This window comes from Streptomyces sp. RB17, from assembly GCF_009604455.1.
In the GTDB taxonomy this organism is placed as follows: domain Bacteria; phylum Actinomycetota; class Actinomycetes; order Streptomycetales; family Streptomycetaceae; genus Streptomyces.
The window spans coordinates 1188411-1302056 of sequence record NZ_WEGL01000001.1 but is presented as its reverse complement, the minus strand read 5'-3'; the positions used below and the strand labels follow the sequence as shown (position 1 = coordinate 1302056).

Below are 113646 nucleotides of genomic sequence, written 5' to 3'. Positions count from 1 at the left end.
CATCAACCTGATGATCGTGGTCTTCGGGGTGCCCGCGCTGCGCCTCCAGGGCGTGACCGTCGATCCCGTGCTGCTCGGGGGTACGGCGCTGACGCTGACCTACTCCGCCTACGTCGCCGAGGTGTTCCGCGCCGGCATCGAGTCCGTGCACCCCTCACAGCGCGCCGCGGCACGCTCGCTGGGCCTGACCAACCGTCAGGCGCTGCGCCACGTGGTGCTCCCCCAGGCCGTACGCCGTCAGGTTCCGCCCCTGCTGAACGACCTCGTGTCCCTCCAGAAGGACACCGGGCTCGTGTCGATCGGCGGCGCGGTCGACGCCGTACGGGCGGCCGACATCATCGCCCAGCGCAGCCTCAACTACACGCCGTACATCGTCGCGGGGCTGGTGTTCGTGGCGCTGACCATTCCGATGACCCGCTTCACGGACTGGGTGACGGCCCGGATGGACCGGCAGCGGGCCCAGGGAGGATCGCTATGAGCGACGCAGTCGCGCCCGTGCTGCGCATGGAGTCCGTCCGCAAGACCTTCGGCGGCTCCGTCGTGCTGCGGGACGTCGGTCTGGAGGTCTCCCCGCACACGGTGACCGCGCTGATCGGCGCCTCCGGTTCTGGCAAGTCCACGCTGCTGCGCTGCGCCAACCTCCTGGAGGAGATCGACGACGGCGCGATCTGGCTGGACGGCGAGGAGATCACCGATCCCCGCGTCGACCAGGACGCGGTGCGGCGCCGGATCGGCGTGGTCTTCCAGGCGTACAACCTGTTCCCGCACATGACCGTGCTGGACAACATCACGCTGGCGCCGCGCCGGGTGCACGGCGTCCCCCGCGACGAGGCCGAGGGACGGGCCAGGGGGCTGCTGGAGCGCCTGGGACTCGCCGCCAAGGCGGATGCCTACCCCGACCGGCTCAGCGGCGGTCAGCAGCAGCGTGTGGCGATCGTGCGGGCGCTCGCCGTACGGCCCCGGCTGTTGCTGCTGGACGAGATCACGGCGGCGCTCGATCCCGAACTCGTGGGTGAGGTGCTGGAGGTGGTCCGGGACCTGAAGGACGACGGCATGACCATGGTGCTGGCGACGCACGAGATGGGCTTTGCGCGGGACGTCGCCGACCAGGTTTGCTTTCTGGACGGTGGCGTCGTGCTGGAACGCGGCACCGCCGAGCAGGTCTTCGGCGATCCGCAGCAGGAGCGCACGCGGCGCTTCCTGCGGCGCATCGTGGAGGCGGGCCGTCTGTAGCTACGCGTCGGCCTGGGCCGCGCCCACAAGGGCGGCCACGCGCTCCACGCCGAACACGTAACCCTGCACTCCGCATCCGGCGATCACGCCGTCGGCGCGCAACGAGACGTACGAGTGGTGCCGGAACGATTCACGCTGGTGGATGTTGGAGATGTGCACCTCCAGCACGGGCATGCCGTCGCAGGTGTTGAGTGCGTCCAGAATCGCGACCGACGTGTGGGAGTAGGCGCCGGGGTTGATGACGATCCCGCAGTGGTTCAGGCGCGCCTCGTGGATCCAGTCGACCAACTGACCCTCATGGTTGGACTGCCGGAGGTCCACCGTGCCGCCGTGCACGGCCGCCGCCTTGGCGCACAGCGCCTCGATGTCGGCCAGGGTGTCCCTGCCGTAGATCTCGGGCTGGCGCTGGCCGAGCAGGTTCAGGTTGGGCCCGTTGAGGATCATGATCGGGGCGTTGGCCAGGGTGCGGGGCACGTTTCCTCCGGTCCGTTCGGGGCGGTACGTCGACGACCGCCGCTCGCACCTGGTCTATCACGGTGGCCCGAGCACAGGGCGGGCCACGTGCGCCGGGTGCCTCGGCGCACGCCATGGTCGCTCGATCGCCTCCGCGCGCCCCGTAACTGTCGATCACGGTGGGTGGTTGACGCGGCATGCAGCCTGTACGTGCCGTAAGTGCCCCTTCGATGCCGAGACTCGCCGCCGCGTCCCTGGCGGGGACCGCGATCGAGTTCTATGACTTCTTCGTCTACGGGACCGCGGCGGCCCTGGTCCTGGGTCCGCTGTTCTTCCCGACGTTCTCGCCGGTCGCGGGGACGCTGGCGGCGTTCGGGACCTTCGGGGTGGGGTTCGTGGCCCGGCCGCTGGGCTCGGTGGTGTTCGGGCATTTCGGCGACCGGCACGGACGGCGGCCCGTGCTGGTCGCCTCACTGCTGCTCACGGGCGCCTCGACCGTCGCGGTGGGCTGTGTGCCGTCGTACGGGACGATCGGCGTCGCCGCGCCCCTGTTGCTGCTCGTGCTGCGCTTCCTGCAGGGTCTGGGGCTCGGCGGGGAGTGGGGCGGAGCGGTGCTGCTGACCGCCGAGCACGCGCCGGCCGCGCGCCGCGCCCTGTGGTCGAGCTTCCCTCAAGTGGGGCCCGCGGTCGGCTTCGTGCTCGCGAACGGGGTGATGCTCGCACTGTCGGCGGCGCTGTCCGATGCGGAGTTCGCGCAATGGGGATGGCGCGTGCCGTTCTGGGTCGCCGGTGCGCCGGCGCTCGCCGGGCTGTGGCTGCGCTCGTCGCTCGCCGAGAGCCCCCGCTTCCTGGAAATCGACGACCACGCGCGCGTGCCGTTCGTCGAGGTCGTACGGCATCACGGGCGGCTGGTGCTGCTGACGGCCGGCGCGCTGGCCATCGGGTACGCGGTGTTCTACGCCGTGACGACCTGGTCGCTGGCGTATGCGACGGAGCGGCTCGGGGTGAGCCGGACGGTGATGCTGACCTGTGTCATGGCGGCGGTGGTCGTGAAAGGGGCCCTCACACCCTTGGTGGCGCTGCTCGGCGACCGCTATGGGCGGCGGCCGATGTGTCTGACGGGGTGCGCGGCCTGCGTCGTGTGGATGCTCCCGATGGTGGCTCTGCTGGCCACCGGCCAGCCGCTGTTGATGTTCCTGGGCATCCTGGGCGCGCTGATCGCCTTCGTCACCATGTTCGCGGTCATCGCCGCCTACCTGCCGGAACTGTACGAGGCGCGGGTCCGCTGCACGGGCGCGGCGGTGGGCTACAACCTCGGCGGGGTCCTCGGCGGCGCGCTCACCCCGCTCGTGGCCACGGCGCTCGCGGGACAGAGCGGCCGTGTGCCCTGGGCCGTGGGCGTGTATCTGACGGGCATCGGGCTGATCAGCCTGGTGTGCTTCGCTCTGCTTCCGGAGACGCGGCCGGTACCCGCGCCGGCGGTGGAGCCGGCGACGGGCTGACCGGCCGGGACCCGGGACGCCGGCGACGGGCTGCGGGCCTCCCGCACGGTGACGGGGCCGGGCGCGCTACGGGTTGATGGCCAACTCCAGGTAGGCCGCGAAGAGCACCAGGTGGACACCGCCCTGCAGCGGCGTGGCCCGTCCCGGCACCACGGTCAGGGAACTGACCACGATGGTCAGCGCGAGCAGCAGCATGTGTGTCGGGCCGAGGCCGAGGAGGAGCGGTCCGGACAGCCAGATGGAGGCGAGCGCGACGGCCGGGATGGTCAGGCCGATGCTGGCCATGGCCGAGCCGAGTGCGAGATTGAGGCTGGTCTGCACCCGGTCACGGCGCGCGGCGCGCAGCGCGGCGATCGTCTCCGGCAACAGCACGAGCAGAGCGATGATCACACCGACGACGGCGTGGTGCAGTCCGGCCGCCTCCACACCCGACTCGATGGTGGGCGACACGCCCTTGGCCAGGCCGACCACGCCGATCAGAGCCAGGCCGAGCAGGCTGAGGCTGAGCCAGGCGGTCCGCGCGGACGGGGGCTGGGCGTGGTCGCCGCCGGTGATGACCTCGCCCTGCCGGGTGATCGGCAGGAAGTAGTCGCGGTGGCGTACGGTCTGGGTGGCCACGAACAGTCCGTAAAGGATCAGCGAGGACAACGCGGCGAAGGTCAGCTGCACCGACGAGAACTCGGGTCCGGGCTTGCTGGTGGTGAAGGTCGGCAGCACCAGGCTGAGCGTGGCGAGTGTCGCGACGGTCGCCAGGGCGGCGCCGGTGCCCTCGGGGTTGAAGACGGCGGTGCCGTGCCGCAGCGAGGCGACGAGCAGACAGAGCCCGACGACGCCGTTACAGGTGATCATCACGGCGGCGAAGACGGTGTCCCTGGCCAGAGTGGAACTCTTGTCGCCGCCGTCCGCCATCAGGGTGACGATCAGGGCCACCTCGATGATCGTGACGGCGACGGCGAGCACCAGGGAGCCGAAGGGCTCGCCGACTCGGTGGGCGATGACCTCGGCGTGGTGGACGGCCGCCAGGACGGAGGCGGCGAGCACCAGGGTCACCAGGGCGACGACCGCGCCCGGCAGATTGCGGCCCCAGGTGAAGCCGAGGAGGACGACCGCGAAGACGGGCACGAGGATCGTCCATTGACGGGTGAGCGCCCGGAGCCGAGTGATCATGCGGCGATGGTCGCAGAGACGTACAGGGCTCACATTCCATTCTTTTCCGATACTTGTTGTCCTTCCGTTGTGGGGCCTCAGGCTTGGTCAGGCGTCGACGCTGTCCTTCGGGGCGGCCTCGCCACCGGTGTGCGCCGCCTCGACGGCGTCCTGCTTGCTGGTGGCCATCAGGCTGGTGACGGTGGTGACGACCAGGACCGCGCAGATCACGCCGAGCGAGACCGGGATGCTGATCTCGGGGACATGGACGCCGGACTCGTGCAGGGCGTGCAGCACCAGCTTGACGCCGATGAAGCCGAGGATGACGGACAGGCCGTACGAGAGGTGGACCAGCTTCTTCAGCAGGCCGCCGATGAGGAAGTACAGCTGTCGCAGACCCATGAGGGCGAAGGCGTTGGCGGTGAAGACGATGTACGGGTCCTGGGTCAGGCCGAAGATCGCGGGTATGGAGTCCAGGGCGAACAGGACGTCCGTGGTCCCGATGGCGAGCATCACGACCAGCATCGGGGTCATGACCCGCTTGCCGTTCTGCCGTATCCACAGCCTGGTGCCGTGGTACCGCTCGGCCACTCCGAACTTGCGCTCGGCGGCCTTCAGCAGTTTGTTCTCCTCGTACTCCTCTTCCTCTTGGTCCGCGCGGGCCTCCTGGACGAGCTTCCAGGCGGTCCAGATCAGGAAGGCACCGAAGAGGAAGAAGACCCAGGAGAAGCCGGCGATGATCACGGCTCCGGCGGCGATGAAGACGGCCCGCAGGACCAGCGCTATGAGCACGCCGACGAGCAGGACGCGCTGCTGGTACTGCGCGGGCACCGCGAACTTCGCCATGATCAGGACGAAGACGAAGAGGTTGTCGACGCTCAGGGACTTCTCGGTGATGAATCCCGCGAAGAACTCGCCGGCCGGCTGTCCACCACCGAAGACGAGGAGACCGAGGCCGAACAGCCCGGCCAGGGCGATCCAGACGACGGTCCAGATTCCGGCTTCCTTGATCGACACCTCATGGGGCCTGCGCCCGATGAAGAAATCGACCGCGATCAGGGCGGCCAGGCCCACGATGGTCAGGACCCACAGGGTCACGGAGACTTCCACTGCACCTCCGGCATTACGTAACGGCAAACACGTCAGCGTCGTCGCTGCCGGAGGTCTCTTCCACCCGCTTCGGGCCGACGCCCCGGGACCGGAACCGGTCCGTACTGACGGGTGCGCCGCAGTCAGGGAGTACTCCCCTCCGTACGAAAGACAGTACCCAATCACCAAGGAAAGGTAAAGCGAAAAGTAAAATAAAGACCGAAACTGCCGGTCAGCACCCCTTTACCTGGGCTTGGTCAAGTCCCTGGCCACCTCGGTGAGCACCCGGTGCACGATCTGGCTCCCGGGCGGCACCAGCGACGGTTCGTACGTCCAGGCGTGCCCCACCCAGGGATCGGCGAAGTGATCGTCGGGCACAGGCGTGAGTCGCATCAGCGAACGCCACAGCGGATCGAGCAGGGGGCCGTAGCCGGCGGCGTCCTCTCGGTCCGCCACCAGCAGGAGGTGGACACCGACGTCGGGCCCCTCGTCGGCGAGGTAGCGCAGCCGGGTCACGGCCCGGTCGTCGAAACCGTGCGGGAAGTCGTTGACGATCAGCAGCTGACGCGCGGTGTCGACATCGGCCGGCAGCGATTCGGGCGCGCCCCCGCGCACCGCCATCTGCACCAGGTCGACCCGCCGGGTGAGCCGCTCCAGCATCTCCGTCACCCCGGCCGCGCCGGTCGCGGGAGGCGCGGCGAGCACGCCGGTCCGGGTGAGCGGGGCGAACGCCGCGGACCCGGTGCCGGCCGGGTCGATGACCTGCACGGCGAAGTCCCCAGCCGGATGCACGGCGAGCAGCCGCGCCGTCAGCGCCACCGCCGCCTCCATGGCCAGGTGGCGCAGCTCGGCGGAGTCCGGGAGACCGCCGGATGCCGCCGCCGGGCCGCTGTCGAGCCACAGGCCGCGTTCCAGCGGCAGCCTGACCAGCAAAGGAATGCGCAGCGGCACACTCTCCGGCAGATGGAGGTCGCCGAGGCGCAGGGCCATCGGCGGCTCGGCGGGCACGCGGTATCCGTGCCAGACGGGGTTGTCCCAGCGGGCGTAGGCGGGCGGAAGCGCGGGCTCGACCACCTCGGACTCGGCGGTGAGCTGGGCGAGGTCACGGTCGAGGACCGCGCGCGCCTGGTCCACCAACTGCGTACGACGGGCCTGCGCCGCCTCGCGCGCGGCATCGCCCGCGGTGCCGAGCCTGCCGCGGGGGTCCGTGAGGGCCTGGTCGAGCTCCTTCTCCAGGCGGGAGTCGGCGAAATCGACGGCGCTGCGGTACGCGGCGGCCGTGCGGGCCAGGTCCTCGAACATGCCCCAGACCTGGTTGTACAGCCGCTCCTCCATCGACCAGCCCGCAGCGTCGCCCGCGACGGGCTGCGCGGGCCGGTCATCGACGGCCGGAGCCACCGGGGGCGGCGTGCCGTGCGGGCGACGCCCGGGGTGCGTGTAGTCGACTCGGGCGCCGGGGTCTCGCGGGGCGGTGCCGGAGGCCGGGGTGTCGTACGGGTTCCGCGCGTCGTACGGCGGTGCCGGCTCCGGCTGCTGCGGTGCGAGGGAGGGCGTGGGCCCGGGCGTCCCGGACGCGGTGGTGGTCCGGGGCTCCGGTGCGCCGGTGTCGTACGGCCCGAGTGCCGGCGTGACGCGCGCGGGGGAGGCGGACGCGTCGTGCGGCAGGGCCGTGGAGGCGTCCTGCGGCGCGGGAGCCGATGGCTCGTGCGCTGACGGTGCCGAGGTCGGTGCCGACAGCGTGCGGAACGGGCCGTGGGCGGCCGCCTGGCCGGGGACCGCCGCCGCATGGGCGGCGGCCGCGACGTCGGTGGCCTCGCGCAGGCCCTGGTCGGTGAGCAGCGCGGTGAGGCCGGCCGCGTAGCCCTGGCCCACCGCTCGCACTTTCCACGTGCCCTGTCTGCGGTACAGCTCCAGGGCGAGCACGGCCGTCTCGCCGTCCAGGCCGGTGAGGGTGTAGCAGGCGAGTTCGGTGCCGTCGGGGTCCTCGACCGTCGTGTGCGGGGCGGCGAGGGCACCGAACCGGAGCGGTGCCCCGGCGCCGTTGGGCAGGGCGAGGAACACGTCGACGCGGTGGACGGCCTCGGGCAGGGCGCCCAGATCGACGGCGAGCCGATGTCCGGTGGCGGCCTGCCGGGACACCTCGACACCGGGCAGGACGGGGACGCCGGGGTGGGCCACCCGCTGGGGGCCCTGGACCGTGCCGTTCTCGTCGCCCAGCGTGGCTCCTGCCAGGACCGGCACCCCGGCCGAGATCCGGATCACCAGCCGGACCTGAGACAGCGGGTGGTTCTGCCCCCGCACCAGCTCGGCCGTCATCGCCGTCGCCCCCTGTGTCGTTGTCGTTCTGTCGTGCGCCCCGCCGGTCGAGCGGGCCGTCCTACAGGTGCTGCTGGATCGCCGGCATCAGATCCTGGAACGTACGGCCGTAGGCCGGGGCGCCCAGGGCGGTCAACGTCCAGCCCGGGCCCGCGCGGTGCACCTTCGCCATGATCTGGGCGGTGTAGTCGCCGCCGCCGTCCAGCGTGTAGCGGGCAAGTTCCTGGCCGTTGGTCTCGTCCACGAGACGGCAGAACGCGTTCTGCACCTCCTGGAAGGTCTGGCCCGTGAAGGAGTTCACGGTGAAGACGATCTGGTCGATGTGGACCGGAACCCGCTGCAGGTCCACGAGGATCGCCTCGTCGTCACCGCCCTGTCCGACGCCGCCGACGAGGTTGTCACCGGTGTGGCGGACGGAACCGTCGTCGCTCACCAGGTGGCGGAAGAAGACGACATCGACCGGCTGGGACTCGGCGAAGAGGACGGCCGACGCGTCCAGGTCGATCTCGCGCGTGCGGGAGCCGAACAGACCCCGGCGCTTCGCCGCCTGCCAGCCGAGCCCCATGCGGACCGCGGTCAGGGTGCCCCCGTCCTTCTTCTCCAGGCTGATGGCCTGACCCTTGCTCAAGTTGACGGACACCGCTGAATCCCCTCTCGAAGGTCCCCTGTTGCCGCGCAGTGCGCGGTTGCCAAGAACCCTACGCAGGGGCACCGACAGCGCCGAACCCCGGCCCGCGCTTTGTGTCGGTGTTGCAACACTTGGCGCATCTGCCGAGGTCCGGCCGGGTGGCGCGGGGTCAGGCGAGGCCGGCCTCGCGCATCTGGCGCAGTTCCTTCTTCATCTCCGAGACCTCGTCACGCAGCCGGGCCGCGATCTCGAACTGCAGCTCCGCGGCGGCCGCACGCATCCGCTCGGTCATCTCCTCGATCTGCTCGGCGAGTTCGGCCGCCGGGCGGTCCGTGGGAACCGTGACCGCCGCCTTGCCCTTGGCGGCCTTGCCGGCCTTCGCGGCCTTGGCCGCCTTGTCGCCCAGCGCCGGGACGGGCGCCTTGGCGCCCTTGCCGTCCTTGGACTTGCGGTAGCCGGTGCCGAGCAGCTGCTCGGTGTCGACCTCCTCACGGGCGATCTGCGCGACGATGTCGTTGATCTTCTTGCGCAGCGGCTGCGGGTCGATGCCGTTGGCCTTGTTGTAGGCGACCTGCTTCTCCCGGCGGCGGTTGGTCTCCTCGATGGCCTTCTCCATCGCCGGGGTGATCTTGTCGGCGTACATGTGGACCTGACCGGAGACATTGCGCGCCGCGCGGCCGATGGTCTGGATCAGCGAGGTGCCCGAGCGCAGGAAGCCTTCCTTGTCGGCGTCGAGGATCGCTACCAGGGACACCTCGGGCAGGTCGAGACCTTCCCGCAGGAGGTTGATGCCGACCAGGACGTCGTACTCACCGGAGCGCAGTTCCCGCAGCAGCTCGACGCGGCGCAGGGTGTCGACGTCGCTGTGCAGATAGCGCACCTGAATGCCGAGCTCCAGGAAGTAGTCGGTGAGGTCCTCGGCCATCTTCTTGGTGAGCGTGGTGACGAGGACGCGCTCGTCCTTCTCGGTGCGCTTGCGGATCTCGTGCACCAGGTCGTCGATCTGGCCCTCGGTGGGCTTGACCACGACCTCCGGGTCGACCAGACCGGTCGGGCGAATGATCTGCTCGACGACGCCGTCGGAGCGCGACAGCTCGTAGGTGCCCGGGGTGGCCGACAGGTAGACGGTCTGGTCGATGCGCTCCTGGAACTCCTCCCACTTCAGGGGGCGGTTGTCCAGTGCGGAGGGCAGGCGGAAGCCGTGCTCCACGAGGGTGCGCTTGCGGGAGGCGTCGCCCTCGTACATCGCGCCGATCTGCGGGACGGTGACGTGCGACTCGTCGATGACGAGCAGGAAGTCGTCCGGGAAGTAGTCCAGCAGGGTGTTGGGCGGGGAGCCGGGCGAGCGGCCGTCGAAGTGCATCGAGTAGTTCTCCACGCCGGAGCAGGTGCCGATCTGGCGGAGCATCTCGAGGTCGTACGTGGTGCGCATCCGCAGCCGCTGGGCCTCCAGGAGCTTGCCCTGCTTCTCCAGCTCGGCCAGGCGCTCCCCCAGCTCCTTCTCGATGTCGTTGACAGCCCGCTCCATGCGCTCGGGGCCGGCGACGTAGTGGGAGGCCGGGAAGACGTACAGCTGCTGGTCGTCGCTGATGATCTCGCCGGTGAGCGGGTGCAGCGTGGACAACGCCTCGATCTCGTCGCCGAACATCTCGATGCGGACGGCCAGCTCCTCGTACACCGGGAAGATCTCGATGGTGTCGCCGCGGACGCGGAAGGTGCCGCGGCTGAAGGCCATGTCGTTGCGCGTGTACTGGATGTCGACGAAACGGCGCAGCAGCTCGTCCCGGTCGATCTCGTCGCCGACCCTGAGGGGCACCATCCGGTCCACGTACTCCTGCGGAGTACCGAGGCCGTAGATGCAGGACACCGAGGCGACCACGATGACGTCGCGGCGGGTGAGCAGCGAGTTCGTCGCCGAGTGGCGCAGCCGCTCGACCTCCTCGTTGATCGAGGAGTCCTTCTCGATGTAGGTGTCCGACTGGGGGACGTAGGCCTCGGGCTGGTAGTAGTCGTAGTACGAGACGAAGTACTCGACCGCGTTGTTCGGCAACAGCTCGCGGAACTCGTTGGCCAGCTGGGCGGCCAACGTCTTGTTCGGCGCCATCACGAGCGTGGGGCGCTGGAGCTTCTCGATCATCCACGCCGTGGTGGCGGACTTGCCGGTGCCGGTCGCGCCCAGCAGGACGACGTCCTTCTCGCCGGCCTCGATGCGCTTGGCGAGGTCGGCGATGGCCGTCGGCTGGTCGCCGCTGGGCTGGTAGGGGCTGACGACCTCGAAGGGCGCCACCGTGCGTTCGATCTGGGAAACGGGCCGCATGTCATCCACCGTACGACCCCGCACTGACAACGGGTCCGGATCAGCGGTTCTGCGGGGTCCGGGAGACGTGGTGCTCGGTCCGGTGCTCCTCGTGGAGGGCGGGACGCCGGTACTGGTGGGAGGGGACGGCGGAGGCCGGGACGCCCGGTTTGTGCTCGACGGGCCTGGGGACGGGCCGACCCGTGATCATCATCGGGTCGAAGACCACCACGACGCCCGCGAGGAGCAGGAAGGCGAGCGGGCCGATCAGCATCGGCGCGAGCACGGAGGGCTCCGGCGCGCCGCCGCCGGTGTGGGAGGCGCCGTCGAGGTGGACACCGAGGGCGGCCATGCCCGTGTAGTGCATGCCGCTGACCGCGAGCCCCATGACGAGGCTCGCACCCACGCTCCACGTGAAGCCCCGGACCTGTCCGGCGGCCCACAGCGCGGCGGTGGCGGCCACGACCGCTATGACGACGGAGGCGGCGACGGTGTAGGTGTTGTAGGTGAACCGCCCGTGGAAGTGCACGCCGGCCATGCCGAGGTAGTGCATCGAGGCGACGCCCAGACCGGTGATCGTGCCGCCGGTGAAGAGCGCGGTGCCGGTGGCGCCCCGGTAGCCGACGATGAAGATCCCGACACCGACCATGACGACGGCGAGGCCGAGGCTCGCGTAGGTGATCGGCGTGTCGTAGTGGATCGGCGTCTCCTCGATGGCGAAGCCCATCATGGCGACGAAGTGCATGGTCCAGATGCCGGAACCGATCGCGGCCGAGCCGAGGGCCAGCCAGGCGGGCCGCCGGGAGTGTGTGACCAGCAGGGACCTGGTGGTGCAGCGCAGGCCGAGGGCGCCGCCGAGGCAGGCCATCAGATAGGCCACCAACGGGGTGACGGCCCCGTAGCTGAATCCGTCGACCGTGCCTTGCATCCGCGGCTGCCCTTCCGCCCTCTTGCGTCCCGGAATCCTTGAAAATCCCCCGGCCCAGGACCGCCAGGGCGGTCAGGGTTGTCGCAGAGAGTATGACCCCCACCGGAATGGTCGAACGATTTTCCGGCAAAGAAACACGGCCTTGCCGCAGTTGTGCGGCACCGGTGAGCGGACTCGGCACATATCCATTCGGTCTGTGGCCGTCGTGCGCCGGGTGCCGTTGACTTTCTGCTGTCAGTCTTGTTGCTGTCCGTGTTCGATCGACGCGAGGAGTCTGCATGCACGCGCGCGTAGTCGCCGCCACGGTTGCCGCAATCCTGGGAACGGCGGCCCTGCTGAGCCCCGGCTCCGATGCCCGGGCCGGCGATGCCGGCGAGCCCACGGTGATCGCCCACCGTGGTGCCTCCGCCTACGCTCCCGAGAACACGCTGGCCTCGATCGACAAGGCGGCGCAGCTGGGCTTCTCCTGGATGGAGAACGACGTCCAGCGCACCAAGGACGGCGAGCTGGTCGTGATCCACGACGACAGCCTGCAGCGCACCACGAACGTCGAGAAGGTCTTCCCCGGCCGGGCTCCGTGGAAGGTCAAGGACTTCACCGCAGCCGAGATCGCCCGGCTGGACGCGGGAAGCTGGTACTCCCCCGCATACGCGGGCACGCGTGTGCCGACACTGAAGCAGTACATGCGCCGGATCGAGCACAACCACGAGAAGCTGCTCCTGGAGATCAAGAACCCCGAGCTGTATCCCGGCATCGAGCAGCAGACCCTGAAGCTCCTCGGGAACGAGGGCTGGCTGGACCACAAGCACCTGGACCGGCTGATCGTGCAGAGCTTCAGCGGCGACAGCATCCGGACCGTGCACGAGCTGAAGCCCGCGGTCACCACCGGCTATCTCGGCTCGCCCACCGTGGCACAGCTGCACGAGTACGCGCGTTTCACCGATCTCGTCAACCCCTCGTACGGCTCGCTCTCCAAGGGGTACGTCGCGACCGTGCACTCCTTCGACGGGCCGCACGGCAGGCCGCTCAGGGTGTTCGCCTGGACGGTGAACGACGCGGCCACCGCGTGCAAGGTCGCGGGCTACGACGTCGACGGGATCATCACCAACAAGCCCGACGTGGTACGGGCGGCGCTCGGCTCGGACTGAGCGCGCCGGGCATTGTCAGTGGCGGGCCGTACCGTGGGCGCATGGACAGCCATGGGCAGGATGAGCAGCGGGTCGAGTGGGCCGTGGTGGGCACGGACGTCGGACCGCTGATGCTGGCGGCCAGCCGTGACGGCCTGGTCAACGTCGTCTTCCACGCGACGGACACGGTGCGTGACCGCGCCCTGGAGCGGCTGGCGGCCCGGCTGGGCGCCGCTCCTGTGGAGGATCCCGGCTCGCCGCTGCTGACGGAGGCCATACGCCAGCTGAGGGCCTACTTCGCGGGCGAGCGGCACGACTTCGATCTGCCACTGGACTGGTCGTTGATCTCCGGCTTCAACCGGCAGGTGCTGCGCGAGCTGGCGACCGGTGTGCCGTACGGCACGGTGGTGGGGTACGGCGATCTCGCCGGGCGGGTCGGGCAGCCCGGCGGGGCGCAGGCGGTCGGCGCGGCGATGGGTGCCAATCCGCTGCCGGTGGTCGTTCCGTGCCACCGGGTGGTGGAGAGCGACGGCGGGATCGGCGGCTTCGGGGGCGGGCTGGAGACCAAGAGGAAACTGCTCGCCCTGGAGGGTGTGCTGCCCGAGCCGCTGTTCTGACCGGCCGGCTGCTCGTCCCTGCCCAGTCCCGGCTGCCCGTCTCTGCGCGGCCCCGGCTACTCGTCGTAGTGCCGGGCTTCGAAGACGTTGCCGTCGGGGTCGCGGAAGTAGAAGCTGCGCGTGGCGTTGCCGCGGGCGCCGGAGAGGTCGTGGTCGATGCCCGACATGGCGACACCGTGTTCCTGCAGGCGGGCGCGGAGGGCGTCGAAGGCGTCGGCGGGCAGGGACAGGCAGATGTGGTTGACGGGCTGGCCGGCGCTCTCGGCCGCGCCGGGCAGCATCTGCATGCGTGCCGCCATGGTGAGCGGGGCGAGGTCGAGGATGGTCTCCTCGTTGACGCGCACGGAGGGGAAAGCCACCTTTCCCTCGGTGAACTCGGCGACCCTGATCGGCTCCAGACCGACGGCCTTCTGATAGAAGCCGACCGCGGCCACGGGATCGGCCACCCACAGGACGACATGGTCGAGACGCGTGCTGTTCCTGGTCATGCGCCCCAGGCTGGTGGCGTCGCCGGCAGTCCGCAAGGGCAACAGGCCGTAAGCGTTTAACGGCGGTCGGTGCACGCCAGAGATGAGGAAAGGCCGACGGACAGGAGGCGTGCGCGTGGTGCTGATGGTGTCGGAAGAGGTCCGGGAAGCGATCGACGCACGACGGCCCGTGGTGGCCCTGGAGTCCACGATCATCGCGCACGGTCTGCCCCGCCCGCGCAACCTGCAGGTGGCGCTGGAGCTGGAGGACGCGGTGCGCCGGGAGGGCGCCGTACCGGCGACCGTCGCCGTGCTCGACGGTCGTCCCCGTGTCGGCCTGGACAAGGAGCAGCTGGAGCGGGTCGCCAACGAGGACGGCATCCGCAAGCTCGGCCACCGCGACCTGCCACTCGCGGTGGCGAGCGGTGCGAGCGGGGCGACCACGGTGTCGGCGACGGCGCAGCTGGCCGCGCTCGCGGGCCTGCGGGTGTTCGCCACCGGCGGGCTGGGCGGTGTGCACCGGGAGTGGGCGGTGACCCAGGACGAGTCGGCCGACCTGGGGCTGCTGGCCCGCACCCGGATCACGGTGGTCTGCGCCGGCGTGAAGTCGATCCTGGACGTGCCGGCGACCCTGCAGCGCCTGGAGACGCTGGGGGTGGCCGTCGCCGGGTACGGCACCGACCGGTTCCCCGGCTTCTATCTGTCCGACTCGGGGCATCCGGTCGACTGGAGACTGGACACCCCGGAACAGGTCGCGGACGTCATGCGGGCTCAGGACGCGCTCGACGCGCCGCCGTCGGCCCTGATCGTCGCCCAGCCCGTCCCCGAGGCGGAGCAGCTCGACCCCGAGCTCCACGCGCGCGTGCTGGCCGACGGCCTGCGCGCCTGCGCGGACCAGGGCATCTCCGGTCAGGCGGTGACCCCGTTCCTGCTGGACTACCTGGTCCGGCACACCGCCGGGGCCTCGCTGAGCGCCAATCTGGCGGCCGTGCGCGGCAACGTACGGCTGGCGGCCAGGATCGCCACGGCATGGTCCAGGAGGTGACCGCGGGCCGGGACGGGGCCCTGCTGGTCGTCGGTGACGTGGTCACGGATGTGGTCGCCCGGCACCGGAGGCCGCTCGCGGCCGGCACGGACACCGCCGCGGAGATCCGCACACTGCCGGGCGGCGCGGGCGCGAACGTGGCCTGCTGGGCCGCGCACACGGGCTGCGCGGACGTACGGCTGCTCGGGCGGGTGGGGGAGGACGCGGCCGCGTGGCACGAGCGTGAGCTGGTCGCGGCCGGAGTGCGGCCCCGGCTGGTGGTCGATCCGACGGCGGCGACCGGGACGGTGATCTGCCTCGTCGATGCGGGTGCGGCGGCGGAGCGTACGTTCCTCACGGACAGCGGGGCGTCTTTGCGGCTCGAACCCGCCGACTGGAGGGACGCCTTGCTCGACGGCGTCGGCCGACTGCACCTGTCGGGCTATCTGCTGTTCACGGAGCCGAGCCGGGAGCTCGCACGGACGGCGCTCGCGGCGGCACACACGCGTGGCGTGCCGGTCAGCCTCGATCCGGCGTCGGCCGGCTTCCTGGTACGGCTGGGGCTGGACCGTTTCCTGGCCTTCGCGGAGGAGCTGGACGTGCTGCTGCCCAGCCGGGACGAGGCATGTCTGCTGACGGGACTGCCGGATCCGGTGGACGCGGCGGCCAAGTTGAGCCGTCTCGTCCCGCTGGTGGTCGCCAAGGCGGGAGCGGACGGTGCGCTGGTGGCCCGTTCCGGCGGCGCACCGGCCAGGGTCCCGGCCGTGCCGGCGGTCCCCCGGGACACCACGGGCGCCGGTGACGCCTTCACCGGCGCGTTCCTCGCCGCCCTGCTCGCGGGCGCGGACGCGGAAGAGGCAGCGGCACGCGGCTGCCGGGCAGGTGCGGAGGCGGTCGAACGGGTGGGCGCCAGACCACCACGTCCCGAGCGCGACGGCTGACCGCCGGCCGGCACCACGTGGACAGCGGCGCAGAAGGCCCGGCCCGCACCGCGAACACCGTGGCGGGGCGCGGGGGTCCACGCCGAACAGAGGCGCGGGCTCCAGGCCTTCCTCGCCGCTAGTCCTTCCGCCCCCACGCCGAGATCATCGGCGCGGTGGCCAGGTCCATGCCGCCTGCCTCCACGTTGGCCAGGTGCTGGTCGATGTCCTCGTCGGTTGCGAGGCCCGCGCTGACCAGCCGGTCCCGGATCTGACGGACCGTCGCGGCCTCGAGAGCGGTGCAGGCAGGTGACGTCACCGGGAAGAACGCATCGGCCTCCACCCCGCTCAGTCCGGCCTCGCGGAGCAGACGCGGGAGCTTGCGGCCGTACGCCAGATCGGCGCCACGTTCGGCGAGCAGCTTGCGGAAGCCCTGGCGCAGGCGGTTGGCGAGCCGCTGCTCGGGGCCGTACTCGTCAGGGCAGGTCAGAGGCTGGAGAGCGGGGTCGGCGTCCTCGATCAGCAGCCACCCGCCGGGCCGCAGGGCCTGGATCATGGACCGCAACGCCCTTTCCCGGTCCGGGACATGGACAAGGACGAGCCGGGCGTGGACCAGGTCGAAGCCCTCACCCGGCGGTTCCTCGGCACCCACGTCGTGGACGCGGACCTCCACCGGCGGGCGGGCCGCGGCGGGAAGCCGCGTGGTGTCGATGTCGGTGGCGACGACCTGTCCGGTGGAGCCCACCTTCCCGGCGAGCCAGGACACCACGGAAGTGCCGCCGGCCCCGACTTCCCAGCAGCGCCGGCCGGGCCCGATGCCGACCGCCTCGATGTGCCGGAAGGTCGTGGGATCGAAGAGGGCCGTGAAGGCGTCGAAGCGCTCAGCGGCCTCGTTCTGCCGGTTGTCCAGGAGGTATCCATCGGATGAGGTCATGTCACGATCATCCCAGTCACCCGGCTCTGGCCGGTCTGCCGACGCTCCGGCCACGGGCGGCCCGGGCCGGGGCCGCCCCGGCATCCATCCTCCGTCCACAGCCGGGAACCAAGCGGAACATCGCATTCCCACAGGCTTACCCGCGTTTTGCTCTCGGCTGGCAGACTTGCCGGGCAAGGCGCGAAAGCGTTGCGTGAGGAGATCCAAGCGAGGAGATCCAGATGTCCATGGCGGGGAATCTGCGGAAGGTCACGGGGCTGGGCAGGGTCGGCGGCCTGCGCAAGGTGGCGCGGCTGGCCCGGCGGCGGCCGCGCGTGGACCTGAGTCATCCCGCCCGGTCACCGCTGGGCTCCTCGGTGGTCAACTGTGTGACATACCAGGACGGCGTGCGGGTGCCGCAGTGCACGGACCTGGTGGATGCCGTGCGGATGGTGCGCAAGACGGGCGAGGGGTTCGTCTGGCTCGGACTGCACGAGCCGACGGACCGTGAGTTCGCGGGCATCGCCGAACTCTTCGACCTGCACCCCCTGGCGGTGGAGGACGCGGTCGAGGCCCATCAGCGCCCGAAGCTGGAGCACTACGGCGACACGCTCTTCGCGGTGTTCAAGACGGTCTGCTACGTGGAGCACGAGCAACTGACGGCGACCAGCGAGGTGGTCAACACCGGCGAGATCATGGTGTTCGTCGGTGCGGACTTCGTCATCACGGTGCGACACGGCCGACACGGCTCGCTGGGCCCGCTGCGCGAGGAGTTGGAGGCGCATCCTTATCAGCTCGCCAAGGGGCCGGCGGCGGTGCTGCACGCGATCGCCGACCATGTCGTCGACGACTATCTGAACGTCACAGATGCGGTGCAGGCCGACATCGACCAGGTTGAGACGGCAGTGTTCTCGGAGAACGGCGCACGGCTCGACCCCGGCCGCATCTACCAGATGAAGCGTGAGCTGCTGGAGCTGAAGCGGGCGGTGATGCCGCTCGGCCGCCCGGTGGAGGACCTTGCCACCCGGCCCATAAAGGTCGTCGCCCCGGAGATACAGACCTACTTCCGGGACGTGCTCGACCACCTGATACGGGCCAAGGAACAGATCGCCGCCTTCGACGAACTGCTCAACTCGATTCTGCAGGCCCACCTCGCGCAGGTCACCGTCGCACAGAACGAGGACATGCGGAAGATCACGGCCTGGGCCGCGGTGATCGCCGTGCCGACGATGGTGTGCGGCGTGTACGGCATGAACTTCGACCACATGCCGGAGCTGCACTGGCGGTTCGGCTATCCGCTGGTCATGGCCGTGATGGCCGCGGCGTGTCTGGTGTTGTACCGGGGCTTCCGGCGCAACGGCTGGCTCTGAGCCGCGAGGGCGCGCTGCCGGGCCGCTCGGATCAGCCGCTCCAGGCGGGACGGCGCGGGTCGTCGGCGCGTACCAGCACGTCCGCCGTGCCGGCGGGGTCGGTCTCGGATTCGTAGCGCTCGAAGGCGGGGAGCGTCCAGTGCTCGGTCTCGGGGGTACGGCGGCGCAGGGCACCCGGAGTCAGGAGGAGGTGCACGGTCAGGTCGAAGGGGAACCAGTGGCGCAGCAGGAGGGGGCCGTGGAGCAACAGGACCCCGCCGGGCGGAAGATGGACATAGGGGCTGCGGGTGGCCCGGTCGGTGGCCGGATCCCACAGGTCGGGCAGGATACGCCCGCTGCCGCCCGGGTCGAGCGGGCCGAATACCTCGCGCCACAGGGCGCCGGTGTCGAACCAACCGCCGTAGTACGACTCCGCGTCGCGCCGCCCGTGTTCCAGGCGTAGCGAGGCGGGGCGTAGGAAACCCTCGGCACCGACCACCAGCGAAGGCCGGCCGCGCACCCGCAGCGCCTCCCCGACGCGTTCGGCGAGGTCGCCGGGCCGAGCGGCCGGGGCCCCGTCGAAACCGACACGCGGCCAGGCGCTTCCATCGGCCGGCTCCAGCCCGGCCAGCCGATCGGCGAGCAATTCGGCGAGCCGGTCCCAGGTGATCGCTTCGAGTCGCACACGGCCATGATGCCGGGTGGCGGAACGTGAGGTGACAGCGCGTGCTGGGCACGGGCCCCGCCGCAGGTGGGCGAGTGCTGGCATCTGCCGGCGGATGGACGGGGCGCTGCGGGACGGGCGCGATATTCGGGCCGGCGGAGAGTGAGGTGAAGGCAGCTGCCAGGTGTCGGGCGAGGGCCGACGCCGGGTGGGGGTTCCGGCCGGCGGAGAGCGAGGTGACAGCGCCTGCCAGGAGGTGGACGGGGCGCCGAAGCCGGGCACCGATCCTGGCCGACGAAGAGCGAGGTGATGGCAACCTGCCAGACGTGACGGCGACCGGCCAAGGGACAGGCGGCGCACGGAAGCCGATCACGATCCCGGCTGAGGGAGAGCGAGGTCACGGCGCCTGTCAGGGCCGGCTGCGCGCTGGGCCGGGAGGAGGACAGCCAGGAAGAGGCAAAGGAGAAGACGGAGTCGGCATGGCGTGGGAGGCGCGGGCGGTGGCGGGGAAAGTACCGCGTATGGCGCTTCCCTCAACTCCCCACTCCCCCGGTCGGCTTGTCGTCATCCAGGCGCAGAAGCCCAAGCGGTGCGCCAGGTGCCGGCGCGGGCCGCTGTCGCTGCTCGTGCTGGAGGACGGGGCACCGCGCTGCCTGGACTGCGCGGACCTCGGGCACCTGGTGTTCCTGCCGCGTGGGGACACCGCGCTGACCCGCAGGTCGAGGGAGGAGAGCGGGCTGTCGGTCGTCGTGGTGCGGTTCAACCGGCGCAAGAGCCGTTACGAGCGGCAGGGCGTGCTCGTGGAGGAGGCGGCGCTGGCCCGGGCGGAGGCCCGCTGCCTGGCGGACGCGGAGGCGCGGCGCAGGCGGCGGGCGCGGGACGCACGGCGCCGGGCGGCGGAGGACGAGCGGTTCGCGGCGGCGTTCGCGGCCGAGATCCTGCGGCTCTTTCCTGGCTGCCCTGCCGATCGCGCGCGGGCCATCGCAGCGCACGCGTCCGCGCGCGGCAGTGGGCGGGTCGGGCGCAGCGCGTCCGGGCGGGCGCTGTCGGAGGGAGCGGTGGCCTCGGCGGTCGTGGCGGCCGTACGGCATGTGGACACACCGTACGACCAGCTGCTGATGAGCGGGGTGTCGCGGTACGAGGCACGGCGCCGGATCGCCCCGGCCGTGGAGAGCGTGCTGCGAGCCTGGCAGGACGCGGAGGCGGAGGCAGGGTGAACCGGGAGAGGGGGAGGGGGAGGGAGGGAGAGAGGGGAGGTGAGAGGAGACGCTCGCGTATGTCGTAGCGGCGTTCGGCCATGGTCAGGGCCTGTTCCTGGGCATTCATCGGGGGGATGGTGGTGCCGGGCGCGTACCGGGTGGAACGAGACGAGATGGGGCGGGGAGATGATCGGTGGGCCGTTCTTCGTGCTGGTCGTGGTGGGCATTCTCGGCATCGGGCTGATGGCCGGGGTCTTCTGCGCGTTCTCGACCTTTGTGATGCGGGGGCTCGCCGCGCTGCCGTCGGCGCAGGGCGTCGCGGCGATGAACGCGATCAATGCCGCCGCGGTACGACCGGCCTTCATGACGGTGTTCGCCGGCTCGGCGGTGCTGAGCGCGATGATCGCGGTGGTGACGTTCGTGGTGTGGCCGGACGAGGGGAAGCTCGAACTGCTGCTGGGGAGCGCGCTGTACCTGTGCGGGTCGTTCGGCCTGACGGTCGTCGCCAATGTTCCGCGCAACGAGAGGCTGGCCGGGCTGGCCCCGGGGACCCCGGAGGCCGCCATGTACTGGCCGGCGTATGTGCGCGAGTGGACGTTCTGGAACCACATTCGCACCGCGGCCTCCGCGGCGGCCGCCCTGGTCTACGTACTGGCGCTCGCCTGATCCCGGTACAGGACATGGCCTGACCGGCTCCTGACAAGCGACGATCCCCCTGGCCTGGTCATGCCCGACCGTCCCCCGACCACCTGCGGCAGGCCCCTGACAGCTCCCTGACCGCTCCCTGATCAGTCCCTGACCGACAGCTTCATGATCTGTCCCTCCGCACCCCTTGATCACTCCCCGACCCGACAGCTCCATGATCCGCCCCTCAGCACTCCCCGATCACCCCTTGATCACCCACCGACCAGCCCCCCAGGCCCCCGTGGAACCCCATAGGCCCCCCGTGGAACCCCTCAGGCCCCGCTGGAAGGAGAGCCCCGACGCCCCTGATACCCAGCTGAGGAGCCCGGCGAGAAAGCGCTGTCCATCACTCTGCGCTGTGGTCGGCGCCGACGTATCGTGGCCGAAAGAGACCAAAAGGGCCGAAAGAGGCTGCAGGATGCCGCCCGATGGCGTACGGCCGTCGTATATCCGACACCCGCGCGGTATCCGTACGCGAGGAAGACGACCATGGCCGATCCCAAGGGGTTCATGACGACGCCGCGCCAGGAGTGGCCGCGGCGGCCCGTCGAGGAGCGGGTGCGGGACTGGGACGAGGTGTACGTCCCGGGTGCGCTGCTGCCCATCATCAGCAAGCAGGCCGACCGGTGCATGGACTGCGGCATCCCGTTCTGCCACGACGCCTGTCCGCTGGGCAATCTGATCCCGGAGTGGAACGACCTTGTCTCGCGGGAGGACTGGCGTGCGGCGAGCGACCGGCTGCACGCGACGAACAACTTCCCCGAGTTCACCGGAAGGTTGTGTCCGGCGCCCTGTGAGGCGGGATGTGTGCTCGCGATCAACCAGCCTGCCGTCACCATCAAGAACGTCGAGTGCGCGATCGCCGACCGAGCTTGGGAGGAAGGTTTCACCCAGGCGCGGCCGCCCGAGCGGCTGTCCGGGAATACCGTCGCCGTCATCGGCTCGGGGCCCACCGGGCTCGCCGCGGCTCAGCAGCTGACCCGAGCCGGGCACACGGTCGCCGTGTATGAGAAGGACGACCGGATCGGCGGGCTGATGCGGTACGGGATCCCCGAGTTCAAGATGGAGAAGCGGCATCTGGAACGGCGGATCGAGCAGATGCGGGCCGAGGGGACGAAGTTCCGTACGTCGACGGCCGTCGGGCGGGATGTCGGGGCGGCGGAACTGCGGGGACGGTACGACGCCGTCGTCATCGCCACGGGGGCCACGGCGTGGCGGGAACTTCCGGTGCCCGGCCGGGAGTTGAACGGGATACACCAGGCGATGGAGTATCTGCCGCTGTCGAACCGGGTGTGTGAGGGAGACCTGGGGGTTTCACCGCTGTCCGCGGCCGGCAGGCATGTGGTGATCGTCGGCGGCGGGGACACCGGGGCGGACTGTCTGGGGACCGCGGTGCGCGAGGGGGCCGCGTCCGTGACCCAGCTGGACATCTACGCGCAGCCGGGCGCCGAGCGTGACGAGTACGCCGAGCCGTGGCCGACGTACCCGAAGATCTACCGGCTGTCGGCCGCGCACGAGGAGGCCCGGGACCTGCGTACGGCACCGGCGGCGGACGCGGACGCACGGCTGTTCGCGGCGTCCACGCTCCGCTTCACCGGGGGCGACGACGGGCGGGTGCGGTCGCTGCACCTGGTGGAGGTCGACGAGATGCGCCGTCCGGTGCCGGGCACCGAGCGGACGATTCCCGCCGATCTCGTGCTGCTCGCCCTGGGGTTCTCCGGGCCGGACCAGGAGGACGGGCTGATCGGGCAATTGGGGCTGACGCTCGAACCGCGCGGCACGATCGCCCGGGACGACGGCTTCGCGACCAACGTCCCCGGGGTGTTCGCCGCCGGGGACGCGGCGCGCGGGCAGTCGCTCATCGTCTGGGCGATCGCGGAAGGGCGGGCGGTGGCGGCGGCCGTCGACCGTTACCTGACCGGGAGTTCACGGCTGCCGGCACCGGTCTCTCCGAGGGATCGGCCGATGAGGGTGTAGGGATGAGGGTGTAGGTGTGGCCGACGGTTTCTTGTGGCCGTTGGTCGTCCTGGCCGACGGGGTGGTGCTGCCGGTTCGGCGCCGCCCGCTCGCCCCCTCGTGGTTGATCACCTTGCGGCGGGACGACAGTTGCCGGCGGGATCAGGTGATCGGGGCCGCCGCCGGCCGTGCTCGGTTCAGCTCTTCCTCTCGTCCGTCCCCGCCACCTTGCCCGTCGACAGGGCCACCCGGTTCCACGTGTTGATCGCGCAGATCATGGCGATGACGTGGGCCAGTTCCTGCTCGTCGAAGTGGGCCGCGGCCTCGGCGTAGACGGTGTCGGGGACGCCGGCGTCGGCGACGAGGGTCAGGGCCTCGGTGAGCGCGAGGGCCGCCTGTTCCTTGGCGGTGAAGAAGTGCCGGGCCTCGCGCCAGACGGCGACCATGTGCAGCCGGTCCTCGCTCTCGCCGGCCTTGCGGGCGTCGTTGGTGTGCATGTGCAGGCAGTAGGCGCAGTGGTTGAGGAGGGAGGAGCGGATCTGGATCAGCTCCACCAGCGCCGGGTCCAGTCCGGCGCGGGCGGCGGCGTCGAAGCCGATGACGGCGCGGAAGACCTTCGGGGCGGACTTCGCGAAGTCCAGTCGGGTGCGGGCGGCCTCGGCCTCGGTGATCGCGGTGGTGATGTCGGTCGCGGTGGCTGTCGTGTACGTCGTCATGGCTTCAACCTATGAGCCCGATAGACCGTCGGTAGGGTGCATTTCCATGACGGAATCATGGGTCAATTCCGCGGAGCGGATCGGCGCCGATCTGCATCTGGAGCTGTCGGGTCCGGGCGGGCGGCGGGCGGCGCTGACCCGGGCGCTGCGGGAGGCCGTGCGCGGCGGGCGGCTGGCGCCGGGCACCCGGTTGCCGCCGTACCGGTCGCTGGCCGCCGATCTGGGCGTGGCCCGCAACACGGTGGCCGACGCCTATGCGGAGCTGGTCGCTGAGGGCTGGCTCACCGGGCTCGGGCACCCGGGTCGCCGACCGGGCGGAGCCACTGCGGCACGCCGTAAGGACGCCGGTGAAGACGCCTCCACGCGCGCGTGGCCCGCGGCACGATCTGCGGCAGGGCACGCCGGACGCGTCGGCGTTCCCGCGGGCGGCCTGGTCGGCCTGCTACCGGCGGGCGCTGCAGACGGCGCCGAACGAGGCGTTCGGGCCGGGGGATCCGGCAGGGCGCCGGGAGCTGCGGGAGGCGCTGACCGAATATCTGGCACGCGTGCGTGGCGTACGGACTGAGCCGGACCGGATCGTCATCTGCTCGGGCTTCGCGCACGCGCTGCGGCTGCTGTTCGGCCAGGGCGCGGGCGGGGTGCTGCGCGGTCCGCTGGGCGTGGAGGCGTACGGGCTGGGCTTCCACCGGGGACTGCTCACCACGGCCGGGGTGCGGACGGTGCCGTTGCCGCTGGACGAGCACGGCGCGCGCGTCGACGTACTCGGACGGGAGCGGGCCGTGCTGCTCACGCCGGCGCACCAGTTCCCGACCGGCGGGCCGCTGCACCCGGCGCGCAGGGCGGCCGTGATCGACTGGGCACGCGCGCGTGGAACGGTCGTACTGGAGGACGACTACGACGGCGAGTTCCGGTACGACCGCAAGCCGGTCGGCGCGCTCCAGGGCCTCGATCCGGAGCGGGTGATCCACCTCGGGTCGGTCAGCAAGAGCCTGTCGCCGGCGCTGCGGCTGGGCTGGATGGTGCTGCCGGAGCGGTATGTCGGGCCTGTACTCACGGCGAAGGGCGAGCGGGAGGGCTGGGCGAGCGTCCTGGACCAGCTGGCGTTGGCGGAGTTCATCGTCTCCGGGGCGTACGACCGTCATGTGCGGCGCATGCGGCAGCGTTACCGGCGTCGTCGTGACCGGCTCGTCGCCGCGCTCGCCACGCACGCGCCGCAGGTCCGGGTGACGGGCATCGCGGCCGGGCTGCACGCGGTGCTGCGGCTGCCGCCGGGCACCGAGCGGTCCACGGTGAAGGCCGCCGCGTGGCAGGGCGTGGCCCTGGACGGACTCGCCGCGTTCCGGCATCCGGAGGCGGCGGCGGAGGCGACCGTGGGTGACGGACTGGTCGTGGGCTACGCGTCCGCCGCGGAACACGCCTACGGCGCGGCGTTGGAGGCGCTGTGCGGGGTGCTGCCGCCCGAGGTTCCCGAGCCTGCCGAGGCCGTCCAGCAGCCCGCCGAGCCTGCCGAGTGAGGAGCGGTGGTTCAGAGATCGGGATCGGCGGCGGTGACGTGAACCTTCGCGTGCCGTTCGTCGGGCATCGAGGCTGCGGCGACCGGCATGACCGGCCGGCCGGAACAGCGGCCTGCAGGTACTCGCTCGCGCCCTCGGTGTGCTGCGCAGCAGGGCCGCGGCGTGGGCCGGCACGATCGGGTCGTTGTCACAGTGGACGACCCGTGCCTCGGGCGCGACCGGCTGGGCGATCTGGTGCAGGTTCGGCTCGGTGGGCCCGGGCCATCACCGGCACGCGGAGGGGCGAGGGCCAGCATCTGCCGGCCCGTCGCCAGTGCCATCAGCACCATCAGAGACACGCGCGTCCGGCACAGTGAATGATCAACGTCCGACACGGTGAGTAATCAAGTAGGCACCACGATAAAGAAGTTGAGCGATAACCAACACACGGGTCGAGGTCAGGACAGCAGGAAGTCGGCCTCCCCCGCCTTGGCGCCCTCGATGAACGCGGTCATCTCGGCCGTGGTGTAGATCAGCGCCGGCCCGTCCGGGTCGGTGGACTGGCGTACGGCGATCCGGCCGTCGGCCAGCTTCATCGCCTCCAGGCAGTTCCCGCCGTTGCCGCCGCTCCAGGGCTTGTGCCAGCCCTCGCTGCCCAACTCCCGTGCGGGCATGCCGTTGTAGACGCGTCCGCGCGGCATGATGCGGTCCATTCACAGCTCCTTGCGGAGATCCCGGAGGATCTCCTTCGTGCGTTGTGCCGTAGCGGCCTGCGCCGCCATGCGGTCCATGACCTCGAGGTGGGTCGCCACCTCCGTGCGCCCGTCCAGATAGACGGCGCCGGTCAGGTACTCGCTGTAGACCATGTCCGGCAGCTCCGGCATGGCGAATCGGAACAGCACGAAGGGCCCGTACGTCCCCGGGTGCGGCCCGCTCGCGAACGGGGCGACCTGGAGCGTCACATGGGGCAGCTTCGTGGCTTCGAGCAACTTGTCGATCTGCGCGCGCATCACCTCGGGAGGGCCGACCGGGCGGCGCAGGGCGGTCTCGTCCATCACCGCCCAGAAACGGGGGGCGTCGGGGCGGGTGAGCAGTTGCTGGCGTTGCATGCGCAGGGCGACGTGCCGCTCGATGTCGTCCGGGCTGGTCTGGCCGACGGCGCCGGACTTGAGCACACCGCGCGCGTAGTCCTCGGTCTGGAGCAGGCCGGGGACGAAGTGCGGCTCGTAGGAGCGGATGAGACCGGCCGCGCCCTCCAGGCTGACGTACATCGAGAACCAGCCGGGCAGGATGTCGTGGAAGCGCTGCCACCAGCCGGGCCTGTTGGCCTCCTCGGCCAGCTGGACGAAGAGTTCGGCCTCGTCGTCGGGTACGCCGTAGGCCTTCAGCAGCAGTTGCAGGTACGGGATCTTGAGGGCGACCTCGGCCATCTCCATGCGGCGGACGGTGGCGGGCGCGACGCGCAGGACGCGGGCGGCCTCCTCGCGCTTCAGTCCGGCGCGTTCCCGCAGGTCCAACAGGCGTCGGCCGAGGACCACCTGGCCCACCGTCGGCGCGGACCGCGGTTCGCTCACGTTCTCACCTCCACCGAAGACCTCACCTGCGGCTCCACCGAATGTTTCCTGACAGCCCTACGGCGCCATTCGAAGATGCATTCGAGGACCGGGATCCTCGATGCCCCCAATTGGCGCCGCTCGACGTGCTGTTGCGAGCAGTGTGCCACGGCCTCCGACCGCGTCACACAGCACTCTGCATTTTTCATAGTGATACTTGCCAAGTGTTCGCGGCAGGGAGATAGTGGCAAGCGTGATTCCGTCCGCGCCCTTAGGAACAGACACCGCCGCAGACCGTCCCGGTCTCGGTGCAGCCACGGGAGCAGCCCCTGATGGGGGCGCTGCCGGGCGCCGGTTCCGCTTCGAGCTGGCCGCACATCCGGGTTCCGTCGCCCAGGCGAGACGCCTCGCGCACGCCCGGCTGACCGGCTGGTCGGTGTGCACGGACACCTGCGACAGCGCGGTCCTGGTCATATCCGAGCTGGTCACGAACGCGATCGTGCACACCGCGAGCAGCAGCGTGGTGTGCGAACTGCACGACCACGACGACACCGTGCGCATAGCCGTACGTGACGAGGGCTGCGCCCCCGGCGAACCCCGTCCGTCCCCGCAGCGGCCCGATGAGGAGCACGGGAGGGGATTGCTCCTCGTCGACGCACTGTGCCGGGCCTGGGGCGCCCAGGAGCACGGGCCGGGTCTGCTGGTCTGGGCCGAACTGGCCCGACGGACCGGCGCCGACGACACCGCCGCGCCGCGCAACGACCTGGGCTGGGGCGCCCGCCCCAAGCCGGACCGCCCGGACGACTCCGGCGCCGACGAGACACCGGAGGGCCGGCAACGGACCGCCGGGCGCCCCCGCCCTCTCGCATCCGAGCCCGAACACGCGCACCCTCTGGCACCCGAGCCTGAGCACGCACACCCCCTCGCACCCGAGCCCGAGCACCGCCACGGCGCATCGGCCCCCTTCCGGCACCGCCCGCTGGACCGGTTCCCGCACCAGTCTCCGCACCGGGCGCCCGAGCAGCACCGAACCGGGGAGCGACCGTGACCGCACGGTACGGCTCCGGCGACCACGGCCCCGGCGGGTACGACTCCGACGAGTACGGCTCGCACCGGCAGGGTGTCACCAGCAACCCGCTCGGCGGCGACAGGGACAACGGCGCGAACCCCTTCCCGTCCAGCGCCGCCCGTGCCGCAGGCCAGGGCCTTGAGGGGTCCCTCGGTCTGGACACCCTGGTGCGGCTGCAGCGGCGCAGGCCCGTCCCGGACGCGCCCCGTCGGCTCGCGGTGCCGGACGGCATGACGGCACCGCTCGGCTGCGACGCCGTGGCCGTGCCCGATCGCCTCGGCCCGCTCGTCGTACCCCGGCTGCCGCGGCTGGGCTGTGTGTACACCGACGGCGCCCACTGGTGGTGGATCGTTCCGTCGGACTCCGACTACGCCCTCCCCTGGCCGTCCCCGGCCCACTACGTCCCCGGTGCCCTGGTCACCGGCACCGCCCGGCTCATCCACCGCCCGGAGGGCACGGTTCCGTACACCCCGCCGATCCCTCTGTACCTGGCTCTGTGCCGGGTGACGGGGACGACTCCGGACTGGTCCCGGGCGGCGTAGCGCGGCGCGCTTCTCGGCCGTGAGGCCCATGCCCACCGGCCTGCCGTGTTCTGCTTCGTAGGCGGCTGCGGCTTTTCCGTGGCTGATCGCGCAGCTCCCCGCGCCCCTGGATCGGCTGCCCCGCCGCTCGGCTGACGGCCCGGCCTCGCGGAACTAGTCGGTCACTCGGCCGCCTCGGCCCCCCGCACGATCACCAGGAAGGTGTCCGTCGCGAGGTCCATGACCACTTCGGCGGGCAGGCCTTCCAGACGCCGCGCGTGCGCGAACTCCTCCGCGGGCCAGGATCCCCGCGGGCCACCGGCGGGAAAGCGCTCGAGCACCGTTCGCCCGTTCACCATCTCGCACACCTCCAGGAAGCGTCGTACTTGTAGGAGTTAACGCCCTGGAGAAGGGAAACGGCTCGCTCGGTGACGGGACTGAGACATTACCTACACTCGTTCGGCGCGGAGAGTGAGGAATCGTTCACTTTGTGACATGAACCGCACCGTCCGCGTCAGTAGTCGTACTCGTCGTGAAGGCGCAGCCGGTCACTGCCCGCCGGGCTGCGGCCGAGGAGCGTGAGGTCGAGCAGGCCGGCGAGGGTGCCGAGTCCGTCCAGCCCGTCGTCGTACGCCGAGTAGGTGTGGAAGACCCGGTCCCGGTCGCGCAGGAAGCAGCTGACGCCCGGCCGCTCGACGAGGCCCCCGTCCGACTCCACCGTGGCCCCGAAGTCGAGGTTGAAGTCGCCGTGGGACGAGGAGCACGACGCGGAGTACCAGGGCACCACCCAGCCCATCCGCGCCTTGAACGGCAGGATCCGGGTGAACGGGGCCCGGGAGACGGCCGCGAAGGAGGTGTTCCGGGCCCGCAGATGGGCGAGGTGGCCGACCTGGTCCAGGAAGGCCGAGCAGCACGGGCAGCCGGTCTCCCACTCCGGGGCGAACATGAAGTGGTGGACGACGAGCTGGGAGCGACCCTCGAAGAGGTCCAGCAGGGTGGCCTTGCCGTCGCCGCCCTCGAAGACGTACTCCGCGTCGACCTCGACCATGGGCAGCCGCCGCCGCGCCTCCCCGAGCACCTCACGGGCCCGCCTGACCGCCTCCTCCTTGCGCAGCAATTCCTCGCGCGCCGCACGCCACTGCTCGCGCGAGACGATCTCCGGATGCGACATGGGCCCTCCTGTCCGCCGGTCGGTACGGGGTGGTGACCGCCGCCGGGAGCGGAACTCATCGCTGTGCGCGGAGATTTTGGCGGAGATTTCCGCGGAGAGTCCGCGTGGAGTTCCGCAAAGACTTTCGCTGAGACCTTTGGGCGCCACCTCACGCATGCGCGGTACCGGCCGGCTCAGGTGTCGTACTCCTGGATGCGCCGCCCATGACTGCGGTCGGTCAGCGCGGGCAGCCGACGGCCCAACTCCTGTACGACCGCGGGCAGGTCGAGGGTGAGGAGCTGCCGGTCGCGCATCAGGACCCGGCCGTCGACGACGGTCGTGCGGACGTCCGAGGAGCGCGCGCTGTGCACGAGGGTGGCGGCGAGGTCGTGGACGGGCTGGGTGTGCGGGCCGGTCAGGTCGACCAGGACGATGTCGGCGCGGCGGCCGGGCGCGAGGGTGCCCACGCGGTCGCCGAGCCGGACGGCTCGGGCGCTCTGCAGCGTGGCGTGGTGCAGGGCCTGGCGGGACGTCAGCCAGCGTGGATCGCCTTCGGTGGACTTCTGGATCAGGGAGGTCAGCGCCATCGACTCCCAGACGTCGAGGGAGTTGTTGGAGGCGGCGCCGTCCGTGGCGAGCCCGACGGGGACGCCGGCCGCGCGCAGGGCCCGTACCGGAGTGGTGGTGGGCCAGGCGAACTTGAGGTAGCCGCGGGGTGCGGTCGCCACGGCCGTACGGCCGCCCGTGCCGGCGAGCAGCGGAAGGTCGCGCGCCACGATGCCGGTGCCGTGCGCGATGAGCAGGTCGGTCTCGAGGAGCCCGGCGCGGTCGAGGACCTCGATGGGGGTGAGACCGTGCCGGGCGAGGCTGGTGTCGGTCTGGTCGCGGTTCTCGGCGGCGTGGATGTGGACGGGGAGGTGGTGGGCGCGGGCCAGTTCGGCGGTCGCGGTGAGGTCGGTGCCGGTGACGGTGTAGGGGGCGTGCGGGGCGAGGGCGGTGGTGATGCGGCCGTCGGCGGTGGCGCGGTGGCGGAGGGCGAATTCGGCCGAGCGCTCCCGCCCTTCGGGGCCCTGGCTGGAGAAGTAGGCCTCGCCGAGGTGGGCGCGCAAGCCGCACTCGGCGACGACGGCGGCGACGGCGTCCATGTGGAAGTAGTGGTCGGCGAAGCAGGTCACCCCGCCCCGGATCATCTCGGCGCAGGCGAGCCGGGCACCCAGCTCCACGTCGTCGGCGGTGAGGTTGGACTCGACGGGCCAGACGACGTCGTTGAACCACTCCTCGGTCGGCAGGTCCTCGGCGAGTCCGCGCAGGGCCACCATCGGGGCGTGCGTATGGCAGTTGATCAGCCCCGGCATGGCGACCTGCCCGTACGCCTCGATCCGCTGCAGGGCGGGCAGGTCGCGCACGGCCGCGGCGGAGGTGACCGACTCGATGACCCGGTCACGTACGACGATCGCCGCGTCCTGGCGGAAACCGACCTGTTCCTCCTCGTCATGGACGAGCGCGGTGCAGCCGGTGATGACGAGGTCGGCGGGAGTGGCACGCATGGGCCCACCGTACGGCTACAGGACGGCGGCGTACGGGGCTGCACGGCGGCGGGGGCTACGCGGCGGGGCGGGCTACCGGGCTACCCCGGCCTCAGGCGTGCGACTACGCGGCGACGGGCAGCGGCACCTCGACCCCCTGGTGCCTCAACTCGTGCAGGGCATCCTGCAGTTGCCCGACATGCCGCGGCGTGAGCCGGCCGGTTTCGTCGAGGTGTACGGCACAGGCCGTGGTCGTGTCGACAAGTCGCTCCAGGACGTCCGCGACGGCGTCCGTGCCCGCGGTGTGGCGGGCGAGGGCGGGCAGTTCGGCGGCAGCGAGCGCGATGGCGCTACGGGCCTCGGCGAGGGTGCGGTAGGCCTCCCGGCGCAGTACCCACCGCTCGGCGCGGTCGTCGGACTCGCCGAGGACGTGCACGAGATAGGCGTGCGCGGCACTTCCGGCCGTGGCGAGCCGCGCCCGTACCCCGCCGCCGCGCTCCCCCGGCATCGGCAGATGCCCGACCACCAGCACGAGCGCGCAGGCCAGCAGGGTCTCGCCGATCCGGCTGACGGAGGCCTGCGGCTCGCCACCGGCCATCACCAGGGCGAGGACGAGGACGGTGACGACGGCGGTCAGCGCGGCGAAGTGCCGGGTGGCGACCGGCACCAGCGCCCCGCAGACCGCGACCAGCGCGATCAGCCCGGCGGGCCGGGGCAGCAGCGCGGCGAGCCCGGCGAACACCAGGGCGCCCAGCACGGTTCCGGCGGCCCGGCACAGCACCCGTGAGGCGAGCGGCCCGAGGTCGGGCTTGACGAGGAAGACGGCGGTGGCGGGCAGCCAGTACCAGTGCTGGTGCTGGCCGTACCAACGGGTGTGGTGCAGCGCCTGGGCGATGGCGGCGCTGGCCCCGAAGCAGACGGCGACCCGCAGTCCGTACTCGCGTCCGCCGGTGCCGAACGCGGCGCGCAGGGCGCCGCGGAGGCCCATGCGTCGGGTGAGCAGCCGGTGCTGGGCGCCCTGGCCCTGGTCGAAGGTCTCGGCCGCGCGCAGCAGCGCGTCGTCGAGGGCGCGCAGGGCGGGGGCCGACCGGTGCGGGGCGGGCAGCGGGCCGGTGCCGGTGTTGCCGCGGACGGCGGCGGCGAGCCGCCGGGGCCCTTCCGCCGCCCGCGCGGAGACCGGCTCGCCCGCCCAGAACAGCGCGGTGGCGGCCTCTGCGAGCGGGAGGGCGGCCACGTACTGCGCGTGCAGCCGGCGCTCGGCGGCGGAACTGGCGCAACGGCGCAGCCGGGGCCCGGCGAGGGCGTCCTGGGCCTGGTCGAGCGCGGCGGTGAGCGCGGCCCGCCGGGCGGTGGCCCGGTCCCCGCCCACGGCGTCGAGGAGGGCGGCGACGGCGTCGTACACCTCGGCGACCGCCGCCCGCTCACCATCGAACCGGAAGTCCCCGGTGAGCGAACCGGGCGTGGGCAGGGCGAGCCGCAGCAGAAGCAGCCAGCCGGCCCCGGCGAGAAAGGCGAGGGCCCGCTGCCAGCCGCTGTCGGCCGCCGGCATCCCGGCGCCGATCGCGGCGCCGACGAGCAGTTGCGTTCCAGCGGCGGAGGCGACGGGCCCGACCGCGCTGACGCCACCGGCGACCAGCCCCAGCAGGGTGAGCGCCAGGGTCAGCGGTACGGCGGCCGGCCCCTGCCCCGCGTACGTCCCCGCGAGCAGCCCGAGCGCCCCGGCCAGCGCGGGCACGCCGAGCCGCCTGACGGAGGCGCGCCGGCTGCCGGGCCGGTCGTTGATGCCGGCGAGCATCGCGGCGATGGCGGCGAGGACGCCGGGGGCGGTGTGTTCCGTGCCGACGCCGGCGAGCAGCAGCGGCCCGGCGGCGAGCGCACCCCGGGTCACCGCACTCCAGGGAACGGGACCGCGCTGGGCGCGCAGGGCGTGGGCGAGCCAGAGGGGTGCGGCGGGCCGGGACACGGGGCTCCTGTCGTAGGCGGGCGGGAGGTGCCTTGCCTTCGGACGACGGTGGCCGGGTGGGCTGTGCTCCCACGGTAGGGGGCGTTCCCGGGGCGAACCCGGTGATCGGGTTTCGGGCATGTGAAAGGTGCCCGTGTGGCCGGTTTCTTTATGAACGCAATGCCCCTGTGAACGTGATGCGCCGGTCCCCTACGACCGCAATGCGCCGCCGACGATCTCCTCGGCCTCGGTCACGGCGGCGACGAGGGCCTCGGGTTCGGCCCGCAGCGCACCCACCACCGCGTCGATCTCTCGCAGCCCCGCCCGCTCCAGCAGCCGCTTCTCGTTCGTCACCCACTCGCCGCGTGCCGCGAGCACCCCGTGCGCGGCCTGGGCGGCGGCCGTCGCGAGGCAGCCGGCGGTCTCCGTGAGGCGGCCGTGCGGGGCGTGGTTGGCCTTCGCGTAGGCGAGGGTGGCGCGGGCGGTTCCGTGCCAGCGCTCGGCGGCGGTGACGCGCAGCCTGACCGGGTAGCCCGCCGGGCGGGGCAGGGTGCCGCGAAGCACCTGGTTGACGGCCAGTTCGGCGACGATCAGATAGGTGGGGACACCCGCCAGATGGAAGAGCAGCGGCTCCACCCGGAACCGTCCGGCCTCGGCCTCCGCCAGCTCGTGCTCGACCACGTCCAGGTCCCGGTAATGCACGTCGACCCGGCGTCCGTCGATCGTCAGCCAGGCCCCGCCGTTGAAGACCCCGCCGCCCCATCCGCCGACCTCGGACACCTCGCCCTCCCAGCCGACGGCCCGCAGGTCGTCGGGGTCGAAGGGGCCGCGGTAGTAGATCGCCAGGTCCCAGTCGCTGTCGTCCCGGTGGGTTCCCTGGGCCCGGGAGCCGCCGAGGGCGACCGCCCGGACGGTGGGGAGGGCGGCGAGGCGGTCGGCGGTACGGGCGAGGAAGACGGAATCGGGATTCCGGTGCGCGGGCAAGGGCATGGGCGTGGGAGTGGGCGGGGGCATGGCCTCAGCCTGCCGCAGCGTCCCGGAGTCCGCTTCCGAAATTCCCGCGAGACCCTCCGCGACAACCCCGTGACAACCCCGCGAGTCCCTCCGCGATCCGCTGTCCCGCTGTCCCGCTCCGCGCCTGGTCACGACCCGTTGTCAGTGGCACGCGTTATCAAGGGATCGTAACGCAGTGTGACGACGGGAGGCGGTCATGACGATCCAGGACGGCAGGGAGCGGGACGCGAGCGGGCACGAGCGGGAGGGGGAAGCCCCGGAGCCGCAGGAGGACTGGCAGAAGGGCCGGGCTGACGCGGCGGATACGCGCACGCATGTGTCGATGGCGGGGCTGCGCGCCCGGGGATGGACACCGGGTATGGTCCGCCGGGGCGCACGAACGTCCGGCGGACTCCCCGCTGAACACGGTGTACGAAGCCTGCCGCGCCGCAGGGCTGCACGGATTCCGTCTGGACGCCTACTGGACCTGGCAGGAGGCCGTCCGCTACTACCTCGACCGCGGACTGTGGGTGACCTCGTGGAACCACGCCCTCGGGTTCGCCCGGCTCTCGTCCCTGCCCGCGTACGAAGTCCGGGCGCGCAGCGGCGAGTTGACCCTGTTCGTCGAGGGCGAGCCGCTGCTCGTGGCCGGCGACGACGGGCGACGGCTGCTGCTCCGGGAGACCGCCGGCTACCGGCGCATCGCCGGCGGACGTGAGGTGATGGGTGTGTACGCACGCTCCACGCTCGCTCCGCATCTCGCCGTCCACGGGCGTCCGTTGGTGCGCGGGGAGGAGGAGTGGGCCAGGGCCGGCTGGTGGTGCGACATCGGGGAGCCGGAGGGGCCGGCCTACAAGATCGGGGTGTTCGAACGCGTGGCACGGGAGGACGGTTGGCGGGTGGAGAGTCCGTACGCCGACGCCTGCGCCGTCGGTGTCCCGCCGCCGCAGGCACCCCGGTAATTCGGGTGCGGGCAGGGGCCGAGGGGGCCCATCATCGGGAACGTCGCGAAGTCGTCCACAGCCGTACCCAGGGGAGCAGCCCTCGTGATCCAGCGCGTCACCGTCCCGGTCCTCTTCCCGCCGCCCCGCTATTCCCACGCCTCCGTCGTCGAGGCCGGGACGAAGCTCGCCTTCCTCGCCGGGTCCGTGCCTCTCGACGCCGAGGGGGAGCTCGTCGGCCCGGGTGATCCGGTGCGGCAGGCCGAGCAGGTGATCGCCAATCTCCGGGAGCAACTGGTCGCCGTGGGGAGCGACTTGGCGCATGTGGTCGCGACGGACGTGTACGTGGTGAGCAGCGAGCCCTCGGTGCTGTCGGCGGTGTGGGAGGTGGTGGAGGCCTCCGGGCTGAGCGCGGGTCCGCACTCGTCCACGCTGCTCGGGGTCGCCTGCCTCGGCTACACCGGGCAGCTGGTGGAGATCACGGCCACGGCCGTGGTGCCGGAGGAGCCGGGCACGGCCGTGGTGCCGGGCCGGGCGGAGAACCGGTGACGGGCGAACCGGTGACGGGCGGGGTAGTGCTGCGCAGGGCCGTGACGGCGGACGCCCGGGCCGCCGCGGATGTGTATCTGCGGTCCTTCGACGCCGCGCTGCCCACCGTCGTCCGGCCGCGCGCCGACGACGAGGTGCGGGAGTACATCCGGGATGTCGTGGTGCCGTTGCGGGAGACCTGGGTGGCGGAGGACGACGGTGGCGGGATCGTCGGACTGATGGTGCTGAACGGGGAGTTGCTGTCGCAGCTGTATCTCGACCCGGAGTGGCGGGGGCGCGGTATCGGCGACCGGTTCGTCGCACTGGCCAAGGAGCGCAGCCCGGGCGGGCTGACCCTGTGGACCTTCCAGGTCAACAAGCCGGCCCACCGCTTCTACGAACGCCACGGTTTCGCCGCGGTCGAGTTCACGGACGGCAGCGGGAACGAGGAGCGGGAGCCGGACGTACGGTACGTCTGGCGGCCGTGAGCCCGACGTTCCGGGCCGCCGCAGCGAACGAGGGCCGGCGGCTTCGGGGGGTGGTGGGCCGCCGGACGCCTTGTGGCTCAGCGTGCCGGGCGTCCCCACCTCCTCTCCTTGGGCAGCGGCCGCGCGTAGCTGCCCGCTCGGCTGGTGGTGAGGCCCAGGGCGACCAGGGACTCGGCGAGCTTGACCGCCGCCGCCACGCCGTCGACCACGGGCACCCCGAGCTTCTCCCCCACCGCCCGCTGCAGTCCCGTCATCCCGGCGCAGCCCAGGACCAGGACCTCGGCGCCCGCGTCCCGGGCCCGCTCGGCCGCCGTCAGGAACGCGGCCTCGGTACGGCCCGGATCGTCGGCGAGGTCGAGGACGCCGAGGCCGGTGCCGACGACGGCGGCGCAGTTCCGGGCCACCCCGGCGGTCTCCAGGCTGTCCTCGATCTGGCCGCAGGAGCGGTCGAGGGTGGTGACGACGCCGTAGCGGCGGCCGAGAAGGCAGGCGAGGTGCGCGGCGGCCTCGGTGATGTCCACGACCGGGACGTCCACCAACTCCCGTACGCCTTCCCGGCCGTGCTCACCGAATCCGGCCAGGACGACGGCGTCGTACGCGGGTCCGTCGTACGTCCGCAGGGTGTCGAGGACGGCCGCGGCGGAGAGATGGCTGTCCAGCCAGCCCTCGGCGGACGCCGGGCCCCAGGCGGGGGTCAGGCCGGTCACCGTGGTGGCCGGGCCCGCGGCGGCCAGGGCGCCGCGGACGATCTCCTCGGTCATCTCCCGCGTGGTGTTGCAGTTGGTGACGACGATCCGCACGCCGGTCAGGCCTCCTTCGCCGTCGTCGCGCGCTCCCGGCGGGTCAGCAGCGTGTACAGGGCGGCGGCGAGCCCGGTGCCGATGAACCAGGAGTACGGCGCCACCTCGCTGAAGCTCTTGACCAGCGCCACCACGGCGGCCACCGCGGCGGAGGGCAGGAACGCCCACAATGCCGTCGGGTTGACGCCCTTGCGGTAGTGGTACGGCGTGCCCGGCCGGGCGTCGAACAGCGCGTCGACGTCGATCTTGCCGCGCTTGACCCGGTAGTAGTCGACCATGATCACGCCGAACAGGGGGCCCAGGAAGGCGCCGAGGCCGCCGAGGAAGTAGTTGACGACGGTCGGGTTGGAGAAGAGGTTCCAGGGGGTGACGACCAGCGCGGCCACCGTGCTGATCATGCCGCCGACCTTGAAGGTGATCTTCTGCGGCCAGACGTTGGCGAGGTCGTACGCCGGTGAGACGAAGTTGGCGACGATGTTGACGCCCATGGTGGCGACGGCGAACGTGAACGCGGCGATCACGAGCACCCAGGTGTTGCCGACCTTGGCGACCAGTTCCGCCGGGTCGGTGATGGCCTGTCCGAACGCCTTCAGCGAGCCTGCCGTGACGATCACGGAGACGACCACGAACGCGGTGGAGTTGATGGGCAGGCCCCAGAAGTTGCCACGCCGGACGGTCCTGTAGTCCGGCGCGAAGCGGGAGAAGTCACAGAAGTTGAGCATCAGCGTGCCGTAGGTGGCGAGGATCAGGCCGATCGCGCCGAACCACTGCCGCCACTGCTCGCCGGTGGACACCGGGTGCGGGGTGGAGGTGAGCGAGATGCTCCAGTGGGCCTTGGCCAGGACCCAGAGCGCCAGCGCGATCATCACCAGCCAGATGGCCGGACCGCAGAAGTCCTGGAACTTCCGCACGGCCTCCATGCCCTGGCTGATGATCAGCGCCTGGATCACCCAGAGCGAGACGAAGGAGATCCAGCCGAGCGCGTCCAGGCCGAGGAAGGAGTGGTGGGTGAGGGAGTCGAGGCCCGGCCAGGCCGCCAGCAGCATCACGTTGACGGCGACGGAGGCCAGATAGGTCTGGATTCCGTACCACATGATGGCGATCACGGCCCTGATCAGCGCGGGGATGTTGGCGCCCCAGACGCCGAAGCTGATCCGGCTGACCACCGGGAAGGGCACGCCGTGGCGCTGGCCGATCCTGCCCATCCAGTTCATGCCGGCGTAGATGAGCACGAAGCCGGCGAGCAGGGAGGTGAAGACCTGCCAGACGTTCATGCCGAGGACGAGCAGGCCGGCGGCGAAGGTGTAGTTGCCGAGGTTGTGGACGTCGGACATCCACATGGCGAAGAGGTCGAAGACCTTCCAGTTCCGCCGCTGGGCGGGGGCGAGGTCCTCGTTGACGAGACGGGGGTCGGGGACGAACGCGGGGGCGCCGGTGGCTTCGGCGCGGTCGGCGAGGGACACGGGGCCTCCTGGACAGGGGACGAAGGGGCCGTACCGCAGGAACTCGGACGGACTGCAGGCCGGGAGCCCACAGCGAGCCGCGTTTGGTATACCAAACAGCCGACATGGTGCCGTCGTCAAGCGTTCGGAGCGATGTCCGTGCCGTTACGGCCCCGTAAAAGTCGCCTCGCGTCGGCGAAGATGGGCCCATGACGAAGATCGAACCCCTGGGCGCGGTGCGCGAGCGCGTCCTGGCGAGCCTGCGGGAGGACATCATCGCGGGGCGCCTCGGACCCGGTGACCGACTCGTCGAACGGGAGCTCGCCGAGCGGTTCGGCGTCTCCCGGGTACCGGTGCGGGAGGCGATCCGTGCGCTGGTCGCCGAGGGCTTCGTCCTCTTCGAGTCCGCCCGCCGCACGGTGGTGCGCCGGCTGGATCCGACCGACGTCAGGGAACTCTTCGAACTGCGTGAGGCGTTGGAGGTGTACGCGGCGGGGCTGGCGGCGTCCCGGGTGACCCCCGAGGCCCTGGCGGAGCTGCGGGACCTGCTCGACCAGGCGGCGTGGGCGACGAAGGAGGGCGACGCCGAGGCGATCACGGACATCAACACCCGCTTCCACGACCGCATCCGCGCCCTGGCCGGCAACAGCCTGCTGATCTCGGTCATGGAGCCGGTCGACGGCCGCCTGCGCTGGCTCACCCGACGCAACGAGGAATGGCCCCAACTCCTCACCGAACACCGCGAGTTGTACGAGTCGATCGCCTCCGGCGACCCCGACCGCGCCCGCGCCCACGCACTCGCCCACGTCCGCGCCAACTACCGCTCGACGGTACGGCACCTGTTCGGAACCGACCCCGCCGACGCCGGCTGAAGGGCCGCTGCGAGTTGCCGAACGGCGGCCGTCGGCCGAGGTCGGCCGATGACGGCCGGTCAACGCAGTCCGGCCGCCTCCGCCGCCGTGCGCAGTACCTCGCGGAGCATCTCGGCGGTGAGCCGGCCGGTGAAGGTGTTGCGCTGGCTGACGTGGAAGCAGCCGAAGAGGTCCAGGTCGTCGAGCGCGACACGGGTGCCGTGGGCGAAGGCCGGGCGGGGCCGGGGCACGGTCCAGCCCGCCTCGCTGAACGCGGGCAGCGCGGCCTGCCAGCCGAAGGCACCGAGCACGACCGCGGCCCTCAGCGTCGGCCGCAGCAGCCTCAGCTCCTGGACCAGCCAGGGACGGCAGGTGTCCCGCTCGCCGGGGGTCGGCTTGTTGGCGGGCGGGGCGCAGCGCACGGGCGCGGTGACACGGACGCCGTACAGCTCCAGCCCGTCGTCGGCGCTGACGGACGTCGGCTGGGAGGCGAGCCCCTCGTCGTACAGCGCCTGGTAGAGCACGTCTCCGGAGCGGTCGCCGGTGAACATCCGGCCGGTGCGGTTGCCGCCGTGCGCGGCGGGGGCCAGCCCGATGATCACCAGCCGTGCGTCGGCGGGGCCGAAGCCGGGCACCGGCCGCCCCCAGTACGTCCAGTCGGCGAACGCGGCCCGTTTCGTGCGGGCCACCTCCTCGCGCCATGCGACCAGCCGAGGACAGGCCCGGCAGTCCGCGACCCGCCGGTCGAGCCGGGCGAGGGCGCTGCTGTCGTCCATAGGGCCACCGTATGCCCCACGGGCCTCCGTAACACGCCGCGCCCAGGACCACTCACCCGCGGATCAGCACGGACAGGATCGCCGGCCGCGGCCACAGAAGCCCAGGATGTCCACCGTCGCCGACCTCGGCCGACGCGACCAGCACGGCCGTGACAGAACGTGACAGGAGCAGTGGAATCAGCTCGGCCGGCTGCGGGAGGGGAAAGTCGAGCTCGAAGCCGCACGAGGTGGCGCATCCTCTCGCCGGTGAGCGCACGGGACCAGGGCACCCCCGGAAAATCGCCCCCGGCTCACCCGGCCCGGCGAGTTAAGGTCGGGGGCATGGCTTCCGAGGATGCGGGCGAGAACGTGAACCGTGAGACCGGCGGACCGGACGCGCCCGGCACCGCCCAGGACGCCCAAGGCACCCAAGGCACCCACGGATCCGGTGCCGCCGCCGAGCAGCCCGTCGACCCGAAGATCGCCGCCGCGGTGGCCGCCGCCGAGGCCGCGGGACCGGCCAAGGGCGAGACGGTCCGGATCGACAGCTGGATCTGGGCCGTGCGTCTGATCAAGACGCGTTCCCTGGGCGCCACCGCCTGCCGGGGCGGCCACGTCCATGTGAACGGCGAGCGGGTGAAGCCCGCCTATTCCGTACGCGTCGGTGACGAGGTGCGCCTGCGGCACGAGGGCCGGGAACGGATCGTGATCGTCAAGCGCCTGATCCGCAAGCGGGTCGGCGCCCCCGTGGCCGCCCAGTGCTACATCGACAACTCCCCGCCGCCTCCGCCCCGCGAGGCCGTCGCCCCCGCCGGCCTTCGCGACCGAGGCACCGGCCGCCCCACCAAGCGCGACCGCCGCGACATGGAACGCCTCCGCGGCCTCGCGGGCCCAGGTCTTCCCGGCGGCTCCGGAGGCTTCGCCGGCCCCGGCGGGCCTACTGAACTCGGCCAGTCCGGTGGATCCGGGGGCCGGGGCGGATCCGGCGGCCCGGACGGGTTCGGGTCGGGACGCCGGACCGAGACCGGTGGACGCGGTCGATCCAGCGGGTCCGGTGGGTCCGGCAGGCGTGGTGGATCCGGGTCCGGCGGGAGCGGTGGGCGTCCCCGGGGACGGTGATCCGACGGCGCTGCCACCTCGTATGCACACGCCGGTGCCGTCCGCCGGGCGCGGGGGCCCGGCCGGCGGCACCGGCGCCGCCCACCCGGGTCACTGACGCCGCACCAACCGCAGCAGCTCCGCATTGTGCTCGCGCCGGGCCCAGGCGATCAGGGCAAGCGGCACCATCAGAATCAGCGGGGTCACCGCGTTCTGGCCGTGGAAAACCGTGAGCTGGACGATGAACGCGCCCACCATCAGCGTGCTGAGCGCGATCGCCGCCACGGACTGCAGCGCGGGGATCAACAACGCGACGGCTCCTGCGAGTTCGAGCGCTCCGATGGTGTACATGGCCCCGCTGCCCCAGCCGATCTTGTCGAAGGACTCGACAGCCGAGGGGTGCGCGATGAGCTTGGGCAGCGCGCTCGCGATGCCGTAGAACAGCGCGAGCAGCACCTGCACGGTCCGCAACGCGACCCGGGCCGCGCGCCTCCGGCCGCTGAGGGAGCCGGCGGAGGTCACGGATGCGGTGTGGCCGGCGGGAGCGGTGGTCTCGGACATGAGGGTCTCCTGGGGAAGCGGTGCCGATTGCTTTCACCGAGGTAGACCCAGCGCGGTCCGGGAACTCATCGCTCTCCGGCGGCCCGGTGCGACCGAGTGCCCGCTACGCCTTCGCTGTCGCCCGCACCCATATGCGGTCCGGTGTCAGATACGCGTCCACCTCCAGCCCCGCTTCCTCCAGTGCCGATTCGAACTGCTCCTTGGTCAGCGGCCGGGCCAGGAAGGTGTGGGTCCACCGGGCGTCCGGGAAGTCGTACTCGACGTGGACCGAGTTCGCTCCGTTCCCGGCCGGCTGCGACGAGACGATCCGTATGGTGAAGCCGCTCGGGTCGACCCGCTCCCTGGGCACGTTCGTGTGGTAGTCCTCTCCCTCCCGCTGGATGAGCACGCAGCCGTCCTTCGCCACATGCCGGGCGCAGGTGCGCAGCAGGCCCCTGCGCAACTCCTCGTCACCGGCGTGCACGAGGAACGACGCGAGCAGCACCGCGTCGAACTTCTCTCCGCCGAGGTCCAGTTGCTCGATGGGGCTGCATATCGTGCGCGCCCCGCGGACCCGGCCGAGCATGTCGGCGGACTCGTCCACCACCGTGACCGTGAAACCGCGCTCGAGCAGGGGGTGGGTCATCCGGCCCACTCCGCTGCCCAGCTCCAGGATGTGCGCCCCGGCCGGTACCGCCGCGGCGACGACGTCCGGCTCGTCGCCCACCGGCAGCCGCTCGTACAGCTCGACCGGGCAGCCGTCCGGGGTGATCGCACCGGGTCCCGTGCCCTCGTATCCCTCACGCATTTCGACCGTCATGCCCGAACAACGGCCTGTCGCCGCAGGGCCGTTCCCGTTCGACCGTGGTTCACCCGTTCGAGTTAGTCCGCGCGGTCCGGTCAGTCCTTGCTGTCCGACCGGAACGGGAACCAGCCGTGCCCGATGTACCAGTGGCCGCCCGCCCGCAAGTGGTCCCCCACGGCCCGCTCCACGGACGTGCGGCGCGGCAGGTCCGCGATCGGCAGGTCGGGGTCGCCGAAGACGAACTGGACGGGTTCGCTGTCGGACGGCTCGGCGTCCTCGCGGGCGGTGCGGAACCGGTCCTGGAAGCGAATGATGTTGGAGTCGGCCGGCAGGTACCGCTTCAACTGCGCATCGAGCAGCCAGGAGTGGCACAGGGCGGCCACCGGCCGCTCCTCCGGGAAGTGCCGGGGGAAGAACTCGCGGGCCCAGGCCAGGGAGCGGTCGCAGGCGGACGGGGTCAGCGGGCCGAGGAAGTCGGGGATGTGCAGGTTCAGGCAGGGGGTGCCGGGCGCCACGTCCAGTCCGGCCGCCGCGATCGCCGCTGACGTGCGCTGTCCGTGCTGCGCCCGCTCGAACTGCAGCCGCCCCAGCTGGTACAGCTCACCACGGAAGTGCCGGACGAGCCAGCGCCGGGCGTTCACTCCGGTCGTCCCGTGCCGTCGGCGGTGCACAGCCATCTGACGTCCCAGGTCGGCGAGGGTGCGCCGGGAGACCTCGGGCGGTATGCCGCGTTCCCGGTGCCGGGCGAGGGTGTGTGGGAGCGCGGCGACGAAGACGTACGCGGCGAAGGTGCCGGCCAGCTCGGGCGGCGCCGCGTCCAGGAGTTCGGTGAGCTCGGGTGTGCGGCCGGTCTCCTCCGGATCGCGGAACAGTTCCTCGACGCACTCCCCCAGGAGTCTCAGCACTCCCGGGTCACCGGTCACCCGGCGCCGCGCGGCCACCAGATCGTTGATGTCCTCGTGCGGCACGGCCAGGTCGAGGAGCAGTTCGGGCAGGTCGTCGGCGTCCGGCAGCACGTGATCCCCCTTCGACGAGCGACGGTCGAGCGCCGTTGGTGTGCGTCGTCACCGAAGAGTACGTTGCAATGAGGAGTGGTGGTCCGATGCGTACGGGCAGTGAACCGGCGACCGCGCGCAGTGCTCTGCGGGCGCGGTTCTGGCTGTCCGTGTGGGGAATGGTCTGGGCGGTCTTCGGCACGGTGGCGTTCGTGCTCGTCGGGCGCCCCGGCTGGGCGGCGGCCTGCGGGGCGCTGTGGCTGGTGGTCAGCGTCGACATGGCCGTGATCGTCAGACACATCCGGCAGGGCCCGCACTATCAGCCGGGCCGTGACGTGCCGCCGTACTCGCCGCCGGAGGACGGACCGCCGTTCCCGGGTCCGCCGAGGCACCGGCATCCCTGACCGGCCCCGCGCACGGCACGGTCGGCTCGGTCGCCGACGGGTCAGTCGTCGAAGCGTGCCGCTCTCACGTATTCCGGGTTCGGGTCCAGGGCGGCCGCGAGGCGGAAGTGGCGTTTGGCCTGGTCTGGGCGGCCCTGGCGTTCGTAGGTGCGGGCCAGCGCGAAGTGCGCGAACGCGTTGTCCGGCTCGCGCTCCAGCACGATCGTGAACTCCAGCTCGGCGGGCCGCAGTTGCGCCGCGGCGAAGAAGGCACGCGCGCGGAGCAGCCGAGCCGCGGTGTTCTCCGGGTGGGCGGCGATGACTGGGTCGAGCAGCTTCACCGCACCCCGCGGGTCCCGTGAATTGAGCAGATGCTCGGCTGCACGGAAGTCGATGACATGCGTCTCCGGAGTACGTCCGGTGGAACCGCTGATCTCGGGCACGGCTGAAGTCCTTCCCTCACTGCACCGTTTCAACGCCCCCGGAAGGGGCCGCTATTCCGGCGCTACTGCGCGGTGCGCTCGCGCGCACGCCGTACGAGGTCCTCCCACACCTCGGCGACACGCTTGTGCAGCGCGTCCAGCGGCACGTCGTTGTCGATCACGATGTCCGCGATCTGTCTGCGCTGCTCGCGGGTCGCCTGCGCAGCCATACGCGCGCGTGCGTCCTCCTCGGTCATCCCGCGCAGCCGGACCAGCCGGTCGAGCTGGGTCTCGGGGCTCGCGTCCACGACGACCACGAGGTCGTAGAGCGGCGCCAGGGCGTTCTCGGTGAGGAGGGGCACGTCGTGGATCACCACGGCGTCGGCGGTCGCGGCCTCTTCCAGCTCGCGGGAGCGGGCGCCCACCAGGGGGTGCACGATCGAGTTGAGGACGGCGAGCTTCTCGGGGTCGGCGAAGACGATCGAGCCCAGTGCGGGCCGGTCCAGGCTGCCGTCCGCGGTGAGGATCTCCGCGCCGAAGGCATCGACCACGGCGGCGAGGCCGGGGGTGCCCGGCGCCACGACCTCGCGCGCGATGCGGTCCGCGTCGATCAGCACGGCCCCGTGCTCCACCAGCAGCCGTGACACCTCGCTCTTGCCGGCGCCGATCCCACCGGTCAGGCCCACTTTCAGCATGAGCGCCAGCTTAGGCTCTGCAACTGACAACGGGACCGGCGGAGGTCAACCGTCGCCCTCGCGCTCCGCCAGGAACCGCTCGAACTCGAGCCCGATCTCGTCGGCCGACGGGATGTCCACCGGTTCGGCGAGCATGTTGCCCCGGGTCTCGGCGCCCGCGGCGGCGTCGAACTGGTGCTCCAGGCCCTGGACGAGCGCGGTCAGCTCCTCGTCGCCCTCCTGGATCTGGCGGTCGATCTCCGTCTGGGTGCGGTACGCGTCCGTGCGCAGCGAGTGCGCGATGCCCGGGAGGACCAGTCCGGTGGCGGCCGTGATGGCCTCCAGGACGGTCAGGGCGGCGTCCGGGTAGGCCGAACGGGCGATGTAGTGCGGAACGTGCGCGGCGACGCCCAGGACGTCGTGCCCGGCCTCCATCAGGCGGTACTCCACCAGCGACTCGGCGCTGCCGGGTACCTGGGCCTCCTCGAAGGGGCTGCGGTGGCCCGGGACGAGGTCGGTGCGGTTGCCGTGCGGGGTGAGACCCACCGGGCGGGTGTGCGGGACGCCCATGGGGATGCCGTGGAAGTTCACGGAGAGGCGGACGCCGAGCCGCTCCACGATCTGCCGTACGGCCGCCGCGAACCGCTCCCACTCCACGTCCGGCTCGGGCCCGGACAGCAGCAGGAAGGGGGCGCCCGTGGTGTCCTGGACGAGGCGGACCTCGATGGCCGGGACCTCGTAGTCCGTCCAGCGGTCCCGCTTGAAGGTCAGCAGGGGCCGGCGGGCCCGGTAGTCCACGAGCCGGTCGTGGTCGAACCGGGCGACGAGCTGGTGGGGCAGTGAGTCGAGCAGCCGTTCGACGATCTGGTCCCCGGTCTCACCCGCGTCGATGTATCCGTCGAAGTGGTAGAGCATGACAAGTCCGGCCGACTCCTGGGCCAGCGCCATGTCGACAACGGCGAGGCCCTTCGGCTCCCATGCGTACAAACCCTGCGGATCAAGCACTGTGACCGCTCCTCCTCGTGTTCGTTCATCGACAACGCGTCGTGGAGCGGGGGCATTCCCGCGAGAGTCCACTGACCAATGATCTTGGGGAGACCGTACGAAGAAGGCGCGGGCAACTCCGATCCTCCAGGGGCGCGGGGCTGTATCAATATGCGGCTCCGCCGCGTGGCGCGCCAAAGCCACGGACGGCCCGCACCCGAAGAACGACCTGCAGCCCCCGGACATGCCGAGGGGCCGCACCTCGAAAGGTACGGCCCCTCAGAACCAGCTATCGGCTAAGCCTCAGCGGCAGCGCTCAGCTCTGGCCGCCGGCCAGCTTCTCGCGCAGCGCGGCCAGCGCCTCGTCCGAGGCCAGCGCACCGGAGGTGTCCGCGCCCTCAGAGGAGTACGAACCGCCGGTCGCGGCCGGAGCCGCAGCCTCGCCACCCTCGGCCGCGGCAGCGGCGTCGGCCTCGCGGGACTTGATGACCTGCTGCTGGTGCTGCTCGAAGCGGGCCTGCGCCTCGGCGTACTGGCGCTCCCACTCCTCGCGCTGCTTCTCGTAGCCCGGCAGCCAGTCGTTGGTCTCCGGGTCGAAGCCCTCGGGGTAGATGTAGTTGCCCTGGTCGTCGTAGGACGCGGCCATGCCGTACAGGGTCGGGTCGAACTCGACCGAGGCCGGGTCGGCACCGAAGGACTCGTTGGCCTGCTTCAGCGAGAGGCTGATGCGACGACGCTCGAGGTCGATGTCGATGACCTTGACGAAGATCTCGTCGTTGACCTGCACGACCTGCTCCGGGATCTCCACGTGGCGCTCGGCCAGCTCGGAGATGTGGACCAGACCCTCGATGCCCTCGTCCACACGGACGAACGCACCGAACGGCACCAGCTTCGTGACCTTGCCGGGCACGACCTGGCCGATCTGGTGGGTGCGGGCGAACTGCTGCCACGGGTCTTCCTGGGTCGCCTTCAGCGACAGGGAGACGCGCTCGCGGTCCATGTCGACGTCGAGGACCTCGACGGTGACCTCCTGGCCGACCTCGACGACCTCGGACGGGTGGTCGATGTGCTTCCAGGACAGCTCGGAGACGTGGACCAGACCGTCGACGCCACCCAGGTCCACGAAGGCACCGAAGTTGACGATCGAGGAGACGACGCCGGAGCGGACCTGACCCTTCTGGAGGGTCGTGAGGAACGTCTGGCGGACCTCGGACTGGGTCTGCTCGAGCCAGGCGCGGCGGGACAGGACCACGTTGTTGCGGTTCTTGTCCAGCTCGATGATCTTGGCCTCGAGCTCCTTGCCGACGTACGGCTGAAGGTCGCGGACGCGGCGCATCTCGACCAGGGAGGCCGGGAGGAAGCCACGGAGGCCGATGTCGAGGATGAGACCACCCTTGACGACCTCGATGACGGTACCGGTGACGATGCCGTCCTCTTCCTTGATCTTCTCGATGGTGCCCCAGGCACGCTCGTACTGGGCGCGCTTCTTCGAGAGGATCAGGCGGCCTTCCTTGTCCTCCTTCTGGAGGACCAGGGCCTCGATCTCGTCGCCGACGGCCACGACCTCGTTCGGGTCGACGTCGTGCTTGATCGAGAGCTCGCGGCTCGGGATGACACCTTCGGTCTTGTAACCGATGTCGAGCAGGACCTCGTCCCGGTCGACCTTCACGATGACGCCGTCGACGATGTCGCCGTCGTTGAAGTACTTGATCGTCTCGTCGATCGCTGCGAGGAAAGCTTCCTCGTTACCGATGTCGTTGACCGCTACCTGCGGGGTGGTGGCGGTGGTCTCGGTGCTGCTCGTCATGTGGGAAAGGGCTCCGGTACGGACATTGAAGTCGTAGGTACTGCTTACGCCGGGAGCCCGTTTCGCTCTGCAGAAGCCGGACAGCCAAGGAAGCGCCACCTTGTGGGCACGAATGCCCGATGGCGCCTCGAGAACCGAGGGGACATACAACAGATGCGAGCGCAGCCTGCTACGTCTGAGGTGCGCAGGCCCGCAGCGCAACTTGTAGCATACGGGGGCAGCCGGACATGGTCAATGCGCGAAGGCGCACACCCGGGGCGGATCACCGCATAACCGGCAGAAGAAACGTCCCTTGAGGCCAGACAGGCCTGTGGGGCCGCCTCCGTGTCGGACCCTGGCGGGTTGGACGGAAGAGTACGACGAGGGAGCCGATCATCCAAGAGCCGGAAGCGTACGAACGCGAGGGATCCGAGGCGTTCGAGCCGGAGGCGACACGCCGTGACGCCGGTGTCGCGGAGAGCGCACGGGCGAACCGGGGCTGGTGGGACCGCAACGCGGACGAGTACCAGGTCGAGCACGGCACGTTCCTCGGCGACGACCGCTTCGTGTGGGGTCCGGAGGGCCTGGACGAGGTGGAGGCCGAGCTGCTCGGCCCGCCGGAGGAGCTGAAGGGCAAGGAGGTCCTGGAGATCGGCGCGGGCGCGGCGCAGTGCGCGCGCTGGCTGGCCGCCCAGGGGGCCCGCCCGGTGGCCCTGGACCTCTCGCACCGCCAGCTGCAGCACGCGCTGCGGATCGGCGGATCGTTTCCGCTGGTGTGCGCGGACGCCGGAGCGCTGCCCTTCGCGGACGGCTCCTTCCACCTGGTCTGCTCGGCGTACGGGGCGCTGCCCTTCGTCGCCGACCCGCGGCTGGTGCTGCGCGAGGTGCGCCGGGTGCTGCGTCCGGGTGGCCGGTTCGTCTTCTCGGTGACGCATCCGATCCGCTGGGCGTTCCCGGACGAGCCGGGCCCCGAGGGCCTGTCGGTGTCGTCCTCCTACTTCGACCGCACGCCCTACGTGGAGCAGGACGAGGAGGGCCGCGCGGTCTACGTCGAGCACCACCGGACGCTCGGCGACCGGGTCCGGGACATCGTGGCGTCCGGTTTCCGCCTGGTGGACCTGGTGGAGCCGGAGTGGCCGGCCTGGAACACCGCGGAGTGGGGCGGCTGGTCCCCGCTGCGCGGCCATCTGATCCCGGGGACGGCGATCTTCGTGTGCGAGCGGGACTGACCTCGGCCGATCGTCGGGGGCACGCGCGTGAGGGCGCTTACCCATACCTACGCGCACGCGCGCGTGAAGGCCGGTTTCGCCGTCGTACGACACTAGGGGCGTGATCCGTTACGACGCCCTGGACGCGCTGCCCGTGCGCTCGGCCCTGCCGGCCCTGACCGACGCCCTGGAGGACGGCGGCACCGCCGTGCTCGTGGCGCCGCCCGGCACCGGCAAGACGACGCTGGTGCCGCTGGTGCTGGCGGGGCTGGTCGGGGACGGGCCCGCACGGCGTGTCGTGGTGGCCGAGCCGCGCCGGATCGCGGTGCGGGCGGCGGCCCGGCGGATGGCGTGGCTGCTGGGCGAGAAGCCCGGCGAGAGCGTGGGCTTCACGGTGCGCGGTGAACGGGCCGTGGGGCGGCACACGCGCGTGGAGGTCGTCACGACCGGTGTGCTGCTGCAGCGGCTGCAACGGGACCAGGAGCTGCCGGGCGTCGACGTCGTGGTCCTCGACGAGTGCCACGAGCGGCATCTGGACGCCGACACGGTGGCCGCGTTCCTGTGGGACGTACGGCAGGCGCTGCGGCCGGAGCTGCGGCTGGTGGCCGCGTCGGCGACGACGGACGCGGAGGGGTGGGCGCGGCTGCTGGGCGGGGCGCCCGTGGTCGAGGCGGAGGGCGTCACGCATCCGGTGGAGGTGGTGTGGGCGCCTCCGGTGCGTCCGGTACGGCCGCCGCACGGGATGCGGGTCGATCCGGCACTGCTCGCGCATGTGGCCTCGGTGGTGCGGCGGGCGCTGGCCGAGCGGGACGGGGACGTGCTGTGCTTCCTGCCGGGTGTGGGCGAGATCGCGCGCGTGGCGGGGCAGCTCGGGGATCTCGGGGCGGTGGACGCGCTCCAGATGCACGGGCGGGCGCCGGCCGCGGTGCAGGACGCGGTGCTCTCTCCGGCAGGGCGGCGGCGGGTGGTGCTGGCGACCTCGGTGGCGGAGTCCTCGCTGACGGTGCCCGGGGTGCGCGTGGTGGTGGACTCGGGGCTCGCGCGCGAGCCGCGGGTGGACCACGCGCGCGGGCTGAGCGGGCTGACGACGGTACGGGCGTCGCGGGCGGCCGGGCGGCAGCGGGCGGGGCGGGCCGGTCGGGAGGCGCCGGGGGCGGTGTACCGGTGCTGGGCCGAGGCTGAGGACGGGCGGCTGCCGGCGTTTCCGGCGCCGGAGATCAAGGTGGCCGACCTGACCGCGTTCGCCCTGCAGGCCGCTTGCTGGGGCGATCCGGACGCCTCCGGGCTGGCGTTGCTCGATCCTCCGCCGGGTGGAGCCATGGCGGCGGCGCGGGAGGTTCTGTCGGCCGTGGGCGCGGTGGACTCCGTCGGTCGGGCCACGTCGGTCGGTGTGCGGCTGGCTCGGCTGGGGGTGCATCCCCGGCTGGGGCGCGCGTTGTTGGATACGGCCGGTGAGGGTGCGGAGGTTGTCGCTCTGCTCTCCGAAGAGGTGCCGCGGGATTACGGGGATGATCTCGCCGGTGCGCTGCGGCGGGCTCGGCGTGGGGGTGACGCCTACGCTGCGCGGTGGGCTGCGGAGGTGCGGCGGCTGCGGGCCGTCTCGGGGGAGTTCTCCCACCCACCCGCCCGTGACCGTCGGCCAGAAGGCCCCGAACAGACCGGACCGGGCGCCCCCGCCGGAGCACGCAGCCATAAGACGGAAGGCCCCGGCCAGGCCGGACCGAGCGACCCCACCGGAGTACGCGGCCGCAAGCCGGAAGGCCCCGAACAGACCGGACCGGGCGCCCCCGCCGGAGCAGGCAGCCATAAGACGGAAGGCCCCGGCCAGGCCGGACCGAGCGCTCCCACCGAAACACGCAGCCACAAGCCAGAAGGCCCCGAACAGACCGGACCAGACGCCCCCACCGAAACACGCAGCCGCAGGACGGAAGGCGACCCCACCGGAGTACGCGGCCGCCAGGCGGAAGGCTCCGGCGGGACCGGACCAGGCGGCCCCGCCGGAGCGCGCGGCCGTGCGGCGGAAGGCTTCGGGCAGGTCGGAGCAGGCGGCGATGGGGACCAGCTCGCCGGGGTCGTTGCTGCGCTGGCCTTTCCTGAGCGGGTCGGCAAGTCCGACGGTGGGTCGTATCTGATGGCTTCGGGGACTCGTGCCGAGTTGGTGGAGGGGTCCGGGCTGCGGAGTGCGCCGTGGATCGTCGTGGCCGTTGCCGATCGGCCCGCCGGGAAGGGGCACGCGCGTGTGCGGCTCGGAGCGGCCGTGAGCGAGGACGTGGCGCGGGCCGCCGCCGGGAGTCTGCTCGGCGAGCGGGACGAGGTCCACTGGGCCGGCGGGGATGTCGTGGCCCGGCATGTCGAGCGGCTCGGCGCCATCGAGCTGGCCGTACGGCCGCTGAGGGACGCCGACCCGGCGCTCGTACGCGACGCCCTGCTCGACGGCCTGCGGCAGGAAGGGCTCGGGCTGCTGCGCTGGTCGCCGGAGGCGGAGGTGCTGCGGCAGCGGCTCGCGTTCCTGCACGCCCGCCTTGGCGAGCCGTGGCCGGACGTGTCCGACGACGCGCTGCACGCGCGCGTGGACGAATGGCTGGAACCGGAGCTGAGCAGGGCGCGGCTGCGGGCCGATCTCGGCCGGATCGACGCCGGGCAGGCCCTCGCGCGGCTGCTGCCGTGGGCGAGCGGGGAGGCCGCGCGGCTGGACGAGCTGGCGCCCGAGCGGATCACGGTACCGAGTGGGTCCAGAATTCGGATCGACTATCGGGATCCGGAGCGGCCCGTGCTCGCGGTGAAGCTGCAGGAGATGTTCGGGCTGCGCGAGACGCCGGCCGTCGCCGGGGTGCCGCTGCTCGTGCATCTGCTCTCGCCCGCCGGGCGGCCCGCCGCCGTCACGGCCGATCTCGCCTCCTTCTGGAAGGGCGGCTACCGGGGCGTACGGGCCGAGTTGCGCGGGCGGTACCCGAAGCATCCGTGGCCCGAGGACCCGGCGACCGCCGAGCCCACCCGGCACACCAACGCGCGGCTCAGGAGCTGACCGGTTCGGGTTCGGCCGGTTCCGTGGATGCCGGGTCCCGGGGGCGGCGGGCGCGGGCCTCCAGGTAGAGGGAGAGGGCGAGGAGCAGCACGCCCGCGGTCAGGGAGCCCCAGGGGACGTACGAGGTGAGCGTCAGCACCAGGGTGCGGTTGTGCTCGACCAGGGCGACCGTGTGCTCGATGTAGTCCTCGCGCATCTTCACGTCCCCGGCGAACGCGGTGACCCTGTCCCGGCCGCCGAGCAGGGTGCCGCCGCGCAGTTCCTCCTTGTGCAGCTCCTCGCCGTAGACGGGCGCGCCGGTGACGGGTTCGACCCAGAACCTGCGGACTGTGCTGTACCAGCGGGTGGTGCCCGTCCTGGCGACCGATTCCGGTGTGATCCCCTGCACGGGCATGGTCTTGGGCATCGGGACCTTGGTCCAGGGGATGGTCTGCTCGAAGTAGTAGACCTGCAGGCCCCGGAAGGTCCGGGTGCCCTTGTAGTGGATGGGGCTGGTGGTGCGGGTCTGCGCGTCGAAGTACTCGTAGTCGCGCTTCTCGGTCAGGAAGGGCCACTTGAACTCGATGCCCTGGCGGGTGACCGGGTCGCCGTCGACCATCTCGCCGGTGGCGTGCACGGGGTCCTGGCTGTGGGCGTCGAAGATGTAGCGCTCGGGGACCTTGGAGACCATCTTGCCGTCGGGGCCCTGGACGTAGGAGAGGCTGTCCCAGACCACGACCGGCCGGCCCGCCGTCTTCTCGATCCTCTGCGCGGCCGCCACGTCGCCCTTGAGGGTCTGCACGATGGTGACCTCGGAGACCTTCCTCGCGCGCATGGTGCCGTAGTCGAGGAGGGTGGCGCCCTTGGCCTCAAGGACCATGTCCTGGTACTGGTTCGCCGGGATCCTGGCCAGGCGCGGGAAGGCGTACCAGCGCATGAGCGGGGCGAGCGCCGCGCAGAAGACGGCGCAGGCGAGCAGGACCAGGCTTGCCTTGCGGCGCATGGAAGGCCTCCCTCCCGGACGGGCGCGGCTACGGGTGCGAGGGCACCGTCGTCAGCAGCGGCTTGGGCGATGTCCGGCCCGTCGGCGTACCCATGGCGGTCATCGCCAGGACCAGGGCGAGCGCGAGGGCGAGACCGGTCGCGGCGGCGATCAGGGCGCGCATACGGGCCTCCCTGGGGGCGGTCGTGTCGTCATGGGTTCCTGATGGGTCGTCAGGTTCGGCACCGTAGCAACGGGCGGGTGAGATGAGAACAGCGGTGCACGTACGAACGGGGGCGCCCTCCCCGCCGGTGCGGGGAGGGCGCCCTGCCGGTTCGGTTGGCGTCAGGAGGCGGACGGGCTCGGGGACGGGGAGGGGCTCGCCGAGGAGTCGGCGGCGGCGACCTTCAGTTCGACGGTGAGCGTCGCCCCGCCGGCGGTGGTGATGCGGAGCAGGAAGGTGCCGCTGGTGTCGTCCGCGTACAGCTTCGGCAGGGTCAGCAGGCCCTTGGCGTCCGTCTGGAGGCCGGTGAGGGTGCGTACGGGCTTGCCGTCGGCGTCCTTGAAGTACGGGCCCTTGTCGTTCTCGGTGGCGTCGGTGTCGGACTTGACGAGGGTGGCGGTGGCCGCGACCTTGTCCGCGGCGGCGCCCTTGTACGTCGCCTTCACCTGGACCTGGTCGGCGAACTCGCCGCCCGGGGTGCAGGTCAGCGGGGTGTCACTGGTGCGCGCCAGCGCGTCGGCGGCGCGCTCGGTGACGGTGGCCGGGTAGGCGACGCCCCCGGCCGTGCGGCCCACGACGGTGGCCATGACCTTGAAGTCGCCGGTCTTCTCGCCGGCCTGGAGGGCCGGTGCGAGGGCGACGCCCTTGGTGTCGGTGGCGACCGTGGCCACGGTCTCGCCGCCGGCGAAGGTGGCGTCGGTGTCCCCGGTGATGGTGAACCGGATCCTGACCTTGGCGACGGCCTTGCCGGCCTTGGTCTCGGCGCGGGTGCCGATCTGTTCGGTGAAGGCGTGGCCGGCCATCGCGGTGAGCTCGGCGGTGCCCGCGTCCTGCAGGTGGTCCACGGTGTCGGTGTTGGTCGGCGGGGTCGTCGGCGGGACGGGCGGCTTCGGCGGGTTCGGACTGGGGCTGCCACTCCCGCCGCCGGGCGTGCTGGGCTTGGGGTCCGGCTTGTGGCCGGGCTTGGTCTTCGGCGCCTTCGGGTGCTTCGGGGAGTTGGCTCCCGGGGTGCCGTCGTCGCTGCGGTGGGTGGGCACCCTGCCGGTGCCGTCGGGCACGGAGTGGGTGCCCTTGCGGTAGTACTCCAGCCACGACAGGACGGTGTTCAGGTAGTCCTGCGAGTTGTTGTAGCTGAGGATCGCGCTGTGCAGGTCGGCGTCGCGCGAGAGGTCCCAGCCGTTGCGGCACAGGTAGTGGCCCGCGGCGAGGGCGGCGTCGTAGACGTTGTTGGGGTCCTTCTTGCCGTCGCCGTTGCCGTCGCGGCCGGCCCAGGCCCAGGTCGACGGGATGAACTGCATGGGGCCGACGGCCTGGTCGTACGCGGTGTTGCCGTCGTAGACGCCGTGGTCGGTGTCCTTGATGAGCGCGAAGCCGTTGCCGTCGAGCGCCGGGCCCAGGATCCGGCCGATCGTGGTGCCGTCGGCGTCGACCCGGCCGCCGCGGGCCTGACCCGACTCGACCTTGCCGATCGCGGCGAGCAACTGCCAGGGCAGATTGCAGCCGGGTTTGGCGGAACGCAGTTCGGCCTCGGCCTTCTTGTAGGCGTCGAGGACCGTCGCCGGGATGCCGGCCTCGGCGTCGCCCTGGGCGACGGGGGTGCCGGTGGCGGTCGGCGAGGGGCTGGGGTCGGGGCTGTTGAGCGGCGGCAGGTCCGTGTAGTACGGCGAGTTGCCGGTGGCGTTGCCGCCGGAGGACGGGTCGGGTACGGGGGCGGAGGCACCGGCCGTCGCCTGTCTGCCGTGGTCCTCCCCGGGCACTCCCGGAGCCTGGGACGCCGACAGAGCCGCGACCGCCGCCGCGGCCACGGCGGTGGTCGCCGCGCCCTTGCGCAGCCGCCTTCCGAAATGCGCCGCCATCGAGTGAACCCCTCCTGTGGACTGTGTGCGTCCGTCTCCGTCTGTCTGCCTCGCCCTGGTGTGACGGTTGACCCGGTGTTTCGGTTGCCCCTGTGGCGTCCTTCCATCTGCGCGACGTGTGTGTGACCGTGCGCCCGGCAGGGCGCGCCGCACGTGACCCTACGGCAACTTGCCTTGAGCCGGGACCCGTTCACGCCCGCTTTTCACCCGTCGGCCAACTGCCGTTGTCCCGCAGGACCTCGGAAGGTGGTGGTCCCGCATACCGGACGGTCCCGGTCAGCCGGACTCCGGACGACCTGATCGGCGCATCCCCGGACGGACGCGATCAACGGTCGGCGCCACGGCCGACGAGCGCTCCTGGGGGCGCTGTTGCCGCTCACGCTCAGCCATGCGGCGACCGTGCTGCCCGCGGTCCGCCGGGACGGAACCGGCCGCGGCCCGCTGATGCCGGCGGTGCTCCTCGCGGTTCCTTCACGCCCGGCATGCCCCTCTATGCGGCGAGTGTCCTGCCGAAAGGCATGGAATTCGGCGCGGTCACACACGCGTTCGCCGGGGTCCTCACGGGCCGGCGTGCTCATCTCCTGGGCACGGGTGGGGCTGTGGCTGCTCGTCCGCGCGCCGATGCTCGCGTTGCTGCCCCGGGACCGGCAGGGGCGGCCGGTCGTGCTGCTGCGTTGTGGTGTGCCACGCGCGCGTGGCACGCGGCGTCACGGTGGTGCGGTGGTACGTCTCCGCGGTGCTGGGCGCGCTGACCCATGTGGCGCGGGACGCGTTCTCGCATCGAGGGCGGCGGGGGACACGGCTGGTTCCGGCCCTCGGGCGGGGCCGGCTGGCGGGCATGCCGCCGTCCTCGTGGCTGTGGTACGGCTCGTCCGTGGTGGGCGCGGTCGTGATCGCGGTGTCCGCCGTGCGTGCGCTGCGGCGGGCGCCGGGCGGGGAGCCGGTGGGAGGGGCGGCGGGGGCGCCGTGCTGTCCGCGCGGGACCGATGGCGGGCCGGCGCGGTGATCGGCGGCTGTGCGGTGGCCGGGGCGGTGCGGCGGGCCGCGCGCCGGGGGCGCTCACGGAGGCGCCGGAGCGGCCGTGGGAACTGGTGCCCACCCAGTGCTTCGGGGTGGGCGCCGGACTGGTCCTGGGTCCTGGGGACGGTGCTGTACGCCGTCGGGTCAGGGCGCGGCGTCGGGGCCCGGTTCCGGACGGTTCTGGGGGTCTCGGTGATCGTGGTGATCCCGGTGATCCAGTTGATCCCGGTGGGATGGTCGGTGCGGGCCGGGGGCGGCCGGTCGATCGGTGAGGGACGCGACGAAGACCGTGAGGGTGCACCGGGGGCGCCGTCTCGGGATCGCGGTGAGCGCGAGGGCGAGGTAGCCGCGGGCGAGGTCGGCCCACTGGCGCCAGTCGGGGGCGCGGTCCACAGGGGCGGTCAGGCCGGCGAGTCTGTGCCGGAGGTTCGTGGCGGCCCTGCGGACGGTCGCGGTCAGGTCGGCGGGGATGCGGGCGGTGCTTGCGTCGGCCGCGAGGGCCGGGACCGGCGAGGCGGGCATGGCCTGCGCCGAGGCGGCGTCCGCCCAGGCCCGGGTGTCTGCCTCGGGCGTCCGGCGGTGAAGCATGCGTATACCCATGCCCGCAGTTTTGCGGCTGTGGGGGGTGGGGGGCGTTTTGGCGGGGGCCACGTGAGTGACGGGTCCCTCCGGGGGCTCGGCCGAATTGCTGGTGTGGGCGCCGGGTTCTTGTGCCGGTGGGCGGGGGTGGGGCCTGGGCAGGATGGGGCCTGGGCAGGATGGGGCTGGGGCAGGGTGAGGTTGCGGTGGGTTCGGCACCGCCGGGTCGGGGCGTAGGGGCTGAGCGGCGTTCCGGCGGGATATGGGGGCCGGGGCATTCGGGGTGCGGGATGGACCCGGACACGGTGCCGCAGCAGCTCGGCACCGCCGGATCAGGCCGCGAGGGCCGAGCACCGTTGCCCGCGAGATGTGGCAGGCCGGGGCGGGATGCGGAGGGGGCACCGGTGGAGAAGTGGGGCCGGTGTCGGTGGTTGGGGGCCGGGGCGGTGTGGCGGAGGGGGCATTGCAGCCGAGGCCGGTTGCCATGCCCGCTCCGCCCGGGCGACGCAGGCTAGTGCGCTGCCGACTCCCAGTCCGGGCCGACGCCGACCGAGACGTCCAGGGGGGCTCGGAGGTGGACGGCGTCGGACATCTCGTGGCGGACGATCTGCTCGGCGGCCGACCGCTCGCCGGGGGCGATCTCCAGGACGATTTCGTCGTGGACCTGCAGCAGCATGCGGGACTTCAGGTCCGCTGCCCGCAGGGCGCTGTCCACCTTGAGCATGGCGATCTTGACGATGTCGGCGGCCGTGCCCTGGATGGGCGCGTTGAGGGCCATGCGCTCGGCGGCCTCGCGGCGCTGGCGGTTGTCGCTGTTGAGGTCCGGCAGGTAGCGGCGGCGGCCGAAGAGGGTCGCCGTGTAGCCCGTCGCCCGCGCCTCGTCGACCGCCCGGCGCAGGTAGTCCCGGACGCCGCCGAAACGCTCGAAGTAGGCGTCCATCAGGCCACGCGCCTCCGCGGCCTCGATGTTCAGCTGCTGGGACAGGCCGAAGGCGGACAGGCCGTAGGCCAGGCCGTACGACATCGCCTTGATCTTGCGGCGCATCTCCGCGTCCACCGCGGTGGGCTCGACACCGAACACCTGGGAGGCGGCCGTGGTGTGCAGGTCCTCGCCGGAGGTGAACGCCCGGATCAGGCCTTCGTCCTCGGACAGGTGGGCCATCACGCGCAGCTCGATCTGGCTGTAGTCGGCGGTCATCAGGGACTCGAAGCCCTCGCCGACCACGAAGCCGCGGCGGATCGCGCGGCCCTCGTCCGTGCGGACCGGGATGTTCTGCAGATTCGGGTCCGTGGAGGACAGGCGACCGGTCGCGGCCACCGTCTGGTTGAAGGTGGTGTGGATACGGCCGTCGCCCGCGATGGTCTTGATCAGTCCCTCGACCGTGACCCGCAGCTTCGCCTGCTCGCGGTGGCGGAGCATGATCACCGGCAGTTCGTTGTCGGTCTGGGTGGCGAGCCAGGCCAGGGCGTCGGCGTCGGTGGTGTAGCCGGTCTTGGTCTTCTTGGTCTTCGGCAGGGCCAGCTCACCGAAGAGGACTTCCTGCAGCTGCTTGGGCGAGCCCAGGTTGAACTCGTGCCCGGCGGCCGCGTGGGCCTCCTTCACGGCCTGCTGCACCGCACCCGCGAACATCTGCTCCATCGCTTCGAGGTGCGCGCGGTCGGCCGCGATGCCGTGGCGCTCCATGCGGGCGAGCAGGGCGGAGGTGGGCAGCTCCATGTCGCGCAGGAGGTCGGCCGCGCCGACCTCCTCGAGGCGGGTCCCGAAGGCCTCGCCGAGGTCGAGGACCGCGCGGGCCTGGATCATCAGCGCCTCGGCCTCCGCGCCGTCGTCGGCACCGAAGGCCAGCTGGCCGTCGGCCGCGGCGGCGGGCGCCAGCTCGCGGTGCAGGTACTCCAGGGACAGCGCGTCCAGGTCGAAGGAGCGGCGGCCCGGCTTGACCAGGTAGGCGGCGAGCGCGGTGTCCATGGTCACGCCCTCGACGGACCAGCCGTGCTCGGCGAAGACGCGCATGGCGCCCTTGGCGTTGTGGAACACCTTGGGGCGGCCGGTGTCGGCCAGCCAGGCCGCGAACGCGTTCTCGTCGGCCTCGTCCATCTCGGCCGGGTCGAACCAGGCGGCCGCTCCCCCGGCCGCGGCAAGGGCGACCTCGGCGACCGAGCCGGCGCCCAGCGCCCAGGTGTCGACGGTGGCCACGCCCAGGGTCTCGGCGCCGTGCTCGGCGAGCCAGGGGGCCAGCTCGCCGGTGCGCAGGATCTTGCCGTCGATTTCCACGCCGTCGGTGGTGATCGGGGTGACCTCGGCCTCCTCGGCGCCGGGGTCGACGGCGAAGAGACGCTCGCGCAGGGACGGGTTGCGGATCTCCAGGGTGTCCAGGACCATCGTGACGCCCTTGCGGTCGTACGCGGCCCGCTCCAGGTCGGCGACCGCCTTGGGCAGCTCGACCTGGCGCTCCAGCTCGGTGAGGACGCGGTTGAGCTTGACCGACTCCAGGTGGTCGCGGAGGTTCTGCCCGGCCTTGCCCTTGACCTCGTCGACGCGCTCGACCAGCTCGGCGAAGGAGCCGAACTGGTTGATCCACTTCGCCGCTGTCTTCTCGCCGACGCCGGGGATGCCGGGGAGGTTGTCGGACGGGTCGCCGCGCAGGGCCGCGAAGTCCGGGTACTGGGCGGGCGTCAATCCGTACTTCTCGAAGACCTTCTCCGGGGTGAACCGTGTCAGCTCCGAGACGCCCTTCGTCGGGTAGAGCACGGTGATGTTGTCGGTGACCAGCTGGAAGGAGTCGCGGTCGCCGGTGACGATCAGCACCTCGAAGCCCTCGGCCTCGGCCCTGGTGGCGAGGGTGGCGATGACGTCGTCCGCCTCGAACCCCTCCACGGCGAAACGCGGGGCGTGCATCGCGTCGAGGAGCTCGCCGATCAGCTCCACCTGGCCCTTGAACTCGTCCGGCGTCTTGGAACGGTTCGCCTTGTACTCGGTGAACCGCTCCGAGCGCCAGGTCTTGCGCGAGACGTCGAAGGCCACCGCGAAGTGCGTCGGCGCCTCGTCACGCAGGGTGTTGGCCAGCATCGACGCGAAGCCGTAGATCGCGTTCGTCGGCTGGCCGGTCGCGGTCGTGAAGTTCTCCGCGGGCAGCGCGAAGAACGCGCGGTAGGCCAGCGAGTGCCCGTCCATGAGCATCAGCCGGGGACGGGTGCCGCCGGGGTTCTTGTCGGTCTGCTTCGATGCTGTCTCTGCCACGCCCTCGATCCTGCCACGCCGCACTGACACTCCGGTCCGAGACCGAGTGGAGGGCTGCGCAGGGTTGCCCCCGGTCACCGAGAGTGCCGGTGTTCTTGTATGCCCTCCGGCACGGTTGTCGGTGCCCCGTGGGAGGATCGGCAGCGTACTTCTCACACGCAGTCGAAGGGGAGCGTGCGATGGCGACGAAGCCGCCCAAGGGTGATCCGGTTCAGGACGCGCCGCAGGTCGCGGAGCCGAAGCACGCAGCGGCGGGGCTGCCCGCGATCGGGCACACGCTGCGCATCGCCCAGCAGCAGATGGGCGTGCGGCGCACGGCGCTGACGCTGCTGCGGGTGAACCAGAAGGACGGGTTCGACTGCCCGGGCTGCGCCTGGCCGGAGCCGGAGCACCGGCACAAGGCGGAGTTCTGCGAGAACGGCGCGAAGGCGGTCGCCGAGGAGGCCACCCTGCGCCGGGTCACCCCGGAGTTCTTCGCCGCGCACCCCGTCGCCGACCTGGCGACCAGGAGCGGGTACTGGCTTGGGCAGCAGGGGCGGCTCACCCACCCCATGTATCTGCCCGAGGGCGGCTCGCACTACGAGCCGGTCGGCTGGGACCGCGCCTTCGACATCGTCGCCGAGGAGATCTCCCACCTCTCCTCCCCCGACGAGGCCGTCTTCTACACCTCGGGCCGTACCAGCAACGAGGCCGCGTTCCTGTACCAGCTGTTCGCGCGCGAGCTGGGCACGAACAACCTGCCGGACTGCTCGAACATGTGCCACGAGTCGTCCGGGTCGGCGCTCGGCGAGACCATCGGCGTCGGCAAGGGCAGCGTCCTGCTGGAGGACCTCCACAAGGCCGACCTGATCATCGTCGCGGGGCAGAACCCGGGGACGAACCATCCGCGCATGCTCTCCGCGCTGGAGAAGGCCAAGGCGAACGGCGCGCGGATCATCAGCGTCAATCCGCTGCCCGAGGCCGGCCTGGAGCGGTTCAAGAACCCGCAGACCCCGCAGGGCCTGCTGAAGGGCGCCGCCCTCACCGATCTGTTCCTGCAGATCCGCATCGGCGGCGACCAGGCCCTCTTCCGGCTCCTCAACAAGCTGATCCTTGAGACGGACGGCGCGGTCGACGAGGAGTTCGTCCGCGAACACACCCATGGCTTCGAGGAGTTCGCCGCGGCCGCCCGTGCCGCCGACTGGGACGAGACCCTGAAGGCGACGGGCCTCACGCGCGCGGAGATCGAGCAGGCCCTCGGCATGGCGCTCGCCTCGAAGCGGACGATCGTCTGCTGGGCCATGGGCCTCACCCAGCACAAGCACGCCGTACCGACCATCCGCGAGGTGGTCAACTTCCTGCTGCTGCGCGGCAACATCGGCCGGCCGGGCGCCGGTGTGTGCCCGGTGCGCGGGCACAGCAACGTCCAGGGCGACCGCACCATGGGAATCTTCGAGCGCCCGGCGCCGGCCTTCCTGGACGCGCTGGAGAAGGAGTTCGGGTTCGCGCCGCCGCGGGAGCACGGCTTCGACGTCGTACGGGCCATCCGCGCGCTGCGCGACGGCGAGGCGAAGGTGTTCTTCGCCATGGGCGGCAACTTCGTCTCCGCCTCCCCCGACACGGAGGTCACCGAGGCCGCGATGCGGCGCGCGCGGCTGACGGTGCACGTGTCGACCAAGCTCAACCGCTCGCACGTGGTCACCGGCGCGCGGGCGCTGATCCTGCCCACGCTGGGCCGCACCGAGCGGGACCTGCAGGCGAGCGGCGAGCAGTTCGTGACCGTCGAGGACTCGATGGGCATGGTGCACGCCTCGCGCGGCCGGCTCGCGCCCGCGGGCGCGCACCTGCGGTCGGAGCCGGCCATCATCTGCGCTCTCGCGCGCCGTGTCCTCGGCGCGGACAGCGTCGTGCCGTGGGAGGAGTTCGAGAAGGACTACGCGACGATCCGTGACCGCATCGCGCGCGTGGTCCCCGGTTTCCAGGACTTCAACGCGCGCGTGGCCCGGCCGGGCGGCTTCGCCCTGCCGCACGCCCCGCGCGACGAGCGCCGCTTCCCGACCGCCACGGGCAAGGCGAACTTCACGGCGGCGCCGGTGGAGTACCCCGAACTGCCCGAGGGCCGGCTGCTGTTGCAGACCCTGCGCTCGCACGACCAGTACAACACCACGATCTACGGCCTGGACGACCGCTACCGGGGCATCACCGGCGGCCGACGGGTGGTTCTCGTGCATCCCGAGGACGCGCGGGCGCTCGGGTTCACCGAGGGGTCGTACGTCGATCTGGTGAGCGAGTGGAAGGACGGCGTGGAGCGGCGGGCGCCCGGTTTCCGGGTCGTGCACTACCCGACACCCCGGGGCTGCGCGGCGGCGTACTACCCGGAGACGAACGTCCTGGTCCCGCTCGACGCCACGGCCGACACCAGCAACACGCCGGCCAGCAAGTCCGTGGTCGTACGTCTCGAAGGTCACACCGCGGCCCCGGAGGGCCGTCTGGAACAATCGGTGACCGACTGAGCGTTTGCTCAGCGAGCAGACAGCGATCCGAGGACGGAGCCGGGCCCATGGGCGAGCAGCAGCGAGTGAAGTTCCCGCAGGAGGTCATCGACGAGTACGCCGCGCTCGGTGTCGACCTGCCCGCCCTGTTCTCGGCCGGGCATCTCGGCACGCGTATGGGTGTGCAGATCCTGGAGGCCTCGGCGGAGAAGGTCGTCGGGACCATGCCGGTGGAGGGCAACACCCAGCCGTACGGCCTGCTGCACGGCGGCGCGTCCGCGGTACTGGCGGAGACGCTCGGCTCGGTCGGCTCCATGCTGCACGGCGGCAGCTCGAAGATCGCCGTGGGCGTGGACCTGAACTGCACGCACCACCGCGGGGTCCGCTCGGGCCTGGTGACCGGTGTGGCCACGCCGGTGCACCGGGGCCGTTCGACGGCGACGTACGAGATCGTGATCAGCGACGAGCAGGGCCGCCGGGTGTGCAGCGCCCGGCTGACCTGCCTGCTGCGGGACGTGAACCAGGACGACGCCGCACGCGTCCAGGGCACCCGCGCCTGACCGTGACCGGCGGGGTCGGCCGACCCCGCCGAGCCGTCGCGCCCGGCGAAACGGCTGCTCCCCGCAGCGGCCCGCCGCCGGGCACGGACCTCGCATACGAAAACTCAACGGGCGGATCCCACCGCCGAATTGGCGGGCCGACAGAATCGACGGAGCCCAGCCGGCGGCACGGGGGTACGGCCGCCCCAGCCCACGTGCACGCACCGCCCGCTGCACACCCCCGCGACCCACCACCCGTCGCCCACGGCCCGCGGCCCGCCCAGCCGGCCGCCCGTCGCGCGTCTCCGCCCCGCGGCGCGGAAACGCGAAGAAGTTCCGAAGCCCCGCATCCAGTCGCGCCTTCCGTCCGCGCCTTCCGTCCGCCTTCCAGCGGCGACTTCTTTTTCCTGCATGTAACGCTGGGTAATATGCGTGCAATACGCATTCATACTTTCACTTCTGCACCCATTGCCGCACAACACCACCCGGGCCCACGGAAGTCACCCGGAGCAACGGTGTCGTGTAATCACCAAAACCACCGAGACGCCTGAACCGATTGCGGCAAGGCCTGCAGTTTCTCAGAATGCGGACGGGGTGAATCGGGCCGAATTCCTGCTTTTCCCCCACGCTGTACCGCTCTGCATTACCTCGTGTCATAACAAGAGCGTCACAGCCTTGGTCAAGCACTCCTCCACGTTCCTCACACCCGCTTAGAGTCACGGCCAGTCACCGCTCCATAGGGAGTTCGGTACCGGCGCGGCAGCTCCGCCCCTCGAGGGGCGGAACGTGCCTGCGGAAAGGATCGATAGTGCGACAGCGTTCTCTGGTGATTCTTACCTCCGTGCTGACCACCGGAGCTCTGACTCTCACCGCTTGCGGCTCCCGCAACAACGACAGCAAGGGCGGCGACAGTGGCAACGTGACCGTCACGATCGGCGTCGACGCTCCGCTGACCGGCCAGAACTCCGCGACGGGCCTGGGCATTCAGTACGGCGCCCAGATCGCCGTCGACGATGCCAACAAGAACAAGACGGTCCCGGGCGTCACCTTCAAGATCAAGGCGCTGGACGACAAGGCGATCCCCGCCACCGGCCAGCAGAACGCCACCCAGCTCGTCTCCGACAAGAGCGTGCTCGGCGTCGTCGGCCCGCTCAACTCCGGTGTGGCCACGCAGATGCAGCAGGTCTTCGCCACCGCCAACCTGGTGGAGATCTCCCCGTCCAACACCAACCCCGAGCTCACCCAGGGCAAGAACTGGCAGACCAGCAAGTCCCGCCCGTTCAAGACCTACTTCCGCACCGCCACCACCGACGCCCTGCAGGGCGCCTACGCGGCGGACTACGCCTACAACGGCGTCCACGCGAAGAAGGCGTTCGTCGTCGACGACAAGCAGACCTACGGCGCGGGCCTCTCCAAGATCTTCACGGAGCAGTTCACCAAGCAGGGCGGCAAGGTCATCGGCACCGACCACGTCAACACCGGTGACCGTGACTTCTCCACCCTGGTCACCAAGATCAAGAACTCGGGTGCCGACCTGCTCTACTACGGCGGCCAGTACGACGAGTCCGAGGTGCTGACCAAGCAGCTCAAGGAAGCCGGCGCCAAGATCCCGCTGTTCGGCGGTGACGGAATGTTCACCCCGACCTACATCAAGACCGCCGGCAAGGCCGCCGAGGGCGACCTCGTCACCTCCATCGGCGTCCCCGTCGACACCCTGCCCGCCGCCAAGGACTTCGTAGCCACCTACAAGGCCAAGAAGTACCCCGGCGACTACGGCACTTACGGCTCCTACGCCTACGACGCCGCCACCGCCATCATCAAGGCCGTCGGCCAGGTCGTGAAGGACGGCAAGATTCCGTCCGACGCCCGCAGCCAGATCGTCGACGGCGTCCAGAAGACCTCCTTCGACGGCATCTCCGGCAACATCTCGTTCGACGAGTACGGCGACACCACGAACAAGCAGCTGACCGTCTACCAGGTCAAGAACGGTGAGTGGAAGTCCGTCAAGAGCGGAACGGCCAGCCCGAAGTAAGCCACCGAAACACATCGCCTCACCAGGGCCGCGCGGCGCAGACCACCGTCACCGCGCGGCCCGCCTTCTACCGCCCCCTTGACTCTCCCCACCACATGGAGGCCATGCGGTGAACACCCTGCCGCAGCAGCTGGCCAACGGGCTGTTCCTCGGCTCGATGTACGGGCTGATCGCCATCGGCTACACGATGGTGTACGGCATCGTCCAGCTCATCAACTTCGCCCACGGCGAGATCTTCATGACCGGAGGCTTCGGCGCCCTCACGGTCTACCTCGTCCTGCCGGACGGCATATCCATGTGGATAGCCCTGCCGGTGATGCTGATCGGCGGTGCACTGGTCGCCGTGCTCATCGCCGTCGGCGCCGAGCGTTTCGCCTACCGCCCCCTGCGCGGCGCACCACGCCTCGCCCCACTGATCACCGCGATCGGCCTGTCGCTCGCCCTGCAGCAGGCGGTCTTCAACTGGTACCACGTCGACGGCGACGCCAAGTCCGCCCGCGTCTTCCCGCAGTTGCCCTTCGGCCCCCTGCACATCGGCTCCGTGACCGTGCAGAGCGGTGACGTCTTCCTGATCATCGCCGCCCCGGTGTGCATGGCGGTCCTCGCCTTCTTCGTCCGGCTCTCCCGCACCGGCCGCGCCATGCAGGCCACCGCCCAGGACCCCGACACCGCCCAGCTGATGGGCATCGACACCAACCGCATCATCGTCATCGCCTTCGCCATCGGCGGCTTCTTCGCAGCCGTCGCCGGCGTCTCCTACGGCCTCAAGTACGGCTCGGTCTCCTACGACATGGGCTTCCTCGCCGGCCTCAAGGCGTTCACCGCGGCCGTCCTCGGCGGCATCGGCAACATCTACGGCGCCATGCTCGGCGGCCTCGTCCTCGGCCTCGCCGAAGCCATGGCCACCGCCTACATCGCCGACATCCCCGGCATGCACCAGCTCGGCGGCGGCAGCTGGGCTCCCGTGTGGGCCTTCGTCCTCCTCATCCTCGTACTCCTCTTCAGGCCACAGGGCCTGCTCGGCGAACGCGTCGCGGACAGGGCGTGAGCAGCATGACCGACACCGAGAAGACCCCCGTCATCCCGCTGCCCCCGGCCCTCGCACGACCGCTGGCCGCGGCAGGCGCCGTCCTCACCATCGCCTCCACGTTCCTCTCCTGGACCTGGACCGCCACCTTCCCCGGCGACCTGACCGTCTACGGCTATCCGGCCGGCCTCCAGGTGATCACCCTGGTCAGCGCCGCGATCGCCCTCGTGTACGCCCTCTCCGGCTACGGCATCCCCGGCCTCGCCCGCATCAACCCCAGCGGCAGCAACAACACCCTGGCACTGTTCGGGATCGGCACCTTCGCCGTCGTCTGGTTCACCGTCATCGCCATCACCGTCGACCTCGGCGGCCTCGTCAACGTCGACCCCGGCGGGTTCGTCGCGGCAGCCGCCGCACTCCTGCTCGCCATCGGCACGCTCGGCCTCCCGCTGAACCGGCGCACCGCCGCATCCCTCCAGCCCCCCAGCTGGGCCGCGCGTCGCGCGCTCGGCGTGTTCTACCGCGCGCTGCGCCATCTGCGGCTCACCAAGCCGGCGATCCCACGGGCGGCCACCACCACCGCTCTGGCGGAACGCCTCGCCATCACCGTCGGCACCGCCCTCGCCCTGATCATCTTCACCTACGGCATCGGCATCAACGACGACGACAGCGAGACCTTCATCGGCTTCCTGCTCGCCCTCGCCTTCGGCGCCTGGGGCTTCGTCCACGCCGGCCTCCTCGACCGGTACGCGACCATGTCCGCCCGCCACAAGGGCTTCGCCACCACCCTGGCCTTCGTCGCCGCCGTGATCTTCCCCTTCACCCAGAGCGACGACCACAACGCCAACATCGGCGTCAACATCCTCATCTTCGCCACCGTCGCCCTCGGCCTGAACATCGTCGTCGGCCTCACCGGCCTGCTCGACCTCGGTTACGTCGCCTTCCTCGGCGTCGGCGCCTACGCCGCCGCCCTGGTCTCCGGCTCCGAATACTCCCCCTACAACGTCCACTTCCCCTTCTGGGCCGCCGCCCTCACCGGCATGGCCGCCTCGCTGGTCTTCGGTGTCCTGATCGGCGGCCCCACACTGCGGCTGCGCGGCGACTACCTGGCCATCGTCACCCTCGGCTTCGGAGAGATCTTCCGCATCACCGTCAACAGCCTGGACGGCGACTCCGGACCCAACGTCACCCGCGGCCCCAACGGCATCACCCAGATCCCCGACATCAAGATCTTCGGGTTCAACCTCGGTGACGCCCACGACGTCGCCGGCTTCACCCTCGGCCGCTTCGCCAACTACCTCTTCCTGATGCTCCTCATCACGGCCATCGTCGTCCTCGTCTTCACCCGCGCCGCCGACTCCCGCATCGGCCGCTCGTGGATCGCCATCCGCGAGGACGAGACCGCCGCCACCGCCATGGGCATCAACGGCTTCCGGGTCAAGCTCATCGCCTTCGCACTCGGCGCCTCCCTCGCCGGCCTCGCCGGCACCGTGATGGCGCACGTCAACTACAGCGTCAACCCGCAGCCGTACCAGTTCGCCGGCGCCGCCCCGCCCAACTCGGCCTTCCTCCTGGCCGCCGTCGTCCTCGGCGGCATGGGCACCGTCAGCGGCCCGCTGCTCGGCGCGAGCGTGCTCTACCTGGTCCCGGAAAAGCTCCAGTTCCTGCAGAACTACGAGCTGTTGGCCTTCGGCATCGCGCTGGTCCTGCTCATGCGCTTCCGCCCGGAGGGCATCATCGCCAACCGCCGCCGCCAGCTGGAGTTCCACGAGACCGGCCAGCTCGACATACCGGAACAGCAGACGCTGACCGACGAGGCGGCCGTCAGCAAGGCAGGGGCGTAAGGAACCATGACGACACCTGTACTCGAAGCCCGCGACGTCACGATGCGCTTCGGCGGCCTCACCGCCGTCCGATCCGTCGACTTCACCGTCAACAGCGGCGAGATCGTCGGCCTCATCGGCCCGAACGGCGCCGGCAAGACCACCTTCTTCAACTGCCTCACCGGCCTGTACATCCCCACCGAGGGAACGGTCGCCTACCAGGGCAAGGTGCTGCCGCCCAAGCCGCACCTGGTGACGCAGGCGGGCATCGCCCGCACCTTCCAGAACATCCGGCTCTTCGCCAACATGACCGTCCTGGAGAACGTCCTCGTGGGCCGCCACACGCGGACCAAAGAGGGCCTGTGGTCCGCACTGCTGCGCGGCCCCGGCTTCCGCAAGGCCGAGAAGGAGTCCGAGGCGAAGGCCATGGAACTCCTCGAGTTCGTCGGCCTCGCCGCCAAGCGCGACCACCTCGCACGCAACCTGCCCTACGGCGAGCAGCGCAAGCTGGAGATCGCCCGGGCACTCGCGAGCGAACCGGGCCTGCTCCTGCTCGACGAACCGACGGCCGGCATGAACCCGCAGGAGACCCGCTCCACCGAGGAACTGGTCTTCGCCATCCGCGACAAGGGCATCGCCGTCCTCGTCATCGAGCACGACATGCGGTTCATCTTCAACCTGTGCGACCGGGTCGCCGTGCTCGTCCAGGGCGAGAAGCTCATCGAGGGCACCTCCGACGTCGTACAGGCCGACGAACGCGTCGTCGCCGCCTACCTGGGCGAGCCCTTCGAGGGCGACCCGGGCGCGGCGGAAGTCGCGGAGGTCGAGGCCGCGGAGACCGAGGCCGCCGAAGCCACGGCCGACCCCGCAACCGAACCCGCCGACGCGGAGAGCAACAGCACCACCGAGGGAGAGGCCCAGTGACCGCACTGCTGGAGGTCGAGGACCTCAGGGTCGCCTACGGCAAGATCGAGGCCGTCAAGGGCATTTCGTTCAGCGTCGAAGCCGGCCAGGTCGTCACCCTCATCGGCACCAACGGCGCCGGCAAGACGACCACCCTGCGCACCCTGTCGGGCCTGCTCAAGCCCACATCCGGAAAGATCGTCTTCGACGGCAAGCCACTCGCCGCCGTACCCGCGCACAAGATCGTCGCACTCGGACTCGCCCACTCCCCCGAGGGCCGGCACATCTTCCCGCGCCTCAGCATCACCGAGAACCTCCAACTCGGCGCCTTCCTCCGCAAGGACAAGGAGGCCATCGAGAAGGACATCCAACGCGCCTACGACCTCTTCCCCATCCTCGGCGAACGCCGCAAGCAGGCCGCAGGCACCCTCTCCGGCGGCGAACAACAGATGCTGGCAATGGGCAGGGCGCTGATGTCCCAGCCGAAACTGCTGATGCTGGACGAGCCGTCCATGGGCCTGTCGCCGATCATGATGCAGAAGATCATGTCCACGATCGCCGAACTGAAGTCCCAGGGCACGACCATCCTCCTGGTCGAACAGAACGCCCAAGCGGCGCTCTCACTCGCCGACCAGGGACACGTCATGGAAGTCGGCAACATCGTCCTGTCCGGCACCGGCCAGGACCTGCTGCACGACGAGTCGGTCCGCAAGGCCTACCTCGGCGAGGACTGACCCGCACAACGGCAGAGGCCCGCGCCCCCTTCTCCGGGGCGCGGGCCTCTGTCGTACGGATCAGCCCTTCTTGGCCGACTTCTTCTCCTCGTTGTCCGCGATCACAGCCTCCGCAACCTGCTGCATCGACATCCGCCGGTCCATCGAGGTCTTCTGGATCCACCGGAACGCGGCCGGCTCGGTCAGCCCGTACTCCGTCTGCAGGATCGACTTCGCACGGTCGACCAGCTTGCGGGTCTCCAGGCGCTGGGTGAGGTCGGCGACCTCCTGCTCCAGCTGCTTCAACTCGGTGAAACGCGAGACGGCCATCTCGATGGCCGGGACGACATCGCTCTTGCTGAACGGCTTCACCAGGTACGCCATCGCACCGGCGTCCCGGGCACGCTCGACGAGGTCGCGCTGCGAGAAGGCGGTCAGCATCAGCACCGGCGCGATGGACTCCTCGGCGATCTTCTCGGCCGCCGAGATCCCATCGAGCTTGGGCATCTTCACGTCCAGGATGACCAGGTCCGGCCGGTGCTCGCGGGCCAGCTCGACGGCCTGCTCACCGTCCCCGGCCTCACCGACGACGGTGTACCCCTCCTCCTCCAGCATCTCTTTCAGATCGAGCCGGATCAGCGCCTCGTCCTCGGCGATGACGACACGGGTCGTCAGCGGAGGCACGTGCGACTTGTCGTCGTCGGGCACGTCTACGGGCTGGGGCGACTCGGGGGTCACGGGGGCTCCTCGTTCCAGGCAGGGGTACTGCTGACAAGAGCCTACCTAGCTACGGTATGGTGGACGCGCGGAGGGTCAGGGGAAACCTTGGATTCTGCGAGCCCCGGTAGCCCAATTGGCAGCAGGCAACGGATTCAAAACCCGTACAGTGTCGGTTCGAGTCCGACCCGGGGCACTTTTCCTTGGATTCCAAGGTCGGGATTGCAAGCGGAGGGTCACGTTCTCGTGATTCTCCGCTTTTTGCTGCATCCAACACTGAACAGTGACTCAGAGTAGTCATATGTACGACGTCAGCACACGCAAGCGAGCTCTCGCACTGGTGGCTCAGGGCCGCAGCCTCAACTCCGTCAGCAAGGAGACAGGCATATCCCGGGCCGCGATCCGCTCCTGGCAGCACCGCTTGGAGCCCCTGCCGGGCATGGCAACCCCAGACCCCGGTCCCCCGCTGACGACCGCGCCGGCGCGTGGCCCGGCCTGATGCAGCAATGCCGCGAGGCCATCACGAGGGTGCGCCCCGGCATCGGCGTCTACGCCCTTCAGAAGCAGGTCTACTCGATGGTGACCAGCTATTCCCGACACTGGCCACAGCTCTTCCCCCAACACGGCCCGGGCAAAAAACACAACCAACTGGACTATCCGCATGGTCGCCGGTGAGCGCAAGCGGTACGAATACCCGCGCTACTACTTCACCAACAAGTCGGACGACATCCGGAAGCTCTTCACCGATGCCCTCGACCTGGTCGGCGTCGAGTGGACCACCTTGGCCCGCGGCAGCGACCCGTTCAGCATCTCCATCGCCCGCAAAGCCTCCGTAACCCTCATGGACACCCACGTCGGCCCCAAGCGCTGAAGAGGGCCCCACGACAGGGGCCCCGGGGTGTCACTTCGGGCTGTCGTCCTCGCCGATGTGGTGGACGCGGACCATGTTGGTCGAGCCGGAGACGCCGGGCGGGGAGCCGGCGGTGATGACCACGACGTCGCCCTTCTCGCAGCGGCCGTACTTCAGGAGCAGCTCGTCCACCTGGTCGACCATGGCGTCGGTGGAGTCGACGTGCGGGCCGAGGAAGGTCTCGGCGCCCCAGGTGAGGCTGAGCTGGGAGCGGGTGGCCGGTTCGGGGGTGAAGGCCAGGAGGGGGATCGGGGAGCGGTAGCGGGAGAGGCGGCGGGCGGTGTCTCCGGACTGGGTGAAGGCCACCAGGAACTTGGCGCCCAGGAAGTCGCCCATCTCGGCGGCCGCGCGGGCGACGGCGCCGCCCTGGGTGCGGGGTTTGTTGCGTTCGGTCAGCGGGGGCAGGCCCTTGGCGAGCATGTCTTCCTCGGCCGCTGCGACGATCTTCGCCATGGTGCGTACGGTCTCGACCGGGTACTTTCCGACGCTGGTCTCGCCGGAGAGCATCACCGCGTCGGTGCCGTCGAGGACGGCGTTGGCGACGTCGGAGGCTTCGGCGCGGGTCGGCCGGGCGTTGTCGACCATGGAGTCGAGCATCTGGGTGGCGACGATGACCGGTTTGGCGTTGCGTTTGGCGAGCTTGATCGCGCGTTTCTGCACGATCGGTACCTGTTCCAGGGGCATCTCCACGCCGAGGTCGCCGCGGGCGATCATGAGTCCGTCGAAGGCGGCCACGATGTCGTCGAGGTTGGCCACGGCCTGCGGTTTCTCGACTTTGGCGATGATCGGGAGGCGGCGGCCTTCTTCGGTCATGATGCGGCGTACGCCGTTGGCGTCGTCGCCGCTGCGGACGAAGGAGAGTGCGATGACGTCGAAGCCGGTGCGCAGCGCCCAGCGCAGGTCTTCCTCGTCCTTCTGGGAGAGGGCGGGGACGGAGACGGAGACGCCGGGGAGGTTGAGGCCTTTGTGGTCGGAGATCATGCCGCCTTCGACGACGCTGGTGTGGACGCGTGGGCCGTCGACGGTGGTGACCTCGAGGCAGACCTTGCCGTCGTCGACGAGGATGCGTTCGCCGGGGGTGACGTCGGCGGCGAGGCCGGCGTAGGTGGTGCCGCATTGGTGGCGGTCGCCTTCGATGCCGTCTTCGACGGTGATGGTGAAGGTGTCGCCGCGTTCAAGGAGTACCGGTCCTTCTTCGAATCGGCCGAGGCGGATCTTCGGGCCTTGAAGGTCGGCGAGAATTCCGACGCTGCGGCCGGTTTCGTCGGCGGCCTTGCGCACTCGTCGGTAGCGCTCCTCGTGTTCGGCGTGGGTGCCGTGGCTGAGATTGAACCGGGCGACGTCCATTCCGGCGTCGACCAGTGCCTTGATCTGGTCGTACGTGTCGGTGGCGGGCCCCAGAGTACAGACGATCTTTGCTCGGCGCATATGTCGAGCCTAGGCCTTACCCGTGGGTAGAGAATCGGCCTCACATGACCACTCAACAACCTTTGAGTAAAGGGTCATTGACAAGTGTTGAATTGTGCGACCGCTCGCTCCGATGAGCGATTTCCATCCGTGTGAGGCCTGGGCGGATCCGGCCGTCAAAAGTCCCGGCCGGCGAGGTGACGATCCGGGACCTGTCGAGCCGGTGCCTGTCATCTTCCCTCGACGAGGGGCGTGAGATGTTGCGCCTGGCGGGTCTGTGGCATGCGGGGTCGGGGTGTTTCGAGGCCGAATGAGGTGAAGGCGGTTCGCGAGGGCTGCGGGTACGTCTCCTTGCCGGTGAGGGAGTTGAGGATGGTGGCGCTGCGCCAGGCGGCGAGGCCGAGGTCGGGGGCGCCGACGCCGTGGGTGTGCAGTTCGGCGTTCTGGACGTACACCGAGCCGGTCACGGACGGGTCGAGGACGAGCCGGAAATCCTCGTCGATGCGTGGGCGTTCGCCGCTGTCGCGCCGGATGTAGGGGTCGAGCCCGGCGAGGATGCGGCCGAGTGGGCGTTCGCGGTAGCCGGTGGCGAGGACCACGGCGTCGGTGGTGAGCCGGGAGCGGCTGTCCTGCTGGAGGTGTTCCAGGTGCAGCTCGATCTTGGTGGTGGCGATCCGGCCCGCCGTGCGGACGCGGACGCCGGGGGTGAGGACGGCGTCGGGCCAGCCGCCGTGCAGGGTGCGCCGGTACAGCTCGTCGTGGATGGCGGCGAGGGTGCCGGCGTCGATGCCCTTGTGGAGCTGCCACTGGGCGGCGATCAGCCGGTCCCGGACGGGTTCGGCGAGGGCGTGGAAGTAGCGGGTGTAGTCGGGGGTGAAGTGCTCCAGGCCGAGTTTGGAGTACTCCATCGGGGCAAAGGCCTCGCTGCGGCCGACCCAGTGCAGTTTCTCGCTCCCGGTGGGGCGGTGCCGGAGCAGGTCGAGGAAGACCTCGGCGCCGGACTGTCCGGAGCCGACGACGGTGACGTGTCCGGCGGAGAGGATGTCGGAGCGGTGTTCCAGGTAGTCGGCGGCGTGGATGACCGGCACGCCGGGGGCGTCGACGAGGGGCTGGAGCGGATCGGGTACGTAGGGTTCGGTGCCGACGCCCAGGACGACGTTGCGCGTGTAGGTTCGGCCCAGGGCCTCGGCTTCACCGTCGGTGTCGAGTTGGGTGAAGTCGACCTCGAAGACGTCTCGTTCGGGGTTCCAGCGGACCGCGTCGACCTGGTGGCGGAAGTGCAGTCCGGGCAGGCTCTGGGCGACCCAGCGGCAGTAGGCGTCGTACTCGGCGCGCTGGATGTGGAAGCGCTCGGCGAAGTAGAAGGGGAAGAGCCGTTCGCGGTTCCTGAGGTAGTTGAGGAAGCTCCAGGGGCTGGTCGGGTCGGCGAGGGTCACCAGGTCGGCCAGGTAGGGCACTTGGATGGTGGCGCCGTCGATGAGCAGGCCGGGGTGCCAGTCGAAGCCGGGGTGCTGTTCGTAGAAGACGGCGTCGAGTTCGGCGAGTGGGTGGGCGAGGGCGGCCAGGGAGAGGTTGCAGGGGCCGATGCCGATGCCGACGAGGTCGCGGGGGGAGGTGGGCTCGTGGCGTGGGGGGTTGGTCATGCGAGGGTGCCTTCTTCGACGAGTTTCAGGAGCTGGGCCAGGTCGTCCGGCCGGGTGTGGGGGTTGAGGAGGGTGGCCTTGAGCCAGAGGTGGCCGTCGAGCCGGGCGCGCCCGAGGACGGCTCGCCCGTCGTGCAGCAGTCTGCGGCGTACGGCGGCCACGGCGGTGTCGGTGGCGCCTGTGGGGCGGAACAGGACGGTGCTGATCATGGGCCGGTCGTACAGCTCGAAGCCGGGGTGTTCCTCGACGAGTGCGGCGAATGCGCGGGCGTGGTCGCAGACGTGGTCGATCAGGGTGCCGAGTCCGGTGCGGCCGAGGGTCTTCAGGGTGACGGCGATCTTGAGGACGTCGGGGCGGCGGGTGGTGCGCAGGGAGCGGTCGAGGAGGTCGGGGAGGCCGGCTTCGGTGTCGTCGTCGGCGTTCAGATAGTCGGCGTGCTGGTGGAGTACGGCGAGTTCGGCGGGGTGGGCGACGGCGAGGAGGCCGGCGGCGACCGGCTGCCAGCCGAGTTTGTGCAGGTCGAGGGTGACGGTGTGGGCGGCTTCCAGTCCGGTGAGTTTCTGCCGGTGCCGGTCGCTGAGGAGCAGTCCTCCGCCGTAGGCGGCGTCGATGTGCAGGCGGGCGCGGTGCGTGGCGCACAGGGCGGCGATCTCGGGCAGCGGGTCGATGAGGCCGGCGTCGGTGGTGCCGGCGGTGGCGGCGACCAGGAGCGGGCCGGAGAGCGTGGTGAGGGCTTCGTCGAGGGCGGCGAGGTCGAGGGTGCCGCCTGCTGCCGGGACGATGACGGGGTCGGGCAGGCCGAGCAGCCAGGCGGCGCGCGGCAGCGAGTGGTGGGCGTTGGCCCCGCAGATGAGCCGGACGCTGCCGCCGTGTGTCTCGCGGGCGAGCAGCAGGGCGAGTTGGTTGGACTCGGTGCCGCCGGTGGTGACGAGGGCGTCGGCGAGGCCGGCGGTGTGGGCGAGGGCGCGGGTGACGGCGGTTTCCAGGGCGGAGGCGGCGGGGGCCTGGTCCCAGGAGTCCAGGGAGGGGTTGAGGGCGCTGACGGCGAGGTCGGCGGCGGTGGCCACGGCGAGCGGTGGGCAGTGCAGATGGGCGGCGCACAGGGGGTCGGCGGGGTCGGCGGCGCCCTCCGCGAGGGCGTGTACGAGGGTGTGCAGGGCGTCGGGGTCGCCGTGGTCCGGGAGCACGTCGCCGAGCACGTCGGTGATCCGCGCGGCGACGGCCTGCGGTCCTCCGCCGGGCAGCGGGCCGCCGCGCGCCCGGGTCCCGGCCGCGAGCGCGTCGAGGACGGTGTCGAGCAGGGGGCGCAGGGCGGCGGGGCCGTGGGGGCCCGAGGCGAGGGGCGCGGTGCGCAGAGGCTGTTCACCGTTCATCGGCTGTCCCTCCGCTCATGGATCCGCCCAGTGCTTCCGGCGTGTACGGGTCCTTGGGCTTCCAGCTTGTACGGGTGGAGCCCCGTGTGTCCTGGAAGCCCAACGATCGAAACCCGAAAGGGGGTACGGTGGCGGCGGGGTGCTCAGGCCTTTCCGGTGAAGTCCTCCGTGTGATCCCGCGCCCATTGGGTGAAGGTCCGCGCGGGGGTGCCGGTGAGCTTGTGCACGGTGTCGGTGATCTCCGGTGGTACGCCGACCGTCTCCTCGAAGGTCTGCAGCAGCCGTTGCAGCATGTGCGGTGGGACGTGCGGGAACAGCTCCGGGCCCGCTTCGCGTGGGTCGGTCTCCAGGAACGTCAGTTCCCTGCCGAGGGCCGTACCGATCGCCGCGACCTGCCCGGCGTTGGTGATCGCTTCGGGGCCGGTCAGCCGGTGTGTGGCGCCCTCGTGTCCGCCGTCGAGCAGGGCTCGTTCGGCGACGGCCGCGATGTCGTCCTCGTGGATCGGTGCGGAGAGCCCGTTCGCGAAGACGCCGCGGACGGTGTCGCCGGCGCGGATCTGCGGCGCCCACTGCAGGGCGTTGGTGGCGAAGGCGTTGGGGCGGAGGAAGGTCCACTGGAGCCCGCTGTCCCGGATCTGCTGTTCCGCGGTGGCGTGCATGATGTGGATGGGGTGGGTCTCGTCGGCGCCTTCCTGGATGATGCCGCTGGAGAGCAGGACGACGTGCCGCACTCCGTGGGCGCGGGCGGCCGCCAGGAGGTCGGCCGTGCCGGCCTGTGCGTACAGGAAGAGGGCCGTCGCCCCGCCGAACAGTGCGGCGGGGTCGTCCGGCCGGAAGCGGACGACTTCGGCGCCGGCGGGCAGGGTGGCCCGCTGCGGGTCGCGGGTGAGCGCGCGCACGGGCCGGCCTGCGGCGAGGAGACGGTCGACGAGGGCACGGCCGACGTTGCCGGTCGCGCCGGTCACGACGATCACGGAAGGTGCCTCCCAGGGCTCGGCTGATCGTTTCTGACAGCTCGATCCTAGGAAGGCGGTCCGGGCCGGCGCATCGTCCGCAGGGACCAGCCGCGACCCGGGCGGGCGGACCTACTCCGCATCCGCCCCCTGTTCCACCGGCGCCTCGTGCTCACCGCGCGCCCGCAGGGCGCGGGCCAGGTCGTCGAGGCGGTCGGCGAGGGTGCGGCGCAGGGCCGGGGTGGGGTCGGCGCCCTGCAGACAGGCCTCGCCGAGGCGCAGGTTCTCGGTGTCGACGGCATGGGCCGGGAAGGCCCAGCGGGCGGCGGCGGCGGCTATGGCGGGCCCGCGCCGGGCGGCGACGGCGACGGCGTCCGGGTAGAAGCGGGGCACGTACTGCCGTACGAGATCGGCCTGTTCGGGCTGCCAGAAGCCCTGGGCGGTGGCGGTGAAGAGGTAGTTGGACAGGTCGTCGCCGGCGAACATGGCCTCCCAGGCCGCCTGCTTGGCCTGCGGGTCGGGCAGGGCGGCACGGCAGCGGGCGGCGCCCTCCTGGCCGGTGGCGCTCGGGTCGCGTTCCAGCTCGGCGGCGATGGCGGTCTCGTCGGTGGCGCCGAGCACGGCGAGCCGGCCGAGGATGCGCCAGCGCAGTTCGGGGTCGAGTTCCGGGCCGCCGGGCACGATGCCGTCGGCGAGCCAGGCGGCGATGGTGTCGGGGTGGGCGGCCACGGAGATCAGGTGCCGTACGGCGATCAGCCGGAGGCCGGGGTGGTCGCCGTCCTCGGTGCGGCGCAGCAGGTCGCGGCAGAGGGTGGTGAGGGTCGCGAGGGCGGCCGGGCGGTCCTCGGGCTTCAGGTACTGGTCGGCGATCTGGCCGGAGGCGAAGGCGAGGACGCCCTGGACGAGGGCGAGGTCGGTCTCGCGCGGGAGGTGGGCGCGGGCGGTCTCCAGGTAGGCGGCGGGCGCCAGTTCGCCGTCGCGTACGGCGTCCCTGAGGGCGTTCCAGACGACGGCGCGGGTGACTGGGTCGGGCAGGCCGGACAGGCCGGCGCGGATCGTCTCGAAGGACTCGGGGTCGAAGCGGACCTTGGCGTAGGTGAGGTCGCCGTCGTTGGGTACGAGCAGCGCGGGGCGTTTGCCGATGGGCTGCGGGGCGCTGTGCGGGATGTCGAGGTCGAGGCGCTCGCGCAGTACGAGCCGGCCCTGGTCGGCGACGTCGTGGTCGTACAGGCCGGCGGTGAGGCGGTGCGGGCGGCTGCCCGCGCGGTCGACGGTCAGCGTGCAGGTGCCGTCGGCGGTGGAGACGAGGGGGGTGAGTTTGTCCACTCCGGTGGTGCGCAGCCAGCTGTCGGCCCAGGCGTGCACGTCGCGTTCGGTGGCCGAGGCGAGGGAGTCGATGAAGTCGGCGAGGGTGGCGTTGCCGAACTTGTGCCGGTTGAAGTGGGTGTTGATGCCGGCGAGGAAGTCCTTCTCGCCGAGCCAGGCGGCCAGTTGGCGCAGTGCGGAGGCGCCCTTGGCGTAGGAGATGCCGTCGAAGTTGAGCAGGGCGGAGGCGGTGTCGTCGACCTTCTCGGGGGCGACGGGGTGGGTGGTGGGGCGCTGGTCGGCGTCGTAGCCCCAGGCCTTGCGGGTGACGCCGAACTCGGTCCACGGGTCGGTGAAGCGGGTGGCCTCGGCGGTGGTCTGGTAGCCCATGTACTCGGCGAAGGACTCGTTCAGCCAGATGTCGTCCCACCACTTGAGGGTGACGAGGTCGCCGAACCACATGTGGGCCATCTCGTGCGCGATGACCATGGCGCGGGTCTGCCGCTCGGTGTCGGTGACGGCGGAGCGGTAGACGAAGTCGTCGCGGAAGGTGACCAGGCCGGGGTTCTCCATGGCGCCGGCGTTGAACTCGGGGACGAACGCCTGGTCGTAGGAGTCGAAGGGGTAGGGCTCCTCGAACTTCTCGTGGTAGCGGTCGAAGCACGCGCGTGTGACGTCGAGGATCTCGTCGGCGTCGGCTTCCAGGTGGGGGGCGAGGGAGCGGCGGCAGTGGATGCCGAAGGGCAGTCCGCGGTGCTCGGTGCGCACCGAGTGCCAGGGGCCGGCGGCGACGGCGACGAGGTAGGTGGAGATCAGCGGGGTGGGCGCGGCCTGCCAGACGCCGTCGCCGCGGCGCTCGGTGATGCCGTTGGCGAGCACGGTCCAGCCCTCGGGTGCCGTGACGGAGACCTCGAAGACGGCCTTCAGGTCGGGCTGGTCGAAGGCGGCGAAGACGCGCTGGACGTCGTCCATGAACATCTGCGTGTAGATGTACGTCTCGCCGTCGCTCGGGTCGGTGAAGCGGTGCATGCCCTCGCCGGTGCGGGAGTAGCGCATGGCGGCGTCGACGCGCAGCTCGTGCTCCCCGGCGGAGAGGTTCTTCAGCGGCAGCCTGCCGTCGTCGAGGGACTCGGGGTCGAGGGGTTCCCCGTCGAGCGTGACGGCGCGCAACTCCGCGGGCTTCAGCTCCACGAACGTGTCCCCGGCGGTCCGCGCGGTGAACCGGATCACGGTGCGGGAGTCGAAGGTCTCGTCCCCGGTCGTGAGGTCCAGTTCGAGCGTGTAGCGGTGGACGTCGAGGAGCTGTGCTCGGAGCTGCGCTTCATCGCGCGTGAGTGCGGACATGCAGGCCATGCTGCCTGATCGCACTGACAGCGCACAGAGGGTGGCCTGCTTCACGGCTTATGTCCGGCTCGCCGCGCCGCTCCCGGGCCGGCTCCCCGGACCGTTTCCGTACGCTCCCTCGCCACCTCTTGCACGCCACCGACCGACCCCGGACGGTTCCCGACCGCTCCGGACCCTTCCCGCCCGCTCCTTGATCACATGGCCCGCATCCGACCGTTCGCGCCCGAGCCTGAAGGGTTCTCGCTCGCTCTCGACCGCTCCAGTCCGGTCCGGCCTGGCCCCGCCCACGCCGCTGCCGCCCGCGTCCCGGTCGCCGTCCGGCGCCGGTGCGGCGGGGATGCGGCGGGGGTGCGACCGGCCGGGGCCGGTTCCCGAGCGCCCCGCCGGACTCCGGCCCTCTCGGCGGCCGCGGCCGGGATCAGACGTCCGCCTGCTGTCCGTTCGCGGTGTCCTCGGCGATGCGCTCGTGGTGCCGGATCACCTCCGCGATGATGAAGTTCAGGAACTTCTCGGCGAAGCCCGGGTCGAGCTTGGCGTTCTCGGCGAGGCGGCGCAGCCGGGCGATCTGGCGGGCCTCGCGGGCCGGGTCGGCGGGCGGCAGCTGGTGCACCGCCTTGAGCCGGCCGACCTGCTGGGTGGCCTTGAACCGCTCGGCGAGCAGGTGGACGACGGCCGCGTCGATGTTGTCGATGCTGTCGCGCAGCCGCTCCAGTTCCTGGCGGACCTCGGGGTCCACGTCACCGGTTCCGATGTCGCTGGTGGTCATGCACGTCAGCCTATGGGTTCTCCGGGCCGGGCCTCGGGGCTGTCCGGAGAGTGGATCATCGGTGGATCGTCCGGGTCCGGGACCCGGTCGCTCCAGCCGCCGGGCACGCTGCGGCCCTGCTGGGCGCGGAAGCGGACCGGGGCGAGGCCGACGCGGCGGGTGAACAGCCGGGAGAAGTACGCGGGGTCGTCGTAGCCGACGCGGCGGGCGACGGCGGCGACCGGCAGCTCGGTGGCGGCGAGGAGTTCCTTGGCGCGGCCGAGCCGGATCCCGAGCAGGTAGTCCTTGGGGCTGCACCCGGCAGCCCGGCGGACGGCGCTGCGCAGCTCGGCGGGGGTCATGCCGTGCACGCGCGCGTGGTCGGCGACGCTCATCGGCGTACAGGCGTCCCGCGCGAGCGCCTGGAGCACCTGGTCGCCGTCCGGGGCGAGGTCGGCGCGGGCCCTGCGCAGGGCGACGAGGAGCTCGTGCACGGCGGCGCCGGTCTCCACCTCCAGCAGCGGGTTGCCGCGGCGGGCGGCGCGGGCGATGCGGGCGATGACCGCGCGCGGCCCGGAGGCGTCGGAGAGCGGGACGACGGGCCGGTCCGGCTCGACGTAGCCGAGCTCGGTGTACGTCGTCGTCGCGGGCCCTGCGAAGTCGACGAAGCCCTCGTCCCAGCCGGTGTCCGGATCGGGCGCGTAGTGGTGGGGCACGCCGGGGGTGAGCCAGAGCAGCGCGGGCGCGGTGACGGTCGTACGGCGGCCGTCGGCGCCCCGGTACCAGCCGCGGCCCGCGCTGATCACGACGGCGACGTGGTGGTCGAGGGTGCGCGGGCCGACGGTGGGCAGCGCGCCGTGCTGGAGGCCGACGCCGAGGCAGACCAGGCCGAGGCGGTGGTGGGCGGGGGCGGGGCTGAAGAACCGCATCCAGGTCTGGTACATCGGTGCTCCTCCCCGCGTCGGCGACCGCGGTCGTCCGTCCAGGCGTCGCGCGGCGTTTTGTCCAAGCAGTGCCGATCTTCGTCCATGGCGCCGGCCGCCGGAAGGGGTGAGGGTGGGGCGCATGAGCGAGTTCACGGTGGGGGAATCCGACTTCCTGCTGGACGGGCGGCCGGTACGGCTGATGTCCGGGGCGCTGCACTACTTCCGGGTGCACGAGGGGCACTGGCGGCACCGGCTGGGCATGCTGCGGGCGATGGGCCTGAACTGTGTGGAGACGTACGTCCCGTGGAACCTGCACGAGCCGGTGCCGGGCGGCTACCGGGACGTGCAGGCGCTCGGCCGGTTCCTGGACGCGGTGCGGGAGGCCGGCCTGTGGGCGATCGTCCGGCCTGGCCCCTACATCTGCGCCGAGTGGGAGAACGGCGGGCTGCCGTCCTGGGTGACGGGTGAGCCGGGCACGCGCGTGCGCACGCGTGACGAGCGGTATCTGTCCCGTGTGGAGCACTGGTTCCACCAACTGATGCACGAGGTCGTGCCCCGGCAGATCGACCGCGGCGGCCCGGTGGTCCTGGTGCAGGTGGAGAACGAGTACGGCAGCTACGGCAGTGACACCGGCTATCTGGAGGCGCTGGCCGGTCTGCTGCGCGCCGAGGGGGTCACGGTCCCGCTGTTCACCTCGGACGGCCCCGAGGACCACATGCTGACCGGCGGTTCGCTGTCCGGGGTGCTCGCCACGGTGAATTTCGGCTCCCACGCGCGCGTGGCCTTCGAGACGCTGCGCCGCCACCGCCCCGAGGGACCGTTGATGTGCATGGAGTTCTGGTGCGGCTGGTTCGACCACTGGGCCGGCGAGCATGTCGTACGGGATCCGGAGGAGGCCGCGGGCGCGCTGCGGGAGATCCTGGAGTGCGGGGCGTCGGTGAACCTCTACATGGCGCACGGCGGCACGAGTTTCGGCGGCTGGGCGGGCGCGAACCGGGGCGGCGGGGAGCTGCACGAGGGCCCGCTGGAGCCAGACGTGACCTCCTACGACTACGACGCCCCCGTGGACGAGTACGGGCGCCCGACGGAGAAGTTCTGGCGCTTCCGCGAGGTGCTGGCCGAGTACCACTGCGGGCCGCTGCCCGAACCGCCGCCGACGCCGACGCCGTTGGCCCGCCCGGCGGAGGTGAAGCTCGCCGGCTGGGCGCCCCTGGCCGAGGTCCTGGCGGCTCTGGGCGCCGAGGAGAGAGTCGCCCCCCTGCCGCCCACCTTCGAGGAACTGCACGTCACCCGGGGCCTGGTGCGCTATCAGGTGGACGTGCCCGGCCCCCGGCAGCCGTACCCGCTGACCCTGCGCGGACTGCGGGACCTCGCGGTGGTGTACGTCGACGGCGAGCGGGCCGGGGTGCTCACCGAGGAGGAGCCGCAGCTGAAGGAGCCCGTCGCGGGGCCCGCGCGCGTGGAGCTGTGGGTAGAGTCCCTCGGGCGGGTGAACTACGGGCCGCGCTTCGGGGAGGCGAAGGGGATCACGGGCGGCATCCTGCACGAGCGGCAGTTTCTGCACGGGGTACGCGCGCGTGGACTGGATCTGCGCGCGTTCGACGACGGCGTGGACGCGGTGCGGTTCGGCACGCTGCCGCCGGAGGGCGCACCGGGGCTGTACCGGGGCACGGTCGTCGTCCGCGGGGCCGGGGACGCCCGGCTGGAGCTGCCCGGCCGGACGCGCGGGTTCGTCTGGATCAACGGCTTCAACCTGGGCCGCTACTGGTCGGTGGGCCCGCAGCGGTCGCTGTACGTCCCCGGACCGGTGCTGCGGGAGGGCGAGAACGAGGTGTGGGTGCTGGAGCTGCAGGAGACCGGCCCGGACTGCCCGGCGCCTCGCCTCCTGCCGGTGTGACCGGCCGCGCGCCCCGCCTACAGTGGAGAGGGGTTCCGGCGTCTTTGGGGGTGCGGACGTGGCGAACGGCGGACCGGTCCAGCACGGCTGTCCGCACCTGGAGACGGTGCGGGCCGCCATCACCGCGCTGTACAAGCGCCTGTCCTACGACACCGTCCAGACCTTCTCCACCAGCGTGGCCCCGGCCGACGTGGCCTTCTGCGACACCGACGACCTGCATCTGGGCGCGCAGCGGGTGGCCCGCGAGATCGTGCGGCACTTCAGGCTGCCGGACGCGCGGCTGATCGTCGGCTTCCGGGAGATGACCCATGCGGCGAACGTCGAACTGGCGGCGGGTCCCGAGTACTTCGTGGAGCTGAACGACCGTTTCCGCACGCATCGCCGGGACATCGGTGCGGCGCTCGCGCACGAGGTGGCGCACGTGTATCTGCACCGCCTGGACCTCACCTTCCCCACGACGGCGGAGAACGAGATCCTGACGGACACGGTGACGACGTATCTGGGCGCGGGCTGGCTGCTGCTGGACGCCTTCCGGGAGGACGCGGTGTCCTCGCAGAAGCTCGGGTACCTCACCCCGGAGGAGTTCGGTTACGTCCTGGCCAAGCGGGCGCTGCTGTTCCACGAGGACCCCTCGGTGTGGTTCACCAGCCCGCAGGCCTACGACGCGTACGTCAAGGGGATGGCCCTGGCCCGGCGGGACGAACAGCAGCCGCCGCTGACGGGGGCCGGCTGGGCGGGGCGGCGCCGGTACGCCCACGACCGCCGGCACGTCGCCGGCGTCCAGCCGACGGCCCCCTACGCGTTCTCCCCCGACACCGCCGGCCAGCTCCGCGTCTCCTTCTCCTGCCCCACCTGTCATCAGCGGATCAGGGTGCCGGTGAAGGGGCGGGTACGGGCGCGGTGCGGGTTGTGCCGGACGGTCCTGGAGTGCGACACGTAGGGCCACACACCGCCCCTGGGGGCGGACCCCCAGGGGCGGTGTGTCAGCCGAGGTGTTCGGAGGCCGCCCGCCGGGGAAGCGCCGCACACAACCCCCCGCACACAACGAACGCCCCCACCACCCACGGCATCGCATCGCCCAACGCCCCGGTCATCCCCGTGGACACCCGCCCGAAGAACACCGTGCCGACCACGGCGGCACCCACCGCTCCCCCGAACTGCTGGGCCGTGGAGAAGATCCCGGACGCCCCGCCGGCCAACTCCCCCGGCACCGCCGACAACACGACGTTCACCAGCGGCACCACCAGGAACCCGAGCCCGGCACCCGCGACGACCAGCCCCGGCACCAGCGGCCACGCCCCCGTGCGTACGGCCGGCGCGCCGTCGATCACGGACCACACCCAGCCGAAGCCGCCCGCCATCAGCAGCGCCCCGGCACCGAGCACCAGCCGTCCGTACCGTACGGCGAGCCCGTCCGCGGCGGGCGCGGTGAGGAAACCGCCGGCCGAGAAGGCGACCGTCACCAGCCCGGCCTGCATCGGCGTGTACCGCTCGCCGGCCTGCAGCCAGACCGCGAAGACCAGGAAGAAGCCCTGCATGCCGACGGAGAACAGCAGTTGGACGAGCACGCCCACGGAGAACGCGGGCAGCCGGAAGGCGCGGGCCGGCAGCAGCGGCACCGTTCCGGGCCGGTGGCGTCGCGCCTCGTACACGCCGAGTCCCACCACCGCCACCAGCCCCGCGCCGAGGCAGATCCAGCCCCACAGCGGCCAGCCGTTGTCCCGGCCCTGCACCAGCGGCAGCACGATCGCGACCAGGCCGGCGGCCAGCAGCAGGCTGCCCAGGACGTCCGGCCGGCCCGCCGACCGCTCACGCGTGACCGGGACCAGCAGCAGTCCGCCGACGAAGGTCGCCACGGCCACCGGCACGTTCACCAGGAACACCGAACGCCAGCCCCAGCCGAACAGATCGGCGTCCGTGAGCACCCCGCCGAGCAGCAGCCCGACGGCGGAGGCGAAGCCGGCGACGGCGCCGTACATCCCAAAGGCGGCCCCGCGTTCCTTGCCCTGGAAGAGGGTCCGGAACGAGCCGATCACCTGCGGCACCAGCACGGCGGCGAGGACACCCTGGACCGCGCGTGCGGCGATCAGCTGTCCCGGCGACTGGGCGATCCCGCAGGCGAGGCTCGCCAGTCCGAAGCCGGCCGTCCCGGCGAGGAAGAGCGGGCGGCGGCCGATGCGGTCGCCGAGGTGGCCGGAGACGATCAGGGCGGCGGCGAAGCCCAGCAGATAGGCGGAGACGACCCACTGCAGGTCGCTCGCCGAGGCGTGCAGATCCCGGCTGACCGAGGGCACGGCCACGTTCACGATCGTGCCGTCCAGCAGGTCCATCAGCGCCGCGATCATCATCACGACGGCCGCGGCCCAGCGACGCGGATGGGGTTCCGCCGTGGTCGCGGCGGGTTCGGTGAGCGTGGTCATGGAGGTCTCCTCGTCGGCTCCGTTTATTTCGTTCGGACTAACGAAAGAGTCGCATCGGCACGAGACCCGGCGCAAGTAGTTAGTTCGACCGAACGAAATTTTTGCTAACCTGGGAACATGGCCAAGGCAGACGAGAAGCGTGACGAGGCGGCGCGGTCCGAGACGCTGCAGCAGCTGATGGAGGTGGGCCGGGTCCACAGCGGGGTCACGGTGATGTTCCACTCGGCCGTCGCCGCCGAGCAGGGGCTGAACGCGACGGAGGAGAAGACCCTGGACCTCCTCCAGCGGCACGGCGCGCTCACCGCGAAGGACCTCGCCGAGTTGACCGGACTCGCCCCCGCCTCCGTCACCGGACTGATCGACCGGCTGGAGACCAAGGGCTTCGCCCACAGGGTCAAGCACCCGACGGACAAGCGCCGGGTGCTGGTCGAGCTGAACCAGCAGAAGATCGCCGAACTCGCGGTGTTCTTCGAGGACTGGGCGCGGGACATCGTCGAGGCCTGCGAGGAGTTCAGCACGGACGAACTGCGGACCGTCATCCGCTTCCTGTCCGTCATGAGCGAGCGCCAGCGCGCCGCAGCGGCCCGCCTGACCGGCTGAACCTGCGGCGCGCTAGGCCCTGTCGTCAAACTCCAGCCGTCCGCCCGAAGGGCGGGCCCTGCGACGTCAGTGCGCGCATGGCGTCGCGGGGCAGGAGGGAGTTTGACGACAGGGCCTAGGCGCGTACGGCGATCCCGTCCAGCACCATCGACAGATACTGGCGGGCGATCTCCTCGGGGCTGTGCCCGCCGCCGGGCCGGTACCAGGAGGCGGCGACCCACACGGTGTCACGCACGAACCGGTAGGTGAGACGGATGTCGAGGTCGGCGCGGAAGACGTGCTCGGCGACCCCGCGTTCCAGCGTGCCGAGCCATGCCTTCTCGAACCGCGCCTGCGACTCGGCGAGGAACGCGAACCGCTCCTGGGCGACGAGTTGCCTGCTCTCCTTCTGGTAGATCGCGACGGCGGCGCGGTGCCGGTCGATCTCCCGGAAGGACTCGGTGACGAGCGCCTCCAGCGTCTCGCGCGGCCCGAGTCCGGAGCCGAGGACGGTGTCGTAGCCGTCCCACAGCTCGTCGAGGAAGGTCCGCAGGATCTCCTCGAGCATCGACTCCTTGGAGTCGAAGTGGTAGTACAGGCTGCCCGCGAGCATCCCGGCGTGGTCGGCGATCCTGCGGACGGTGGTGGCGTCGTAGCCGTGCTCGGCGAACACCTCGGCGGCGATACCGAGGAGTTCACCGCGCCGGGCCACCGCCGCGGTCACCTGGGGCTTCTTCTTGGTCGGCACGCACCCATTGTTTCAAACACCTGTTAGGGAGTCCGTACGACGCCCGCGGCGCGTGCGGACGTCAGCCACTGCGGGCACTCGCCGACGAGCCGGTCGTACAGTTCGGCGTCGGACAGGTGCCGCGGGTCCTGGCCGGCGTGGAAGAAGCCGGCGTTGTCCACGATCCGCTTGTCCGGTACGGCCAGTTCGTCCAGCTTCCGCAGGAAGTCGAACTGCCGGCTGCCCGGGTCACCGAAGCCGACGAACTGCCAGAACAGCGGCAGCTTGGCCGCCTTGCACAGATGGCGTTCGGCGGCGAGCTTGTTGATCGGGCCGCCGTCGGTCTGGAAGACGACCAGGGCGGGGTCGGTGGCGCCGCTGTCCAGGTAGTGGTCGATGACGGCGTCCATCGCCAGGTGGTAGCTGGTCCTGCCCATGTGCCCGAGCCCGGCCACGATCCGCTCGATCCGGCCCTCGTGGCCGTCGAGGGCGATGTCGGTGACCGTGTCGACGTCCGTGGAGAAGAACACGACCGGTACCCGGCCGTCGTCGTCCAGGTGCGCGGCCAGGCCCAGCACCCGGTCGGCGAGCGTCTGCACGCTGCCGTCCTGGTAGTACGGCTTCATCGAGCCGGAGTAGTCGACCACCAGGTAGACGGCGGCGCGCAGGCCGTCCAGGCCGTGCTTGGTGAGCGACACCCCGGCCGACCGGTAGGCGCCGACGAGCGCGGGCGCGGTCTCCTCCACCTTGCGCAGACTGATCGCGGCCATGGTCCCCCCTCGGCTTTCCGGGAAGCTTATGTGATCACTGGGCCCTGTTGTCGCTCCCGTCACAACAGTTCGCTATTTTGTTCGCCGCCGTCCCCACCGGCTCACCCCGTCCCGATCTTCCTCCAAGGAGCCGGCCGTGACCGCCGAGTCCGCCGTCACCACCTGTTTTCGTCACCCCAAGGTGGAGTCCCACGTCCGCTGCACCCGTTGCGACCGCTACATCTGCCCGGACTGCATGCGGGAGGCGGCCGTCGGCCACCAGTGCGTGGAGTGCGTGAAGGAGGGTGCGCGGTCGGTCCGGCAGGCGCGCACGGCGTTCGGCGGCCGGATCGGCGCGGTGCCGGTGGTGACGTACGTCCTCATCGGTCTCAACGTGCTCGCCTATCTGGCCGAGTTGGCGCGTCCGTCGATCGAGGACCGCTTCGACATGCTCGGCACCGTGCCGGCGGGCTACCTCCCGGAAGGCGTCGCGCACGGCGAGTGGTACCGGCTGCTGACCGGCGCCTTCCTGCATCTGACGCCCGGCGAGGGCACGTTCGGCCTCACCCACATCCTGTTCAACATGCTCGCGCTGTGGAACGTCGGGCGGGTGGTCGAGGCCCAGCTGGGCCGGGTCCGCTATGCCGCCCTGTATCTGCTGTCGGCGCTGGGCGGCTCGGTGCTGGTGCTGCTGCTCGCCCCCGAGACGGGCACGGTCGGCGCGTCCGGCGCGATCTTCGGCCTGGGTGCGGCGTACTACGTGATGGGCCGTCGCCTCGGCTACGACATGCGGGCGGTCAACCAGCACATGGGCGGGCTGCTGGCGTGGCTGGTGATCTCCGCATGGCTGACCTCCTGGCAGGCCCACCTCGGCGGCCTGCTCGCGGGCGGCGTGGTGACGCTGGCCTACGCGTACGCGCCCCGGGACGGCCGGCGCACCCTGGTCCAGGCGGGCGTGTGCGTGGCCCTGCTGGCGCTGCTGCTGGTGCTCACCTGGATGAAGGTGACCTCGCTGACGGCCTGAGCGGGCACGGGAAGACCGGGTGCCCGGCCGAAGGGGCCGACCGTATGCTTCCGGCCATGCCTGAGCAGCCGTGGTTCGTCATCGAACCGGAGGACGACGCGGAGTTCGAGTCACCGATGCCGAGCGCGCCTCCGCGGCCGCGCTGCGGGAACGTACCGCCGGCCGGGGTCTGGGGCCACCGGCACCGTCGAGGAACTGGCCGACCGATCGGCGCGGTGATTCCGCACGGTGCCGGACAAGCCCGTCGTGCTCCACGTCTGGCTGAACGACGACCGGTATGCCCTGATCGCGGCCGGCCAGGTGCACGCCCGTGGCTGGATCCAGACGGTCGGCCTGCCCACGCCCACGCTGTACCAGCACGTCCGCGGCGATCTGGGCCGGGCCGTTCTGCCGCCGGGGGGCGGCCCGTCACCGAGCGCGGGCCCCTCGCGGGCGTCTGGTACGAGTAGCGCCCCTTACCGGACATGCAACGACGCCTGCCCAGGCGTCCGGTCGGGGACAGGGCAGGCGTCGTCAGTGTTCCGTACGCCGTTGTACGGGACGTCTATCGGGGTGCCGTCAGACCGCCAGGGCGCGGTCGGTCGGGCGGATCGGGGCCGGCAGGTCGCTGGCACCGGTCAGGAACCGGTCGACACCGCGGGCGGCCGAGCGGCCCTCCGCGATCGCCCACACGATGAGGGACTGGCCGCGGCCGGCGTCACCGGCGACGAACACACCCGGCACGTTGGTCTGGAAGTCGGCGTCGCGGGCGATGTTACCGCGTTCGTCGAGGTCCAGGCCGAACTGCTCGACCAGGCCGTTCTCCCGGTCGGTGCCGGTGAAGCCCATGGCCAGCGTCACCAGCTGGGCCGGGATCTTGCGCTCGGTGCCCGGCTTGGAGGTCAGCTTGCCGTCCACGAACTCCACCTCGGTGAGGTGCAGCCACTGCACGTTGCCGTCCTCGTCGCCCTCGAAGTGGGTGGTGGAGGCGGAGTAGATCCGCTCGCCGCCCTCCTCGTGGGCCGAGGTGACCTTGTACAGGATCGGGAAGGTCGGCCAGGGCTGGTTGGTCGGGTGCCGCTCGTCGTTCGGGCGGGGCATGATCTCCAGCTGGGTGACGGAGGCCGCGCCCTGGCGGTGGGCGGTGCCCACGCAGTCCGCGCCGGTGTCACCGCCGCCGATGACGACGACGTGCTTGCCCTCGGCCGAGATCGGCGTGGTGACGTAGTCGCCCTCCTGCACCTTGTTGGCCAGGGGCAGGTACTCCATCGCCTGGTGGATGCCCTTGAGCTCGCGTCCGGGAACGGGCAGGTCACGGGCCATGGTCGCGCCGGCGGCGATGACGATCGCGTCGTACCGCTTCTTCAGGTCGCGGGCGTTGATGTCGCGGCCGATCTCGACGCCGGTGCGGAAGCGGGTGCCCTCCGCGCGCATCTGCTCGATGCGGCGGTTGATGTGCCGCTTCTCCATCTTGAACTCGGGGATGCCGTACCGGAGGAGGCCTCCGACGCGGTCCGCGCGCTCGTAGACGGCGACCGTGTGGCCGGCGCGGGTCAGCTGCTGGGCGGCGGCGAGACCCGACGGCCCCGAGCCGATGACCGCGACCGTCTTGCCGGACAGGCGCTCGGGGATCTGCGGGGCGACGTCCCCGGTCTCCCACGCCTTGTCGATGATCGAGACCTCGACGTTCTTGATGGTGACCGGCGGCTGGTTGATGCCGAGCACGCACGCCGACTCGCAGGGGGCCGGGCAGAGGCGACCGGTGAACTCCGGGAAGTTGTTGGTCGCGTGCAGGCGCTCCTGGGCGGCGGCCCAGTCCTCGCGGTAGGCGTAGTCGTTCCACTCGGGGATCAGGTTCCCCAGCGGGCAGCCGTTGTGGCAGAACGGGATGCCGCAGTCCATGCACCGGCTGGCCTGCTTGCTGATGATCGGCAGCAGGGAGCCGGGGACGTAGACCTCGTTCCAGTCCTTGACGCGCTCACCGACGGGACGGGTCTTGGCGACCTCGCGGCCGTGGTTCAGGAAGCCCTTCGGGTCAGCCATTGATCGCCGCCTCCATCATCTTCTCGGTGATCTCGGTCTCGGACAGACCGGCTCGCTCGGCGGCGTCCTTGGCGGCGAGCACTGCCTTGTACGTGCTGGGGATGATCTTGCTGAACCGCTCCACGGCCGCTTCCCAGTCGGCGAGCAGCTTCTCGGCGACCGTCGAGCCGGTCTCCTCGGCGTGGCGGCGCACCACGTCGTGCAGCCACTGCTTGTCGCTGTCGTCCAGCGCCTGGACCGACTCGACGTTGCCGGCGTTGACGTTGTCGCGGTCGAGGTCGATGACGTACGCGATGCCGCCGGACATGCCGGCCGCGAAGTTGCGGCCGGTCGGGCCGAGGACGACCGCGTGACCACCGGTCATGTACTCGCAGCCGTGGTCGCCCACGCCCTCGGAGACGACCAGCGCGCCGGAGTTGCGGACGCAGAACCGCTCACCGGTACGGCCGCGCAGGAACAGCTCGCCGCCGGTGGCGCCGTAGCCGATGGTGTTGCCCGCGATGGTCGAGAACTCGGCGAGGTGGTCGGCCGCGCGGTCCGGGCGGACGACGATACGGCCGCCGGACAGGCCCTTGCCGACGTAGTCGTTGGCGTCGCCCTCCAGGCGCAGCGTGACGCCGCGCGGCAGGAACGCGCCGAAGGACTGGCCGGCCGAACCGGTGAAGGTGATGTCGATGGTGTCGTCGGGCAGGCCCGCACCGCCGAACTTCTTCGTCACCTCGTGGCCGAGCATGGTGCCGACCGTGCGGTTGATGTTGCGGATGGCGACCTGGGCGCGCACCGGCTGGGCCTCGGTCGCGTCGTTCGCGGCCAGGGCGTCGGCGGCGAGCTTGATCAGCTCGTTGTCCAGCGCCTTCTCCAGGCCGTGGTCCTGCTCGATCAGCCGGTGGCGGACGGCGCCCTCGGGCAGGTCCGGCACGTGGAACAGCGGGGCCAGGTCCAGGCCCTGTGCCTTCCAGTGGTCGACCGCGCGCTCGACGTCCAGCACCTCGGCGTGGCCGACGGCCTCCTCGATGGAGCGGAAGCCCAGCTCGGCCAGCAGCTCGCGGACCTCCTCGGCGATGAACTGGAAGAAGTTCACCACGTACTCGGCCTTGCCGGCGAAGCGCTCACGCAGGACCGGGTTCTGGGTGGCGATGCCGACCGGGCAGGTGTCCAGGTGGCAGACGCGCATCATCACACAGCCGGAGACGACGAGCGGCGCGGTCGCGAAACCGAACTCCTCGGCGCCGAGCAGCGCGGCGATGACCACGTCACGGCCGGTCTTCAGCTGACCGTCGGTCTGGACGACGATGCGGTCGCGCAGGCCGTTGAGCAGCAGGGTCTGCTGGGTCTCGGCCAGGCCCAGCTCCCAGGGGCCGCCCGCGTGCTTGAGCGACGTCAGCGGGGAGGCACCCGTACCGCCGTCGTGACCGGAGATCAGGACCACGTCCGCGTGCGCCTTGGAGACACCCGCGGCGACCGTGCCGACGCCGACCTCGGAGACCAGCTTGACGTGGATCCGCGCCTGCGGGTTCGCGTTCTTGAGGTCGTGGATCAGCTGCGCCAGGTCCTCGATGGAGTAGATGTCGTGGTGCGGCGGCGGGGAGATGAGACCGACACCGGGGGTGCTGTGCCGGGTCTTGGCCACCCACGGGTAGACCTTGTGGCCGGGCAGCTGGCCGCCCTCCCCGGGCTTGGCGCCCTGGGCCATCTTGATCTGGATGTCGTCCGCGTTGACCAGGTACTCCGAGGTCACGCCGAAGCGGCCGGAGGCGACCTGCTTGATGGCGGACCGGCGGGCCGGGTCGTACAGGCGCTCCGGGTCCTCGCCGCCCTCACCGGTGTTGGACTTGCCGCCCAGCTGGTTCATGGCGATGGCGAGGGTCTCGTGCGCCTCCTTGGAGATGGAGCCGTACGACATGGCGCCCGTCGAGAACCGCTTGACGATCTCGCTGACCGGCTCCACCTCGTCGATGGAGATCGGGGCGCGGTCGGACGTGAAGCCGAACAGGCCGCGCAGCGTCATCAGGCGCTCGGACTGCTCGTTCACGCGGGACGTGTACTTCTTGAAGATGTCGTAGCGGCCCGAGCGGGTGGAGTGCTGCAGGCGGAAGACCGTGTCCGGGTCGAACAGGTGCGGTTCGCCCTCGCGGCGCCACTGGTACTCGCCGCCGATCTCCAGCGCGCGGTGCGCGGGAGCGATGCCGGAGGCCGGGTAGGCCTTGGCGTGGCGGGCGGCGACCTCCTCGGCGATGACGTCGATGCCGACGCCGCCGATCTTGGTGGCGGTGCCGTTGAAGTACTTCTCGACGAAGGCCTCGTCCAGGCCGACGGCCTCGAAGACCTGGGCGCCGCGGTAGGAGGCGACGGTGGAGATGCCCATCTTCGACATGACCTTCAGCACGCCCTTGCCCAGGGCGTAGATCAGGTTCTTGATGGCCTTCTCCGGCTCCAGGCCGTTCAGGAAGGTGCCGGCGCGCAGCAGGTCCTCCACCGACTCCATCGCCAGGTACGGGTTGACGGCGGCGGCGCCGAAGCCGATGAGCAGGGCGACGTGGTGGACCTCGCGGACGTCGCCGGCCTCGACCAGCAGGCCCACGTGGGTGCGCTGCTTGGTGCGGATGAGGTGGTGGTGGACGGCCGAGGTGAGCAGCAGCGACGGGATCGGCGCGTGCTCGGCGTCCGAGTGCCGGTCGGACAGGACGATCAGGCGGGCGCCGTTCTCGATCGCCGCGTCGGCCTCGGCGCAGATCTCCGCGATGCGCGCGGCGAGCGAGTCACCGCCGCCGGAGACCCGGTACAGGCCCGAGAGGGTCGCGGCCTTGAAGCCGGGCAGGTCGCCGTCGGCGTTGATGTGGATGAGCTTGGCCAGCTCGTCGTTGTCGATCACCGGGAAGGGCAGGGTGACCGAGCGGCAGGAGGCGGCCGTCGGGTCCAGCAGGTTGCCCTCCGGGCCCAGCGAGGAGCGCAGCGAGGTGACCAGCTCCTCGCGGATCGCGTCCAGCGGCGGGTTGGTGACCTGCGCGAACAGCTGGGTGAAGTAGTCGAAGAGCAGCCGCGGGCGCTCGGACAGGGCCGCGATCGGCGAGTCCGTGCCCATCGAGCCGATCGGCTCGGCGCCGGTGCGGGCCATCGGGGCGAGGATGACGCGCAGCTCCTCCTCGGTGTAGCCGAAGGTCTGCTGGCGGCGGGTGACCGAGGCGTGGGTGTGGACGATGTGCTCGCGCTCGGGCAGGTCGCCCAGCTCGATCTCGCCGGCCTCCAGCCACTCGGCGTACGGCTTCTCGCCGGCGAGGGTCGCCTTGATCTCGTCGTCCTCGATGATGCGGTGCTCGGCGGTGTCGACGAGGAACATCCTGCCGGGCTGCAGGCGGCCCTTGCGGACGACCTTGGCCGGGTCGATGTCGAGGACGCCGACCTCGGAGCCGAGGACGACCAGGCCGTCGTCGGTGACCCAGTAGCGGCCGGGACGCAGGCCGTTGCGGTCGAGCACGGCGCCGACCTGGGTGCCGTCGGTGAAGCAGACGCAGGCGGGGCCGTCCCAGGGCTCCATCATCGTGGAGTGGAAGTTGTAGAAGGCGCGGCGGGCCGGGTCCATGGAGTCGTGGTTCTCCCACGCCTCCGGGATCATCATCAGCACCGAGTGCGGCAGCGAACGGCCGCCCAGGTGCAGCAGCTCCAGCACCTCGTCGAAGGAGGCGGAGTCGGAGGCGTCCGGCGTACAGACCGGGAAGATCCGGTCCAGCTTCTCCTCGGGGCCGAACAGGTCGGACACCAACTGCGACTCGCGGGCGCGCATCCAGTTGCGGTTGCCCTTGACGGTGTTGATCTCACCGTTGTGCGCGACGAAGCGGTAGGGGTGCGCGAGCGGCCACGACGGGAAGGTGTTCGTGGAGAAGCGCGAGTGCACCAGCGCGATGGCGGACGCGAAGCGGCGGTCGGACAGGTCCGGGAAGAAGGGCTCCAGCTGGCCGGTGGTCAGCATGCCCTTGTACACGATCGTGCGCGCGGAGAGCGACGGGAAGTAGACACCGGCCTCGCGCTCGGCACGCTTGCGCAGCACGAACGCCTTGCGGTCCAGCGCGATGCCCTCGCTGGCGCCGCCGTCGGCGACGAAGATCTGCCGGAACACCGGCATGGTGGAGCGGGCGGTGGCGCCGAGCAGCTCGGGCGCGACCGGGACCTCGCGCCAGCCGAGGACGGTGAGGCTCTCCTCGCGGGCGATCGTCTCGATCTTCGAGACGGCCTCGGCGGTCCCGTCCTCGGGCAGGAAGGCGATACCGACGGCGTAGGAACCGGCGGCGGGCAGCTCGAATCCGGCCACCTCGCGGAAGAAGGCGTCGGGCACCTGGGAGAGGAGACCCGCGCCGTCGCCCGAGTCGGGCTCGGAGCCGGTGGCGCCGCGGTGCTCCAGGTTGCGCAGGACGGTGAGTGCCTGCTCGACCAGGGTGTGGGACGCCTCGCCGGTGAGGGTGGCGACGAAACCGACGCCACAGGCGTCGTGTTCGTTGCGGGGGTCGTACATACCCTGCGCAGCAGGGCGAGCATCCATGAACGACCAGTTCTGGCCATTCGCGGAATGCTGGGACGGCTGGCGCGGCGTACGCATCGGCTCTCCCGTCGTCGTCATGAGGCATGTGGCAAGTGCCGAGGGACGACGTTGGCCCTCTGCGTGATCTCAAAATTTCGTGCAGGTTACATGATGGGGCGGTTCCCGGGAAGCGGATAGCCCGTTCCAGCATGCGGACGCCACGGGGTCCGTGGCGTAGGTGCCGCACGGGGGCGGCGGGACCGCCCAGGGCGGCCCGGGTGCCGCGCGTGGCGGCGGGACCGCGCGTGACGGCCTGGGGTGCCGCGCGGTGACGGCGAACGTGTGAGGGGGACCGAGCGGACGAGATCGGTCGGATCGGCGTCCGGCGGCCCGATGGGGGCGGGGGGAGCGTCTTCACTCACCCCACGGGGGTGCGGCAGGCGTCATTGCCCACAGCGCTTACGGCTCATGCCCGGTGGTCACGCAGTCGAAACCAGTGAGTAACGGGCGATCGCGGCTACTTATGCGGCCCAACGCATAAGTACCGGCGGCGCTATCCTACGGCCGTTCCGAACAGGGTACCCAGGGCGTACGTCACACCGGCCGCCGCGCCGCCCAGCGCGAGCTGCCTCAGACCGCTGTACCACCAGCTCCGCGCGGTCACCTTGGCCACGACGGCACCGCAGCCGAAGAGCCCGGCGAGGGCGAGCAGCACGGAGGGCCACAGCGCGGCCGCGCCGAGCAGAAACGGCAGCACGGGCAGCAGGGCGCCGAGGGCGAAGGACCCGAAGGAGGAGACGGCGGCGACCAGCGGCGAGGGCAGGTCACCGGGGTCGATGCCCAGCTCCTCGCGGGCGTGGATCTCCAGGGCCTGCTCGGGATCCTTCGACAGCTGCCGCGCGACCTCCCGGGCCAGGGCGGGCTCCACGCCCCGCGCGACGTACAGCGCCGCGAGCTCGTCCTCCTCGTCCTGCGGGTGCTTGCGCAGCTCCCGGCGCTCGACATCGAGCTCGGCCTCGACCAGCTCCCGCTGGGAGGCGACCGAGGTGTACTCGCCGGCCGCCATGGAGAAGGCGCCCGCCGCCAGCCCGGCGAGCCCGGTGATGACAATGGTCTGGTGGCTCACGGACCCGCCGGCCACACCGGTCATCAGGGCGAGGTTGGAGACGAGGCCGTCCATCGCACCGAAGACGGCGGGGCGCAGCCAGCCGCCGTTGACGTCGCGGTGCGTGTGGTTGTCACGGTGCGCTTCATGCAGCGCGGCCTGGGTCTCGATGATGGCCATGCGGGCCCCCCGGATAGCTTAGCCAAAGCTAACTTTGGACGAGTTCTACTTTTCGACAACACCGAACCTACCCCCCTTCTGCCACTCCCGCCAGCAAGGAAAGGCTGGGCTAACCTGCACCTTTACCCGGCTTTGCTCATCCGTGCATGATCACGCTCAATTGCCAAGCGGGTGACTTCGAGACGGGGAGGCTCGCGGGCGCGCGCCCCGTGGCACACATCCGCAAAGCGCGTTCCCGCCGCGAAGGAGTCCGCCCATGGCATCGATCGCCTGCACTCCCCCGGTTCCGGCGCCCGACGACGCCGTCGGGCTCCGGGAGAGGGCCCGGGGCGCGCTGCTCGGCCTGGCCGTCGGGGACGCGCTGGGAGCGCCCGCGGAGAATCTCAAGCCGTCGGAGATCCGCGCGCGCTGGGGCCGTGTCACGGGCTACGTGGCCGAGGTTCCGTCCGGCACGGACGACACGGAGTACGCGATCTTCTCGGGCCTGCTGCTGGCCCGCCACGGCTCGGCACTCACCCCGGCGCACGTGGAGGCGGCCTGGCACGAGTGGATCGCCGACCGGGCCGAGGGTCCCTTCCGGGGCGCGGGCTTCAGCGAACGCGGCACGCTGGAGAACCTGCGCCGGGGCCTCGCCGCCCCGATCTCGGCCCAGCACCGGCACGCCTGGAGCGACGGTCTGGCCATGCGGGCGGCCCCCTTCGGCGTCTTCGCCGCCGGCCGCCCCGCCGAAGCGGCCCGGCTGGTGGCGATCGACGGCTCGGTGAGCCACGAGGGCGAGGGGATCTACGGCGGCCAGGCGGTCGCCGCGGGGGTGGCGGCGGCGATGGCGGGCGCCCCGGTTCCGGTGGTGATCGCCTCCGCGCTGGCGGTGATCCCCGAGGACTCCTGGACGGCGCGCTCCCTGCGCCGGGCGGTGGCCGTCGCCCACCGCGGCGAACGCGCGGTGCGCTCCGCGGTCGTCATCGGCGGCTATCCCTGGACCGACCTGGCCCCCGAGGCCGTCGCCCTCTCCTTCGGCGCGTACGCGGCGGCCGACGGCGACTTCAGGGAGGCGGTCCTGACGGCCGTCAACATGGGCCGCGACGCGGATACGACGGCGGCGCTGGCCGGCGCCCTGTCCGGCGCGACCCACGGCATCTCGGCGATCCCGCCCACCTGGTCCGCCGCCATCGGCCCGGCCCGCGGCCGCTGCCTGCCGTCCATGGCCGGCCACCACATCCTGGACGTGGCGGAACTGCTGGTCCCGGGGGAGGGCGGGAAGTGGGGGGTGAGGGTGGTGCTTCCTGGGGTGCTGCCGGGGGTGGTGCGGGATGGGGCACGGGGGGAGGCGGCGCAGGGGGTGCCGGGGGAAGTGACGAAGGCGCTACGGGGCGAGGTGACGGCCGCGGCGCCGGAGGGGGTGCCGGTCGAACTGCGGGACGCGGCGGCGGAGGGGGTGCCGGTCGAACTGCGGGACGCGGCGCCGGACGAAGCGAGGCAGGCGGCACCTGCGGATGTACGGAGGGCGGTGCGGGTCGAAACAACGGAGGCGGCGCCTGCGGAAGCGCGGGAGGCGTCGCCAGACAAGGTACTGGAGGCGGTGTCGGGCGAAGTGACGGAGGCAGCGCCTGCGGAAGCGCAGAGGGCGGTGCCAGTCGGGGTGCCGGAGTTGATGCCGGGCGACGCGACGAAGGCAGTGCCGGCGGAAGGGCAGGAAGCGGCACCGGGCCAAGCGACGAAGGCGGCGCCAGCCCAGGCCCGGCAGGTGGTGCCGGGCGAAGCGGCGGAGGCAGTGCCGGCGGATGCACGGAGGGCGGTGCCGGGCGAAACAACGGAGGCGGCGCCTGCGGAAGCGCGGGAGGCGTCGCCAGACAAGGTACTGGAGGCGGTGTCGGGCGAAGTGACGGAGGCAGCGCCTGCGGAAGCGCAGAGGGCGGTGCCAGTCGGGGTGCCGGAGTTGATGCCGGGCGAAACAACGGAGGCAGTGCCGACGGAAGGGCAGGAAGCGGCACCGGGCCAAGCGACGAAGGCGGCGCCAGCCCAGGCCCGGCAGGTGGTGCCGGGCGAAGCGGCGGAGGCAGTGCCGGCGGATGCACGGAGGGCGGTGCCGGGCGAAACAACGGAGGCGGCGCCTGCGGAAGCGCGGGAGGCGTCGCCAGACAAGGTACTGGAGGCGGTGTCGGGCGAAGTGACGGAGGCAGCGCCTGCGGAAGCGCAGAGGGCGGTGCCAGTCGGGGTGCCGGAGTTGATGCCGGGCGAAACAACGGAGGCAGTGCCGACGGAAGGGCAGGAAGCGGCACCGGGCCAAGCGACGAAGGCGGCGCCGGGCCAGGCGACGGGCGCGGCGCCGGTGGAGGTGGGCGGACGGGGGGTCAGGGGGCGGAGTCCCCTGGTTGAGGTGGGGAAGGCCGGGCACCCGGACAGCGAGGTGCAGTCATGACAGCGCGCCGTATCGAGGGACTCCTGCTCGGCCTGGCCGCCGGCGACGCCGCCGGTTGGCCCGCCGCCCGGCACCGAGCCGCCCGCATGCCCGAGTGGACCCGCCGCCTCACCCGCGAGCTGGACACCTTCGCCGAGCAGAACGCCACCACCACCCTCCCGGTGCCGATCGCCCTCAACCAACCCCCCGAACCGCTGCGCCTCGGCCCCTCCGACGACGCCGAGTGGGCGGCCTTCGCCGCCGAGGCGGTGCTGCGGGCCGGCGCCGACGACGCCCTCGGCGACCTCAGCCGGGAGCGCCGTACCCGCGCCGCCATCGACCTCACCTGGACCGCCGTGGCCGCGGAGGTCGCCGCCGCGGAGGACCGTGCACCCGAGGTCGAGTCCGCCGTCCTCCCCCTGCGTGCCCGCATCTCCGTCCGCGCCGGCCTCGGCAACCTCGCCGCCGGCCTGCGCCCGCCCGCCACCGGCCACGACAACCCGCACTACTTCGACGACGCCGCCTGCGTCCGCGCCTGCGTCCTCGCCGTCGCCCACCCCGGCGACCCCGAACGCGCGGCCGCCCTCGCCGAGTTCGACGCCCGCTACACCCAGGACGGCGACGGCGTGCACGGCGCCCGCGCCATGGCCGCGGCCCTCGCGCTCGCCCTCGCCGACGCCGAGACGGACGCCTGTGTGACCGCCGCGCTCGCCGAACTCCCGCCCGACACCGAGATCGGCCGCAACGCCCGCCATGCGCTCGCCCTCGCCGGCGACAGTGAGTCCGCCTTCGCCCTCGTACCGCTCCTCGAGCACCAGATCGTCGACCACGTCTACAGCTACGGCATCGCCGCCGCCGAGACCGTCCCGGTCGCCCTCGCCCTGGCCACCGCCGCCCACGGCCGGATCGCCGAGGCCGTACCCGCCGCCGCGTGCCTGTCCCGGGTCGCCGACTCCGCCCCCGCCCTCACGGGCGCCCTCACCGGAGCCCTCGGCGGCGGCGCGGCCCTCCCGCAGACCTGGCGGGACGCCTGCCGCACCCTGTCCGGCTGCGCGCTGCCCCGCCTCACCGGCACCGACCTGGTGGAACTCGCCGGACTCCTGGAAGCCGCGCAACCGGCCCGCCCAGGAGGATGATTCGGGGCATGACGCCCAAGGAGTCCAAAGGACTCAAAGAAGAAGAAAGCAACAGACCCCCCCTGCTCGGCCTCGGCGACCGGATCACCGGCGCCCTCGTCGGAGCCGCCGTCGGCGACGCCCTCGGCGGCCCGGTCGAGGGGTACTCCCCGGACCAGATCGCCGAGCGCCACGGCGGCCGCGTCCACGGCATCGTCGGCCCCTGGCACGGCGACGACTGGCGCACCGCCCGCCCCATCGCCCCCTACCACAAGGGCGACGGCCATGTCACCGACGACACCCTGATGACCCACGCGCTGATCCGGGTCTACGCCCGCGTCCGCGACCACCTCGACGCGTACGCGATCGCCGAGCACCTGGTCCCGGACCTGATGACGAACCCGCGCTGGATCCCGGAGCTGGAGGCCGAGGCCCTGCCCCTGCACCGCCTCTTCCTCGCCGAGAAGTGGCTCGTGGCCCGGCTCGCCTACGGCCACGTCGACCCCCGGGAGGCGGGCGCCGGCAACATCGTCAACTGTGGCGCGGCGATGTACATGGCCCCCGTCGGCCTGGTCAACGCGGCCAACCCGGCCGCCGCCTACGCCGAGGCGCTGGACGTCGCCGGTGCGCACCAGTCGTCGTACGGCCGTGAGGCGGCCGGTGTCCTCGCCGCGGCCGTCGCCGCCGCCACGGCACCGGGCGCGACCCCGGACGCGGTCGTCACCGCCTGCCTGTCCCTGGCGAAGGACGGCACGCGCGAGGCGATCGAGAAGGTCTGCGAAGTGGCCGTACGACACCGGGACTTCGAGTCGGCGCTACGGCCGCTGCGCGCGGCGGTGGCCCCGTACGACACCGTCGGCCCCGACTACCGCGCCCCCTCCCTGGCCGCCCGCCGCCCCTCCCGTCTCCACTCGGTCGAGGAACTGCCCATCGCGTTGGGCATGTTGCTGGTCTCCGGAGGCGACTACCGGCACGCCGTGCTCGGCGCGGTCAACTACGGCCGCGACTGCGACTCGATCGCGACGATGGCCGGCGCTCTCGCGGGCGCACTGGGCTCGCCCGTTCCGGAGGACTGGGCGAAGTCGGTGGCGGAGGCCAGCCGGCTGGACCTGTGGGAGCCGGCCCGCACGCTCACCGAGGTCGCGTGCGAGGTGTTCGAACGTGACGTGCGCCGGCGGCGCGCCCACGAGCGGGCGTTCACGGCTCTCGGAGGCACCGCATGCTCCGACTGACCTGGGTCCAGCCGGAGGACCTGCTCGGCCACGAACTCCGCCAGGCCCGCCTCGACGGGCGGGAACCGTCGGCGGTCGAGGCACGCTGGCGGGCCGCGGGCGGCCCGGACGCGCCGCCCCGGGCGGGGGCGTCCGCCCACGGTGTCTCGCGGTATCTGCGCCTGCTGGCAGAGGACCTCCTGGACGAACTGGCGGACCTCCCCAGCGGCTTGTCCCACGACGAGCCGACGAACCTCGCCCGCATCAAGGCCCTGTGCCCGGACTGGCCGGATCCGCCGGCACCGGCAAGCGAAACCCATACCAGGTCAGCACCCACTCGCGAAGCCCTCGAAGCCGCCTGGCTCGGCCGGGCCATCGGATGCCTCCTCGGCAAACCCGTCGAGAAGCTGCCCCTCGACGGCATCCGCGCCCTCGCGCAGGCCGCAGGCAACTGGCCCCTCACCACATACTTCACAGCCCGCGGCGTTCCGCAGGACCTCCTCGCCGCCCACCCTTGGAACCGCCGCTCCGCCGCCACCTCCCTCGCCGAGAACATCGACGGGATGCCGGAGGACGACGACCTCGACTACCCCCTCCTGAACCTCCTGCTCCTGCGCCGGCACGGCAAGGCCTTCAGCACCGTCGACGTCGCCCGGCTCTGGCTGGACGAGCTCCCGCCCGGCCGCACCTTCACCGCCGAACGCGTCGCCTACCGCAACCTCCTCAGCGGCATCGAACCCCCGCACACCGCCCGCCACCGCAACCCCTTCCGCGAGTGGATCGGCGCCCTGATCCGCGCCGACGTGCACGGCTGGACCAACCCCGGCGACCCGGGGGCCGCCGCCGAACAGGCGTACCGCGACGCGGTCCTCACCCACACCGCCAACGGCGTCTACGCGGCGATGTTCACGGCCGCCGTCATCGCCACCGCCGCCACCGGCGACCACGACGTCCACTCCTGCCTGCGCACCGGCCGCCGGGTGATCCCGCCCCGCTCCCGGCTCGCGCGGGCGATCGACGACGCCGTCCGTCTTGCCGAGTCCCACGAGGACTTCGACGACGTCGTGGACGCGCTCCACGCCCGCTACGTGCCCGCCCATCACTGGGTGCACGCCATCCCCAACACCGCCCTGCTCACCGCCGCCCTCACCCACGCGGACGGCGACTTCACCGGCTCCGTCTGCCGTGCGGTCTCGGGCGGCCTGGACACCGACTCCAACGGGGCGACGGCCGGCAGCGTCGCCGGGCTGCTCGCGGGCGACCCCGCCGCGCTCCCCGACCGCTGGCGGGCCCCGCTGAAGAACCGGCTCGCCACCACCGTCGCCGACCTCGACGGCACCGGCTTCGACACCCTCGCCCATCTCACCCACCTGGAGGCGACCCGACCATGACCCATATCGTCGTCCTCGGCAGCACGAACATGGACCTCGTCACCTATGTCGCGAAGGCGCCGCAGCGCGGCGAGACCGTGACGGGGCGGGAGTTCCGTACGATCCCCGGCGGCAAGGGATCCAACCAGGCGATCGCCGCGGCCCGGGCCGGCGCCACCGTCTCGATGATCGGCGCGGTCGGCAACGACGCCTTCGGTCTGCGGCTGCGCGACACCCTCGAACACTCCGGCGTGGACACCGACTTCCTGCGGACGGTCGAGGGCCCGTCCGGCACCGCGCACATCGTGGTGGACGACGAGGGCGCCAACTCCATCGTCGTCATCCCCGGCGCGAACGGCACCGTCGACCACCTCTCCCCCGGCGACGAGGGCGTGATCGCCTCCGCCGACGCCCTGCTGCTGCAGCTGGAGATCCCGCTGCGCGCGGTCGTCCTGGGCGCTCAGGCGGCGCGCCGGCACAGGGTCCGTACGGTGCTCACCCCGTCGCCCGCCCAGCCGCTGCCGCCCGAACTCCTCGACACGACCGACCTGTTGGTGTCCAACGAGTACGAGGCGATCACCCTCACCGGCCGCACCGACCCGCGCGAGGCCGCGGCCGCCCTGCTGGACCTGGTGCCGGAGGTCGTCGTCACCCTGGGCGCCACGGGCAGCCTCTATCTGGCCCGCGGCACCGACCCGCTGGTGATCCCGGCACCGCAGGTGACCGCCGTCGACTCCACTGGCGCCGGTGACACCTTCGTCGGCGCGCTCGCGGTGGCCCTCGCCGAGGAGAAGCCGGTGCGGGAGGCCCTGTCCTGGGCGGCGGCCGCAGCGTCGATCTCCGTCCAGCGGGCCGGGGCGTCGGTGTCCATGCCGTACCGCCCGGAGATCGACGCCCAGTTCACCGCGTGAAGGACGACGCATGAGTACGACGCGGAGGTACGACGCATGAGTACGACGGCTCCACCGCCGCTCTCCGGTCTGCGGGTGCTGGACCTCGCGACCCTCTTCGCCGGCCCGATGGCCGCCACCCTGCTCGGCGACTTCGGCGCCGAGGTGATCAAGGTCGAGCATCCGGAACGGCCCGACCCCTCCCGCGGGCACGGCCCGGCCAAGCACGGGGTCGGCCTGTGGTGGAAGGTGCTCGGCCGCAACAAGCGGACCATGACCCTGGACCTGTCCACGCCCGGTGGCCGTGCCGTACTGCTCCGGCTCGCCGCCACCGCCGACGTGGTGATCGAGAACTTCCGCCCGGGCACACTGGAGAAGTGGGAGCTGGGCTGGACGGAACTGGCGGCCGCCAACCCCCGGCTGGTCCTCGCCCGGGTGACGGCTTTCGGCCAGTTCGGGCCGTACGCCCGCCGGCCCGGTTTCGGCACCCTCGCCGAGGCGATGAGCGGGTTCGCCGCGATCACCGGTGAACCGGACGCGCCGCCCACGCTCCCGCCCTTCGGGCTCGCGGACTCGGTCGCGGGCCTGGCCACCGCCTACGCCGTGCTCACGGCGCTGGCCGCACGGGAGCGCACCGGCGCCGGGCAGGTCGTCGACATGGCGATCATCGAGCCGATCCTGTCGGTCCTCGGCCCCCACCTCACCTGGTACGACCAGCTCGGCCACGTCCAGGAACGCACCGGAAACCGGTCCGCGAACAACGCCCCCCGCAACACCTACCGCACCGCCGACGGGTTCTGGGTCGCCGTCTCCACCTCCGCGCAGTCGGTCGCGGAGCGGGTGATGCGCCTGGTGGGGCGCCCGGAGCTGATCGGGGAGCCGTGGTTCGCCTGCGGCGCGGACCGCGCCGCCCACGCGGACGTCCTGGACCAGGCGGTCGGCTCCTGGATCGCCGCCCGCACCCGCGCCGAGGTCCTCGCGGCCTTCGAGAAGGCGCAGGCGGCCGTGGCCCCGGTCCAGGACGTCCGGGACGTGCTCGCCGACCCCCAGTACCAGGCCCTGCGGACGGTCACCACCGTCGACGACCCCGAGCTGGGCCCGCTGCGCATGCAGAACGTCCTCTTCCGGCTCTCCGCGACGCCCGGCGCGATCCGCTGGGCCGGCCGCCCGCACGGCGCCGACACCGACGCCGTGCTCACCGAGCTGGGCCTCACCCCCGCCGAACTGCGCGCCCTGCGCGAGGCGGGCGCCCTGTGACCCCGCACCCGCTGACCTGGCTCTACGTCCCCGGCGACCGCCCGCCTGTGGTGGCCAAGGCGCTGGCCGCGGGCGCCGACGTGGTGGTGATCGACCTGGAGGACGCCGTCGCGCCGGACCGCAAGGAGTACGCCCGCGCGGCCACGGCCGAGCTCCTCACCGACCTCCCGCCGGTCCCGGTCCACGTCCGTGTCAACGCCCTGGACAGCCCTTGGTCCGCCGGCGACCTGGCCGCCCTGGCCGCACTCCCGGGCCTGGCGGGCCTGCGGCTGCCGAAGGTGACCGCCCCGGCCGAGATCAGGCAGGTCGCCGCCGCCACCCCGGTGCCGCTGTACGCCCTGCTGGAGACGGCCCTCGGCATCGAGAACGCCTACGCCATCGCCATCGCCCACCCCGCCCTGCGGGGCATCGCGATCGGCGAGACGGATCTGCGGGCCGACCTGGGGGTCCGGGCCGACGCGGGCCTCGACTGGCCACGCTCCCGGGTGATCGTCGCCGCCCGCGCGGCCGGCCTCGCCCCACCGCCCCAGTCGGTCCACCCCGACATCCGGGATCAGGACGGCCTCGCCGCCTCCTGCGCCCATGGCCGTGCCCTCGGCTTCCTGGGCCGCGCCGCCATCCATCCCCGGCAGCTCCCGGTGATCGAACGGGCCTACCGTCCGACGATGGCAGAGATCGAACACGCCGAGACGATCCTCAAGGCGGCCGCAGCGAAAGAGGGCGCCCAGGCCCTGCCCGACGGCCGCTTCATCGACGCGGCGATGGTGACGATGGCCCAGCGGACCTTGTCATTGACACTTCGGCCATGACCTCGGCGTTTCCCCGCCGCATCCCCCGGCCAGTCGCCCGCACATGCCGAGGGCGCCCAGGAAGAACCCGGGCGCCCTCGGCGTCGTACCACCAGCCGTCAGCTCTTCTTCGTCGCCGACCCGGCCTCGTCCTTCGCCTCCACGGCCTCGGCAGTCTCCACTGCCTCCGCAGTCTCCTCTGCCTCCGCAGACTCCACGGCCCCCGCAGTCTCCGGATCGGTCTTGTCCTCGACCCCGTCGGCACCTTCCGCAGCGTCGGCCGAACCCTCGGAGACACCCGGCTCGACCACGGCTTCCCTGCCCGGACGCTTCTTCGACGACACCACCATGTACGCCACCGCCAGCAGGAACACGATCAGCGCGGTCCAGTCGTTCAGCCGCAGGCCCAGGATGTGGTGCGCGTCGTCCACGCGCATGTACTCGATCCAGCCGCGGCCCACACAGTAGGACGCGACGTAGAGGGCGAACGCGCGGCCATGGCCGAGCTTGAAGCGGCGGTCGGCCCAGATGACCAGCAGGCCGACGCCGATGCACCACAGGGACTCGTACAGGAAGGTCGGGTGGTAGTAGCCCGGCACCCGGCCGCCCTCGGAGGAGGTGATGTGCAGCGCCCAGGGAACATGCGTCTCACGGCCGTACAGCTCCTGGTTGAACCAGTTGCCCCAGCGGCCGATGGCCTGCGCGAACGCGATGCCGGGCGCGACGGCGTCGGCGTACGCAGGCATCGGGACGCCGCGGCGGCGCGCGCCGATCCACGCGCCGAGCGCGCCGAGCGCGATCGCGCCCCAGATGCCCAGGCCGCCCTGCCACACCTTGAAGGCGTCCACCCAGTCACGGCCCGGGCTGAAGTACAGCTCGTAGTCCGTGATCACGTGGTAGAGCCGGCCGCCGACCAGACCGAACGGCACGGCCCAGACCGCGATGTCGGCGACCGTGCCGGCCCGACCGCCGCGGGCGATCCAGCGCTTGTTGCCGAGCCAGACGGCGACGAAGACGCCGATGATGATGCAGAAGGCGTAGCCGCGCAGCGGGATGGGGCCGAGATACAGCACCCCGCGCGACGGGCTGGGAATGTAGGCAAGTTCCATGGCAAGTCCGACGCTACCGTGCCGGGCCGTGGTGACGGCAAGCTGCCCGGCTACGGGTCCATAACGGGGGCGTGAGAAACGCGGCGGCGGAAGGAAGATCCTTACCCGTGGTCGGCCGCCTCCACCATCTGCTTGAGCTTGGCCGGGGTCATGGTCTGGTCCTGGTAGATGTTCTTGCCGCCCAACAGGACCGTGGGAGTGGCGTTGAAGCCGCTGGTCTGGAAGGCCTTGTGGGCCTTGTTCACCCAGCTGTCGTGGGTGCCGTCCTTGACGCACTTCCGGAAGGCGGGGGTGTCCAGGCCGCCGACCTTGCCGGCCAGGTCGATCAGCTTGGCGTTGTCGGCGTACGCGTCGTCGGTCTCCTTGGGCTGGTTCGCGTACAGCACGTCGTGGTAGTCGCGGAACTTTCCGGCGTCCTGGGCGCAGGCGGCGGCGTTGGCACCGCGCAGGGAGCCGGTGCCGCCCAGGTTGCCGTCGATCAATCGGACCAGGTGGTACTCGATTCTGAGCTTGCCGGAGTCGACCAGTTCGTGGAGCGTCGGGCGGTAGGCCACCTCGAAGGCCTGGCAGGCCGGGCAGCGGACGTCCTCCCAGACGGTGAGCGTCGACCTGGCGCCGTCCTTGCCGACCGGGATGGCGAGGCTGTCCTTGCCCTGCGCGCCCGAGGGCACCACGACCGGGCCCGCCTTCTCGCTGCTCTTGTTCTTGCCGGCGTTCGCGGCGAGCACGCCGATCACCGCCGCGAGGCCCAGCACGCAGACGATGCTCGCGCCCACGATCAGGGTGCGCCGCCGCCTCTCCGCGTGCCTCTGCTTCTCTCGCTCGACCGCCAGCCGCTCCCGGGCGGTGCGCTTTCCGTCACGGTTCTTCTCGCTCACACCCCCAGAACGAACCGGGGAGGCGCAGCGCGCCTCCCCGGTCACAGGTCCACTCGTTCGAGTGACCGAATGTTCTGACGGGAGTGTTCTGATAGGGAAACCGACCTGCGGTCACACCTGTCCGCGCACGCCCTTCGCCAGCTCCCCGGCCAGCTCGCGGACCGCCTCGACGCCGGTCGCGCGGTCGGGTGCGTCCAGCATCCGCTTCACGAAGGCCGAGCCGACGATGACGCCGTCGGCGAAGCCGGCGACCTCGGCGGCCTGGGCGCCGTTGGAGACGCCGAGTCCGACGCAGACGGGCAGCGCGCTGCCGGTGGCGCGGGTGCGCTCGACCAGGTTCTGGGCCTGCGCCCCGACGGATTCGCGGGTGCCGGTGACGCCCATCAGCGAGGCCGCGTAGACGAAGCCGCTGCCCGCCGCGGTGATCTGGGCGAGCCGCTCGTCCTTGCTGCTCGGCGCGACGACGAAGACGGTCGCGAGGCCGTGCTTCTCGGCGTGCTCCCGCCACAGCGCCGACTCCTGGACGGGCAGGTCGGGCAGGATGCAGCCCGCGCCGCCCGCCTCGGCCAGCTCGGCGGTGAACCGCTCGACGCCGTAGCGGTCGATGGGGTTCCAGTACGTCATGACGAGCACGGGCTTGCCGGTCGCCGCGTACGCCTCACGGACCGTACGCATCACATCGGCGATCTTGACCCCACCGCGCAACGCGATGTCGTCGGCGGTCTGGATGACCGGACCGTCGAGGACGGGGTCGCTGTGCGGCAGACCGACCTCCACGACGTCGGCCCCGCCGTCGAAGACGGCCTTGATCGCCTCGATGCCGCCGTCCACGGTCGGGAACCCGGCCGGGAGGTAGGCGATGAGCGCGGACCGGCCCTCGGCCCTGGCGGCGGCGAGGGTGTCCGACAGCAGCTGGATCTTCCCGCTCACTTGGCGTCCCCCTCGATCTCGGCGGTGTCGGCTTCGTCGGCGGCCACCTCGGCGTCGGTGTCGTACAGGCCGAAGTAGCGGGCGGCGGTGTCCATGTCCTTGTCGCCGCGGCCGGACAGGTTGACCACGATCAGGCCGTCCTCGCCCAGCTCCCTGCCGACCTCCAGGGCGCCGGCGAGGGCGTGGGCGCTCTCGATGGCCGGGATGATGCCCTCGGTGCGGGACAGCAGGCGCAGGGCCTGCATGGCCGCGTCGTCGGTGATCGCGCGGTACTCACCGCGGCCGGAGTCCTTGAGGAAGGAGTGCTCGGGGCCGATGCCCGGGTAGTCAAGGCCGGCCGAGATGGAGTACGGCTCGGTGATCTGGCCCTCGTCGTCCTGCAGGACGTACGAGCGGGAACCGTGCAGGATGCCCGGCTCGCCCGCGGTCAGGGTGGCCGCGTGCTCGCCGGTCTCGATGCCGTGCCCAGCGGGCTCGCAGCCGATGAGACGGACGCCCTCGTCGGGGATGAAGGCGTGGAAGAGGCCGATGGCGTTGGAGCCGCCGCCGACGCAGGCGATCGCGGCGTCCGGGAGGCGTCCGGCGCGCTCCAGCAGCTGCCGGCGGGCCTCGACGCCGATGACCCGGTGGAAGTCGCGGACCATGGCCGGGAAGGGGTGCGGGCCGGCGACCGTACCGAACAGGTAGTGGGTGTGGTCGACGTTGGCGACCCAGTCGCGGAACGCCTCGTTGATGGCGTCCTTCAGGGTGCGGCTGCCGGACTTCACGGAGACGACCTCGGCGCCGAGCATGCGCATGCGGGCCACGTTCAGGGCCTGGCGCCTGGTGTCGACCTCGCCCATGTAGATGGTGCAGTCGAGGCCGAACAGGGCGCAGGCGGTCGCGGTCGCGACGCCGTGCTGACCGGCGCCGGTCTCCGCGATCACGCGCGTCTTGCCCATCCGCTTGGTGAGCAGCGCCTGGCCGAGGACGTTGTTGATCTTGTGGGAGCCGGTGTGGTTGAGGTCCTCGCGCTTGAGGAACACGCGCGCGCCACCCGCTTCCGCGGCAAAACGGGGGACCTCGGTGAGGGAGCTGGGGCGACCGGTGTAGTTGACCATCAGGTCGTCGAGCTCTCGGGCGAACTCGGGGTCGTGCTTGGCCTTGTCGTACTCGACGGCGACCTCGTCCACGGCGGCGACGAGGGCCTCCGGGATGAACTTGCCGCCGAACGCGCCGAAGTACCCTTCGGCGCTGGGGACTTGCCCCTGTGGGTCAGGGAAGAAGAAGTTGCTGGGCATGCCGGAACCTCACGGTGAGTGCGTGTGAAAAGACACTATTCGCCGTGGGGGCGGAGTTTGTCGTACGACCTCAGGCCATATGTGGCTGGTCGCGCAGTTCCCCGCGCCCCTGTGGGGCGCGCTGCCATCGACGTCCGTTCACCTGTCCAGGTTCGTCACCGATGACGTACCGCACGCGGCGGCCGTGGACGCGCCGCGCCGGGGCGCGGCAGCCCCTCGGGCGGCAGCCACGCGCCAGGCGGGCGTAGCGGTCCACGGTCGTCACGGTGACAGTCATCGGGGTCAGCCTACCGGGTGATCAGCTCCGGCCGTGGCGCAGTGCGGGATGTTCGCCCGCGGCGACCAGGTCGGCGACGGCGGTCTTGGGGTCGCGGCCGGTGACCAGGGACTCGCCGACCAGGACCGCGTCGGCGCCGGCGTTGGCGTAGGCGATCAGGTCGTGCGGGCCACGGACACCGGATTCGGCGACCTTGACGAGGTGGTCCGGGATCTCCGGCGCGACCCGCTCGAACGTGCCGCGGTCGACCTCAAGGGTCTTCAGGTTGCGCGCGTTGACGCCGATGACCTTGGCGCCCGCGTCCACGGCCCGCTCGACCTCGTCCTCGTCGTGCACCTCGACGAGCGGGGTGAGCCCGATCGACACCGCGCGCTCGATCAGCGACTCCAGGGCCGGCTGATCCAGGGCGGCCACGATCAGCAGCGCGAGGTCGGCGCCGTACGCCCGGGCCTCCCACAGCTGGTAGGACGTGACGATGAAGTCCTTGCGGAGCACCGGGATGTCCACGCGCGCGCGGACGGCCTCCAGGTCGGCCAGCGAGCCGCCGAAGCGGCGCTGTTCGGTGAGGACGGAGATGACGGCCGCACCGCCCGCCTCGTAGTCCGCGGCGAGCCCGGCAGGGTCGGCGATCGCGGCCAGCGCGCCCTTGGAGGGGCTGGAGCGCTTGACCTCGCAGATCACCTTGACGCCGTCGCCCTTGAGCGCGGCCACCCCGTCCTTGGCGGCGGGAGCCTTGGCCGCGCGCTCCTTGAGCTCGTCGAGGCTGACGCGTGCCTGCCGCTCCGCGAGGTCGGCACGGACTCCGTCGATGATCTCGTCGAGCACACTCACGCGAGCGGCCCCCTTTCCTGACGGTCGTTCCTTCAGGTTTTGAAAACCCGTGGTCACTGCGATGGTATCCGCAGGAGGGCGGACCCCTCGCATCCAGTCGACCCCGGTCCCACCACCTGGACGTTCACCGTGTGCTCAAGGATGCAGCCAGCCCCCCGACGGCAGGTTCCGGACGGCCGTGAACACCAGCAGCAGGGCGCCGATCGCCCACAGGTGCGCCGGCCGCGGGTCCAGCCGCAGCGGCCGGCCGCGTACGGCGCGGACCACCCATACGGTCCACAGCACCGCGAAGCCCAGGTAGGCGGCCACACCCAGCGCGTTGTCCCGCAGCGCGGCGAGCAGGTCGCCGTGGACGAAGGCGTGCGCGCTGCGCAGTCCGCCGCAGCCGGGGCAGTACAGGCCGGTGAGCCGGTACAGCGGGCAGACGGGGTAGTGCCCGGGTTCGTTCGGGTCGACGGCGCCCACGTACACGAAGGCCCCGGCGACGGCCGCGAGGACTCCCGCCGGGACGGCGAGGCGCCGCCGCAGCGGGGGGCCGATGGCGGCGGGGCCGACGGTGGCGTTCGGGGCCACCAGCGGGAACGGACGGCTCTCGGTGTTCACAGGAACATTCTCCCCGCCGAGTCGGCACCACGCGCGCGCTGGCCCGCCCGCCGGGGACGACGAGGGGCGGCCCGCACCTTCCGCAGGTGCCGGGCCGCCCCTCGGGGAAACCGTCGGTTCAGCTCTCGACGCCGGCCGGCTCACGGGTCGCGAGGGGGGCACCGGCCATCTTGAGGGGGACCTGCTTCGCACCGAGGCCCATGGCGCGCATGATGCCGCCGACCACCGCGCCGCCGAGGATGAGCACCATGCCGGCCCAGAAGCCGACCGGCTGGGCCATCACCATGAAGGCGCCCGCGACGCAGAAACCGATGAAGGAAATGATGACACCGGTCCAGGCGGCCGGGGTGTGACCGTGGCCGTGGCTGCTGCCCGCCATGTCTGTGCTCCTCATTGCTGTGTACGTGTCCCAGAAGAGCGGCGTACGTGTCGTACGGCTCCGAGCCCGACCGGTCACTGTCCGAGCCGGACGCTCGCCCTCCATTGTCCCGTACGGCGCACCCGTTCCGGACTCGGGGGTGGCGTCTGGTTCGCCACACCCGCCGTGCGCGTCAGGCTCCCGTCGGGTCCTCGCCCCGGTCCAGGGCCTTCCACATCTCCTCGGGCCGTTCCGGGTCGACCGGGCGGGCCGCGCGGCGCGGACGGTCGGTGCCACGCTCGTAGCGGCCGGACATGGCGGGCCACCGGTTGCCGAAGCGCAGCGCCAGCAGGCCGGCCAGCAGGATCAGCAGGCCACCGGCGGCCGCGACGTAGGGCCAGCCGGTGTGGCTGAGCGCGGCGACGGTGGCGGAGGTGTCGCCGCTGGCCCGGGCGGCCTTCTCGTCCAGCGCGGAGCTGTCGGAGGCGGCCACGAGGGCGGCGGCCGAGATGCCGGCGCCGGACAGCGCGAGCAGCCCGGCGACGACGAGCCGGCCGGCCCGGCGGACGGCGAATACGGCGACGAGCGCGGCGAGGCCCACTATGGCGAGGGCCGCGGGGACGCCCGTGACGTCGCTGCCCTTGGCGGTCAGCGGGAACGCGCCGCCGGCCACCGTCGCGGTGCCCTCCGCCCAGCGCTGCCGGGTCGCGAGCAGCGCCACGGCCGCGCCGAGCGCACCGCACAGGAGGGCCACGGCGAGGCTCCGCCGGCCGGACCGGACGGGCGCGGCGGCTTCGGAACGGGGGTGAGGTACGGCAGTCACGTACTCCACTATCGCCTGAACCCCGTGCGAACCGTCACCCGGGTCCGTCAAGCCATGGGCGGGTCGAGTTTCGACCATGATCCGCCCAGAAACGGCACATGAACGTCTCAGGAACGGCAAAGTAACGTCCCTGCTTCAACATTCATCTTGTTGACGTGACCCCGCCATCCGTACGTTCTGCGCGACCCCGGCGTGACACCCCGCGCCGTGGTGGCACCGCGCACCCCCCACACAGCCCTTCCCGGTTCACCCACCTCGTGGAGGACGTACGTTGCGCAGAACCACTTCCCTCGTCGCCGTGGCCACGCTCGCCACGGCCGCCCTCGCCCTGGCCACCCCGGTCGGCCAGGCGGCCCAGTCCACCTCCTCGTCCCACGGCGTCACCGTCGCGCACGCCTGCGCCACCCCGACGAAGAAGGACCAGATGGCCTGCAACGCCCTGCAGGTCACCTCGGGCACCCCGATGTCCGCGCACGCCGAGAGCGATCTGACGGCCGCCGCCACTCCCTCCGGTTACGGCCCCTCCTCGCTGCAGGCGGCGTACAACCTGCCCTCCGCGACCGGCGGTTCGGGCCAGACGGTGGCGATCGTCGACGCCTACGACGACCCGAGCGCCGAGTCCGACCTCGCCGTCTACCGCTCCCAGTACGGGCTGTCCGCCTGCACCACGGCCAACGGCTGCTTCAAGAAGGTGGACCAGACCGGCGGCACCAAGTACCCGCGTGGCAACTCCGGCTGGGCCGAGGAGATCTCGCTCGACCTCGACATGGTCAGCGCGGCCTGCCCGAACTGCAAGATCCTGCTGGTGGAGGCCAGTTCGGCCAGCATGACCAACCTGGGCACGGCCGTGAACACCGCCGTGAACCTGGGCGCCAAGTTCGTCTCCAACAGCTACGGCGGCTCCGAGTCCTCCAGCGACACGACGTACGACTCCACCTACTTCAACCACCCGGGTGTCGCCATCACCGTCTCCTCCGGTGACAACGGCTATGGCGTCGAGTACCCGGCGGCGTCCAAGTACGTGACGGCGGTGGGCGGTACGTCCCTGAAGACGGCCTCCAACTCCCGCGGCTGGACGGACACGGTGTGGAGCGGGGCCGGCTCCGGCTGCTCCGCGTACGACGCCAAGCCCAGCTGGCAGAAGGACACCGGCTGCGCCCGGCGCACGGTCGCGGACGTCTCGGCGGTCGCCGACCCCAACACCGGTGTCGCGGTGTACGACACGTACAGCCAGGGCAGTGGCTGGATGGTCTTCGGCGGCACCAGCGCCTCCTCTCCGCTGATCGCGGCGACCTACGCGCTGGCGGGCGCCCCGTCGGCCGGCTCCTACCCGGCGTCCTTCCCGTACGCGCACACCTCGTCGCTGAACGACGTGACGAGCGGCTCCAACGGCAGCTGCAGCGGCTCGTACCTGTGCACCGGCACCACCGGGTACGACGGGCCGTCCGGGCTCGGCACCCCGAACGGCACCGCCGCGTTCACCGGCTGAACTCTCCTATGAGTTGAGCCGGTTGGCCGTGTGCACCGCGCGGAGGACCGCCGCCGCCTTGTTGCGGCACTCCTGGTCCTCCGCCACCGGGTCGGAGTCGGCGACGATGCCGGCTCCGGCCTGCACGTATGCCGTGCCGTTCCGGAGCAGGGCCGTACGGATGGCGATCGCGGTGTCGGAGTCGCCCGCGAAGTCCAGATAGCCGACGCAGCCGCCGTACAGGCCGCGCCGGGACGGCTCCAGTTCGTCGATGATCTGCATCGCGCGGGGTTTGGGGGCGCCGGAGAGGGTGCCCGCCGGGAAGCAGGCGGTGAGCACGTCAAAGGCGGTGCGGCCCGCGGCCACCCGGCCGGTGACGGTCGAGACGATGTGCATCACGTGCGAGTAGCGCTCGACGGACATGAAGTCGACCACCTCGACCGAGCCGGGCTCGCAGACCCGTCCCAGATCGTTGCGGCCGAGGTCGACGAGCATCAGGTGCTCGGCGCGCTCCTTGGGGTCGGCCATCAGCTCCTCGGCGAGGGCCTGGTCCTCCTGCGGGGTCGTCCCGCGGGGCCGGGTGCCGGCGATGGGGTGCACCATGGCCCGCCCGTCCTCGACCTTGACCAGGGCCTCGGGGGACGAGCCGACGACGTCGAATCCCTCGAAGCGGAACAGGTACATGTACGGGGACGGGTTGGTCGCCCGCAGCACCCGGTAGACGTCAAGGGCACTGGCGGCGCACGGGGTCTCGAAGCGCTGGGAGGGCACGACCTGGAAGGCCTCGCCCGCGCGGATGCGCTCCTTGACGTCCTCGACGGCCACCTGGAAGTCGGGACCGCCCCACAGCGCGGTGTACTCGGGCAGCTCGGACGGCGGCAGCACGGCCGGGGGCTGGGCCACCGCGCGCGTGAGGTCGGCCTCCATGGCGTCGAGC

96 protein-coding genes, 1 tRNA gene and 5 pseudogenes (2 of these 102 running past the window's edge) are annotated in these 113646 nt (G+C 71.5%); 44 read left to right on the top strand and 58 right to left on the bottom strand.

The annotated features are described in order from the left end of the window. Together SRB17_RS05975 and SRB17_RS05970 are read left to right on the top strand one after the other, a co-directional pair. Positions 1 to 478, top strand: partial view of an amino acid ABC transporter permease gene (locus SRB17_RS05975; RefSeq protein ID WP_323375055.1) — the 3' portion only. Its footprint begins 425 nt before the window's first position; the window shows 478 of its 903 coding nt (coding positions 426-903); the start codon falls outside the window, past its left edge; its stop codon occupies positions 476 to 478. Then, entirely contained in the window at positions 475 to 1233 is a 759-nt protein-coding gene (locus SRB17_RS05970; protein ID WP_153535113.1) for an amino acid ABC transporter ATP-binding protein, read from the top strand. The genes SRB17_RS05975 and SRB17_RS05970 overlap by 4 nt, the downstream gene beginning before the upstream one ends. Here the strand turns inward: SRB17_RS05970 and aroQ are convergent, their stop codons facing one another. Further along, positions 1234 to 1707, bottom strand: a complete 474-nt coding sequence (aroQ, locus tag SRB17_RS05965; protein WP_323375054.1) for a type II 3-dehydroquinate dehydratase — start codon at positions 1705 to 1707, stop codon at positions 1234 to 1236. A gap of 209 nt (positions 1708 to 1916) precedes the next feature. On the opposite strand from aroQ, the gene SRB17_RS05960 reads away from it, so the two are divergent. Then, the gene (locus SRB17_RS05960; RefSeq protein ID WP_153535111.1) at positions 1917 to 3188 is read left to right on the top strand and encodes an MFS transporter; all 1272 of its coding nucleotides are present in this window, start codon (positions 1917 to 1919) and stop codon (positions 3186 to 3188) included. A gap of 66 nt (positions 3189 to 3254) precedes the next feature. Here SRB17_RS05960 and SRB17_RS05955 read toward each other — a convergent pair whose 3' ends face one another. From SRB17_RS05955 to SRB17_RS05930, 6 genes are all read right to left on the bottom strand, one after another. Then, entirely contained in the window at positions 3255 to 4355 is a 1101-nt protein-coding gene (locus SRB17_RS05955) for a calcium:proton antiporter (RefSeq protein ID WP_153535109.1), read from the bottom strand. A gap of 87 nt (positions 4356 to 4442) precedes the next feature. Continuing rightward, positions 4443 to 5444 carry a TerC family protein gene (locus SRB17_RS05950; RefSeq protein ID WP_323375053.1) on the bottom strand — a complete coding sequence of 334 codons (1002 nt, stop codon included), beginning with the start codon at positions 5442 to 5444 and terminating at the stop codon, positions 4443 to 4445. A 222-nt stretch (positions 5445 to 5666) separates the two neighbouring features. Continuing rightward, positions 5667 to 7739, bottom strand: coding sequence for a TerD family protein (locus SRB17_RS05945; protein WP_153535105.1), 2073 nt, complete (start codon positions 7737 to 7739; stop codon positions 5667 to 5669). 61 nt (positions 7740 to 7800) lie between these two features. Further along, the gene (locus SRB17_RS05940) at positions 7801 to 8379 is read right to left on the bottom strand and encodes a TerD family protein (RefSeq protein ID WP_323375052.1); all 579 of its coding nucleotides are present in this window, start codon (positions 8377 to 8379) and stop codon (positions 7801 to 7803) included. A gap of 157 nt (positions 8380 to 8536) precedes the next feature. Continuing rightward, positions 8537 to 10684 (bottom strand): excinuclease ABC subunit UvrB, encoded by a 2148-nt coding sequence (uvrB, locus tag SRB17_RS05935; protein WP_153535103.1) that lies wholly within the window; start codon positions 10682 to 10684, stop codon positions 8537 to 8539. A 40-nt stretch (positions 10685 to 10724) separates the two neighbouring features. Next, a complete protein-coding gene (locus SRB17_RS05930; RefSeq protein ID WP_153535101.1) occupies positions 10725 to 11591 on the bottom strand; it encodes an MHYT domain-containing protein in 867 nt (288 codons plus the stop codon). A gap of 278 nt (positions 11592 to 11869) precedes the next feature. Here SRB17_RS05930 and SRB17_RS05925 point away from each other — a divergent pair, with 278 nt between their 5' ends. Both SRB17_RS05925 and SRB17_RS05920 read left to right on the top strand, forming a co-directional pair. After that, on the top strand, positions 11870 to 12739 hold the full coding sequence (locus tag SRB17_RS05925; protein WP_153535099.1) for a glycerophosphodiester phosphodiesterase: 870 nt from the start codon (positions 11870 to 11872) through the stop codon (positions 12737 to 12739). A gap of 41 nt (positions 12740 to 12780) precedes the next feature. Beyond that, positions 12781 to 13335, top strand: a complete 555-nt coding sequence (locus tag SRB17_RS05920; RefSeq protein WP_153535097.1) for a methylated-DNA--[protein]-cysteine S-methyltransferase — start codon at positions 12781 to 12783, stop codon at positions 13333 to 13335. Between the two features lie 56 nt (positions 13336 to 13391). Here SRB17_RS05920 and SRB17_RS05915 read toward each other — a convergent pair whose 3' ends face one another. After that, a complete protein-coding gene (locus SRB17_RS05915) occupies positions 13392 to 13823 on the bottom strand; it encodes a VOC family protein (protein ID WP_153535095.1) in 432 nt (143 codons plus the stop codon). A gap of 115 nt (positions 13824 to 13938) precedes the next feature. On the opposite strand from SRB17_RS05915, the gene SRB17_RS05910 reads away from it, so the two are divergent. Together SRB17_RS05910 and SRB17_RS05905 are read left to right on the top strand one after the other, a co-directional pair. Then, positions 13939 to 14847 (top strand): pseudouridine-5'-phosphate glycosidase, encoded by a 909-nt coding sequence (locus SRB17_RS05910; protein ID WP_323375117.1) that lies wholly within the window; start codon positions 13939 to 13941, stop codon positions 14845 to 14847. Then, the gene (locus tag SRB17_RS05905) at positions 14832 to 15767 is read left to right on the top strand and encodes a carbohydrate kinase family protein (RefSeq protein ID WP_153535091.1); all 936 of its coding nucleotides are present in this window, start codon (positions 14832 to 14834) and stop codon (positions 15765 to 15767) included. Before SRB17_RS05910 ends, SRB17_RS05905 begins: the two co-directional genes overlap by 16 nt. Positions 15768 to 15885: 118 nt before the next feature. Here SRB17_RS05905 and SRB17_RS05900 read toward each other — a convergent pair whose 3' ends face one another. Further along, the gene (locus SRB17_RS05900; RefSeq protein ID WP_153535089.1) at positions 15886 to 16680 is read right to left on the bottom strand and encodes a methyltransferase domain-containing protein; all 795 of its coding nucleotides are present in this window, start codon (positions 16678 to 16680) and stop codon (positions 15886 to 15888) included. A 221-nt stretch (positions 16681 to 16901) separates the two neighbouring features. Here SRB17_RS05900 and corA point away from each other — a divergent pair, with 221 nt between their 5' ends. Further along, a complete protein-coding gene (gene corA / locus SRB17_RS05895; protein ID WP_153535087.1) occupies positions 16902 to 18029 on the top strand; it encodes a magnesium/cobalt transporter CorA in 1128 nt (375 codons plus the stop codon). A 31-nt stretch (positions 18030 to 18060) separates the two neighbouring features. Here corA and SRB17_RS05890 read toward each other — a convergent pair whose 3' ends face one another. Next, the gene (locus SRB17_RS05890) at positions 18061 to 18693 is read right to left on the bottom strand and encodes a uridine kinase (protein ID WP_323375051.1); all 633 of its coding nucleotides are present in this window, start codon (positions 18691 to 18693) and stop codon (positions 18061 to 18063) included. 500 nt (positions 18694 to 19193) lie between these two features. On the opposite strand from SRB17_RS05890, the gene SRB17_RS05885 reads away from it, so the two are divergent. The 3 genes from SRB17_RS05885 to SRB17_RS05875 all read left to right on the top strand — a co-directional run bounded on the left by SRB17_RS05885 (position 19194) and on the right by SRB17_RS05875 (position 22532). After that, a complete protein-coding gene (locus tag SRB17_RS05885; RefSeq protein ID WP_153535085.1) occupies positions 19194 to 19889 on the top strand; it encodes a DUF2293 domain-containing protein in 696 nt (231 codons plus the stop codon). Positions 19890 to 20057: 168 nt separating this feature from the next. Continuing rightward, positions 20058 to 20537, top strand: a complete 480-nt coding sequence (locus SRB17_RS05880; RefSeq protein WP_153535083.1) for a DUF1772 domain-containing protein — start codon at positions 20058 to 20060, stop codon at positions 20535 to 20537. A gap of 507 nt (positions 20538 to 21044) precedes the next feature. Continuing rightward, positions 21045 to 22532, top strand: coding sequence for a glutamate synthase subunit beta (locus tag SRB17_RS05875; RefSeq protein ID WP_153535081.1), 1488 nt, complete (start codon positions 21045 to 21047; stop codon positions 22530 to 22532). A gap of 176 nt (positions 22533 to 22708) precedes the next feature. On the opposite strand, the gene SRB17_RS05870 is transcribed toward SRB17_RS05875, so the two are convergent. Next, positions 22709 to 23227 carry a carboxymuconolactone decarboxylase family protein gene (locus SRB17_RS05870; RefSeq protein WP_153535079.1) on the bottom strand — a complete coding sequence of 173 codons (519 nt, stop codon included), beginning with the start codon at positions 23225 to 23227 and terminating at the stop codon, positions 22709 to 22711. A gap of 46 nt (positions 23228 to 23273) precedes the next feature. Between SRB17_RS05870 and SRB17_RS05865 the strand changes: the two are divergent. Continuing rightward, positions 23274 to 24741: pseudogene (locus tag SRB17_RS05865) on the top strand (PLP-dependent aminotransferase family protein). A gap of 109 nt (positions 24742 to 24850) precedes the next feature. On the opposite strand, the pseudogene SRB17_RS05860 reads toward SRB17_RS05865, so the two are convergent. From SRB17_RS05860 to SRB17_RS05850, 3 genes and pseudogenes are all read right to left on the bottom strand, one after another. Then, a pseudogene (locus SRB17_RS05860) lies at positions 24851 to 24996 on the bottom strand (SAM-dependent methyltransferase); the annotation flags it as partial. Positions 24997 to 25178: 182 nt separating this feature from the next. Beyond that, positions 25179 to 25433, bottom strand: coding sequence for a DUF397 domain-containing protein (locus tag SRB17_RS05855; RefSeq protein ID WP_153535077.1), 255 nt, complete (start codon positions 25431 to 25433; stop codon positions 25179 to 25181). Continuing rightward, positions 25434 to 26294, bottom strand: coding sequence for a helix-turn-helix transcriptional regulator (locus tag SRB17_RS05850; protein WP_323375050.1), 861 nt, complete (start codon positions 26292 to 26294; stop codon positions 25434 to 25436). Positions 26295 to 26490: 196 nt separating this feature from the next. Here SRB17_RS05850 and SRB17_RS05845 point away from each other — a divergent pair. Both SRB17_RS05845 and SRB17_RS05840 read left to right on the top strand, forming a co-directional pair. Beyond that, a pseudogene (locus tag SRB17_RS05845) lies at positions 26491 to 27126 on the top strand (ATP-binding protein); the annotation flags it as partial. Between the two features lie 371 nt (positions 27127 to 27497). Continuing rightward, positions 27498 to 27884, top strand: coding sequence for a hypothetical protein (locus tag SRB17_RS05840; protein ID WP_153535894.1), 387 nt, complete (start codon positions 27498 to 27500; stop codon positions 27882 to 27884). A gap of 161 nt (positions 27885 to 28045) precedes the next feature. On the opposite strand, the gene SRB17_RS45330 is transcribed toward SRB17_RS05840, so the two are convergent. The 5 genes from SRB17_RS45330 to SRB17_RS05820 form a co-directional block, all read right to left on the bottom strand. After that, entirely contained in the window at positions 28046 to 28222 is a 177-nt protein-coding gene (locus tag SRB17_RS45330; protein ID WP_194293908.1) for a hypothetical protein, read from the bottom strand. A gap of 155 nt (positions 28223 to 28377) precedes the next feature. Further along, positions 28378 to 29034: a DUF899 domain-containing protein gene (locus tag SRB17_RS05835; RefSeq protein ID WP_153535075.1), complete on the bottom strand. Its 657-nt coding sequence runs from the start codon at positions 29032 to 29034 to the stop codon at positions 28378 to 28380. A 173-nt stretch (positions 29035 to 29207) separates the two neighbouring features. Then, entirely contained in the window at positions 29208 to 30560 is a 1353-nt protein-coding gene (locus tag SRB17_RS05830; RefSeq protein ID WP_153535073.1) for an amidohydrolase, read from the bottom strand. 103 nt (positions 30561 to 30663) lie between these two features. Continuing rightward, on the bottom strand, positions 30664 to 32502 hold the full coding sequence (locus SRB17_RS05825; RefSeq protein WP_323375049.1) for an FUSC family protein: 1839 nt from the start codon (positions 32500 to 32502) through the stop codon (positions 30664 to 30666). Positions 32503 to 32691: 189 nt separating this feature from the next. Next, complete coding sequence (locus SRB17_RS05820) at positions 32692 to 33495, bottom strand: nucleotidyltransferase domain-containing protein (protein ID WP_416237025.1); 804 nt, start codon at positions 33493 to 33495, stop codon at positions 32692 to 32694. Positions 33496 to 33902: 407 nt separating this feature from the next. Between SRB17_RS05820 and SRB17_RS05815 the strand changes: the two genes are divergently transcribed. From SRB17_RS05815 to SRB17_RS05805, 3 genes are all read left to right on the top strand, one after another. Next, a complete protein-coding gene (locus tag SRB17_RS05815; protein WP_153535069.1) occupies positions 33903 to 34436 on the top strand; it encodes a hypothetical protein in 534 nt (177 codons plus the stop codon). An 84-nt stretch (positions 34437 to 34520) separates the two neighbouring features. Then, positions 34521 to 34964, top strand: a complete 444-nt coding sequence (locus SRB17_RS05810) for a RidA family protein (RefSeq protein ID WP_323375048.1) — start codon at positions 34521 to 34523, stop codon at positions 34962 to 34964. Between the two features lie 11 nt (positions 34965 to 34975). Then, a complete protein-coding gene (locus tag SRB17_RS05805) occupies positions 34976 to 35431 on the top strand; it encodes a GNAT family N-acetyltransferase (RefSeq protein ID WP_323375116.1) in 456 nt (151 codons plus the stop codon). Positions 35432 to 35508: 77 nt separating this feature from the next. On the opposite strand, the gene SRB17_RS05800 is transcribed toward SRB17_RS05805, so the two are convergent. Both SRB17_RS05800 and SRB17_RS05795 read right to left on the bottom strand, forming a co-directional pair. Next, positions 35509 to 36231: an aspartate/glutamate racemase family protein gene (locus SRB17_RS05800; RefSeq protein ID WP_323375047.1), complete on the bottom strand. Its 723-nt coding sequence runs from the start codon at positions 36229 to 36231 to the stop codon at positions 35509 to 35511. A gap of 5 nt (positions 36232 to 36236) precedes the next feature. Then, positions 36237 to 37694 carry an NCS1 family nucleobase:cation symporter-1 gene (locus tag SRB17_RS05795; protein ID WP_323375046.1) on the bottom strand — a complete coding sequence of 486 codons (1458 nt, stop codon included), beginning with the start codon at positions 37692 to 37694 and terminating at the stop codon, positions 36237 to 36239. Positions 37695 to 37882: 188 nt separating this feature from the next. Between SRB17_RS05795 and SRB17_RS05790 the strand changes: the two genes are divergently transcribed. Further along, a complete protein-coding gene (locus tag SRB17_RS05790) occupies positions 37883 to 38545 on the top strand; it encodes a GntR family transcriptional regulator (RefSeq protein WP_153535067.1) in 663 nt (220 codons plus the stop codon). 59 nt (positions 38546 to 38604) lie between these two features. Here SRB17_RS05790 and SRB17_RS05785 read toward each other — a convergent pair whose 3' ends face one another. Beyond that, the gene (locus SRB17_RS05785) at positions 38605 to 39300 is read right to left on the bottom strand and encodes a uracil-DNA glycosylase (protein ID WP_153535065.1); all 696 of its coding nucleotides are present in this window, start codon (positions 39298 to 39300) and stop codon (positions 38605 to 38607) included. A 321-nt stretch (positions 39301 to 39621) separates the two neighbouring features. On the opposite strand from SRB17_RS05785, the gene SRB17_RS05780 reads away from it, so the two are divergent. Next, on the top strand, positions 39622 to 40398 hold the full coding sequence (locus tag SRB17_RS05780; protein ID WP_153535063.1) for an RNA-binding S4 domain-containing protein: 777 nt from the start codon (positions 39622 to 39624) through the stop codon (positions 40396 to 40398). A 90-nt stretch (positions 40399 to 40488) separates the two neighbouring features. Here SRB17_RS05780 and SRB17_RS05775 read toward each other — a convergent pair whose 3' ends face one another. The 3 genes from SRB17_RS05775 to SRB17_RS05765 form a co-directional block, all read right to left on the bottom strand. Next, positions 40489 to 40938, bottom strand: coding sequence for a DoxX family protein (locus SRB17_RS05775; protein WP_153535061.1), 450 nt, complete (start codon positions 40936 to 40938; stop codon positions 40489 to 40491). A gap of 103 nt (positions 40939 to 41041) precedes the next feature. Continuing rightward, entirely contained in the window at positions 41042 to 41737 is a 696-nt protein-coding gene (locus SRB17_RS05770; RefSeq protein WP_228395833.1) for a class I SAM-dependent methyltransferase, read from the bottom strand. A gap of 80 nt (positions 41738 to 41817) precedes the next feature. Continuing rightward, positions 41818 to 42738 (bottom strand): acyltransferase domain-containing protein, encoded by a 921-nt coding sequence (locus SRB17_RS05765; protein WP_323375045.1) that lies wholly within the window; start codon positions 42736 to 42738, stop codon positions 41818 to 41820. 86 nt (positions 42739 to 42824) lie between these two features. Between SRB17_RS05765 and SRB17_RS05760 the strand changes: the two genes are divergently transcribed. Beyond that, on the top strand, positions 42825 to 43121 hold the full coding sequence (locus tag SRB17_RS05760) for a DUF6343 family protein (RefSeq protein WP_194293907.1): 297 nt from the start codon (positions 42825 to 42827) through the stop codon (positions 43119 to 43121). A 41-nt stretch (positions 43122 to 43162) separates the two neighbouring features. Here the strand turns inward: SRB17_RS05760 and SRB17_RS05755 are convergent, their stop codons facing one another. From SRB17_RS05755 to rpsA, 4 genes are all read right to left on the bottom strand, one after another. Then, on the bottom strand, positions 43163 to 43543 hold the full coding sequence (locus SRB17_RS05755) for a tetratricopeptide repeat protein (RefSeq protein ID WP_323375044.1): 381 nt from the start codon (positions 43541 to 43543) through the stop codon (positions 43163 to 43165). 62 nt (positions 43544 to 43605) lie between these two features. Continuing rightward, the gene (gene coaE / locus SRB17_RS05750) at positions 43606 to 44217 is read right to left on the bottom strand and encodes a dephospho-CoA kinase (RefSeq protein ID WP_153535055.1); all 612 of its coding nucleotides are present in this window, start codon (positions 44215 to 44217) and stop codon (positions 43606 to 43608) included. A 45-nt stretch (positions 44218 to 44262) separates the two neighbouring features. Then, entirely contained in the window at positions 44263 to 45201 is a 939-nt protein-coding gene (locus SRB17_RS05745; protein ID WP_323375043.1) for a PAC2 family protein, read from the bottom strand. A gap of 295 nt (positions 45202 to 45496) precedes the next feature. After that, a complete protein-coding gene (rpsA, locus tag SRB17_RS05740) occupies positions 45497 to 46987 on the bottom strand; it encodes a 30S ribosomal protein S1 (RefSeq protein ID WP_023551529.1) in 1491 nt (496 codons plus the stop codon). A 371-nt stretch (positions 46988 to 47358) separates the two neighbouring features. Between rpsA and SRB17_RS05735 the strand changes: the two genes are divergently transcribed. Together SRB17_RS05735 and SRB17_RS05730 are read left to right on the top strand one after the other, a co-directional pair. Then, the gene (locus SRB17_RS05735) at positions 47359 to 48195 is read left to right on the top strand and encodes a class I SAM-dependent methyltransferase (RefSeq protein WP_323375115.1); all 837 of its coding nucleotides are present in this window, start codon (positions 47359 to 47361) and stop codon (positions 48193 to 48195) included. A gap of 100 nt (positions 48196 to 48295) precedes the next feature. Then, on the top strand, positions 48296 to 51199 hold the full coding sequence (locus SRB17_RS05730; RefSeq protein ID WP_323375042.1) for an ATP-dependent helicase C-terminal domain-containing protein: 2904 nt from the start codon (positions 48296 to 48298) through the stop codon (positions 51197 to 51199). On the opposite strand, the gene SRB17_RS05725 is transcribed toward SRB17_RS05730, so the two are convergent. The 3 genes from SRB17_RS05725 to SRB17_RS05715 all read right to left on the bottom strand — a co-directional run bounded on the left by SRB17_RS05725 (position 51189) and on the right by SRB17_RS05715 (position 54239). Then, complete coding sequence (locus tag SRB17_RS05725; protein ID WP_153535051.1) at positions 51189 to 52181, bottom strand: DUF3068 domain-containing protein; 993 nt, start codon at positions 52179 to 52181, stop codon at positions 51189 to 51191. The two genes, SRB17_RS05730 and SRB17_RS05725, sit on opposite strands and share 11 nt — an antisense overlap. Positions 52182 to 52209: 28 nt before the next feature. Beyond that, positions 52210 to 52344: an SPW_0924 family protein gene (locus SRB17_RS05720; protein ID WP_153535049.1), complete on the bottom strand. Its 135-nt coding sequence runs from the start codon at positions 52342 to 52344 to the stop codon at positions 52210 to 52212. A gap of 161 nt (positions 52345 to 52505) precedes the next feature. Further along, complete coding sequence (locus SRB17_RS05715; protein ID WP_153535047.1) at positions 52506 to 54239, bottom strand: lytic transglycosylase domain-containing protein; 1734 nt, start codon at positions 54237 to 54239, stop codon at positions 52506 to 52508. 694 nt (positions 54240 to 54933) lie between these two features. On the opposite strand from SRB17_RS05715, the gene SRB17_RS47955 reads away from it, so the two are divergent. Beyond that, entirely contained in the window at positions 54934 to 55245 is a 312-nt protein-coding gene (locus SRB17_RS47955) for a DUF4184 family protein (RefSeq protein WP_323375041.1), read from the top strand. A gap of 158 nt (positions 55246 to 55403) precedes the next feature. Here the strand turns inward: SRB17_RS47955 and SRB17_RS45995 are convergent, their stop codons facing one another. Together SRB17_RS45995 and polA are read right to left on the bottom strand one after the other, a co-directional pair. Further along, the gene (locus SRB17_RS45995) at positions 55404 to 55859 is read right to left on the bottom strand and encodes a hypothetical protein (RefSeq protein ID WP_228395917.1); all 456 of its coding nucleotides are present in this window, start codon (positions 55857 to 55859) and stop codon (positions 55404 to 55406) included. A 490-nt stretch (positions 55860 to 56349) separates the two neighbouring features. After that, on the bottom strand, positions 56350 to 59076 hold the full coding sequence (polA, locus tag SRB17_RS05700; RefSeq protein ID WP_323375040.1) for a DNA polymerase I: 2727 nt from the start codon (positions 59074 to 59076) through the stop codon (positions 56350 to 56352). 179 nt (positions 59077 to 59255) lie between these two features. Here polA and SRB17_RS05695 point away from each other — a divergent pair, with 179 nt between their 5' ends. From SRB17_RS05695 to SRB17_RS05665, 7 genes are all read left to right on the top strand, one after another. Next, positions 59256 to 61568 (top strand): FdhF/YdeP family oxidoreductase, encoded by a 2313-nt coding sequence (locus SRB17_RS05695; protein WP_153535045.1) that lies wholly within the window; start codon positions 59256 to 59258, stop codon positions 61566 to 61568. Between the two features lie 47 nt (positions 61569 to 61615). Beyond that, entirely contained in the window at positions 61616 to 62107 is a 492-nt protein-coding gene (locus SRB17_RS05690) for a hotdog fold thioesterase (RefSeq protein ID WP_153535043.1), read from the top strand. Between the two features lie 787 nt (positions 62108 to 62894). Continuing rightward, entirely contained in the window at positions 62895 to 64118 is a 1224-nt protein-coding gene (locus SRB17_RS05685) for a branched-chain amino acid ABC transporter substrate-binding protein (RefSeq protein WP_416237024.1), read from the top strand. 109 nt (positions 64119 to 64227) lie between these two features. Then, the gene (locus SRB17_RS05680; RefSeq protein ID WP_323375039.1) at positions 64228 to 65166 is read left to right on the top strand and encodes a branched-chain amino acid ABC transporter permease; all 939 of its coding nucleotides are present in this window, start codon (positions 64228 to 64230) and stop codon (positions 65164 to 65166) included. Between the two features lie 5 nt (positions 65167 to 65171). Continuing rightward, a complete protein-coding gene (locus SRB17_RS05675) occupies positions 65172 to 66989 on the top strand; it encodes a branched-chain amino acid ABC transporter permease (protein WP_153535872.1) in 1818 nt (605 codons plus the stop codon). 6 nt (positions 66990 to 66995) lie between these two features. After that, on the top strand, positions 66996 to 67892 hold the full coding sequence (locus tag SRB17_RS05670; protein ID WP_153535041.1) for an ABC transporter ATP-binding protein: 897 nt from the start codon (positions 66996 to 66998) through the stop codon (positions 67890 to 67892). After that, the gene (locus SRB17_RS05665) at positions 67889 to 68605 is read left to right on the top strand and encodes an ABC transporter ATP-binding protein (protein ID WP_323375038.1); all 717 of its coding nucleotides are present in this window, start codon (positions 67889 to 67891) and stop codon (positions 68603 to 68605) included. Before SRB17_RS05670 ends, SRB17_RS05665 begins: the two co-directional genes overlap by 4 nt. Before the next feature lie 60 nt (positions 68606 to 68665). Here the strand turns inward: SRB17_RS05665 and SRB17_RS05660 are convergent, their stop codons facing one another. Beyond that, entirely contained in the window at positions 68666 to 69322 is a 657-nt protein-coding gene (locus tag SRB17_RS05660) for an ANTAR domain-containing response regulator (RefSeq protein ID WP_323375037.1), read from the bottom strand. Between the two features lie 100 nt (positions 69323 to 69422). On the opposite strand from SRB17_RS05660, the gene SRB17_RS05655 reads away from it, so the two are divergent. Further along, positions 69423 to 69497 (top strand) — tRNA-Leu (locus SRB17_RS05655). Positions 69498 to 69602: 105 nt separating this feature from the next. Then, positions 69603 to 70172, top strand: a pseudogene (locus SRB17_RS05650) (helix-turn-helix domain-containing protein). Positions 70173 to 70202: 30 nt separating this feature from the next. Here the strand turns inward: SRB17_RS05650 and pyk are convergent. The 7 genes from pyk to SRB17_RS05615 all read right to left on the bottom strand — a co-directional run bounded on the left by pyk (position 70203) and on the right by SRB17_RS05615 (position 79925). Then, positions 70203 to 71639, bottom strand: coding sequence for a pyruvate kinase (gene pyk, locus SRB17_RS05645; RefSeq protein ID WP_153535037.1), 1437 nt, complete (start codon positions 71637 to 71639; stop codon positions 70203 to 70205). 209 nt (positions 71640 to 71848) lie between these two features. Beyond that, complete coding sequence (locus tag SRB17_RS05640; RefSeq protein WP_153535035.1) at positions 71849 to 73261, bottom strand: lysine N(6)-hydroxylase/L-ornithine N(5)-oxygenase family protein; 1413 nt, start codon at positions 73259 to 73261, stop codon at positions 71849 to 71851. Next, positions 73258 to 74634 carry a pyridoxal phosphate-dependent decarboxylase family protein gene (locus tag SRB17_RS05635; RefSeq protein ID WP_153535033.1) on the bottom strand — a complete coding sequence of 459 codons (1377 nt, stop codon included), beginning with the start codon at positions 74632 to 74634 and terminating at the stop codon, positions 73258 to 73260. The genes SRB17_RS05640 and SRB17_RS05635 overlap by 4 nt, the downstream gene beginning before the upstream one ends. 143 nt (positions 74635 to 74777) lie before the next feature. Beyond that, entirely contained in the window at positions 74778 to 75608 is an 831-nt protein-coding gene (locus SRB17_RS05630; RefSeq protein WP_323375036.1) for an SDR family oxidoreductase, read from the bottom strand. A 111-nt stretch (positions 75609 to 75719) separates the two neighbouring features. After that, positions 75720 to 78236 carry an aminopeptidase N gene (pepN, locus tag SRB17_RS05625; protein WP_194293906.1) on the bottom strand — a complete coding sequence of 839 codons (2517 nt, stop codon included), beginning with the start codon at positions 78234 to 78236 and terminating at the stop codon, positions 75720 to 75722. Positions 78237 to 78654: 418 nt separating this feature from the next. Then, positions 78655 to 79002 carry a chorismate mutase gene (locus tag SRB17_RS05620; protein WP_153535027.1) on the bottom strand — a complete coding sequence of 116 codons (348 nt, stop codon included), beginning with the start codon at positions 79000 to 79002 and terminating at the stop codon, positions 78655 to 78657. A gap of 5 nt (positions 79003 to 79007) precedes the next feature. After that, positions 79008 to 79925 (bottom strand): helix-turn-helix domain-containing protein, encoded by a 918-nt coding sequence (locus SRB17_RS05615; RefSeq protein ID WP_153535025.1) that lies wholly within the window; start codon positions 79923 to 79925, stop codon positions 79008 to 79010. Between the two features lie 121 nt (positions 79926 to 80046). On the opposite strand from SRB17_RS05615, the gene SRB17_RS05610 reads away from it, so the two are divergent. Both SRB17_RS05610 and SRB17_RS05605 read left to right on the top strand, forming a co-directional pair. Continuing rightward, positions 80047 to 81804: a glycoside hydrolase family 35 protein gene (locus SRB17_RS05610; protein ID WP_153535023.1), complete on the top strand. Its 1758-nt coding sequence runs from the start codon at positions 80047 to 80049 to the stop codon at positions 81802 to 81804. Between the two features lie 58 nt (positions 81805 to 81862). Continuing rightward, a complete protein-coding gene (locus SRB17_RS05605) occupies positions 81863 to 82744 on the top strand; it encodes a hypothetical protein (protein ID WP_323375035.1) in 882 nt (293 codons plus the stop codon). Positions 82745 to 82787: 43 nt separating this feature from the next. Here SRB17_RS05605 and SRB17_RS05600 read toward each other — a convergent pair whose 3' ends face one another. Then, positions 82788 to 84224 carry an MFS transporter gene (locus tag SRB17_RS05600; protein WP_153535021.1) on the bottom strand — a complete coding sequence of 479 codons (1437 nt, stop codon included), beginning with the start codon at positions 84222 to 84224 and terminating at the stop codon, positions 82788 to 82790. 117 nt (positions 84225 to 84341) lie between these two features. Here SRB17_RS05600 and SRB17_RS05595 point away from each other — a divergent pair, with 117 nt between their 5' ends. Next, positions 84342 to 84824 carry a MarR family winged helix-turn-helix transcriptional regulator gene (locus tag SRB17_RS05595; protein ID WP_153535019.1) on the top strand — a complete coding sequence of 161 codons (483 nt, stop codon included), beginning with the start codon at positions 84342 to 84344 and terminating at the stop codon, positions 84822 to 84824. Between the two features lie 115 nt (positions 84825 to 84939). On the opposite strand, the gene SRB17_RS05590 is transcribed toward SRB17_RS05595, so the two are convergent. Both SRB17_RS05590 and SRB17_RS05585 read right to left on the bottom strand, forming a co-directional pair. Next, entirely contained in the window at positions 84940 to 85551 is a 612-nt protein-coding gene (locus SRB17_RS05590) for a TetR/AcrR family transcriptional regulator (RefSeq protein ID WP_323375034.1), read from the bottom strand. A gap of 23 nt (positions 85552 to 85574) precedes the next feature. Beyond that, the gene (locus SRB17_RS05585; RefSeq protein ID WP_153535017.1) at positions 85575 to 86300 is read right to left on the bottom strand and encodes a VWA domain-containing protein; all 726 of its coding nucleotides are present in this window, start codon (positions 86298 to 86300) and stop codon (positions 85575 to 85577) included. 136 nt (positions 86301 to 86436) lie between these two features. Here SRB17_RS05585 and SRB17_RS05580 point away from each other — a divergent pair, with 136 nt between their 5' ends. Next, the gene (locus SRB17_RS05580) at positions 86437 to 87303 is read left to right on the top strand and encodes a rhomboid family intramembrane serine protease (protein ID WP_323375033.1); all 867 of its coding nucleotides are present in this window, start codon (positions 86437 to 86439) and stop codon (positions 87301 to 87303) included. 558 nt (positions 87304 to 87861) lie between these two features. On the opposite strand, the gene SRB17_RS05575 is transcribed toward SRB17_RS05580, so the two are convergent. The 3 genes from SRB17_RS05575 to SRB17_RS05565 all read right to left on the bottom strand — a co-directional run bounded on the left by SRB17_RS05575 (position 87862) and on the right by SRB17_RS05565 (position 95123). Further along, positions 87862 to 89325 (bottom strand): glutamate synthase subunit beta, encoded by a 1464-nt coding sequence (locus SRB17_RS05575; protein WP_153535015.1) that lies wholly within the window; start codon positions 89323 to 89325, stop codon positions 87862 to 87864. After that, complete coding sequence (gene gltB, locus SRB17_RS05570; RefSeq protein ID WP_194293905.1) at positions 89318 to 93916, bottom strand: glutamate synthase large subunit; 4599 nt, start codon at positions 93914 to 93916, stop codon at positions 89318 to 89320. Before gltB ends, SRB17_RS05575 begins: the two co-directional genes overlap by 8 nt. 475 nt (positions 93917 to 94391) lie before the next feature. After that, positions 94392 to 95123 carry a VIT1/CCC1 transporter family protein gene (locus tag SRB17_RS05565; RefSeq protein ID WP_153535011.1) on the bottom strand — a complete coding sequence of 244 codons (732 nt, stop codon included), beginning with the start codon at positions 95121 to 95123 and terminating at the stop codon, positions 94392 to 94394. 256 nt (positions 95124 to 95379) lie between these two features. Between SRB17_RS05565 and SRB17_RS05560 the strand changes: the two are divergent. The 7 genes and pseudogenes from SRB17_RS05560 to SRB17_RS05530 form a co-directional block, all read left to right on the top strand. Continuing rightward, positions 95380 to 96390 (top strand): annotated as a pseudogene (locus SRB17_RS05560) (ADP-ribosylglycohydrolase family protein); the annotation flags it as partial. A 1148-nt stretch (positions 96391 to 97538) separates the two neighbouring features. Beyond that, positions 97539 to 98657 (top strand): ADP-ribosylglycohydrolase family protein, encoded by a 1119-nt coding sequence (locus SRB17_RS05555; protein ID WP_153535009.1) that lies wholly within the window; start codon positions 97539 to 97541, stop codon positions 98655 to 98657. An 8-nt stretch (positions 98658 to 98665) separates the two neighbouring features. Then, positions 98666 to 99868: an ADP-ribosylglycohydrolase family protein gene (locus SRB17_RS05550; RefSeq protein WP_153535007.1), complete on the top strand. Its 1203-nt coding sequence runs from the start codon at positions 98666 to 98668 to the stop codon at positions 99866 to 99868. Then, positions 99856 to 101238, top strand: a complete 1383-nt coding sequence (locus tag SRB17_RS05545) for an ADP-ribosylglycohydrolase family protein (protein WP_153535005.1) — start codon at positions 99856 to 99858, stop codon at positions 101236 to 101238. The genes SRB17_RS05550 and SRB17_RS05545 overlap by 13 nt, the downstream gene beginning before the upstream one ends. Next, positions 101235 to 102128, top strand: a complete 894-nt coding sequence (gene rbsK / locus SRB17_RS05540) for a ribokinase (RefSeq protein WP_153535003.1) — start codon at positions 101235 to 101237, stop codon at positions 102126 to 102128. The genes SRB17_RS05545 and rbsK overlap by 4 nt, the downstream gene beginning before the upstream one ends. 36 nt (positions 102129 to 102164) lie before the next feature. After that, entirely contained in the window at positions 102165 to 103364 is a 1200-nt protein-coding gene (locus SRB17_RS05535) for a CaiB/BaiF CoA transferase family protein (RefSeq protein WP_153535001.1), read from the top strand. Next, the gene (locus SRB17_RS05530) at positions 103361 to 104173 is read left to right on the top strand and encodes a CoA ester lyase (RefSeq protein ID WP_323375032.1); all 813 of its coding nucleotides are present in this window, start codon (positions 103361 to 103363) and stop codon (positions 104171 to 104173) included. Before SRB17_RS05535 ends, SRB17_RS05530 begins: the two co-directional genes overlap by 4 nt. A gap of 98 nt (positions 104174 to 104271) precedes the next feature. On the opposite strand, the gene lgt is transcribed toward SRB17_RS05530, so the two are convergent. The 9 genes from lgt to SRB17_RS05485 form a co-directional block, all read right to left on the bottom strand. Further along, positions 104272 to 105261 (bottom strand): prolipoprotein diacylglyceryl transferase, encoded by a 990-nt coding sequence (lgt, locus tag SRB17_RS05525; protein WP_153534999.1) that lies wholly within the window; start codon positions 105259 to 105261, stop codon positions 104272 to 104274. 101 nt (positions 105262 to 105362) lie between these two features. Continuing rightward, complete coding sequence (locus SRB17_RS05520; protein ID WP_323375031.1) at positions 105363 to 106139, bottom strand: DsbA family protein; 777 nt, start codon at positions 106137 to 106139, stop codon at positions 105363 to 105365. Positions 106140 to 106250: 111 nt separating this feature from the next. Beyond that, positions 106251 to 107069 carry a tryptophan synthase subunit alpha gene (gene trpA / locus SRB17_RS05515; protein WP_323375030.1) on the bottom strand — a complete coding sequence of 273 codons (819 nt, stop codon included), beginning with the start codon at positions 107067 to 107069 and terminating at the stop codon, positions 106251 to 106253. Further along, positions 107066 to 108349 carry a tryptophan synthase subunit beta gene (gene trpB, locus SRB17_RS05510; RefSeq protein WP_153534997.1) on the bottom strand — a complete coding sequence of 428 codons (1284 nt, stop codon included), beginning with the start codon at positions 108347 to 108349 and terminating at the stop codon, positions 107066 to 107068. The genes trpA and trpB overlap by 4 nt, the downstream gene beginning before the upstream one ends. Positions 108350 to 108419: 70 nt before the next feature. Then, entirely contained in the window at positions 108420 to 108626 is a 207-nt protein-coding gene (gene trpM / locus SRB17_RS05505) for a tryptophan biosynthesis modulator TrpM (protein ID WP_153534995.1), read from the bottom strand. Positions 108627 to 108647: 21 nt separating this feature from the next. After that, a complete protein-coding gene (trpC, locus tag SRB17_RS05500) occupies positions 108648 to 109457 on the bottom strand; it encodes an indole-3-glycerol phosphate synthase TrpC (protein WP_323375029.1) in 810 nt (269 codons plus the stop codon). 135 nt (positions 109458 to 109592) lie between these two features. Next, a complete protein-coding gene (locus SRB17_RS05495; protein ID WP_153535854.1) occupies positions 109593 to 110033 on the bottom strand; it encodes a DUF2752 domain-containing protein in 441 nt (146 codons plus the stop codon). Between the two features lie 145 nt (positions 110034 to 110178). Then, positions 110179 to 110439 (bottom strand): HGxxPAAW family protein, encoded by a 261-nt coding sequence (locus SRB17_RS05490; protein ID WP_153534993.1) that lies wholly within the window; start codon positions 110437 to 110439, stop codon positions 110179 to 110181. Between the two features lie 172 nt (positions 110440 to 110611). After that, the gene (locus tag SRB17_RS05485; RefSeq protein WP_323375028.1) at positions 110612 to 111250 is read right to left on the bottom strand and encodes a TIGR02234 family membrane protein; all 639 of its coding nucleotides are present in this window, start codon (positions 111248 to 111250) and stop codon (positions 110612 to 110614) included. A gap of 262 nt (positions 111251 to 111512) precedes the next feature. Between SRB17_RS05485 and SRB17_RS05480 the strand changes: the two genes are divergently transcribed. Further along, positions 111513 to 112730 (top strand): S53 family peptidase, encoded by a 1218-nt coding sequence (locus SRB17_RS05480; RefSeq protein WP_153534989.1) that lies wholly within the window; start codon positions 111513 to 111515, stop codon positions 112728 to 112730. A 6-nt stretch (positions 112731 to 112736) separates the two neighbouring features. Here SRB17_RS05480 and SRB17_RS05475 read toward each other — a convergent pair whose 3' ends face one another. Continuing rightward, positions 112737 to 113646, bottom strand: partial view of an anthranilate synthase component I gene (locus SRB17_RS05475; RefSeq protein ID WP_153534987.1) — the 3' portion only. Its footprint extends 569 nt past the window's final position; the window shows 910 of its 1479 coding nt (coding positions 570-1479); the start codon falls outside the window, past its right edge; it ends in the stop codon at positions 112737 to 112739.

What these genes read in the sequence shown, in the direction of transcription:
- SRB17_RS05855 (WP_153535077.1), bottom strand. Translation starts at nt 25,433, where the DNA reads ATGGACCGCATCATGCCGCGCGGACGCGTCTACAACGGCATGCCCGCA.
- SRB17_RS05915 (WP_153535095.1), bottom strand. Translation starts at nt 13,823, where the DNA reads ATGACCAGGAACAGCACGCGTCTCGACCATGTCGTCCTGTGGGTGGCC.
- SRB17_RS05490 (WP_153534993.1), bottom strand. Translation starts at nt 110,439, where the DNA reads ATGGCGGGCAGCAGCCACGGCCACGGTCACACCCCGGCCGCCTGGACC.
- SRB17_RS05900 (WP_153535089.1), bottom strand. Translation starts at nt 16,680, where the DNA reads ATGACCTCATCCGATGGATACCTCCTGGACAACCGGCAGAACGAGGCC.
- SRB17_RS05780 (WP_153535063.1), top strand. Translation starts at nt 39,622, where the DNA reads ATGGCTTCCGAGGATGCGGGCGAGAACGTGAACCGTGAGACCGGCGGA.
- coaE (WP_153535055.1), bottom strand. Translation starts at nt 44,217, where the DNA reads ATGCTGAAAGTGGGCCTGACCGGTGGGATCGGCGCCGGCAAGAGCGAG.
- SRB17_RS05820 (WP_416237025.1), bottom strand. Translation starts at nt 33,495, where the DNA reads ATGCCCCCGCCCACTCCCACGCCCATGCCCTTGCCCGCGCACCGGAAT.
- SRB17_RS05555 (WP_153535009.1), top strand. Translation starts at nt 97,539, where the DNA reads ATGACAGCGCGCCGTATCGAGGGACTCCTGCTCGGCCTGGCCGCCGGC.
- SRB17_RS05775 (WP_153535061.1), bottom strand. Translation starts at nt 40,938, where the DNA reads ATGTCCGAGACCACCGCTCCCGCCGGCCACACCGCATCCGTGACCTCC.
- SRB17_RS05565 (WP_153535011.1), bottom strand. Translation starts at nt 95,123, where the DNA reads ATGGCCATCATCGAGACCCAGGCCGCGCTGCATGAAGCGCACCGTGAC.
- SRB17_RS05790 (WP_153535067.1), top strand. Translation starts at nt 37,883, where the DNA reads ATGACGAAGATCGAACCCCTGGGCGCGGTGCGCGAGCGCGTCCTGGCG.
- SRB17_RS05925 (WP_153535099.1), top strand. Translation starts at nt 11,870, where the DNA reads ATGCACGCGCGCGTAGTCGCCGCCACGGTTGCCGCAATCCTGGGAACG.
- SRB17_RS05615 (WP_153535025.1), bottom strand. Translation starts at nt 79,925, where the DNA reads ATGTACCAGACCTGGATGCGGTTCTTCAGCCCCGCCCCCGCCCACCAC.
- SRB17_RS45995 (WP_228395917.1), bottom strand. Translation starts at nt 55,859, where the DNA reads ATGGGTATACGCATGCTTCACCGCCGGACGCCCGAGGCAGACACCCGG.
- SRB17_RS05545 (WP_153535005.1), top strand. Translation starts at nt 99,856, where the DNA reads ATGCTCCGACTGACCTGGGTCCAGCCGGAGGACCTGCTCGGCCACGAA.
- corA (WP_153535087.1), top strand. Translation starts at nt 16,902, where the DNA reads ATGTCCATGGCGGGGAATCTGCGGAAGGTCACGGGGCTGGGCAGGGTC.
- trpM (WP_153534995.1), bottom strand. Translation starts at nt 108,626, where the DNA reads ATGACTGTCACCGTGACGACCGTGGACCGCTACGCCCGCCTGGCGCGT.
- SRB17_RS05920 (WP_153535097.1), top strand. Translation starts at nt 12,781, where the DNA reads ATGGACAGCCATGGGCAGGATGAGCAGCGGGTCGAGTGGGCCGTGGTG.
- SRB17_RS05835 (WP_153535075.1), bottom strand. Translation starts at nt 29,034, where the DNA reads ATGTCGCATCCGGAGATCGTCTCGCGCGAGCAGTGGCGTGCGGCGCGC.
- SRB17_RS05715 (WP_153535047.1), bottom strand. Translation starts at nt 54,239, where the DNA reads ATGGCGGCGCATTTCGGAAGGCGGCTGCGCAAGGGCGCGGCGACCACC.
- lgt (WP_153534999.1), bottom strand. Translation starts at nt 105,261, where the DNA reads ATGGAACTTGCCTACATTCCCAGCCCGTCGCGCGGGGTGCTGTATCTC.
- SRB17_RS05535 (WP_153535001.1), top strand. Translation starts at nt 102,165, where the DNA reads ATGAGTACGACGGCTCCACCGCCGCTCTCCGGTCTGCGGGTGCTGGAC.
- SRB17_RS05785 (WP_153535065.1), bottom strand. Translation starts at nt 39,300, where the DNA reads ATGGACGACAGCAGCGCCCTCGCCCGGCTCGACCGGCGGGTCGCGGAC.
- rbsK (WP_153535003.1), top strand. Translation starts at nt 101,235, where the DNA reads ATGACCCATATCGTCGTCCTCGGCAGCACGAACATGGACCTCGTCACC.
- SRB17_RS05770 (WP_228395833.1), bottom strand. Translation starts at nt 41,737, where the DNA reads ATGACGGTCGAAATGCGTGAGGGATACGAGGGCACGGGACCCGGTGCG.
- SRB17_RS05640 (WP_153535035.1), bottom strand. Translation starts at nt 73,261, where the DNA reads ATGACCAACCCCCCACGCCACGAGCCCACCTCCCCCCGCGACCTCGTC.
- SRB17_RS05760 (WP_194293907.1), top strand. Translation starts at nt 42,825, where the DNA reads ATGCGTACGGGCAGTGAACCGGCGACCGCGCGCAGTGCTCTGCGGGCG.
- SRB17_RS45330 (WP_194293908.1), bottom strand. Translation starts at nt 28,222, where the DNA reads ATGGTGAACGGGCGAACGGTGCTCGAGCGCTTTCCCGCCGGTGGCCCG.
- SRB17_RS05960 (WP_153535111.1), top strand. Translation starts at nt 1,917, where the DNA reads ATGCCGAGACTCGCCGCCGCGTCCCTGGCGGGGACCGCGATCGAGTTC.
- SRB17_RS05875 (WP_153535081.1), top strand. Translation starts at nt 21,045, where the DNA reads ATGGCCGATCCCAAGGGGTTCATGACGACGCCGCGCCAGGAGTGGCCG.
- pepN (WP_194293906.1), bottom strand. Translation starts at nt 78,236, where the DNA reads ATGTCCGCACTCACGCGCGATGAAGCGCAGCTCCGAGCACAGCTCCTC.
- SRB17_RS05635 (WP_153535033.1), bottom strand. Translation starts at nt 74,634, where the DNA reads ATGAACGGTGAACAGCCTCTGCGCACCGCGCCCCTCGCCTCGGGCCCC.
- SRB17_RS05720 (WP_153535049.1), bottom strand. Translation starts at nt 52,344, where the DNA reads ATGCGCGCCCTGATCGCCGCCGCGACCGGTCTCGCCCTCGCGCTCGCC.
- SRB17_RS05620 (WP_153535027.1), bottom strand. Translation starts at nt 79,002, where the DNA reads ATGACCACCAGCGACATCGGAACCGGTGACGTGGACCCCGAGGTCCGC.
- pyk (WP_153535037.1), bottom strand. Translation starts at nt 71,639, where the DNA reads ATGCGCCGAGCAAAGATCGTCTGTACTCTGGGGCCCGCCACCGACACG.
- uvrB (WP_153535103.1), bottom strand. Translation starts at nt 10,684, where the DNA reads ATGCGGCCCGTTTCCCAGATCGAACGCACGGTGGCGCCCTTCGAGGTC.
- rpsA (WP_023551529.1), bottom strand. Translation starts at nt 46,987, where the DNA reads ATGACGAGCAGCACCGAGACCACCGCCACCACCCCGCAGGTAGCGGTC.
- SRB17_RS05885 (WP_153535085.1), top strand. Translation starts at nt 19,194, where the DNA reads ATGGCGCTTCCCTCAACTCCCCACTCCCCCGGTCGGCTTGTCGTCATC.
- SRB17_RS05585 (WP_153535017.1), bottom strand. Translation starts at nt 86,300, where the DNA reads ATGGCCGCGATCAGTCTGCGCAAGGTGGAGGAGACCGCGCCCGCGCTC.
- SRB17_RS05610 (WP_153535023.1), top strand. Translation starts at nt 80,047, where the DNA reads ATGAGCGAGTTCACGGTGGGGGAATCCGACTTCCTGCTGGACGGGCGG.
- SRB17_RS05595 (WP_153535019.1), top strand. Translation starts at nt 84,342, where the DNA reads ATGGCCAAGGCAGACGAGAAGCGTGACGAGGCGGCGCGGTCCGAGACG.
- SRB17_RS05945 (WP_153535105.1), bottom strand. Translation starts at nt 7,739, where the DNA reads ATGACGGCCGAGCTGGTGCGGGGGCAGAACCACCCGCTGTCTCAGGTC.
- SRB17_RS05670 (WP_153535041.1), top strand. Translation starts at nt 66,996, where the DNA reads ATGACGACACCTGTACTCGAAGCCCGCGACGTCACGATGCGCTTCGGC.
- SRB17_RS05830 (WP_153535073.1), bottom strand. Translation starts at nt 30,560, where the DNA reads ATGCGTGCCACTCCCGCCGACCTCGTCATCACCGGCTGCACCGCGCTC.
- gltB (WP_194293905.1), bottom strand. Translation starts at nt 93,916, where the DNA reads ATGCGTACGCCGCGCCAGCCGTCCCAGCATTCCGCGAATGGCCAGAAC.
- SRB17_RS05575 (WP_153535015.1), bottom strand. Translation starts at nt 89,325, where the DNA reads ATGGCTGACCCGAAGGGCTTCCTGAACCACGGCCGCGAGGTCGCCAAG.
- SRB17_RS05690 (WP_153535043.1), top strand. Translation starts at nt 61,616, where the DNA reads ATGGGCGAGCAGCAGCGAGTGAAGTTCCCGCAGGAGGTCATCGACGAG.
- SRB17_RS05880 (WP_153535083.1), top strand. Translation starts at nt 20,058, where the DNA reads ATGATCGGTGGGCCGTTCTTCGTGCTGGTCGTGGTGGGCATTCTCGGC.
- SRB17_RS05905 (WP_153535091.1), top strand. Translation starts at nt 14,832, where the DNA reads ATGGTCCAGGAGGTGACCGCGGGCCGGGACGGGGCCCTGCTGGTCGTC.
- SRB17_RS05695 (WP_153535045.1), top strand. Translation starts at nt 59,256, where the DNA reads ATGGCGACGAAGCCGCCCAAGGGTGATCCGGTTCAGGACGCGCCGCAG.
- SRB17_RS05955 (WP_153535109.1), bottom strand. Translation starts at nt 4,355, where the DNA reads ATGATCACTCGGCTCCGGGCGCTCACCCGTCAATGGACGATCCTCGTG.
- SRB17_RS05550 (WP_153535007.1), top strand. Translation starts at nt 98,666, where the DNA reads ATGACGCCCAAGGAGTCCAAAGGACTCAAAGAAGAAGAAAGCAACAGA.
- SRB17_RS05930 (WP_153535101.1), bottom strand. Translation starts at nt 11,591, where the DNA reads ATGCAAGGCACGGTCGACGGATTCAGCTACGGGGCCGTCACCCCGTTG.
- SRB17_RS05675 (WP_153535872.1), top strand. Translation starts at nt 65,172, where the DNA reads ATGACCGACACCGAGAAGACCCCCGTCATCCCGCTGCCCCCGGCCCTC.
- trpB (WP_153534997.1), bottom strand. Translation starts at nt 108,349, where the DNA reads ATGCCCAGCAACTTCTTCTTCCCTGACCCACAGGGGCAAGTCCCCAGC.
- SRB17_RS05970 (WP_153535113.1), top strand. Translation starts at nt 475, where the DNA reads ATGAGCGACGCAGTCGCGCCCGTGCTGCGCATGGAGTCCGTCCGCAAG.
- SRB17_RS05870 (WP_153535079.1), bottom strand. Translation starts at nt 23,227, where the DNA reads ATGACGACGTACACGACAGCCACCGCGACCGACATCACCACCGCGATC.
- SRB17_RS05600 (WP_153535021.1), bottom strand. Translation starts at nt 84,224, where the DNA reads ATGACCACGCTCACCGAACCCGCCGCGACCACGGCGGAACCCCATCCG.
- SRB17_RS05725 (WP_153535051.1), bottom strand. Translation starts at nt 52,181, where the DNA reads ATGCGCCGCAAGGCAAGCCTGGTCCTGCTCGCCTGCGCCGTCTTCTGC.